The organism is Plantibacter cousiniae (nom. nud.) (assembly GCF_977070315.1).
Map to the genome: position 1 here is coordinate 1 of NZ_CDRVEU010000015.1, position 115,343 is coordinate 115,343.

Annotated in this window: 96 protein-coding genes and 1 pseudogene (1 of these 97 running past the window's edge); 38 read left to right on the plus strand and 59 right to left on the minus strand. The window is 58.6% G+C overall.

The window, feature by feature from the left end; translation table 11 throughout:
- Window positions 1-285 precede the first annotated feature (285 nt).
- Window positions 286-789: a retropepsin-like aspartic peptidase RloA2 gene (rloA2, locus tag ACW55A_RS24200; RefSeq protein WP_003432546.1), complete on the minus strand. Its 504-nt coding sequence runs from the start codon at window positions 787-789 to the stop codon at window positions 286-288.
- A 193-nt stretch (window positions 790-982) separates the two neighbouring features.
- Here rloA2 and yihG point away from each other — a divergent pair, with 193 nt between their 5' ends.
- Both yihG and ACW55A_RS24210 read left to right on the plus strand, forming a co-directional pair.
- On the plus strand, window positions 983-1,876 hold the full coding sequence (gene yihG, locus ACW55A_RS24205; protein WP_003432549.1) for a 1-acylglycerol-3-phosphate O-acyltransferase, YihG family: 894 nt from the start codon (window positions 983-985) through the stop codon (window positions 1,874-1,876).
- Between the two features lie 71 nt (window positions 1,877-1,947).
- Window positions 1,948-2,994, plus strand: coding sequence for an RHS repeat-associated core domain-containing protein (locus tag ACW55A_RS24210; protein ID WP_232917435.1), 1,047 nt, complete (start codon window positions 1,948-1,950; stop codon window positions 2,992-2,994).
- Here ACW55A_RS24210 and ACW55A_RS24215 read toward each other — a convergent pair.
- Window positions 2,974-3,537 carry a DUF2780 domain-containing protein gene (locus ACW55A_RS24215; protein WP_003372491.1) on the minus strand — a complete coding sequence of 188 codons (564 nt, stop codon included), beginning with the start codon at window positions 3,535-3,537 and terminating at the stop codon, window positions 2,974-2,976. The genes ACW55A_RS24210 and ACW55A_RS24215 overlap by 21 nt on opposite strands.
- A gap of 221 nt (window positions 3,538-3,758) precedes the next feature.
- On the opposite strand from ACW55A_RS24215, the gene ACW55A_RS24220 reads away from it, so the two are divergent.
- Together ACW55A_RS24220 and ACW55A_RS24225 are read left to right on the plus strand one after the other, a co-directional pair.
- On the plus strand, window positions 3,759-9,587 hold the full coding sequence (locus ACW55A_RS24220; protein WP_498811688.1) for a hypothetical protein: 5,829 nt from the start codon (window positions 3,759-3,761) through the stop codon (window positions 9,585-9,587).
- A 118-nt stretch (window positions 9,588-9,705) separates the two neighbouring features.
- Window positions 9,706-10,713 carry an RHS repeat-associated core domain-containing protein gene (locus ACW55A_RS24225; protein WP_498811689.1) on the plus strand — a complete coding sequence of 336 codons (1,008 nt, stop codon included), beginning with the start codon at window positions 9,706-9,708 and terminating at the stop codon, window positions 10,711-10,713.
- A gap of 66 nt (window positions 10,714-10,779) precedes the next feature.
- Here ACW55A_RS24225 and fdhA read toward each other — a convergent pair whose 3' ends face one another.
- The 10 genes from fdhA to ACW55A_RS24275 form a co-directional block, all read right to left on the minus strand.
- Window positions 10,780-11,979 carry a formaldehyde dehydrogenase, glutathione-independent gene (gene fdhA / locus ACW55A_RS24230; protein ID WP_002555607.1) on the minus strand — a complete coding sequence of 400 codons (1,200 nt, stop codon included), beginning with the start codon at window positions 11,977-11,979 and terminating at the stop codon, window positions 10,780-10,782.
- Between the two features lie 49 nt (window positions 11,980-12,028).
- On the minus strand, window positions 12,029-12,886 hold the full coding sequence (gene purU / locus ACW55A_RS24235; protein ID WP_151342436.1) for a formyltetrahydrofolate deformylase: 858 nt from the start codon (window positions 12,884-12,886) through the stop codon (window positions 12,029-12,031).
- Between the two features lie 175 nt (window positions 12,887-13,061).
- Window positions 13,062-13,694: a sarcosine oxidase subunit gamma gene (locus tag ACW55A_RS24240; protein WP_058396378.1), complete on the minus strand. Its 633-nt coding sequence runs from the start codon at window positions 13,692-13,694 to the stop codon at window positions 13,062-13,064.
- Between the two features lie 50 nt (window positions 13,695-13,744).
- A complete protein-coding gene (locus ACW55A_RS24245) occupies window positions 13,745-16,765 on the minus strand; it encodes a sarcosine oxidase subunit alpha (RefSeq protein ID WP_498811690.1) in 3,021 nt (1,006 codons plus the stop codon).
- Complete coding sequence (locus ACW55A_RS24250) at window positions 16,762-17,058, minus strand: sarcosine oxidase subunit delta (RefSeq protein ID WP_003372476.1); 297 nt, start codon at window positions 17,056-17,058, stop codon at window positions 16,762-16,764. Before ACW55A_RS24250 ends, ACW55A_RS24245 begins: the two co-directional genes overlap by 4 nt.
- 15 nt (window positions 17,059-17,073) lie before the next feature.
- Window positions 17,074-18,324 (minus strand): sarcosine oxidase subunit beta family protein, encoded by a 1,251-nt coding sequence (locus tag ACW55A_RS24255; RefSeq protein WP_003411874.1) that lies wholly within the window; start codon window positions 18,322-18,324, stop codon window positions 17,074-17,076.
- 17 nt (window positions 18,325-18,341) lie between these two features.
- Window positions 18,342-19,595 (minus strand): serine hydroxymethyltransferase, encoded by a 1,254-nt coding sequence (gene glyA / locus ACW55A_RS24260; protein WP_003432565.1) that lies wholly within the window; start codon window positions 19,593-19,595, stop codon window positions 18,342-18,344.
- 256 nt (window positions 19,596-19,851) lie between these two features.
- On the minus strand, window positions 19,852-21,030 hold the full coding sequence (gene choV, locus ACW55A_RS24265) for a choline ABC transporter ATP-binding protein (RefSeq protein ID WP_044309129.1): 1,179 nt from the start codon (window positions 21,028-21,030) through the stop codon (window positions 19,852-19,854).
- A complete protein-coding gene (gene choW, locus ACW55A_RS24270) occupies window positions 21,027-21,872 on the minus strand; it encodes a choline ABC transporter permease subunit (RefSeq protein WP_002555599.1) in 846 nt (281 codons plus the stop codon). Before choW ends, choV begins: the two co-directional genes overlap by 4 nt.
- Window positions 21,873-21,939: 67 nt before the next feature.
- On the minus strand, window positions 21,940-22,887 hold the full coding sequence (locus ACW55A_RS24275) for a choline ABC transporter substrate-binding protein (protein ID WP_003432571.1): 948 nt from the start codon (window positions 22,885-22,887) through the stop codon (window positions 21,940-21,942).
- Between the two features lie 781 nt (window positions 22,888-23,668).
- Between ACW55A_RS24275 and gbdR the strand changes: the two genes are divergently transcribed.
- Together gbdR and ACW55A_RS24285 are read left to right on the plus strand one after the other, a co-directional pair.
- On the plus strand, window positions 23,669-24,772 hold the full coding sequence (gbdR, locus tag ACW55A_RS24280; protein ID WP_003432573.1) for a choline metabolism transcriptional regulator GbdR: 1,104 nt from the start codon (window positions 23,669-23,671) through the stop codon (window positions 24,770-24,772).
- A 126-nt stretch (window positions 24,773-24,898) separates the two neighbouring features.
- Entirely contained in the window at window positions 24,899-25,357 is a 459-nt protein-coding gene (locus ACW55A_RS24285; protein WP_161428982.1) for an REP-associated tyrosine transposase, read from the plus strand.
- Window positions 25,358-25,518: 161 nt separating this feature from the next.
- Here ACW55A_RS24285 and ACW55A_RS24290 read toward each other — a convergent pair whose 3' ends face one another.
- Window positions 25,519-27,144, minus strand: a complete 1,626-nt coding sequence (locus ACW55A_RS24290) for a methyl-accepting chemotaxis protein (RefSeq protein ID WP_003432575.1) — start codon at window positions 27,142-27,144, stop codon at window positions 25,519-25,521.
- Between the two features lie 420 nt (window positions 27,145-27,564).
- Between ACW55A_RS24290 and ACW55A_RS24295 the strand changes: the two genes are divergently transcribed.
- Entirely contained in the window at window positions 27,565-27,798 is a 234-nt protein-coding gene (locus ACW55A_RS24295) for a hypothetical protein (RefSeq protein WP_003316169.1), read from the plus strand.
- Complete coding sequence (locus ACW55A_RS24300) at window positions 27,795-28,097, plus strand: cell division protein ZapA (protein ID WP_003316170.1); 303 nt, start codon at window positions 27,795-27,797, stop codon at window positions 28,095-28,097. The genes ACW55A_RS24295 and ACW55A_RS24300 overlap by 4 nt, the downstream gene beginning before the upstream one ends.
- A 25-nt stretch (window positions 28,098-28,122) precedes the next feature.
- Here the strand turns inward: ACW55A_RS24300 and ACW55A_RS24305 are convergent, their stop codons facing one another.
- Window positions 28,123-28,836, minus strand: coding sequence for a 3'-5' exonuclease (locus tag ACW55A_RS24305; protein ID WP_003372461.1), 714 nt, complete (start codon window positions 28,834-28,836; stop codon window positions 28,123-28,125).
- On the minus strand, window positions 28,833-30,800 hold the full coding sequence (locus tag ACW55A_RS24310) for a DUF294 nucleotidyltransferase-like domain-containing protein (protein WP_498811691.1): 1,968 nt from the start codon (window positions 30,798-30,800) through the stop codon (window positions 28,833-28,835). Before ACW55A_RS24310 ends, ACW55A_RS24305 begins: the two co-directional genes overlap by 4 nt.
- Before the next feature lie 198 nt (window positions 30,801-30,998).
- Here ACW55A_RS24310 and ACW55A_RS24315 point away from each other — a divergent pair, with 198 nt between their 5' ends.
- On the plus strand, window positions 30,999-31,445 hold the full coding sequence (locus ACW55A_RS24315; protein ID WP_003372457.1) for a response regulator: 447 nt from the start codon (window positions 30,999-31,001) through the stop codon (window positions 31,443-31,445).
- 65 nt (window positions 31,446-31,510) lie between these two features.
- On the opposite strand, the gene ACW55A_RS24320 is transcribed toward ACW55A_RS24315, so the two are convergent.
- Entirely contained in the window at window positions 31,511-33,688 is a 2,178-nt protein-coding gene (locus tag ACW55A_RS24320; protein WP_498811692.1) for a malate synthase G, read from the minus strand.
- 322 nt (window positions 33,689-34,010) lie between these two features.
- On the opposite strand from ACW55A_RS24320, the gene ACW55A_RS24325 reads away from it, so the two are divergent.
- Window positions 34,011-34,529 (plus strand): glycine cleavage system transcriptional repressor, encoded by a 519-nt coding sequence (locus tag ACW55A_RS24325; protein ID WP_455808946.1) that lies wholly within the window; start codon window positions 34,011-34,013, stop codon window positions 34,527-34,529.
- A 514-nt stretch (window positions 34,530-35,043) separates the two neighbouring features.
- On the opposite strand, the gene rarD is transcribed toward ACW55A_RS24325, so the two are convergent.
- Both rarD and ACW55A_RS24335 read right to left on the minus strand, forming a co-directional pair.
- A complete protein-coding gene (gene rarD / locus ACW55A_RS24330) occupies window positions 35,044-35,931 on the minus strand; it encodes an EamA family transporter RarD (protein ID WP_024661745.1) in 888 nt (295 codons plus the stop codon).
- Between the two features lie 265 nt (window positions 35,932-36,196).
- Entirely contained in the window at window positions 36,197-37,171 is a 975-nt protein-coding gene (locus ACW55A_RS24335) for a serine/threonine protein kinase (RefSeq protein WP_455808945.1), read from the minus strand.
- Window positions 37,172-37,365: 194 nt separating this feature from the next.
- Here ACW55A_RS24335 and ACW55A_RS24340 point away from each other — a divergent pair, with 194 nt between their 5' ends.
- The 6 genes from ACW55A_RS24340 to ACW55A_RS24365 are packed head-to-tail and all read left to right on the plus strand — an operon-like array spanning window position 37,366 to window position 42,917.
- A complete protein-coding gene (locus ACW55A_RS24340) occupies window positions 37,366-38,385 on the plus strand; it encodes a LacI family DNA-binding transcriptional regulator (protein ID WP_044309134.1) in 1,020 nt (339 codons plus the stop codon).
- Complete coding sequence (locus tag ACW55A_RS24345) at window positions 38,369-39,370, plus strand: ABC transporter substrate-binding protein (RefSeq protein ID WP_004654786.1); 1,002 nt, start codon at window positions 38,369-38,371, stop codon at window positions 39,368-39,370. The genes ACW55A_RS24340 and ACW55A_RS24345 overlap by 17 nt, the downstream gene beginning before the upstream one ends.
- Window positions 39,370-40,239: an ABC transporter permease gene (locus ACW55A_RS24350; RefSeq protein ID WP_499140652.1), complete on the plus strand. Its 870-nt coding sequence runs from the start codon at window positions 39,370-39,372 to the stop codon at window positions 40,237-40,239. The genes ACW55A_RS24345 and ACW55A_RS24350 overlap by 1 nt, the downstream gene beginning before the upstream one ends.
- A complete protein-coding gene (locus ACW55A_RS24355; protein ID WP_003432594.1) occupies window positions 40,236-41,030 on the plus strand; it encodes an ABC transporter permease in 795 nt (264 codons plus the stop codon). The genes ACW55A_RS24350 and ACW55A_RS24355 overlap by 4 nt, the downstream gene beginning before the upstream one ends.
- Window positions 41,027-42,058: an ABC transporter ATP-binding protein gene (locus ACW55A_RS24360; protein ID WP_046720088.1), complete on the plus strand. Its 1,032-nt coding sequence runs from the start codon at window positions 41,027-41,029 to the stop codon at window positions 42,056-42,058. Before ACW55A_RS24355 ends, ACW55A_RS24360 begins: the two co-directional genes overlap by 4 nt.
- A gap of 25 nt (window positions 42,059-42,083) precedes the next feature.
- On the plus strand, window positions 42,084-42,917 hold the full coding sequence (locus ACW55A_RS24365; protein ID WP_003432597.1) for a phosphodiesterase: 834 nt from the start codon (window positions 42,084-42,086) through the stop codon (window positions 42,915-42,917).
- A 268-nt stretch (window positions 42,918-43,185) separates the two neighbouring features.
- On the opposite strand, the gene ACW55A_RS24370 is transcribed toward ACW55A_RS24365, so the two are convergent.
- The 3 genes from ACW55A_RS24370 to ACW55A_RS24380 form a co-directional block, all read right to left on the minus strand.
- Entirely contained in the window at window positions 43,186-45,105 is a 1,920-nt protein-coding gene (locus tag ACW55A_RS24370; RefSeq protein WP_080396608.1) for a PhoX family protein, read from the minus strand.
- A gap of 78 nt (window positions 45,106-45,183) precedes the next feature.
- Complete coding sequence (locus ACW55A_RS24375) at window positions 45,184-45,948, minus strand: TOBE domain-containing protein (protein WP_003372419.1); 765 nt, start codon at window positions 45,946-45,948, stop codon at window positions 45,184-45,186.
- 138 nt (window positions 45,949-46,086) lie between these two features.
- A complete protein-coding gene (locus tag ACW55A_RS24380; protein WP_498811693.1) occupies window positions 46,087-46,734 on the minus strand; it encodes a ComF family protein in 648 nt (215 codons plus the stop codon).
- 177 nt (window positions 46,735-46,911) lie between these two features.
- Here ACW55A_RS24380 and bioB point away from each other — a divergent pair, with 177 nt between their 5' ends.
- From bioB to ACW55A_RS24430, 10 genes are all read left to right on the plus strand, one after another.
- Complete coding sequence (gene bioB / locus ACW55A_RS24385) at window positions 46,912-47,970, plus strand: biotin synthase BioB (protein WP_003372416.1); 1,059 nt, start codon at window positions 46,912-46,914, stop codon at window positions 47,968-47,970.
- Window positions 47,971-48,034: 64 nt separating this feature from the next.
- The gene (bioF, locus tag ACW55A_RS24390; RefSeq protein WP_455808939.1) at window positions 48,035-49,225 is read left to right on the plus strand and encodes an 8-amino-7-oxononanoate synthase; all 1,191 of its coding nucleotides are present in this window, start codon (window positions 48,035-48,037) and stop codon (window positions 49,223-49,225) included.
- Entirely contained in the window at window positions 49,218-49,949 is a 732-nt protein-coding gene (locus ACW55A_RS24395; protein WP_455808938.1) for an alpha/beta fold hydrolase, read from the plus strand. The genes bioF and ACW55A_RS24395 overlap by 8 nt, the downstream gene beginning before the upstream one ends.
- Window positions 49,942-50,751, plus strand: coding sequence for a malonyl-ACP O-methyltransferase BioC (bioC, locus tag ACW55A_RS24400; RefSeq protein WP_226439804.1), 810 nt, complete (start codon window positions 49,942-49,944; stop codon window positions 50,749-50,751). The genes ACW55A_RS24395 and bioC overlap by 8 nt, the downstream gene beginning before the upstream one ends.
- 25 nt (window positions 50,752-50,776) lie before the next feature.
- Window positions 50,777-51,457, plus strand: coding sequence for a dethiobiotin synthase (gene bioD, locus ACW55A_RS24405; protein ID WP_058396390.1), 681 nt, complete (start codon window positions 50,777-50,779; stop codon window positions 51,455-51,457).
- A 153-nt stretch (window positions 51,458-51,610) separates the two neighbouring features.
- Window positions 51,611-51,907, plus strand: a complete 297-nt coding sequence (locus tag ACW55A_RS24410) for a hypothetical protein (RefSeq protein ID WP_003316196.1) — start codon at window positions 51,611-51,613, stop codon at window positions 51,905-51,907.
- A gap of 333 nt (window positions 51,908-52,240) precedes the next feature.
- Window positions 52,241-54,046 carry a phenylacyl-CoA dehydrogenase gene (locus ACW55A_RS24415; RefSeq protein ID WP_003432609.1) on the plus strand — a complete coding sequence of 602 codons (1,806 nt, stop codon included), beginning with the start codon at window positions 52,241-52,243 and terminating at the stop codon, window positions 54,044-54,046.
- A 376-nt stretch (window positions 54,047-54,422) separates the two neighbouring features.
- Complete coding sequence (locus tag ACW55A_RS24420; protein ID WP_044309144.1) at window positions 54,423-55,721, plus strand: GGDEF domain-containing protein; 1,299 nt, start codon at window positions 54,423-54,425, stop codon at window positions 55,719-55,721.
- 169 nt (window positions 55,722-55,890) lie between these two features.
- Window positions 55,891-57,669, plus strand: coding sequence for an acyl-CoA dehydrogenase C-terminal domain-containing protein (locus ACW55A_RS24425; protein ID WP_498811694.1), 1,779 nt, complete (start codon window positions 55,891-55,893; stop codon window positions 57,667-57,669).
- Between the two features lie 403 nt (window positions 57,670-58,072).
- Window positions 58,073-58,234 (plus strand): YqaE/Pmp3 family membrane protein, encoded by a 162-nt coding sequence (locus ACW55A_RS24430; RefSeq protein ID WP_002555565.1) that lies wholly within the window; start codon window positions 58,073-58,075, stop codon window positions 58,232-58,234.
- Between the two features lie 55 nt (window positions 58,235-58,289).
- On the opposite strand, the gene ACW55A_RS24435 is transcribed toward ACW55A_RS24430, so the two are convergent.
- From ACW55A_RS24435 to ACW55A_RS24485, 11 genes are all read right to left on the minus strand, one after another.
- Window positions 58,290-60,116: a S9 family peptidase gene (locus ACW55A_RS24435; protein WP_498811695.1), complete on the minus strand. Its 1,827-nt coding sequence runs from the start codon at window positions 60,114-60,116 to the stop codon at window positions 58,290-58,292.
- Entirely contained in the window at window positions 60,079-61,248 is a 1,170-nt protein-coding gene (gene pqqE / locus ACW55A_RS24440; protein WP_003372397.1) for a pyrroloquinoline quinone biosynthesis protein PqqE, read from the minus strand. Before pqqE ends, ACW55A_RS24435 begins: the two co-directional genes overlap by 38 nt.
- Window positions 61,241-61,525, minus strand: a complete 285-nt coding sequence (pqqD, locus tag ACW55A_RS24445) for a pyrroloquinoline quinone biosynthesis peptide chaperone PqqD (RefSeq protein WP_002555562.1) — start codon at window positions 61,523-61,525, stop codon at window positions 61,241-61,243. Before pqqD ends, pqqE begins: the two co-directional genes overlap by 8 nt.
- Complete coding sequence (gene pqqC, locus ACW55A_RS24450) at window positions 61,522-62,277, minus strand: pyrroloquinoline-quinone synthase PqqC (RefSeq protein ID WP_003372394.1); 756 nt, start codon at window positions 62,275-62,277, stop codon at window positions 61,522-61,524. The genes pqqD and pqqC overlap by 4 nt, the downstream gene beginning before the upstream one ends.
- 8 nt (window positions 62,278-62,285) lie before the next feature.
- Window positions 62,286-63,197, minus strand: coding sequence for a pyrroloquinoline quinone biosynthesis protein PqqB (pqqB, locus tag ACW55A_RS24455; protein WP_058416069.1), 912 nt, complete (start codon window positions 63,195-63,197; stop codon window positions 62,286-62,288).
- An 88-nt stretch (window positions 63,198-63,285) separates the two neighbouring features.
- Complete coding sequence (pqqA, locus tag ACW55A_RS24460) at window positions 63,286-63,360, minus strand: pyrroloquinoline quinone precursor peptide PqqA (protein WP_003422658.1); 75 nt, start codon at window positions 63,358-63,360, stop codon at window positions 63,286-63,288.
- A 135-nt stretch (window positions 63,361-63,495) separates the two neighbouring features.
- Window positions 63,496-65,784: a pyrroloquinoline quinone biosynthesis protein PqqF gene (gene pqqF, locus ACW55A_RS24465; protein WP_498811696.1), complete on the minus strand. Its 2,289-nt coding sequence runs from the start codon at window positions 65,782-65,784 to the stop codon at window positions 63,496-63,498.
- 205 nt (window positions 65,785-65,989) lie between these two features.
- Window positions 65,990-66,784 (minus strand): carbon-nitrogen hydrolase family protein, encoded by a 795-nt coding sequence (locus tag ACW55A_RS24470; protein ID WP_455808933.1) that lies wholly within the window; start codon window positions 66,782-66,784, stop codon window positions 65,990-65,992.
- A gap of 15 nt (window positions 66,785-66,799) precedes the next feature.
- Window positions 66,800-68,479, minus strand: a complete 1,680-nt coding sequence (locus tag ACW55A_RS24475) for a flavin monoamine oxidase family protein (protein ID WP_455808932.1) — start codon at window positions 68,477-68,479, stop codon at window positions 66,800-66,802.
- A gap of 151 nt (window positions 68,480-68,630) precedes the next feature.
- Window positions 68,631-69,092, minus strand: coding sequence for an Lrp/AsnC family transcriptional regulator (locus ACW55A_RS24480; RefSeq protein ID WP_455808931.1), 462 nt, complete (start codon window positions 69,090-69,092; stop codon window positions 68,631-68,633).
- Window positions 69,093-69,102: 10 nt separating this feature from the next.
- The gene (locus ACW55A_RS24485) at window positions 69,103-70,188 is read right to left on the minus strand and encodes an FUSC family protein (RefSeq protein ID WP_455808930.1); all 1,086 of its coding nucleotides are present in this window, start codon (window positions 70,186-70,188) and stop codon (window positions 69,103-69,105) included.
- A gap of 360 nt (window positions 70,189-70,548) precedes the next feature.
- Here ACW55A_RS24485 and ACW55A_RS24490 point away from each other — a divergent pair, with 360 nt between their 5' ends.
- From ACW55A_RS24490 to ACW55A_RS24515, 6 genes are all read left to right on the plus strand, one after another.
- A complete protein-coding gene (locus ACW55A_RS24490) occupies window positions 70,549-70,851 on the plus strand; it encodes a hypothetical protein (RefSeq protein ID WP_455808929.1) in 303 nt (100 codons plus the stop codon).
- On the plus strand, window positions 70,841-71,344 hold the full coding sequence (locus tag ACW55A_RS24495) for a GNAT family N-acetyltransferase (protein ID WP_455808928.1): 504 nt from the start codon (window positions 70,841-70,843) through the stop codon (window positions 71,342-71,344). Before ACW55A_RS24490 ends, ACW55A_RS24495 begins: the two co-directional genes overlap by 11 nt.
- A gap of 251 nt (window positions 71,345-71,595) precedes the next feature.
- Complete coding sequence (locus tag ACW55A_RS24500) at window positions 71,596-75,636, plus strand: Pls/PosA family non-ribosomal peptide synthetase (RefSeq protein WP_498811697.1); 4,041 nt, start codon at window positions 71,596-71,598, stop codon at window positions 75,634-75,636.
- 143 nt (window positions 75,637-75,779) lie between these two features.
- Window positions 75,780-76,265, plus strand: coding sequence for a 4'-phosphopantetheinyl transferase family protein (locus tag ACW55A_RS24505; RefSeq protein WP_498811698.1), 486 nt, complete (start codon window positions 75,780-75,782; stop codon window positions 76,263-76,265).
- A 99-nt stretch (window positions 76,266-76,364) separates the two neighbouring features.
- Window positions 76,365-77,201: an AraC family transcriptional regulator gene (locus ACW55A_RS24510; protein WP_065348933.1), complete on the plus strand. Its 837-nt coding sequence runs from the start codon at window positions 76,365-76,367 to the stop codon at window positions 77,199-77,201.
- Window positions 77,202-77,250: 49 nt separating this feature from the next.
- The gene (locus ACW55A_RS24515; RefSeq protein WP_455808925.1) at window positions 77,251-77,826 is read left to right on the plus strand and encodes a LysE family translocator; all 576 of its coding nucleotides are present in this window, start codon (window positions 77,251-77,253) and stop codon (window positions 77,824-77,826) included.
- A gap of 176 nt (window positions 77,827-78,002) precedes the next feature.
- Here ACW55A_RS24515 and ACW55A_RS24520 read toward each other — a convergent pair whose 3' ends face one another.
- Window positions 78,003-78,818 carry a formate/nitrite transporter family protein gene (locus ACW55A_RS24520; protein ID WP_498811699.1) on the minus strand — a complete coding sequence of 272 codons (816 nt, stop codon included), beginning with the start codon at window positions 78,816-78,818 and terminating at the stop codon, window positions 78,003-78,005.
- 443 nt (window positions 78,819-79,261) lie between these two features.
- Between ACW55A_RS24520 and msrA the strand changes: the two genes are divergently transcribed.
- Window positions 79,262-79,768 (plus strand): peptide-methionine (S)-S-oxide reductase MsrA, encoded by a 507-nt coding sequence (msrA, locus tag ACW55A_RS24525; protein ID WP_003372371.1) that lies wholly within the window; start codon window positions 79,262-79,264, stop codon window positions 79,766-79,768.
- Between the two features lie 702 nt (window positions 79,769-80,470).
- On the opposite strand, the gene ACW55A_RS24530 is transcribed toward msrA, so the two are convergent.
- The 3 genes from ACW55A_RS24530 to ACW55A_RS24540 all read right to left on the minus strand — a co-directional run bounded on the left by ACW55A_RS24530 (window position 80,471) and on the right by ACW55A_RS24540 (window position 82,782).
- On the minus strand, window positions 80,471-81,598 hold the full coding sequence (locus ACW55A_RS24530; RefSeq protein ID WP_498811700.1) for a nucleotidyltransferase-like protein: 1,128 nt from the start codon (window positions 81,596-81,598) through the stop codon (window positions 80,471-80,473).
- Complete coding sequence (locus tag ACW55A_RS24535) at window positions 81,582-82,226, minus strand: Cap15 family cyclic dinucleotide receptor domain-containing protein (protein ID WP_498811701.1); 645 nt, start codon at window positions 82,224-82,226, stop codon at window positions 81,582-81,584. Before ACW55A_RS24535 ends, ACW55A_RS24530 begins: the two co-directional genes overlap by 17 nt.
- 301 nt (window positions 82,227-82,527) lie before the next feature.
- Entirely contained in the window at window positions 82,528-82,782 is a 255-nt protein-coding gene (locus tag ACW55A_RS24540) for a hypothetical protein (RefSeq protein WP_498811702.1), read from the minus strand.
- Window positions 82,783-83,583: 801 nt separating this feature from the next.
- On the opposite strand from ACW55A_RS24540, the gene ACW55A_RS24545 reads away from it, so the two are divergent.
- A complete protein-coding gene (locus ACW55A_RS24545) occupies window positions 83,584-84,219 on the plus strand; it encodes a Sir2 family NAD-dependent protein deacetylase (RefSeq protein WP_498811703.1) in 636 nt (211 codons plus the stop codon).
- 191 nt (window positions 84,220-84,410) lie between these two features.
- Here the strand turns inward: ACW55A_RS24545 and ACW55A_RS24550 are convergent, their stop codons facing one another.
- The 9 genes from ACW55A_RS24550 to ACW55A_RS24590 all read right to left on the minus strand — a co-directional run bounded on the left by ACW55A_RS24550 (window position 84,411) and on the right by ACW55A_RS24590 (window position 92,414).
- Complete coding sequence (locus ACW55A_RS24550) at window positions 84,411-85,304, minus strand: LysR family transcriptional regulator (RefSeq protein ID WP_498811704.1); 894 nt, start codon at window positions 85,302-85,304, stop codon at window positions 84,411-84,413.
- An 81-nt stretch (window positions 85,305-85,385) separates the two neighbouring features.
- Window positions 85,386-86,438 (minus strand): alpha/beta hydrolase, encoded by a 1,053-nt coding sequence (locus ACW55A_RS24555; protein ID WP_499140653.1) that lies wholly within the window; start codon window positions 86,436-86,438, stop codon window positions 85,386-85,388.
- Window positions 86,439-86,487: 49 nt separating this feature from the next.
- Entirely contained in the window at window positions 86,488-87,432 is a 945-nt protein-coding gene (locus ACW55A_RS24560; protein WP_499140654.1) for an alpha/beta hydrolase, read from the minus strand.
- 124 nt (window positions 87,433-87,556) lie between these two features.
- Complete coding sequence (locus ACW55A_RS24565; protein ID WP_498811706.1) at window positions 87,557-88,261, minus strand: carboxymuconolactone decarboxylase family protein; 705 nt, start codon at window positions 88,259-88,261, stop codon at window positions 87,557-87,559.
- Between the two features lie 300 nt (window positions 88,262-88,561).
- A complete protein-coding gene (locus ACW55A_RS24570; protein ID WP_498811707.1) occupies window positions 88,562-89,029 on the minus strand; it encodes a (R)-mandelonitrile lyase in 468 nt (155 codons plus the stop codon).
- 59 nt (window positions 89,030-89,088) lie between these two features.
- A complete protein-coding gene (locus ACW55A_RS24575) occupies window positions 89,089-90,081 on the minus strand; it encodes an aldo/keto reductase (protein ID WP_498811708.1) in 993 nt (330 codons plus the stop codon).
- Between the two features lie 24 nt (window positions 90,082-90,105).
- Window positions 90,106-90,696 carry a flavodoxin gene (locus tag ACW55A_RS24580; protein WP_498811709.1) on the minus strand — a complete coding sequence of 197 codons (591 nt, stop codon included), beginning with the start codon at window positions 90,694-90,696 and terminating at the stop codon, window positions 90,106-90,108.
- On the minus strand, window positions 90,693-91,682 hold the full coding sequence (locus ACW55A_RS24585; RefSeq protein ID WP_498811710.1) for an aldo/keto reductase: 990 nt from the start codon (window positions 91,680-91,682) through the stop codon (window positions 90,693-90,695). The genes ACW55A_RS24580 and ACW55A_RS24585 overlap by 4 nt, the downstream gene beginning before the upstream one ends.
- A 264-nt stretch (window positions 91,683-91,946) precedes the next feature.
- Window positions 91,947-92,414 carry a helix-turn-helix domain-containing protein gene (locus tag ACW55A_RS24590; protein WP_498811711.1) on the minus strand — a complete coding sequence of 156 codons (468 nt, stop codon included), beginning with the start codon at window positions 92,412-92,414 and terminating at the stop codon, window positions 91,947-91,949.
- A gap of 192 nt (window positions 92,415-92,606) precedes the next feature.
- Here ACW55A_RS24590 and ACW55A_RS24595 point away from each other — a divergent pair, with 192 nt between their 5' ends.
- Window positions 92,607-93,272 (plus strand): metallophosphoesterase, encoded by a 666-nt coding sequence (locus ACW55A_RS24595; protein ID WP_498811712.1) that lies wholly within the window; start codon window positions 92,607-92,609, stop codon window positions 93,270-93,272.
- Between the two features lie 266 nt (window positions 93,273-93,538).
- Here the strand turns inward: ACW55A_RS24595 and ACW55A_RS24600 are convergent.
- The 9 genes and pseudogenes from ACW55A_RS24600 to rpsU all read right to left on the minus strand — a co-directional run.
- Window positions 93,539-94,240, minus strand: a pseudogene (locus ACW55A_RS24600) (helix-hairpin-helix domain-containing protein); the annotation flags it as partial.
- Window positions 94,237-94,710 carry a hypothetical protein gene (locus ACW55A_RS24605; protein WP_498811713.1) on the minus strand — a complete coding sequence of 158 codons (474 nt, stop codon included), beginning with the start codon at window positions 94,708-94,710 and terminating at the stop codon, window positions 94,237-94,239. The pseudogene ACW55A_RS24600 and the gene ACW55A_RS24605, both read right to left, overlap by 4 nt.
- Entirely contained in the window at window positions 94,694-95,365 is a 672-nt protein-coding gene (locus ACW55A_RS24610) for a hypothetical protein (RefSeq protein WP_498811714.1), read from the minus strand. The genes ACW55A_RS24605 and ACW55A_RS24610 overlap by 17 nt, the downstream gene beginning before the upstream one ends.
- A complete protein-coding gene (locus tag ACW55A_RS24615) occupies window positions 95,362-98,598 on the minus strand; it encodes a hypothetical protein (protein WP_498811715.1) in 3,237 nt (1,078 codons plus the stop codon). Before ACW55A_RS24615 ends, ACW55A_RS24610 begins: the two co-directional genes overlap by 4 nt.
- The gene (locus tag ACW55A_RS24620; protein WP_498811716.1) at window positions 98,591-100,006 is read right to left on the minus strand and encodes a tyrosine-type recombinase/integrase; all 1,416 of its coding nucleotides are present in this window, start codon (window positions 100,004-100,006) and stop codon (window positions 98,591-98,593) included. The genes ACW55A_RS24615 and ACW55A_RS24620 overlap by 8 nt, the downstream gene beginning before the upstream one ends.
- 707 nt (window positions 100,007-100,713) lie before the next feature.
- The gene (locus ACW55A_RS24625; protein WP_498811717.1) at window positions 100,714-103,200 is read right to left on the minus strand and encodes a sensor domain-containing protein; all 2,487 of its coding nucleotides are present in this window, start codon (window positions 103,198-103,200) and stop codon (window positions 100,714-100,716) included.
- Between the two features lie 268 nt (window positions 103,201-103,468).
- Complete coding sequence (gene rpoD / locus ACW55A_RS24630) at window positions 103,469-105,319, minus strand: RNA polymerase sigma factor RpoD (RefSeq protein WP_003411788.1); 1,851 nt, start codon at window positions 105,317-105,319, stop codon at window positions 103,469-103,471.
- 67 nt (window positions 105,320-105,386) lie between these two features.
- A complete protein-coding gene (gene dnaG / locus ACW55A_RS24635; RefSeq protein WP_003411786.1) occupies window positions 105,387-107,342 on the minus strand; it encodes a DNA primase in 1,956 nt (651 codons plus the stop codon).
- 480 nt (window positions 107,343-107,822) lie between these two features.
- Window positions 107,823-108,038, minus strand: coding sequence for a 30S ribosomal protein S21 (rpsU, locus tag ACW55A_RS24640; RefSeq protein ID WP_002551877.1), 216 nt, complete (start codon window positions 108,036-108,038; stop codon window positions 107,823-107,825).
- Between the two features lie 198 nt (window positions 108,039-108,236).
- Here rpsU and tsaD point away from each other — a divergent pair, with 198 nt between their 5' ends.
- The gene (gene tsaD / locus ACW55A_RS24645; RefSeq protein WP_003372796.1) at window positions 108,237-109,262 is read left to right on the plus strand and encodes a tRNA (adenosine(37)-N6)-threonylcarbamoyltransferase complex transferase subunit TsaD; all 1,026 of its coding nucleotides are present in this window, start codon (window positions 108,237-108,239) and stop codon (window positions 109,260-109,262) included.
- A 23-nt stretch (window positions 109,263-109,285) separates the two neighbouring features.
- Here tsaD and plsY read toward each other — a convergent pair whose 3' ends face one another.
- Entirely contained in the window at window positions 109,286-109,855 is a 570-nt protein-coding gene (gene plsY, locus ACW55A_RS24650) for a glycerol-3-phosphate 1-O-acyltransferase PlsY (protein WP_024663250.1), read from the minus strand.
- A 74-nt stretch (window positions 109,856-109,929) separates the two neighbouring features.
- On the opposite strand from plsY, the gene folB reads away from it, so the two are divergent.
- The gene (gene folB / locus ACW55A_RS24655) at window positions 109,930-110,283 is read left to right on the plus strand and encodes a dihydroneopterin aldolase (protein ID WP_003316242.1); all 354 of its coding nucleotides are present in this window, start codon (window positions 109,930-109,932) and stop codon (window positions 110,281-110,283) included.
- The gene (gene folK, locus ACW55A_RS24660; protein ID WP_003351503.1) at window positions 110,274-110,798 is read left to right on the plus strand and encodes a 2-amino-4-hydroxy-6-hydroxymethyldihydropteridine diphosphokinase; all 525 of its coding nucleotides are present in this window, start codon (window positions 110,274-110,276) and stop codon (window positions 110,796-110,798) included. The genes folB and folK overlap by 10 nt, the downstream gene beginning before the upstream one ends.
- Before the next feature lie 119 nt (window positions 110,799-110,917).
- On the opposite strand, the gene ACW55A_RS24665 is transcribed toward folK, so the two are convergent.
- The 4 genes from ACW55A_RS24665 to ACW55A_RS24680 form a co-directional block, all read right to left on the minus strand.
- Window positions 110,918-112,147, minus strand: a complete 1,230-nt coding sequence (locus ACW55A_RS24665) for a multifunctional CCA addition/repair protein (RefSeq protein ID WP_003433258.1) — start codon at window positions 112,145-112,147, stop codon at window positions 110,918-110,920.
- A gap of 97 nt (window positions 112,148-112,244) precedes the next feature.
- Window positions 112,245-113,807 (minus strand): SpoVR family protein, encoded by a 1,563-nt coding sequence (locus ACW55A_RS24670; protein ID WP_003433256.1) that lies wholly within the window; start codon window positions 113,805-113,807, stop codon window positions 112,245-112,247.
- A complete protein-coding gene (locus ACW55A_RS24675; RefSeq protein ID WP_498811718.1) occupies window positions 113,804-115,075 on the minus strand; it encodes a YeaH/YhbH family protein in 1,272 nt (423 codons plus the stop codon). Before ACW55A_RS24675 ends, ACW55A_RS24670 begins: the two co-directional genes overlap by 4 nt.
- 121 nt (window positions 115,076-115,196) lie before the next feature.
- Window positions 115,197-115,343: the 3' end of a PrkA family serine protein kinase gene (locus ACW55A_RS24680; protein ID WP_003372786.1), read on the minus strand. It continues 1,776 nt past the right edge of the window; only the last 147 of its 1,923 coding nucleotides appear in the window; its start codon lies off the right edge, out of view; its stop codon occupies window positions 115,197-115,199.

The window sequence follows — 115,343 nt, forward strand, 5'->3', positions numbered from 1 at the left end:
GCACGATAGTTACAAGGTGATCGTTCCTCACGCTCCAGCGTGGGAATGCCGTGGGTGACGCTCTGCGTCACAGATCTGCGCCGCACCGCACATTCCGGATAGGACGCGGAGCGTCCAGAAGTGCATACTCACGCGGAGCATGGGCACGATAGTTACAAGGTGATCGTTCCTCACGCTCCAGCGTGGGAATGCCGTGGGTGACGCTCTGCGTCACAGATCTACGCTGCGCCGCACATCCCGGATCGGGCGCGGAGCGTCACACGATACTGAGGACTGTGGACAACCTCAGCAATCAGGCTCGTCAGCGGTATAACGGCGGGCCGGGTTGACCGCGGCGTCGAACTCACGCAACGCCTTGGCACCGATCAACAGCGGGAAGTTGAAGTGGCTGCGGTCCACCAGGTTGACCTCGACCGTACGCTTCTTGTCGCCCAGACACAGTTCCAGGTCAACCACAGGGCGCTTGGCGGGGTTGATGCTTTCGTCATCGTCGTCGTCACCTTCGGCGCGTCCCTTGATCTTGCTGATCCGCGAGACCTTGTGCTCATACACCTTGTCGTCCGCACCCTTGGTTGCCAGGCGGAAACGTACCCAGTCATCACCATCGCGTTTGAACAACTCGATGTCCTTTGCCGACAGCGAGGCGGTCAGTGCGCCGGTGTCCATCTTGGCCTTGAAGGTCTGGCCTATTTCCGCAACCTTGATGTTCTCGTAGCGACCATACAACGTCGGTTCAGCGGCCATGACCGGCAGGGCCAGCAAAGACAATAGCGCCAGGATCGGTTTCACGTGAGAGGTTCCTCGCAATAGTCAGCGCCTGATTGGCGCCCGTTTTTAGACAGCGAACCTGCAGTAGGTTCGTCAGGATGAATATGACGTCAGCATAAAGGCCGAGACGTGAAACATTTGTAAGCACCTGTGTAATTGGCGTAAAACGCGTGGGTCTTTATTATTGCCGCCCCTGAACCTTCAAGAGTCCGTCATGCGCCGTCTGTTCACCGGCTGTTTTGTTGCCCTGCTGTTACTGATCAATACGCTGGTGCTTATCGGTCCGCTATTGATTTTTGCGCTGCTCAAACTGCTGTTCAGAGGCCGTATGCGCGATCGCTGTTCGGCTGCGGTGATGTGGATCGCCGAAACCTGGGCCGAGATCGACAAGGTCATCTTCGCCACCTGCATACCGACGCAGTGGGACATCCGTGGCGATGAAGGGCTGCGCGGTGACACGTCCTACCTGGTTATCAGCAATCACCAGTCGTGGGTGGATATCCCCGCGCTGGTCCAGGCACTCAACCGGCGCACGCCGTTCTTCAAGTTCTTCCTGAAAAAAGAGCTGATCTGGGTACCGTTGCTGGGCCTCGCGTGGTGGGGGCTGGATTACCCGTTCATGAAGCGCTACAGCAAGGCGTTCCTGGCGAAACATCCGCAGCTCAAGGGCAAGGACCTGGAAATCACCAAGGCCGCGTGTGAACTGTTCAAGCGTCAGCCGGTGACCATCGTCAACTACCTGGAAGGCACGCGCTTCACCACGGCCAAACATGCGGCCCAGGGCTCGCCTTATACCCATCTGCTCAAGCCCAAGGCCGGCGGCGTTGCCTTCGTGCTGGCGGCAATGGGCGAGCAACTCGATGCCATCCTGGACGTGACGGTCGTGTATCCCGATTCAGGCATTCCCGGTTTCTGGGACATGCTCTGCGGCCGGGTTTCCAACGTGATCGTCGACATCCGAACCCGCGAGCTGGACCCGGCGCTGTGGCAGGGCGATTACGAAAACGATCCTGCATTTCGCGAGAAAGTGCAGGGTTGGGTCAATCAGCTCTGGGACGAAAAGGATGCGCGTATTGCGGCGTTGCGGCTGGAGTTGCCTGGGCACTGACAGTTCTGACAGGTAGACGAGGCGAAACGGGCGGATGAAACTGGCCTTTAATGTTGCCGGAATCCGCTCTCATGTCATTGCCCCATGTTTCGCCGATCGGCCTATACCGTTACGACGCACTGAACCGACTGGCAAGCATCGCCCCTGCGGGGCAGGAGGTCGTCAGGCGTTTCTATCGAAACAACCGCCTGACCACAGCAATACAGGGCACTTCCCACCATTCTGTTGTTCAGGCAGAGGGTCTTTTACTGGCGTTGCGCCGTGTGGAATCTGATCAGGTCCTGTTCGATCTGCTTGCGACAGATCAAGCCAACTCGGTGCTGCACAGCCTTGATGCCATGCGCAATCAGGCGTTTGTCTACAGTCCTTATGGCCTGCGATCCCTGCAAACATCCGCACTGAGCGTACCTGGTTTTACAGGGCAGACGATTGATCCGATCACTGGATATTACTTGCTGGGCAATGGACTTCGCGCATTCAACCCGACGCTGATGCGCTTTAACAGCCCGGATACGCTGAGCCCGTTTGGTGAGGGCGGGATAAATGGTTATGCCTACTGTGGAGGAAACCCTGTCAATAATGTCGATCCGACGGGGCGAGTATTTAAGGTGGTTGTAGCAGTTTTCAGTACGCGTACGATAAAGTCTGTAAAGCTGATCAGCGAGCAATTTAACGACGTGATTGAAACAGCCCGCAAAGGGTTGATCCCTGCGGTTGGCTCATCGATGCCTCTGCAAGGCAGTAGAAAATGGCTTGATGACGCGCTTGAGCGATTCAATGACAGCCAGTCTTCCTTCATCAAAAACCTCCGTCAAGTGAATCGCCATTTTGCGACTCACGGAGACGGAAGGTTAAGTTTTAAGCAGGCCGAGTATTACGCGGGGCTGGCGTCGCAAGTGTATTCGGGGAAAAAAAGCGACCCGGCCGCCTTTGGGGCGGCTGCTATCAAATGGGCAAGGCAATTTCCTGAAGACCGCAGCACCGCCATGGTGGGTGTGGCCTTCAATTCAGCAGGTGCGTTGATCTCAGGCGCTGTGCAAAAAAAGCAGTACAAGACCGGAGATATATTGAGGAACGCTACACGTATAAGGTCCGGTTCAGCTCCCGGCACCCCATAACCCACTCAAACTCTGCAACGCCGAGCCACTGGCACCTTGCTGCCCCAGGTATTGCAGAATCAGCGGGGCAAACTGGCTGACCATCGTACTGTCCATGCCCAACGCCTTGAAGGCGTTGTTCACATCACCCATGCTCTGCACGTTGCCCAGCGCGCTGTTGAGCATCGAGCTATTGCCCGACTTGCCGCCCAGCAGGCTGCCCAGCCCGTTGGCGCCGCCCAGACTTTCCAGTGCGGAAGTGCCGGACATTTGCTCCAGGCCCGGGACCGATTTGGCCAACTGCGAATAATCGGTGCTGGTCAGTTTGTTCTTCGCCAGCCCGAGCAGCGCACCTGTCCCGCCAACCGCCTGTTCCGGGGTGACATTGAGCTGCGTACCGAGAGTATTGAGCAGCCCCGCGACTTCGGGTGCCGCCGTGGCTTTCTGATTGCCATTGGTGGCATTGGAGACCGCGTTCGCGGCGTCATTCAGATTGAAGGCAAATGCAGGGCTTGCAGCCGCTGCCATCAACGTTGCCAAAGCCATTGCGCGTGCAGTTTTCATTGCGTCACCTTTATCGAGCTCGAACCGCCCGTGAGTGGGCGATGAAGCACAGGGTTTGACTGGAGGAACAGAAGCTTGTTCCCAGCGCGCGGTAGCGAACAACGGCAGAGCCTGTATTTGCCCGGTGTATGGCCCGTGTCGTCCGAAAACATCTATGTATTACCTCGTTTTTCCGCGAAACAGCATGGTGTCGGTCATCTGGAATGCACGGAGCATCAGCAATGACCGATACCCACACCTCATCATTTCCTTCCATGCCAGCCGCCGGCCGGGAAAGGCTTCAGCACGTGCTGGCAACCGAAGGCAGCGAGCAACTGGCCGCCATTCTGCAACGGCCGCGGCCTGAAGGTTTCACGCTACTGGACGAGATCCAGGTACTTGGGGCTGCCAGCGTGTTCGGGCGATGGGCCGACGACATCGAGCTCCTGAACACCCTGAAATCAGTGCTGTTCGACGATGAACTGAACGTGCTCAGGGACAGCGCAGAACGCGTTACCCGTTCCGTCGCTTCGCCAGCCTCGGAGGCAGGCCCCGAGCACGAACTGGCCAAGGCGGCGCTCGATATTGCGCAGAGTCATCAGCGCGAGTCACATTCGCCGAGCATCCGAATCGAGCGCATAGACCGCACGCGGGGCGATTACCGCAGGTTGCTGAACACGCTGCGGGCACGAATGCGCGACGTGAAGACCGGCACCTGTATGACCAACAGAGTATTCATGACCGTGGCCGACGACTCGCCGCTGTTCGCCGGCGTCACTTTTGGCGGTTCGATATTGCAGCGGTTCAAGGCGTTGCTCAGGGCTATCGCCAGCGCGGGTCCGGCTGGCGAGGTCGATGACGATCTGTTGCCCGGGGTACGCCGTAAAGACCTGCGCTACGTTCTTGATCTGGTCAACACGTCTCAGGTGGACTTCAGGCAGTCTTTCACCTGTGTGCTGCATATCAGGATGAATGAAGGCAGGCCGGTTCACTCGCTGCGACTGCAGGGCATCTCCGAGGGACGGCAACCTGCGCACGCCACGCTGTCTGACCTGCACCTGCGATTTATCCGTTTCACCGACTGCCTGGCCCGGTTGGTACCGCACCTTGAATCGGCAGATGCCAAGTGCATCCTGGCCATTCGCGACGATCAAACCGTCTCACTGCATGGTCTGCTCGATTACTACGGCGTCGACATTCCGCTGGCTGCCACCCGCGACCATCTGCTGCAGGCGATCACTGCGCTGTTGCCCGGAGAGCGCGAAGCCCATCCTGCGGGGATGGCACCCGCGTTGCCTTTCACCCTCGCCGAACAGCAGCGTTTCATGCTCGATACCTCGCAGGTCTACACCTTTCGGCAGCACAAGGTTCAGGCGCACGGCACTGACGACTACGGTGTCATCGACCTTGAGCTGAAGAAAGAGATGCAGTGGCATCTTGGTCGATGCCGCACCTTGCTGAACAGTTACCGGCATTTTGGCGCGTCGCTGCAAGACAACGAAAACGCGCTGCTGACAATGCTCCAGCAAACCGGTGGCATCACGCTGAAACTGGTCGTTTACGACAGCGATGGCCACCACGACATCTACCGCGAGCAGCACACCGTCAATCCCTGGAGCGTGAAGGATCTTGCCGAATACTTCGACGCGGCGCGCCAGGAACTGTCGTCTTACATGATCAACACCATTCGCTATGGCGAAGCCGAGGGGGCGATCAATATTGAGCGGCTGATCGTGGAAGTGATCGTGCCCAATCCTGTCCGGCGTCGTCATCCGCTGGCCGATATCGACATCGAAGCCTTCGATATCCGCAGCAAAGAACCTCCGTTTCTATACGTGGATCCCCTGGCGCTGGGTGCTTATGACGTCATCAGGTCACGGTTCGTGGAGTTGACCGATGAGTTGCGCGAGGCGCAATGGAACGTCGGCCACTCTGTCACGTTGCTGCGTGCGGTCCGTCACCTGCTGGCACATTACCAGGAGGACCTGCCGGCGTTGCCGCACGCGCAGCGTCAGGCGGCCTATACCCGGCGCTTGAATGATGCCGTCAACACCTACTACAGAGTGATTGCGCAGAACCTCGAGGACCAACAGCGCCTGCAAGTCGTTCTGCAGCCGACCCAGCCGGAATTCGTGGCGCGTGAGCTATGCCGTTATCTGGGGTTGAATGAAGCCTGCTGGCCGGTGATTGCACGGTCTTCGTTCGATATCAGTTACCGGGCCGGCTGGATCAATACCGGTACGTTTTTCCGGCACGAAGAGTCGGTCGGTTATCGAACCCTGCTGAGTGTGGTGTATGACGAAGACCTGCGCCGCGAGCTGGCGCTTGCCGACAATCGTGATGAACGGCTCGGGCAACTGGCTCAGGCGCTCGCCGTTAAAACCCGTTACACGGCAAGTCTGGACGTGCTGCAAGCGAAGCTGACGGGGTTATTCGACGCGAACACTGCCTTCGTCAACAACGGCCACCTGCCTGCTCGACTGACCGCACCACAGGCAGCGTTCAGGCTCGAGGCCGAGAACTACGCCATTCAGGCGACCGAAACGTATCGGATGCTGGAGGCCGAGCGGCTGGTGCTGGTATCCGGTACTGCCGCCGAGCGCCTGCAGATTCTGGAAGGGGTTGCGCTGGCGGACAGTGACAGGCCGGTTCATTGCATCGAGTTATTGAGCGCCGACGAGAAGGTCCGGCTTGAAGCCAGTGCTCTGGCGTTCAGGCAGATGTTGAGCGCCCGAGCGAACGACGATGACATTCAGAACATGTCGACCAGCGCGCAGCATGTGCTGCAACTGGTGCATCAGGTCGGCGGACTGATTCCTGTGCTGGGCAACTTCATCAACCTGGGATTCGACATTTACGACGGCAATGATGAAGGCATCGCGCTGGATGCACTCAACATCATTGCCGAGCTGGTGCTGTGCAAAATGCGCACGCTCCCTCCCAGAGTGGCGGGTGTGCTGATGCTGCAAGGCACCACTATCTGGACGATGAGCCAGCAGGTCCAGGCCCTCGGCGATTCGATCAAGGCCAACGACTACGAGGAGTCGGTGAAGAACTTCGGTTTTCTGCTGGTCGGTCTGCATTCGGCGCTGCATTGCGGCATATCGGCGGTGAAAGGGCTCCGGTCCGCGATACTGCGTTATCAACAGACCGTCAGCGAGCGCGCTGTTTCTGACAGCTCTGATCTGAACGAAACGGCCCGACACAGCGAGCACGGCGATGCCATCGAACGCGAAGCCGAGGGCGCACACCTCGCGCGGCGTCGGCTATCCACAAGCAGCTCCTATTGGCGGGTCTCGGAGGATGGGCAGATCTCCGAGCTGCCGATGGGCCGGAAGGTCACGAGCCTCGACTGGAACGGCAACGCGATGGTCGAAGGTGGCGCTCGGGCGGTGCTGCTGGGTGGAATCAGCGAGAAGATTTACATGCTCAACGGCCATGCCTGCCGGACAGTCAGCGGACTGACAGGGCCGGAATTGCGACCTCTGCATGCGCTGGACCTCGAAGCAGGTCAATGGCGCAGGCACCCGCAGTCAACGGTCGACGCCCCGCAGCTTTCGCGTTTTGCCCACACCGAGGATTTTCCGCTTGGCTTCAGCGGTCGCCCGGAGCGTTTTCTGGCTCCCACCAACACAGTCAGCTGGTATGACAACTGCGTGGCGGCGCTTGAAACAGCCTCCGTGCGGGTCATCGACGCAGATGGCAGGGTAAGGCAGCAGAGCATGGTGCTTGGTGTGATCGAGCACAAATACGTCACCGAGCGTAATGGTCATGTCGAAGTACTCGAACATGCGGGCACCAATATTGAGACGACCGCCTTCATTCGCGCCGACGGCAGCCGCATGGAAGTCGCCAGGGTGTTGCCTGCCATACCGGCCTACAAGCCTGAAATTCAGGCACAGATTGTCGCGGCTCAAGGCATGTTCGTGACCGTCCGAATAAGCGACACGCTGCAAGGTCTGGTCGGCAGCAAGACCGTGGCGGGTGTTCTGGCGACGCTCAGTAATGGCAGCGGACAGGAACTGGTGATCGAAGCGGATCGCGGCGTTCACTATCGCGGCACGCTGCCCATCGAGCACTTCCTGGCGCTGGCGCCGGGCGAGACGTTACACGACCAGCAGCCTGTTGCCCTGAGCCTGCAGAAAATCAGCCCGCACGCCGATCCCAAACGAGCGTTGCCTCAGCTGTGGCACGACCAGTCGGATTATCGCAACGGCATCGCCCATGATGACTTTGCGCTGGAGCTGTTCTATGGCGCGAAGGCGGCGAACGAAGCCTATGTGCGCAACCCTCAATGGGTCGCCAGGAACATCGATGCTGTGGCCAAAATCAAATCGCGGCTGCCCTCGTCCATTACCACAGTGGAAAATCCGTTTTATGTACTCGATACCCCCGAGGAACTGGCCATTCTTTTTGCTGCGCGCAGCCAGGCGGCGTTGGCCAATACCTTGCTGGGCCATACCGTTGAATGGGGAGCTGCATCGAGATCCAGAGAGTTACGCCTGGGGGAAAATATCCTCAGACAGCTTCGTCTGAACGAGCCGCTTCTGGCTGCTCAGGAAAACATTCCGCCGCTCGCCAGCGAACGGAGCGCCTTCGTCAGTCAGCTTAAGGAGAAGCTGGCCCGCAACAACCTGATGATGGCAGAAGTCAGCCTGAAGTCAGGGGGAAAAGCCTGGTTCGCCCATTCGCCTGCCAGGCGTCTCGGCATGCTGGCGGGGCATCTGCACGACGAGTTTTACCTGAGTCATGCGGGGTCAATCATCGATCATATCGAAGCCTGTTTTACCGACCCGTCGAGAATTGAACGTATCGCCGTGCTGTCCCTTGATGACGTCCCGGAAGCCGATGCGCGACGCATTTTTCTCTCCTCGCAGCGCGGCTATACCTATGAGTCGGTCACCAGTCTGGAGCAGCCGGCCGAGCATACACATCTGAGCGGTGCGCAATTGCAACTGCACATCGATGACGCCCTTTATCCCGAGCGGACCCGAGGTGTGGGGATTGCCAGCGCGATTGTCGACCTGACCGGTGCAGAGGCGCTCAGCAGCGGGCCAAAGCGTGGCAGTTACTCGATTGAGGGACGTGACTACATCAAGCTGGATAACGGCAGGATCTACCGTGCCGACTGGGATGAGCGCAACGGGGTGTTTCTGCTGGTACCACCGCAAGGCAGGTCGCGAGCCGAGACCCTGGCACTGCCCTGGGTGCGTCACATCGGCGGACATGAGTTCACGCTGATCAACCGTCCAGCGCTCAAGGGCGGCAATCTCATCGATCAGATGATCTGTAGCATCCGCACCCGGCGGCCGGCCGGTCGTTTGGCAACTCACGAGTCCCATTCCGCTCATGACACAGCGAGCGGAACGCTTCAGGTTCACCACGAAGACCTGCACATCATGAGCGACGACGTTCTGGTACCCGGCAAGCTTAATGTGCCATCGAGCCTGTTCCACTCCATCGCAGCGGATCGTGACGGTTACGTGAGGCTGGAAGCCAGGGCAGCGGTGCCTGAAAGCTGCATCTCCAGCACAGAGTTCCTGGTATCGAAATATGCCGGAGGGCAAGTCGCGTTCGATTACAAGGGCGAGAGCTTGGGTGATCCGGCTCCAGTGGTGCCCAATGTCGAGGTCGTCGCGAGGCAGGATGGTCAGCTGGTGAGCCTGAATATCACGACAACAGCGCTCGATGACTGGATAAATGCACGCGGCCACTCTGACTATTTTGTCGGCGAGCAGTCATTTCCCGAGATCGGCGAAGGTATCGGTTTTATCGAGCGAGGGGGGCTGGAAGGCAGCCCGTCATCGGACTACCCGTTTCATTTCATGTTCGTGGCGGGGAAAGTACTGGACCGGAACGGGCAAATTACCGGCGTGCTGGCCTCGGACTTGTCCGAGCCTGCACGTGAGTCTGATCAAAATGGAGTTACGCCGCAATTGCCCGCCAGACGGAACTGGAATCTGGGTCTTTTCCCTTCGATCGACAGCATGCGCGGGGTGCCGGAACCTGACAGCAATGCCTACGTGCAGGAGCATTACTACTCGGTATTGGTGAGGCCCGTGCGGCAGTAGGGCACGTCTCCAGCGTTTGTCGTCCCGCAGGCGGAACAGCCTAGTAGTTCTGCTAGCTGGGCGGAAACAGAGACTCAGCCCAGACTTGCTGCAATGGGTGACTTCAAGGAGTGAAGCCATGGCTTCGTCTGGGCAATCCGTGCTCTGTGTTTATCGCTACGATCCATTGGATCGCCTGGCCGATTGTTCGGCCGCGGGGCAGGGCAGCACTCGCCTTTTTTATCAGAAGACACATCTGGCTACGCAGGTTCAGGGGCAGGTCCAGCACACGCTTATACGCACGGATGAGCATGTGCTGGCTTGCCTGAGTACAGAAAATAATCAGCGCGACGGCGCGTTGTTGGCGACGGATCAACAGCAGTCAGTGACCGCCGCTCAGGGATTGGCGTTTGCCTACACACCTTACGGACATCGTCATCCTTCAGGCCGCGCAAGCCTGCCGGGCTTTACTGGCCAGCGAGTTGACCCGGTGACGGGGCACTATTTGCTGGGGAATGGGTATCGGGCGTTTAACCCGGTATTGATGAGGTTCAACAGCCCGGACAGTCTGAGCCCGTTTGGTGAGGGTGGGGTGAATGCGTATGGGTATTGTGGGGGGGATCCGGTTAATTGGGTTGACTTGACAGGGAGTACACCAACCTTGATGAAGGGACTTTTAAGAGCTTTTAAAATAATGAAGCCTTCCCGGCGTTTGTCTACGGATGACGTTATTGGTAGTTCTGTGTTGCGCGGTTCTGACGGGATGAACTTAAGTGCGAGTGCGCCACAGTTAAGTCGCTCTGCAGCGGTGCGACAAGTCGAGTCAGTGAGTGTGTCTGCAAAAAAATTGAATAAACAAGCAGGTCTTGACTATAGAAAGTCTGCAAAAGAGGTTAAGGCCAACGATAAGCTTTATAGACAGTATGTTAAAAGGGCTCCACAGCTGAAAAAAGAGGCAAACACTGCGTTAAGTTTGTATGATGAGGAGGGTCTCTCTTATGAGTATGATCTGGTTCAACAATACAAGAAATCGCAGAAAAACCTCGCTAACCCTATTCAGAATCTATCGACGCCACCCTCTTACAAATTAGCCCTTAAAATTTCTAATGCTGAAGAAGAGTTAAGATTAATACGCCAGCAGATGTGAGAGAGCATTCCCCGCTCTTGAATCTGCTGACGTAATTAGTCAATAACCCCATTTTCTGTTAGATGCCTACACAGCACCAAACAACCGATGCGGATCAATCACAAACTTCTTCGGCACGCCCGCATCAAACTCGCCATAACCCCGCGGCGCCTCATCCAGACTGATCACCTCGACACCCACTATGTCGGCGATCTTGATGCGGTCCCACATGATCGCCTGCATCAGCTGGCGGTTGTATTTCATGACCGGGGTCTGGCCGGTGTGGAAGCTGTGGGATTTGGCCCAGCCCAGGCCGAAGCGAATGCTCAGGCTGCCCATTTTTGCGGCGGCGTCCACGGCTCCCGGGTCTTCGGTGACGTACAGGCCGGGGATGCCGATCTTGCCTGCGACGCGCACCACGCCCATCAACGAGTTGAGAACGGTGGCGGGTGCTTCGGCCTGAGCGCCAGCATGGCCGTGACCGCGTGCTTCGAAGCCTACGGCGTCGATGGCGCAATCCACTTCAGGCTCGCCGAGCAGGGCAGCGATCTGTTCGTGCAGTGGCGTGTCCAGGGACAGGTCAGCAATTTCGAAGCCTTGGGCCTTGGCGTGGACCAGGCGTTTCGGGTTGACGTCGCCGACGATTACCACCGCCGCGCCCAACAAGCGCGCTGACGCCGCCGCAGCCAGGCCGACCGGGCCGGCGCCTGCAACATAAACCGTACTGCCAGGGCCAACCCCGGCAGTCACTGCGCCATGGTAGCCGGTGGGCAGGATGTCGGACAGGCAGGTCAGGTCGCGGATTTTTTCCATCGCCGCGTCGCGGTCCGGGAGTTTGAGCAGGTTGAAGTCCGCGTAAGGCACCAGCACGTATTCAGCCTGGCCACCAACCCAGTCGCCCATGTCGACATAACCATAGGCACCACCGGGACGCGCCGGGTTGACCGTCAGGCAGACGCCGGTGTTCTGTTCCTTACAACTGCGGCAGCGGCCGCACGCCACGTTGAATGGCACGGAAACCAGATCACCGACTTTCAGATGCTCCACGTCGCGACCGGCTTCCAGCACCTCTCCGGTGATTTCATGACCGAGCACCAGCCCGGTCTGCGCCGTGGTACGGCCGCGTACCATGTGCTGGTCCGAGCCGCAGATATTGGTGGAGACCACGCGCAGGATCACGCCGTGTTCGATGCGCTTGCCGCGTGGGTCTTCCATTTTCGGGAAAGGAATTGATTGCACTTCGACCTTGCCAGCGCCGAGATACACTACACCGCGATTACCAGACATACATGTCACCTCGCTTTTATTGTGGTGGAGCAGAGAGAAGCCGTTGCAGCTATAAAACCACCGTCCTGTTGGCGTTGAGAAACACCCGCCGTTCGATGTGATAACCGACCGCACGGGCCAGTGTCAGTCCTTCGATGTCCCGACCCTTGGCGATCAGGTCTTCGGGATAGTGGCTGTGATCGACCACTTCCACGCCCTGGGCAATGATCGGACCTTCGTCCAGATCGTTGTTGATGTAATGCGCCGTGGCTCCGACCAGTTTTACCCCCTTGTTGTAAGCCTGATGGTAGGGCTTGGCACCTTTGAAACCGGGCAGCAACGAGTGGTGGATATTGATCGCCTTACCGTCCAGCTTGCGACACAGGTCCGGAGACAGGACCTGCATGTAGCGGGCAAGAATCACCAGTTCTGCACCAGACTCTTCAATGACCTGCCAGACTTTGGCTTCCTGCGCGGGCTTGTCGTTCGGGTCCAGTGGGAAATGGTAGTACGGAATGCCGTGCCAGGCAGCCAATGGCTCAAGATCAGGGTGATTGGACACCACCGCGACCACGTCCATGGACAGTTGATTGATACGCTGGCGGTAGAGCAGGTCATTGAGGCAGTGATCGGCTTTCGAGACCATGATCACTACTTTTGGCCGGTAGTTGGGCGCCGTGAGTTCGAAGATCATTCCGAACGTTTCACCGCGCTCGCTCAGCCCGGCCCTGAACGCCTGCTCGTCGAAAGCCTCGGGCTGACGAAACTCCACACGGATGAAGAAGCGTCCCGAGAGACGGTCATCGAAGGAGTGATGTTCTGTGACGTAGCAACCCTGCTCGAACAGAAAGCGCGTCACTGCGTCTACCGTACCCAGCATGCTGGGGCAGTCGGCGGTCAAAATCCATGTATCGGGCGCGCGGCTCATTGAATCAATGCTCCAGAGTATTTGTTATCCGCAAATATGACTGACAGTGCCAGCCTGTAGGCTTGGGCAGGACGCAGAGCGTCCGGAACTGCGTTCCCACGCGGAGCGTGGGAACGATAATCCAAGAGTCTTCATTGAGACCGACGCTACGGTTTCAGCCCCGGTTCCCGGCGCTTCACGCCTGAATGCTCAGCCCGTACTCGGCACTCGCATCCTGCAACCACAGCCACCAGTAATCCGAGAAGCTGCGGCGGACCAGCAGCTCCCAGGTGTCTTCACCGGTCCGGCGGATCACCAGTTGCGACTTGGCGAACACGGTGCCGACTGCCTTGCCCACCGGGAAGTTGTCCGGGTGCACGTCGTAGCTGGTGGACTTCATCAGTACCTGGCGCACCTTCGGCCCGCTCAGTTCTAGAATCGATTGCCCGCCGCTTACGTTGACGATGGCGATGTGTTGCCCGCTCAGTTCGTCACGCAACTTCTGTTCTGCCGCGAACTCTTCGCCGCTCGGCACAATCAGCAGCCACTCATCCGGGCCAAGCCATTGCAGCGAGCTTTCGCCACTGATGACCAGCATCAGTGCGGCGGGCAGCTCCATGCCCAGCGCCTTGTGTACGCCTGCGGCGAAGGCCGGATCGTGGGCATTGCCACGAATCGTCAGATGGCCCAGCAGCTTTTTCTCGCGCAGGAAAACCCCCGGGCTGGCGCGCCCCTTGCCAATCAGGCTGTCGAGGTTTGCGTGGAACAGCGGCGACTCGGCTTTGACGTCGGTGGTCGGGCGCTGCTGGTAAACGTTGGCTGTGCTCATGATTCACCTGCTTGAATTCTGTGTGCTGCGGATGATCGGCTCACCGTGGACTACTCGACGTTCTGCCGCTCGCCTTTCGGATCGAAGAACACCGAAGAAACGATCTCGGCTTCGATCACGCTGCCATCGGCCAGAGGCGCGAAGACCCGCTCTCCCATGCGCGCCAGACCGCCTTTGACCACGCCCATCGCGAACGAATAGCCCAGCGAGTTGTGCGCGTAACTGGAGGTCACGTGGCCGACCATGCTCATCGGGATCGTCTGTTTGGTGTCGAACACCAGTTGCGCACCTTCCGGCAACCATTTGGCAGGGTCCACCGGCTTGAGGCCGACCAGTTGCTTGCGCTGTTCACGCACGCAGTCTTCGCGATTCATGCCGCGCCAGCCGATCCAGGAGAACGGCTTGGTACGACCGACACACCAACCCATGTTCAGGTCGTCGGGCGTCATCGAGCCGTCGGTGTCCTGACCGACGATGATGAAACCTTTCTCTGCGCGCAGTACGTGCATGGTCTCGGTGCCGTAAGGCGTCAGGTTGTACTGCTTGCCTGCCTCGGCGATCTTTTCCAGAACGCCCATGGCGTAGTCGGCCTGAATGTTGACCTCGTAGGACAGCTCACCGGTAAACGAGATACGGAATACGCGAGCTGGCACACCGGCGACCAGACCTTCCTTCCAGGTCATGAACGGGAAGGCTTCACGGCCCAGATCGATATCGGTGACTTCGCTGAGCAGCTTGCGGCTGTTGGGGCCGGACAGCGTCAGAGTCGCCCAGTGATCGGTCACTGAGGTGAAATACACTTTCAGGTCCGGCCATTCGGTCTGCTGATAGATTTCCAGCCATTGCAGGACGCGCGCTGCGCCGCCCGTGGTGGTGGTCATCAGGAAGTGGTTGTCGGCGAGACAGGCAGTGACCCCGTCATCGAAGACCATGCCGTCTTCCTTGCACATCAGGCCGTAGCGCGCCTTGCCCACGTCCAGCTTGGTCCAGGCGTTGGTGTAGATGCGGTTGAGAAACTCGCGTGCATCCGGGCCTTGAATATCGATCTTGCCCAGCGTCGAAGCGTCCAGCAGGCCGACGCTGTCGCGCACCGCCTTGCATTCGCGAGCGACGGCTGCGGGCAGGTCTTCGCCGTTCTTCGGGAAGTACCACGGCCGTTTCCACTGGCCGACATCCTCGAACTCGGCACCGTTTTTGACATGCCAGGCGTGCAGCGCAGTGAAACGCACGGGTTCGAAGATGTGTTTGCAATGACGCCCGGCTATCGCGCCGAAGGTCACCGGCGTGTAGTTGGGGCGGAACATGGTGGTGCCCATTTCCGGGATCGACACGTTCAGCGAACGCGCGGCGATGGCCAGACCGTTGACGTTGCCCAGCTTGCCCTGATCGGTGCCGAAACCCAGCGCGGTGTAGCGCTTGACGTGCTCAACCGACTCGAACCCCTCGCGGGTCGCCAGTTCGATGGCCGCTGCGGTCACATCATTCTGCAGGTCGACGAATTGCTTGGGTGCCCGAGCGGTGCCTTTCTCATGCGGCACCTGAAACAGCGCCAGCGTCGGCTCTTCCGCACGGCTGAGGGCTTTGGGCATCACGCCTTCGACCACCTTGAAGCCCGCTTCACTGGCAGCGCGCACGCCGCCTTCGAAACCATCGGCCAGACTGTCAGCCAGACTGTAGACGCCGTTGACGCCGCCTACGCAGATACGTTTCTGCGGTGCTTCGCCCGGCACGAAGCCGAGGATGTCCTCGCGCCAGACCGGCTTGCCGCCCAGGTGCGAGGCCAGGTGCACGATCGGGCTGTAACCGCCGGAGCTGGCAACCACGTCGCATTCAAGCCATTCGCCAGGGCTGGTCACGCTGTGCGTCTTGACGTCGATGGCGGCAACGCGGGCAGCCGTCACACGCTTGCTGCCACGGGCCTCGATGACCGCGCTGCCGGTCAGGATGCGAATGCCTTTGGCCCGCGCTTCTTCAACCAGCGGGCCGCGCGGGTTATGCCGTGCATCGGCAATCGCGACCACGTGCAGACTGGCGTCGAGCCAGTCCAGAGCGACGCGATAGGCGTGATCGTTGTTGGTGGAAAGCACCAGTTTCTTGCCCGGCGCCACGCCATAACGACGAACGTAAGTCGATACGGCGCCGGCCAGCATGTTGCCGGGCACATCGTTGTTGCCGTAGACCAGCGGACGCTCGTGAGTACCGGCGGCCAGCACCACACGCTTGGCACGTACCCGGTGCATGCGTTGGCGAACCATGCCGATCGGCGCGCGATCACCCAAGTGGTCGGTAAGGCGCTCATGAATGGTCAGGAAGTTGTGATCGTGGTAACCATTGACCGTGGCACGCGGCAGCAGGGTGACGTTGGGCAGGCTTTTCAGCTCGGCGACGACCGTAGACACCCACTCGGCGGCGGGTTTGCCGTCGAGGCTTTCACGGCTGTCGAGCAGGCTGCCGCCGAACTCTTCCTGTTCATCGGCAATGATCACTCGGGCACCGCTGCGACCTGCTGCCAGCGCGGCAGCCAGACCGGCCGGGCCTGCGCCGACGATCAACACGTCGCAGTGCTGGTTCATCGCATCGTAGCTGTCCGGGTCGTTTTCGGTCGGCGAGCGACCGAGGCCTGCAGCCTTGCGGATGTACTTTTCGTAAGTCATCCAGAACGATTGCGGGTACATGAAGGTTTTGTAGTAGAAACCCGGCGGCATCAGTTTGCCGCCGACCTTGCCCAGAATGCCCATGACATCGGTATTCACGCTCGGCCAGCCGTTGGTGCTGGTCGCGACCAGTCCGGCATAGAGCGCCTGTTGCGTGGCACGCACGTTGGGGATCTGCGTCGCTTCGGCCGCGCCGATCTGCAGCACGGCGTTGGGCTCTTCCGAACCCGCTGCGAAGATGCCGCGCGGGCGAGAGTATTTGAAGCTGCGGCCGATGATATCGACGCCGTTGGCCAGCAGGGCAGAGGCCAGCGAGTCGCCTTCAAAGCCCTGGTAGGTCTGGCCGTTGAAAGTAAAGTTGAGCACCTTGCTGCGGTTGATGCGGCCGCCGTTGGGCAGGCGATGGGTCTGGCTCATACCTTTTCTCCCTGATCCGTGAACTGCGGCCTGGTACCGATCGGATAGGTCTCGAGAATCTCGTAGGTCACGGTATTGCGCGTCATGTTGAAATACTGGCGGCAACCGGCGGCGTGTATCCACAGTTCGTGATGCAGGCCGCGCGGGTTATCGCGAAAGAACATGTAATCGCCCCATTGCTCATCGGTGCAGGCACCGGGGTCCAGCGGGCGCGGGATATGCGCCTGACCGGACGGGTGGAATTCCTCTTCGGAGCGCAGTTCGCCACAGTGAGGACAGAAGATATGCAGCATGGTCGGGTTCTCCTGTTAGTGGGCTACGGCTGCAGCGCCGTGTTCGTCGATGAGTGCGCCGTTGTGGAAACGGTCGATGGAGAACGGCTTGGCCAGCGGGTGCATCTCGCCCTTGGCCAGGCTGGCGGCAAATACGTTGCCCGAGCCCGGCGTGGCCTTGAAGCCGCCTGTGCCCCAGCCGCAGTTGAAGAACATGTTCGGCACCGGGGTCTTGGAAATGATCGGGCAGGCGTCCGGCGTGGTGTCGACGATGCCGCCCCATTGACGGTTCATGCGCACGCGGGACAGTACCGGGAACATCTCGACGATGGCCTGGATGGTGTGTTCGATCACCGGGTACGAGCCGCGCTGGCCGTAGCCGACCCAACTGTCGATGCCGGCACCGATCACCAGGTCGCCCTTGTCGGACTGGCTGATGTAGCCGTGTACCGCGTTGGACATGATGACGCTGTCGATAATCGGCTTGATCGGCTCGGAGACCAGTGCCTGCAACGGATGCGATTCGATGGGCAGACGGAAGCCTGCCAGCTTGGCCATGTGCCCGGAGTTGCCGGCGGTTACCACGCCGACCCGTTTGGCACCGATGAAACCCTTGTTGGTTTCCACTCCGATGCACACGCCGTTTTCCTTGCGAAAGCCGATGACTTCGGTCTGCTGAATCAGGTCAACGCCCAGCGCGTCGGCCGCACGGGCGAAGCCCCAGGCCACCGCATCGTGACGGGCGACGCCACCACGGCGCTGAACCGTTGCGCCAATGATCGGATAGCGGGTGTTTTTCGAGCAGTCCAGGTACGGGATTTCCTCGGCGACCTGCTGGCCGTTGAGTAATTCGCCGTCCACGCCGTTAAGCCGGTTGGCGCTGACGCGGCGCTCGGAGTCGCGCATGTCCTGCAGGGTGTGGCACAGGTTGTAGACGCCGCGCTGGGAGAACATGACGTTGTAGTTCAGGTCCTGGGACAGGCCTTCCCACAATTTCATCGCATGTTCATACAGGTGGGCAGACTCGTCCCACAGGTAATTGGAACGCACGATGGTCGTGTTGCGAGCCGTGTTGCCGCCGCCCAGCCAGCCTTTCTCGACCACGGCCACGTTGGTGATGCCGTGCTCCTTGGCCAGATAGTAGGCCGTCGCCAGGCCGTGCCCGCCGCCGCCGACAATGACCACGTCGTAGACCTTTTTCGGGGTCGGCGTGCGCCACATGCGCTGCCAGTTTTCATGGTGGCTGAGGGAATGCTTGAGAAGGCCGAAGCCTGAGTAATGCTGCATGTGAGGCTACTCCTGACTCAGCGATAAACCGGAAAATCGGCGCACAGGGCGGCGACCTGGCTGGCAACGTCAGCCTCGACATCGGCATCACCGAGGTTGTCGAGGATGTCGCAGATCCAGCCTGCCAGCTCGATGCACTGGGTCACCTTGAAGCCGCGTGTGGTCACGGCCGGTGTGCCGATGCGCAGGCCGGACGTCACGAACGGCGACTGCGGGTCGTTGGGCACCGAGTTCTTGTTGACGGTAATGTGCGCACGCCCCAGCGCCGCATCTGCGTCCTTGCCGGTCAGGCCCTGACGGATCAGGCTGACCAGAAACAGATGGTTGTCGGTGCCGCCGGAGACCACGTCGAAGCCCCGATCGATGAACACCTGCGCCATCGCTTGTGCATTGTCGATGACCTGCTGTTGATAGGCCTTGAAGGCGGGCTCCATGGCTTCCTTGAAACATACCGCCTTGGCGGCAATGACGTGCATCAGCGGGCCGCCCTGGCCACCGGGGAAGACGGCGGAATTGAATTTCTTTTCCAGCTCCTCGTTGGCCCTGGCCAGGATCAGGCCGCCGCGTGGGCCGCGCAGGGTCTTGTGGGTCGTGGTGGTGACCACGTCTGCGTAGGGCAACGGATTCGGATAAAGACCGGCGGCAACCAGACCGGCAACGTGCGCCATGTCGACGAACAGGTAGGCACCCACCTTGTCGGCGATTGCGCGGAAGCGCGGGAAGTCCAGGGTCTTGGAGTAGGCCGAAAAGCCGGCAATGATCATTTTCGGCTGGCATTCGACGGCAATACGCTCGACTTCGTCGTAATCGATCAGCCCGGTCGCGGTGTCGATGCCGTACTGCACGGCGTTATAGAGTTTGCCCGAGAAGCTGACCTTGGCGCCGTGGGTCAGGTGACCGCCGTGCGCCAGGCTCATGCCCAACACGGTATCGCCGGCCTGGAGCAGCGCCAGATAGACCGCTGCGTTGGCCTGACTGCCGGAGTGCGGCTGAACGTTGGCGTAGTCGGCACCAAACAGTTGTTTGGCGCGTTCGATGGCCAGTTGCTCGACCTTGTCGACGTGCTCGCAACCGCCGTAGTAACGCTTGCCGGGATAGCCCTCTGCGTACTTGTTGGTCAGGCCGCTGCCCTGCGCCTGCATCACGCGTTTGCTGGTGTAGTTCTCCGAGGCGATCAGCTCGATATGGTCTTCCTGACGCTGCTCCTCGGCGTTCATCGCCGACAGCAGTGCATCGTCATAACCCTGAATCTGGTCTTGCTTGCTGAACATCGCGGATCTCCCAGCGGCGGCGCGGCGCCTGACTTGTCGTTCGGGCTGAACAGAGCCCTCTGAGAGCGATGGTAGGGCCGGACCGAAGACGCCAAATGCCTATGGACGCCACACAAAGGTGCGTTTACGACATGGCGGCGGAGGGAGCAGAAATAGCGGAAGGGAGTTACCCGTGACAACGCTGCAGACGAAAAAAGCCCGCTCCCGGCTGGATGAGTCCAGCGCGGTTGAGCGGGCTTGTCGGTTTCAGGCCTTGTCAGCCGTGGTTTTTGCCCAGCAATGCGTGATACAGCTCGGTATCACCCAGAATGCCGACCACTTTATTGCCGTCCTGCAGGACCAGCTTGTTGCCGGTCTGGTAGCGGATCTGCAGCGCGTCGCGCATGCCAATGTTGGAATGCACAAGCGTAGGGCGTCGATCCAGGGTGGCGACGTCCTGACCGGGGGCCCAGTTCTGCAGATCGAGGGCCGTGGCACCTTGCCGCGCGCCTTTGATCACGTTGCCTTCGGCCAGATCGAGCCATGAGTCGCCGCTCGGGTCCAGGCACACCGAACCGTTGACGTGGGTGCACTCGTCGACGGTGCGCATCAGACTGCGACCGCACAGCACGTTCAATGGGTTGGTATGTGCAACGAAGGTGCGCACGTATTCGTCTGCCGGATTGAGCACGATCTGCTCTGGCACGCTGTATTGCACGATGCGGCCGTCTTTCATGATGGCGATCCGGCTGCCGAGCTTCAGTGCTTCATCCAGATCGTGGCTGACGAACACAATGGTCTTGCTCAGCTTGGTTTGCAGGGCGAGCAGTTCGTCCTGCAAACCCTGGCGGATCAGCGGGTCGAGCGCCGAGAACGGCTCGTCCATCAGCAGGATGTCGGCATCCATCGCCAAGGCCCGCGCCAGGCCCACTCGCTGCTGCATGCCGCCAGACAGCTCGTCGGGCTTCTTGTTGCGCCACTGGGTCAGGCCCACCAGCTCGAGTTTTTCATCCACCAGCTTGCGCCGTTCCTTTTCGGGGCGACCCTGCATTTCGAGGCCAAAGCTGATGTTTTCGCGCACCGTGAGCCAGGGCATCAGGGCGAATTTCTGGAAGACCATGGCAATGCGCTTGGTGCGCATCATTTTCAGTTCGGCCGCGCTGCAGTTGGCGATGTTGATCTGTGAGCCTTCATGCTCGACGAACAGCGAGCCACGGCTGACGGTATTGAGACCGTTGATACAGCGCAACAGGCTGGATTTGCCGGAGCCCGACAGGCCCATCAGCACGCAGATTTCGCCCTTCTCGATATCCAGGCTGGCGTTCTCGACGCCGACGATCTGTCCGGTTTTCTTGAGGATCTGGTCACGCGTGAGGCCTTCGTCGAGCAGCTTGAGGGCCTCACGCGGGTCCTTGGAGAAGATGACGTCTACCTTGTCGAATTTGATGATACTCATGCGTCGGACCCTACCTTGGCTTCGGGTTGTTTGCAGATGCGGTCGAGCATGATGGCCAGCAATACGATTGCCAGACCGGCTTCGAAACCGAGCGCGATGTCGGCTGTGTTCAGCGCGTTGACCACTGGCTTGCCCAGGCCGTCGGCGCCGACCAGGGCCGCGATGACCACCATCGACAATGACAGCATGATGCATTGGGTAATCCCGGCTGCAATGCTGGGCATCGCGTAGGGCAGTTCAATGCGTGTCAGCAACTGGCGGCGTGATGAGCCGAAGGCCTTGCCGGCATCCAGCAACTCCTGAGGTACATCACGGATACCCAGGTAAGTCAGGCGAATCGGCGCGGCAATGGCGAAAACCACTGTCGAGATCAGACCGGGTACCACGCCCAGACCGAACAGCGTGAGTGTCGGAATCAGATAGACGAAGGTGGGCACGGTCTGCATCAGGTCGAGCAGCGGCCGGATGATGGTGTAGAACAGCGGCTTGTGCGCGGCAATGATGCCCAGCGGCACGCCGATGACGACACACACCAGTGTGGCGAAGAGCACCTGTGCCAGGGTTTCCATGGTCTCCTGCCAGTAATGCAGGTTGAGGATCAGCAGAAACGAAAGGATGACGAAAACCGTCAGGCCCCACTTGCGCTGGATGAAGTGCGCGAGGGCGGCGATAAGGCCGATCAGTACGAATGGATTGAACCAGGTCAGCGCGAAAGTGAACCCGTGGATCATCATTTCCAGTGTCGAGGCTATCGCGTCGAAGTAATCGGCGCCGTTGGCCGTCAACCAATCGACAAATGCGGCGATGTACTCGCCCAGAGGGATTTTATGGTCAGTCAGCATGATTTCGGGTGTCCGCTTGCGGAAGGTGAAGAGGGCAGCAGGCGGGTCAGCCCCGCCTGCTGTCGGCTTACTGGGTCAACTTGGCTTTGGCTGCCTCCAGGCCTGGCTTGCCATCGACGGTGGTCACGCCTGCGAGCCAGGTGTCGAGTACTTGCGGGTTTTTCTTGATCCACGCCTTGGCGGCGGCATCAGGCTTCATTTTGTCGTCCAGCACATTGCCCATCAGGCTGCTTTCCATGTCCAGCGTGAAGGACAGATTCTTGAGCAGCTGACCTACGTTGCTGCACTCCTGACTGTAGCCTTTGCGGGTGTTGGTGTAGATGGTCGCCTGGCCATAGTTGGGGCCGAAGAAGTCATCGCCGCCGGTCAGATATTTCATCTTGAAGCGAGTGTTCATCGGATGCGGTTCCCAGCCGAGGAACACCACATCGTTCTTGCGTTTCACGGCGCGGTCGACCTGCGAAAGCATTGCGGCTTCGCTGGATTCAACAACCTTGAAGCCTGCATCTTTCAGGCCGAAGGCGTTCTTGTCGATCATGCTCTGGATCAGGCGATTGCCGTCGTTGCCAGGCTCGATCCCGTAGATCTTGCCGCCCAGTTCCTTCTTGAATTTGGCGATGTCGGCGAAGTCATGCAGGCCTTTGTTATAGAGCGCTTCCGGGACAGCCAGGGTGTACTTGGCGTTCTCCAGATTGGCACGCACGGTTTCGACGGTCCCTGCTTCGCGATAGGGCTTGATGTCGTTTTCCATGGTCGGCATCCAGTTGCCGAGGAACACGTCCATGTTCTTCCCGTCAGCCAGCGACTTGTAGGTCACCGGTACGGAAATCATGGTGGTCTTGGTCTTGTAACCCAGTGACTCGAGTACGGCGCTGGTTACCGCAGTGGTGACGGTAATGTCAGTCCAGCCTACGTCGGAGAAGTTGACCGTATGACAGGCCTCTGGCTCGGCTGCCTGAGCGAGCACCGGCATACAGAGCGTGGCGGCCAACAGCAACGATTTGGAACCTTTCATGGGTGGACTCCTGTGAGTTTCTTCTGGTCATCAGCAGGTGAACGCTGACGCGGCTTATGGGTTGGCGAGGCTTTTCGCGAAGCTCCATCACTGCGCCGGGCGATCGAGTCGGAACCGATCATGTAACAGGGAAAATCAAACGCCTACAGGGGGCGTCGTATCCAGTGCAGGAGGCGTCGTATCCAGTGCGCGCAAGGTCGCTTACAGATTCGTTGCATCGTACGCACGCCCGGTTGCAGTGTCGGAACTGCGAAAAAACGGCCAGTACGTTACACAGTCGCTGCGCAGTTCGGCAGCGGTCGGTTGGCAGGTCGGTGCCTGCGCGAACGCGGTCTTTTGGAGGGGGGTAACGCCGACAAGTTCATTATCGGGTCAGATCCGGCAGTGGTCATGCCCGGTCGCATGCCATTTTGGGCGGCTGCGCGCTTTTCGATCACGCGCCCTGCAGGCCGCCACTTTTTAGCGCGAACGCCTGCCCTCGGCAGGGTTTTATCGGGATGTGCCTTGAGTAGCACTTGGCGTGCGAAGGCCCCTTGGTCGTTTCCGCCAAGTGCTACCGAACTGCTCATCGAACTGCGCCTGCGGCGGCCTTGGCGTCGCTGACAGGTACGTGGGTCGCAGCCGGTTAGACGCTTCGCGACGTCGTTTTCAGGTGTTCTTGAATGAGCGATCAATTTCCGGCATGGGATTTGCGATGTCATCACCAGGCCCTGCAATGACGAGGGCTACAAGAAGAGCCTGTTCTGGGGCCAACCATTGCCATATGAGAGGAGATAGTGTGATGACATCGTTCAATCAAGGGACTCAACCCCAGAACCGCGCGCCACAGTCCATCGGCTTTCTGCTGCTGGATAACTTCACCCTGATCTCCCTCGCATCGGCGGTAGAACCCCTTCGCATGGCCAATCAGTTGTCGGGCCGCGAGCTGTATCGCTGGACCACGCTGAGTGTCGACGGCGGACAGGTCTGGGCCAGCGATGGTCTGCAGATCACGCCGGATGCGGCAATGCACAAGGCTCCTTTGCTCGACACGGTTATCGTCTGCGGCGGTGTCGGTATTCAACGCTCCGTCACGCGTGAACACGTCAGTTGGCTACAGAGCCAGGCACGTCAGTCGCGTCGTCTGGGCGCGGTGTGCACCGGCAGTTGGGCGCTGGCGTGCGCGGGCCTGCTGGATGGTTTCGAGTGCAGCGTGCATTGGGAATGTCTGGCTTCGATGCAGGAAGCCTTTCCACGGGTGTCGATGAGCACCCGGCTGTTCACGCTGGACCGCAACCGTTTCACCAGCTCGGGTGGCACCGCACCACTGGACATGATGCTGCACCTGATCAGTCGTGATCATGGGCGCGAGTTGTCGGCAGCCATTTCCGAGATGTTCGTCTACGAGCGCATTCGCAACGAACAGGACCATCAGCGCGTGCCGCTCAAGCACATGCTCGGTACCAATCAGCCGAAGCTGCAGGAAATCGTGGCGCTGATGGAAGCCAATCTCGAGGAGCCGATCGATCTTGACGAACTGGCTGTGTATGTCGCCGTTTCACGCAGGCAGCTGGAGCGGTTGTTCCAGAAATACCTGCATTGTTCGCCTTCGCGCTACTACCTGAAACTGCGCCTGATTCGCGCCCGGCAACTGCTCAAGCAGACCCCGATGTCGATCATCGAAGTGGCGTCGGTGTGCGGCTTCGTGTCGACGCCGCACTTCTCCAAATGCTACCGCGAATACTTCGGCATCCCGCCGCGTGACGAGCGCGTAGGGTCCAACACCGCACAGCAGGTTGCCATGATGCCAATCCCGCAGGCCTTGGTGCTCGCCCCGTTGTCCGGGCCGATGTCGGCCTTGAGTCAGGCGCGTAATGAGTCGACGTTTGCGAGTGTGAGGCTGTAACAAAACGTCCGGTTTGCAAATGCCCACGACGAGAAAGCATCTCTCACAGGCTGTAAAACATTCGCTCTGTTCATCGCCCTACAGACGCTAAGGTTCAACGTTGAACCGGTTCTGGAGGGCGATGGAATGCCTCATTGCGCAACGACACGGCACCTGCGCAAAGGCAGATACTCGGCAGTTGGTCAGATTTACATGGTCACTTCAGCAACGAAGGGCCGTGTACCTGTGTTCGCCGAAATACAGCTGGGACGGCTGCTCGTACGAGAAATGAAGCGTTGCGAAGAGCAGGGGCTTGTCAAGTCTATGGCATGGGTAGTCATGCCTGACCATCTCCACTGGCTTTTTGAACTCAAGGCCGGTGATTTGCCCAGTTTGATGAAACAATTAAAGGCCCGAAGCTCGATTGCAGTTGGAAAACTGTGTGTCCGTCCTCACGCTTTGTGGCAATCCGGGTACCACGACAGAGCAATCCGCGACGAAAAGGATATTGCGCCGATAGCCCGTTATATCGTGGCCAATCCTTTACGTGCGGGCTTGGTTAAAAAGCTTGGGGATTACCCGCTGTGGGATGCTATCTGGGTTTGAGGCACGGGCAGCTTTCGCGAACAAGTTCGCTCCTACGGCCTGCGGCCAGAAGCTGGGGATCACGGTTTGCTTCTGCCCGTAGGGCGTAGGAGCGAACTTGTTCGCGAAGACTGGCTTTCACACAACATATCTTCCGGAAATAAAACGCCCGTTTTCAAGCATCAAAGCGCGAAGCGCGCCACCATGCCGTTGAGGTCGATTGCCAGGCGTGACAGCTCGGTGCTGGCTGCGCTGGTCTGGTTGGCGCCGTTGGTGGATTGTGCCGAGAGGTCGCGGATGTTGACCAGGTTACGGTCCACTTCGCGAGCGACCTGTGCCTGTTCTTCGGCGGCGCTGGCGATGACCATGTTGCGTTCGTTGATTTCCTCCACGGCGCTGTTGATGGTGTTCAATGCCTGGCCCGCGCCCTTTGCAATGTTCAGGGTCGATTCGGCGCGTTCGGTGCTGTTGCGCATCGAGCTGACGGCCTGTTCCGTGCCGGTCTGAATGCTGCTGATCATGCGTTCGATTTCGCTGGTCGATTGCTGGGTGCGATGGGCCAGGGCACGGACTTCGTCGGCGACGACGGCAAAGCCACGTCCTGCTTCACCGGCGCGCGCGGCTTCGATGGCGGCGTTCAATGCCAGCAGGTTGGTCTGGTCGGCCAGGCCGCGAATCACGTCGAGCACCTTGCCGATATCGCGCGATTCATTGGCCAGGCTGATGATCAGCTCGGCAGTGCCTTGCACGTCGCCACTCATGCGTTCGATGGCGCTGACGGTTTCCTGAACTAGGTCGCGGCCATCGCCCGCAGAGGTGGCCGCGCTGCGCGAGGCCTGCGAGGTGCTGGTGGCGTTGCGCGCAACTTCTTCCACGGCACTGGTCATCTGGTTGACCGCAGTGGCTGCCTGTTCTATTTCATCATTTTGCTGCACCAGCCCGCGTGCGCTTTCGTCAGTGACAGCATTCAGCTCTTCGGCTGCCGAGGCCAGTTGCGTGGCCGAGCCGGAAATACCCTGCAAGGTATCGCGCAGCTTGTCCTGCATGGTTTTCATGGCCAGCAGCAGACGACCGGCTTCATCGGTGCCATCGATACTGATCGGCCGGGTCAGATTGCCTTGCGCGATGGTCTCTGCTGCAAGCAGTGCGGTGGCAATCGGTGTGGTAATGCTCTTGATCAGCATCCAGGCAAACACGAGGGTCAGCAGGGTGGCGGCGATCAGCAGTCCGATCACCATATTGAATGCCGAGTCGTACTCGCTGGAAGCCTGTTCCTTGACCTCATTCAACTGCGCCGTATTGATCTCCACCAGTTTGCGCAGCACAACGTTCATCTGGTCGGAGTTGCTGACCATTTCGTTGTTGAGCAACTCCTGCAATTGGTCGATGTTGTTCGCACGGCTCAGCGTCTTCAGACGATCCTCAAGCTGGCGATACTGCCCCAGCAACTGCACGTACTGGCTATAGAGGTTGCGCTCTTCGGGCGCGCTGATCAGCTTTTCGTAAACGGTCTGAGCGTCAGTGATCTGCTTGTTGCGCATCGCCATCAGTTCGATGGTTTTCTGCTGGGTTTCCGGATCGCGATTGACCAGCAATCGGTAGGACAATACCCGCAGACGAATACTGACTTCAGCGAAGCGATCGAGGCTCTTGATGCTGGGCACGTTGCTGTCGGCCAGCACCTCGGTGGCGCCGCGGATCTTGCTCATCTGTGAAAGTGCAAAGACGCCCAGAATCAGCATGAGGGTGCCGATCATGGCAAATCCAAGAAACGCTCGGGGCGCGATGTTCATATTTCGCAGGGACATAGAAAGCTTCCAGGGTCATTTACGCGTTCCATGCGATTTAGAGACGGGGATAAAGCCGTGAGTGGGGTGCCTATCGGACGTGCGACTGAAGTCTTGAGTTAATAGGCACGTATCGCCTGTGACTTAATCGTGACGAATTCTTCATTGCTCTCGCGGATCGGGCGCAACCCCTTGAAAAGACGGGGCGGGGGCTTTTTCTGCGATGGCAGTCTGCCCATTGGCTGCGCGCATTTGTCGCAGTTTCAGGCAGTCTGACGAACAGCAGGAACCGGATACCGAATACGCAGTCACAGCCCCCTACGCGTCTACGTTATCGACATGTCGATGTCATGACAGAGCGGTATCGAAGCCTGAGCGCTGGTATGCGCAGCGACTTTTCTTTATCGTACGCGCCCGTTGAAATTTGCTCGAGAAATCAAAATGTTGGAAGCCTCCCTTAGCCAATTGGAACAACTTGTCGGCGATCTGGTGCAGCAGAACCAGGCCCTTCAGGAAACAAATGCACAGCTCGGTGCCGAGCTGGCAAAAGCCAAGGACGAGAACGAGAACTTGCAACTGAGTCTGATGGAGCAGGAAGAGAAGCATGGCAGCACTGCCGCGCGCATCCAGGCACTGGTTGATCGCGCGACCAGCGCAAGTGCTGTCGGCGCATGAACGTCGATGGCAGCGGTGTAACCGTCCTCACTATTCTGGGCAATGAGTACTCGGTCAAGGCGCCGGCTGGCGAAGACCTGACCCTCATGAAGGCCGCTGCGATGCTTAATGCGTCGCTGGCCGACACCAAGCGCAAATACCCGACGTTGATCGGTGACCGTCTGCTGGTCCTTGCTGCGCTGAACCTTTGTTCGCAGCAGATCGAGCTTGAGCAATTGCACAAGGTCGAGCTCAAGCGCTACCGGGAGCAGGTCGAAGCGACGGTGGATGTGATCGCCAAGACCATCGCCCCGAACTGAATGTGAGGCGCTGACCCAGTCGCACTCAGAACGAATGCGACTGTCTGCGTCTGCGCCATTGCCCGAGTGCTTCCTCCAGCCGCAAGGGGCTGTCGATCTGCTGGCGACGGGCATGGCTGAACAGGATCAGCGCCAGTTCTGCGGTGACCAGCGCATCGGCGCTGGCGTGGTGACGCTCTTCGGCGTGCAGACCAAAGAAACGGGTCCAGTCATCCAGCCCGGCATGACGCAGGTTGGCGTGCTCGCAGAGCATCGGAGCTATTTCGGCAGCGTCGAAAAACGGATGCTGCAAGCGATAGCCCAGGCTTTCCTTCAAGGCACGCGACAGCATGTGCTGATCGAATGGCGCGTGAAAGCCGAGGATCGGGCTGTCACCGACGAACTCCATGAAGTCCAGCAAAGCCTCGACCGGCTCACTGCCCGCGGCAATCGCACTGGGCGCCAGCCCATGAATCAGAACGGCGGGGCTGATCTTGTGGTCGACGCGCAACAGCGTGCGCTCGAACTGCTGGCCCAGATCGATGGCGCCGTCTTCAATCACCACCGCACCCATGGACAGCACCTGATCACGGTTCATGTTCAGGCCGCTGGTTTCCAGATCCAGCACGACCCAGCGCTGTTCACGCAGCGGTGTGCCGCTGAGGTTCGCGCACACCGGCAGTCGTTCGAGGCGCTCCAGTTGATGTGCATGCAAAGGCGTTTTTTTCGGCCGTGGCTTGAGCCATTCGAACAGATTCATAGTTGATAACGCAGGGTCAGGCTGGTTTGCAATCGCTGCGCCTGGCGAAACGATTCGCGCAGAATGCGCCGGTCCAGATGGTTGAGTGTGTCGGGGTCGATGCGGTTGGAATAAGCCAGATTCTGGCGACTCTGCAGCTGATGTTGCTGCATGCGGGTCTGCTGAATGAAGTGATAGGCCTCCTCATACGCAGCACCGTCGAGCGGGTCGATGACTTCGCGCTCGACCAGTTGGCGCAGGCGTTCCTGCGTGTTGCTCACGCCGATACCGTTGGCCAGTGCCAGCAGGCGCGCCCCGTCGACGAAGGGCGCCAGGCCTTCGACCTTGAGGTCCAGGGTGTCCTTTTCACTGCCTTTGCGGGCCAGCACGAAATCCTTGAAACGACCCACCGGCGGACGCTGGCGCAGCGCATTCTCGGCCATCATGCGCTGGAACAGCCGGTTGTCTGCGACCTGATCAAGAATGCCGCGGCGCAGTTGCTCGCCGCCGCTTTCATCACCCCAGACCACGCGCAGATCGAAATAGATACTCGAGGCCAGTAGGTTCTCCGGCGTCGCCTCGCGAATAAATGTCGAGAAACGCTGTGACCATTCAAGTTGTGACAGACACAGGTCGGGATTGCCGGCCATGATGTTGCCCTTGCACAAGGTAAATCCACATTGCGCCAGGCTCTGGTTGATGCGTTCGGCAATTGGCAGCAGTACTTTGCGAATCTGCTCTGCCTCTGCGGCATCGCGCGCTTCGAACAAAATGGCGTTGTCCTGATCGGTATGCAGCGTCTGCTCGCGACGGCCTTCGCTGCCAAAACACAGCCAGCTGAACGCAATGCCAGGGTCGCCTCTCTCTGCAAGCGTCAGCTCGATCACCCGGCATACGGTGTGATCGTTGAGCAGGGTGATGATCTGGGTTATCTGCGTCGAAGACGCGCCGTGGGCAAGCATGCGATCGACCAGCTGGACGATATCGCCGCGCAAGCCGGTGAGCGCTTCGATGCGTGGCGCGTTGCGAATGGTCCGCGCCAGGTGCACCAGGTCGACCCGTTGCAGGGAAAACAGATCCCGCTCCGACACCACGCCGCACAACCGCCCGTCCCGGACCAGGCACACGTGGGCGATATGGCGTCCGGTCATGGCGATGGCGGCGTCGAACGCACTGGCGTCCGGGCTCAGGTGGAACGGTGACAGACTCATGGTGTGCCTGACCGGCGCGCTGAAGTCGGCATTCACATCGGCAACCGCCTCACGCAGGTCGCGCAGGGTAAAGATACCCAGCGGCGCCTGCCGCTCGTCGACAATCACGATGCTGCCTACCTGCTGCTCATGCATCAGCTTCACGGCGTCGCGCATGGGCGTTTCCGGGCTGCACATCACCGGATGGCGCATGGCAAGTTCACCCAGCCGGGTGTTCAGAGAGTATTGCGTGCCGAGGGTTTCGACGGCGCGCTGCTGGACCTGCTGATTGACTTGATCCAGCAGGCTGCTGACCCCGCGCAGGGCAAAGTCGCGAAAAGTTGTGGAGAGCGCGAACAGCTTGATGAACGCTTGCTTATTCAATTGCAGGCAGAAGGTGTCCTCGGCAGCCAGATGCTCGGTGCGGGTGGCACGCTCGCCGAGCAGGGCGGCGAGCGGAAAACACTCACCCGTGGTTATTTCAAATGTCGTTTCCGTACCGCCTTTGGCAGAATGCGGACGCTCGCCGACGATCCGACCCTGTTTGACGATGTAAAAGTGCTCCACCGGTCCGTCGCCAGGCTTGATGATGCTTTCACCGGCAGCGTAGAAGCGCAGCTGGCACTGCTCGACCAGATAGGCCAGGTGAGCGTTTTCCATCTGATTGAACGGCGGGAATTTTTGCAGAAACTGCATGGTGCCGTGTATGTTCTGCAGCACGGCTGTCTTGCCTGCCTGGGTGAAAGCATCTGCCTTGCTCATGGCCTGTTCCGCGTTCTTGTTATTGGTGCTCATGGTCGGCCGCTTGCAGCCAGGTGCCCATTGGACGTAAGTCTTACCTTGAACCCAGTGACACAGTCGTGCTGGTTGCGACATAACTGATTTGACGAGCGCAATGGATTGCGAGCGGAGACTGGCCGGGATGCCGACGAAATGCATCGCAGATTGACCCGTATCTGCTGTCGGATTAGTTCAGGGAATGATGAGACTGCAATGATTGACCACGATATTCTGAGCGACGATGAGCGCGATGCCCTCCATGAGGTCATGCTCACGCCCGCCCGCGACGCCCCGCAACGGGTCCTGATCGTCGATGACGACAGCGACGCGCGAGAGCTGCTGGCCGAAATTCTAAGCCTCAATGACATCAGTTGCATGACTGCGCCCGGTGGCGATACTGCGCTGCAGATGATCCACACGCGTCAGTCTATCGGACTGCTGATCACCGACTTGCGGATGGCTCCTTTTGACGGGCTGGATCTGATTCGCAAGGTTCGTGAGTCGGATCGGGCCGAGCTGCCGATCATCATCGTGTCCGGCGACGCCAACGTGCGCGATGCCATCGATGCCATGCACCTGAACGTGGTGGACTTCCTTCTCAAACCGCTCAATACCAAGCAATTGGTGAAGCTGGTCAAGCGGGAATTGGGGATAAGTTGAGGCAGTGAGCCCTTGCAGGTTCTGGCCCGGCAAGGACCAGAACCTGCAATTGCCCGGGCGGCGAGTTACAGGCCGTTGATGGCCTTGAACTCCCTGCGGCGACGGTGCAATACCGGCTCGGTGTAGCCGTTGGGCTGCCGGGTGCCTTCGATGACCAGCTCGACCGCCGCCTGGAAGGCGATGTTGTTGTCGAAGTCGGGTGCCAGAGGGCGATACAGCGGGTCGTTGGCGTTCTGGCGATCCACCACCGGTGCCATGCGCTTGAGGCTTTCCAGGACCTGAGCTTCGCTGACAACGCCGTGACGCAGCCAGTTGGCCATGTGCTGGCTGGAGATGCGCAGCGTGGCGCGGTCTTCCATCAGGCCGATGTCGTTGATGTCCGGCACTTTCGAACACCCCACTCCCTGATCGATCCAGCGCACGACATAGCCAAGAATGCCCTGCGCATTGTTGTCCAGTTCGTTCTGGATTTCTTCCGGCGTCCAGTCAGTATTCGGTGCCAGCGGAATGGTCAGAATGTCATCCACCGAGGCTTGCTCGCGCTGCGCCAGTTCGGCCTGACGGGCGAACACGTCGACCTTGTGATAGTGCAGGGCGTGCAGCGCGGCTGCCGTAGGTGAGGGAACCCAGGCGGTGTTCGCACCCGCCAGTGGATGAGCGATTTTCTGCTCCAGCATGGCGGCCATCAGGTCCGGCATGGCCCACATGCCTTTGCCGATCTGTGCGCGACCTTGCAGGCCGCATTTCAGGCCGATGTCGACGTTGGAGTTCTCGTAGGCAGCGATCCACTTCTCGGCTTTCATCTGCGCCTTGCGCACCACCGGGCCTGCTTCCATGGAGGTATGGATTTCGTCACCGGTGCGGTCGAGGAAGCCGGTGTTGATGAACACCACGCGCTCGCTGGCGGCCTCAATGCAGGCCTTGAGGTTGACCGTGGTACGGCGCTCCTCGTCCATGATCCCGACCTTCAAGGTGTTACGCGGCAAACCCAGTACCTGCTCGATGCGCCCGAACAGTTCGTTGGTGAATGTAGCTTCCTCCGGGCCGTGCATCTTCGGTTTGACGATGTACATCGAGCCGCTTCGGCTGTTGCTGCGCGAGGTGTTGCCGTTGAGGTTATGGATGGCTGCAAGGCTGGTCAGCAGGCCATCGAGAATGCCTTCCGGCACTTCGTTGCCATGCTTGTCGAGTATCGCATCGATGGTCATCAGGTGACCCACGTTGCGAATGAATAACAGCGAGCGACCATGCAGCGTGACTTCGCCGCCCTCTGGCGTGGTGTAGACGCGGTCCGGGTTCATGGTGCGGGTAAAGGTTTCACCGCCCTTGGACACCGATTCGGCCAGATCACCCTTCATCAGGCCCAGCCAGTTGCGGTAGACAATCACTTTGTCGTCGGCATCGACGGCGGCGATGGAGTCTTCGCAGTCCATGATGGTGGTCAGCGCCGCTTCCATGAGAATGTCTTTCACGCCTGCCGGATCGGTCTGCCCGACCGGGCTGGCGGCGTCGATCTGCAGTTCGAAGTGCAGGCCGTTGTGCTTGAGCAGCAAGGCAAACGGTGCCAGGGCATCGCCTTGAAAACCGACCAGTTGGGCGTCATCGTGCAGGCCGGTATTGCTGCCACCCTTGAGACTGACGACCAGCTTGCCGTCGATCAGTTTGTAAGCCGTCGAGTCTGCATGTGAACCTGCTGCCAGAGGCGCAGCCTGATCGAGAAAGGCACGAGCGAACGCGATCACCTTGTCGCCACGCACCTTGTTGTAGCCTTTACCCTTTTCCGCGCCGCCTGCTTCGCTGATGGCGTCGGTGCCATAGAGCGCGTCATACAGCGAACCCCAGCGGGCGTTCGACGCATTCAGCGCAAATCGGGCGTTCATCACCGGCACGACCAGCTGCGGGCCGGCCATGGTGGCGATTTCTTCATCGACGTTTTGCGTGGTGATCTGGAAGTCCGCTGCTTCTGGCAGCAGGTAACCGATCTCCTGAAGGAAGGCTTTGTAGGCCGAGGCGTCGTGAGCCTGCCCGGCATGCGACTGGTGCCAGGCGTCGATTTTCGCCTGTAACTCATCACGTTTGGCGAGCAGTGCCTTGTTCTTTGGCGCAAGGTCGTGGATCAGTTGGTCCGCACCGGCCCAGAACGCAGTGGCGTCGACGCCGGTTCCGGGGGTGGCTTCGTTCTGCACGAAGTCGAACAGGACTCTGGCGACTTGCAGGTCACCGACTTGAACGTACTCAGTCATTGCACTTGCCTCACTCTGCTCAGCAGGGTCGAGCACACTCGGGGAGCGCTCTGTTATTGATTTTGGTGTCATGTAGTGCGCAATTCGGGATACTACATGAGCCGTCATCGCGTGAAAACGTCGCTGAATATGTCACTAAACGACTGGATATTCATATTGGGTCACGGTGATATTCATCGTGTTCCCAGAAACGCTCAGGATTGTTCCATAAAGCGTGGCAAACGGTACACGATTTACCGCGAGCGAGCTGCCCTTCGGGTATGCCTATACTCGTAAGACCGACGCTGTCTCCAAATCATCTGTGCAGAAAGAGGAATTGACCGTGGATCATCTCGTCGTAACGCTGGTTGCTCCCGACAAAACGGGTCAGGTCGAACGCATCGCACGCTGCATCGCCGAGCATGGCGGCAACTGGCTGGAAAGTCGCATGTCGCGCATGGCCGGACAATTTGCCGGGATCCTCAAGGTAGGCGTCGAGGCAGAAAACTATGATGACCTGATCAAGGCCCTGAATGGTTTGTCAGCCCATGGCATCCGCATGTTGCTGGCCGAGAGCGTGGTCGAGACCACCGATACGACTCGAATGATCAGCATGGAACTGGTCGGCAACGACCGCCCCGGCATCGTACGCGACATCACCCGTTTGCTGGCCGGGCAGGGCGTCAATGTCGAACACCTGATTACCAACGTGTCCCCCGCGCCCATGAGCAGCGAACTGCTGTTCCACGCCGACGCGGTGTTGGGCGTCCCTCAGGACCTTTCACTGGATGACCTGCAGACGGCGCTCGAGACTCTGGCTGATGATTTGATGGTGGAGTTGGTGCTGGGGGCCAAGGAGTAAGTCCGATCACTGTTTTTATTCAGCTGCGGACTGCTTCTCGCTCCGATACCCGTCTGACTCCCCCAAGGTCTGGCTCCATTTTACGGACCACAGGCATACCTATTGGCCATCCGAACTGAACGGTCCTGATATCAGTACCGACGGCCTTACGATCATCACGTGGCAGATCAATCAACCATTCACGTACAGGCTCAATGCCTGTTTCGGTTCGGAAAAACTTTACGATCAAAATAGGGGGAGGATTACTCATAATTGGTGTGTGCCAAAAAATGTGCACAATTCAATGTTCGGAAAGCTGTCTCGGTTATCCAAGTTAACCGTGCCCCTGCCTGTGGATAACCTGGGGGAATAGCCTTGCGTGCCATACCCGCCGAGGCCTGGCGCGGATTGATCAAAAATTCAACAGTTTCAAGGGCTTGTGCACAGATAAGGTCAGTCTGCCTGTGGATAACCCTTGGAGAACCTCTTGCAGGCCACGTTCTGCGTGCCCTGCGAGCTGTTGTCTGTTTTTTGATCAGTGACGGCCGCGGGATTTCAGCCAGATATCCACACTGTAGATCGCCAGCCCCGTCCAGATGAAAGCGAAGGTGATGATGGTGCTGGTGGTCAGGTGTTCGCCATACAGCAGCACAGCCAGCAGCAGGACCAGTGTGGGCGCGATGTATTGTAGGAAGCCCAGGGTGGTGAACGGCAAATGGCGGGCGGCGGCGTTGAAGCACACCAGCGGTACCAGCGTCACCGGGCCTGCGGCGGCCAGCCAGATGGCTTGCGTGGTGGTCCAGAATTCCGGCTGGGCGCTCACGGCCGTCGGGTTGAGCGTCAGCCAGATCAGTGCCAGCGGCACGAGCATCCAGGTCTCGACCACCAGGCCGGGCAGGGCAGCGACCGGGGCTTGCTTACGGATCAGCCCATAGAACGCGAAGGTCAATGGCAGCGCCAGCGACACCCACGGCAGGCTGCCGACGTGCCAGACCTGCTGTGCGACACCCATCGCGGCGAAAGCGACTGCCAGCATTTGCAGGCGTCTGAGGCGCTCGCCCAGCAGCAACATGCCGAGCAGCACGTTGACCAGCGGGTTGATGTAATACCCGAGGCTGGCCTCCAGCATGCGCCCGTTGTTCACTGCCCAGACGTAGATGATCCAGTTGCTGGCGATCAGCGTGCCGCTCAGCGCCAGCACGGCCAGCCGTTGCGGATTGTCGCGCAGGTCGCGCCACCAGCCGGGATGCTTCCAGAACATCAGCACAATCGAGCCGAAGAGCGCCGACCAGAGCGCGCGATGGATGATGATCTCGATGGCCGGAACCGCGGCAATGGCTTTGAAGTAGATGGGGAACAGGCCCCAGATGATGTAAGCACTCAGGCCCAGAATGTATCCACGGCGTGGATTGGCAGCTTGCATGGAGCGTCCCTTAAATGCAGAAAATTCCGGTTTTATTGTGGGGTGATGCGGTTGATGGTTTTGATTGTACTGACGCTGGAGCGCTCGATGTTATACACAGGTTCGACCGATTCACGACATCTGTGCCGCGCCGCTTGCTCAGGATCGGACGCAGCGCGCCGCACGATAGTTGAGATTATCGTTCCTCACGCTCCAGCGTGGGAATGCCTTGGGTGACGCTCCGCGTCACAGATTTGCGCCGCACGATAACCTGGGGCTCATCAGGTCAAAACAGTTTCAACGGCTCTTCATTCAGTGCTGCCATCTGCTCGCGCAGGGCCAGGATATGGTCGCCCCAGTAGCGCTCCGTGCCGAACCACGGAAAGCTGTGCGGAAACGCCGGGTCATCCCAGCGCCGGGCCAGCCAGGCGCTGTAGTGCATCAGGCGCAAGGCACGCAGCGGTTCAATCAGGGCCAGCTCGCGTGGATCAAAATCATGAAATTCGTTGTAGCCGTCCATCAGCTCCGACAGCTGACCCAGACGTTCCTGGCGGTCGCCGGCCAGCATCATCCAGATATCCTGGACGGCAGGGCCGAGGCGGCAATCGTCCAGATCGACGATGTGGAACGTCTCGTCACGGCACATCATGTTGCCGGGGTGGCAGTCGCCATGCATGCGGATGTTGGTGTGCGGTGTGGCCGCGTAAACGTCTTCGACACGCTTGAGCAGGTCACGAGCCACCGACTCGTAAGCCGGCAGCAGGCTGCGCGGGATGCAGTCGTTTTGCAGCAGATAGTTGACTGAATCATGGCCGAAGTTCTTCACGCCCAGGGCTTCACGGTGCGCGAACGGTTTGGTCGAGCCGACGGCATGCAGACGCCCCAGTAACTGGCCCAGGCGATACAACTGATCAAGATTGCCTGGCTCCGGTGCTCGTCCACCGCGACGCGGGAACAGCGTGAAACGGAAACCGGCGTGCTCGAACAGGGTTGCGCCGTTGTGCACCATGGGCGCGACCACGGGCACTTCGACCTCGACCAGTTCAGCGGTGAAGCTGTGCTCTTCAAGGATGGCTTCGGTAGTCCAGCGCTGTGGGCGATAGAACTTGGCGATCAGCGGTTGGCCGTCTTCGATACCGACCTGATAGACGCGGTTTTCGTAACTGTTGAGCGCCAGGATGCGGGCATCGCTGAGAAAACCGATGCTTTCGACAGCATCCAGGACCAGATCGGGAGTAAGTGTTGCAAACGGGTGAGCCATGACTACTCCTGCGCGCAGCAGGTTGCCGCGTCGGACCGCTGATGGTAACGCAGACCGGTCCCGCTTCGCCAAACCCCATCCGTTTAATCTGCCTTCGGGCTCTTTTGTCATCAAAAAGTCATGAGTCGTTAGCGAGATAGCCATGTTCGACGCCTAGAGTCGCCGTCAATGAGATCGATCTCAAGTGAGCGACAATGACTGATCTGAAAGAGGTAGCGCATCTGGCCGGGGTTTCCCGGGCTACTGCGGCACGTGCCTTCGCAAGCCCCGACGTCGTGCGCTCGGAAACCCGTGAGCGGGTATTCGCTGCGGCCCGCGCCTTGGGTTTTCGCCCCAATCGGCTGGGCCGCCAGTTGCGTCTGCAAACCACCAACCTGATTGGCGTGGTGGTGCCCAACCTGCTCAACCCGGTGTTTGCCGAACAGTTTCAGGCCATGGAACGGGCGGCGCGGGCGCGGGGTTATAACCTGCTGCTGGCAACCACCGACTACACCGCAGAGCGTGAAAGCGCCGTGGTTGAGGAGTTGTTGCGTCAGCGGGTCGACGGGCTGGTGCTGACGGTGACCGACGCCGAGCACAACCGGGTACTGCAAAGCCTGATCAATGAAGACACTCCGTTCGTGCTGGCCTATCACCAGACCGGTAACCCGGATTACAGCGCGGTGTCTGTGGATAACCGGGCGGGCATGGCGCTGGCCACTCGTTACCTGATCGATGCAGGCCATCAGCGAGTCGCCATGGTCGCAGGCCCGGCCATGCAGTCCGACCGCGCCCGACTGCGTTATGAAGGCTATCGCGACGCCATGGCCGAGTGTGGGCTTGAAGCGCGACCAGTGATTGAAATGCCTGCTCATACAAGCGCCGATTTCGCTGCACTGGAACCCCTGTTACGTGGCCCGGACGCGCCCAGCGCGCTGGTCTGTTCCAACGATTTGCTGGCCATCAGCCTGATTGCCGAATTACGTCGCAACGGCTGGGGCGTTCCCGAGCGCCTGTCGGTGATCGGCTTCGACGGCATCGCCCTCGGCACGCAGATGCACCCGACCTTGTGCAGCGTGGTTCAGCCCATCGCCGAGCTGGCGCACATTGTCATCGACCAATTACTGGCACGGATTGCTGGCGCAGTACCTGTTTCTCATTGTCTGCCGTGCCACATCCGGCCCGGCGAAAGCACCCAGCCCTACCAGGAGATGCTTCATGCTCAGCCTCAGTAAAACCCTCGCGGCACTGCTGTTATGTGGTGCGGCCAGCCTCGCCCAGGCCGCCGAAACCGCCATCTGCTACAACTGCCCGCCCGAATGGGCCGACTGGGGAACACAGCTCAAGGCGATTGCCGACAGCACCGGTGTCCAGGTGCCGCTGGACAACAAGAACTCCGGCCAGGCGCTGGCGCAGATCGTTGCCGAGCAGGCCGCACCGGTCGCTGACGTGGTCTATTACGGCGTGACCTTTGGCCTGCAGGCGCAGAAGGCCGGCGTGGTCGATACCTACAAACCCAAACACTGGGACGAGATTCCGGCAGGCTTGAAAGACCCTGAAGGGCACTGGTTCGCGATTCACTCCGGGACCCTCGGCATCATGGTCAACGTGGACGCACTGGGCGGTCTGCCGGTGCCGCAAAGCTGGGCGGATCTGCTCAAGCCCGAGTACAAGGGCATGGTCGGCTACCTCGACCCGTCAAGCGCGTTCGTCGGTTACGTGTCCGCCGTGGCGATCAACCAGGCCATGGGCGGCACGCTGGACAACTTCGGTCCGGCCATCGACTACTTCCAGAAACTGGCGAAAAACTCGCCCATCGTGCCCAAGCAAACTGCCTATGCACGCGTGCTGTCCGGCGAGCTGCCGATTCTGGTCGACTATGACTTCAACGCCTATCGCGCTCGCTACAAGGACAAGGCCAACGTTGCCTTCGTGATTCCCAAGGAAGGCACCATCGGCGTTCCCTATGTGATGAGCATGGTCGCCAAGGCGCCGCATCGTGCCAACGCCGAGAAGGTGCTGGATTTCGTGCTGTCCGATGAAGGTCAGGCGCTGTGGGCCAAGGCCTATCTGCGCCCGGTACGCTCGAAGATGCCTGCCGACGTTGCTGCGCAGTTCTTGCCGGACAGCGATTACGCCCGTGCCGGTGTGGTGGATTACCAGCACATGGCCGCCGTGCAGGAAGCCTTCGCCGCCCGTTATCTGCGTGAGGTGAAGTAATGTCGGCCTCGCCGGAACAAGCGCTGGCTCTGCGCAAGGGCGGATCTTTCAGGCTGCGGCTGCGCCCGACCGCTGCGGTGGCGCTGGCTCCGGCGATGGCCGTATTGCTGGCATTCTGGCTGCTGCCGCTGACCCACCTGATCATGCTCGGCACGCAAGGGTCCGATGGCAATGGCAGCGGTTACTGGCAGGTCCTGAGCAGTCCTCAGTATCTGGGCAGTCTGGCGCAAACCTGCCTGCTGGCGCTGGTGGTGACGCTCGCGGCGTTACTGGTCGGCGGCATCAGCGGTGTGTTTCTGGCCCGCAACCACTTCTTCGGACGCTCTGCGCTGGTGGCTTTACTGACCTTCCCGCTGGCGTTTCCTGGTGTGGTGGTCGGCTTTCTGGTGATTCTGCTGGCCGGTCGCCAAGGTATCTTCGCCGCGCTCGGGTTGCACCTGGCGGGCGAGCGCTGGGTGTTCGCCTATTCGCTGACCGGACTGTTCATCGGCTATCTGTATTTCTCGATTCCGCGAGTGATTCTGACGGTCATGGCGGCCTGCGAAAGTCTGGATCGCAGCCTTGAAGAAGCCGCGCATTCGCTGGGCGCGGGTCATTGGCGAGTGGTGTGCGATGTGATCGTTCCGGGGCTGGCACCCGCGCTGGTGTCCTGCGGCGCGATCTGCTTCGCCACGTCGATGGGCGCATTCGGCACGGCCTTTACCCTGGGCCCGCGTCTGAACGTCACGCCGGTAGCGATCTACAACGTGTTCACCAATTACGCCAACTTCACGGTGGCCGCAGCGCTGTCGGTAATCCTCGGGCTGGTGACGTGGGCAGTGTTGTTGCTGGCCCGTCGCATGGTCGGTAAATCGGGAGTTCCCTTGTGAAACGTTCTCCGTTGTTTGCAGTACAACTGGCGTTCACGCTGTTGGTCTGCGCGTTCATGCTGGTCCCGGTGGTGCTGTCGTTACTGGCCGGCCTGACGCGCAACTATTTTCTGGGCCTGTCGAGCGGTCTGACCTTCGATTGGCTGGTGCAGGTCTGGCAGGCCTATTCACCGACCGTCTGGCTGTCGTTGCAACTGGCCGTGGCGTGCGCAATCTGCGTGTGTCTGGTGGGCGTCCCGGCAGCGTATGCGCTGGTGCGCATGAACAATCGCTTCAGCCGGGCCTTCGAGGAATTGATGGTCTTGCCCGTCGCCATGCCCGGTCTGGCCAGCGCCCTCGCGTTACTGCTGACCTACGGCCAGTTCGGCGGCTTTCGCAGCAGCTGGTTGTTCATTCTGGTCGGCCACGTGTTGTTCACCCTGCCGTTCCTGGTGCGCCCGGTCATGGCGGTGATGCAGCGTCAGCAACTGCCGGTGCTCGAAGAGGCGGCCGCCAGTCTGGGCGCCGGGCCGATCAAGCGTTTCTTCAGTGTGGTGGTGCCTAACTGCCGGGCCGGGATTCTTGCCGGTGTGCTGATGGTCGTGACCCTGTCGCTGGGCGAATTCAACCTGACCTGGATGCTGCACACGCCGATGACCAAAACCCTGCCGGTCGGTCTGGCCGACAGTTACGCCTCGGCCCGACTGGAAGTCGCCAGTGCCTACACCCTTCTTTTTCTGTTGCTGATTGTGCCGCTGCTGATTGCGTTGCAGGCCATCAGCGCGCGTCTTGCCCGTGGAGAGAGCCGATGAGCGGAACCACCATTCGCCTGAAAGGCTGCCGCAAGGCATTTGCCGACGGCACCGTTGCTGTAAAGGATCTGCACCTGACCATCGAGCCCGGCGAAACGCTGGCGATTCTCGGTCCGTCCGGTTGCGGCAAGACCACCACCTTGCGGCTGATTGCCGGGCTTGAACGTCCGGACGTCGGGCAGGTGTTGTTCGATGATCAGGACGTGACACGTCTGCCCATCGAGCGGCGCGACGTGGGCATGGTGTTTCAGAACTATGCGTTGTTTCCCAACCTCGATGTGGCCGGCAATATCGTTTACGGCCTGAAGATTCGTGGTCTGTCGGCTGCCGAGCGCAACAAGCGTTGCGATGAGTTGCTGGAACTGGTCGGTTTGACCGGCCACGGCAAGCGCCGCGTCAACGAGCTGTCTGGCGGGCAGCGCCAACGGGTCGCGCTGGCCCGGGCCTTGGCGCCGCGCCCTCGGGTGCTGTTGCTCGACGAGCCGCTGGCGGCACTGGACGCGCAGTTGCGTGAGCGCTTGCGCAGTGAGCTGGATCAGTTGCTGCGTGGGCTGGGCATCACCTCGGTGTTCGTCACTCACGATCAGGGCGAGGCGATGGCCCTGGGCGACCGGATTCTGGTCATGGAAAAAGGCTGCGTCTCGCAATTGGCGACGCCGAGGGACATCTATCAACAGCCTGCCAATGCGTTCGTCGCCGGGTTTGTGGGCAATCTGAATGCGTTCAGCGTGGTCGAGCGCACCCCGTCAGGCCTCAAGGTGAGCGGCGGCGAGCTGCCGTGGCACGGTGCTGACGTACCGGGCACGGTCTACTGCCGCCCCGAGCACCTGCGTTTGATGTCAGGAAACGGCCATATTCATGGGCGTCTGGTCGGGCAGTTTTTTCAGGGCGCGCAAAGTCGCTTGCTGGTCGATGTCGGTGGCCCGCAGCCGCTGCTGGTAGACAGTACCGACAACGTGATTTATGCCGCAAACGCAGTCATTGCCTTGAGCGTCGACCCGCAAGTGCTGTTTACCCTGCATTCGTGAACTCGTTTTTCGTAGAGAGATTATTTTGAATCGTCCGTTTCTTATTGCTCAGATCAGTGACCTGCACCTCAAAGCCGACGGACGCCTGACCTATGGCGTGGTCGATACCCTGGGGGCGCTGCGCCGCGCTGTCGCGCACATCAATGCCAGCAAGCAGCGCCCCGACATCGTGGTGATCAGCGGTGACCTGGTGGACTTCGGTCGCGAGGACGAATACGCCGTGCTCAAGCCCGAACTGGAACGTCTGCAGATGCCGTTCTATCTGGTGCCCGGCAATCATGACGATCGGCACAACCTGCTGGCCGCGTTTGCCGAGCAGGTGTACCTGCCGTTGTCGGCCAGCGGTCCTCTGGACTGGGTCGTTGAGAAATACCCGGTGCGCCTGATCGGCATGGACACGACCATTCCAGGCGAGCATGGCGGGCAACTGGATTATTGTCAGCTGGACTGGCTGCACGCACAGCTGTCCCGTCGTCCTTACGTGCCGACCGTGATCGTCATGCACCATCCGCCGTTCATTACCGGCATAGGGCACATGGACCGCGAATCCTTCGGCAACGCATCGGCGCTGGAGCGCGTGATCGCCCAGCATCCGCAAGTGGAGCGTTTGCTGTGCGGACATTTGCATCGACCGATGCAGCGACGTTTCGGAGGCAGCGTGGCGAGCATCTGCCCGGGCACCTCACACCAGATCGTCCTCGACCTCGACGAAGCCGCGCCTGCGCATTTCAATCTGGAACCGGCAGGTTACGTGCTGCATCGCTGGCATTCAGAACAGGGGTTTGTCAGTCATAACGCCGTGTTCGGCGACTATGAAGGGCCATACCCGTTCTACGATGTGAACGGGTTGATTGATTAATTGATTGCTCATCGCTCCCACGCTCTGCGCCCGGCGTGATACTCAAGTCTTGATGAGCCCGGAAAGCGGGGCTCGACGCGCAGTATCAGGCGGAGTAAAGATCCTTGTGGGAGTGAGCTTGCTCACGAAGACGGTGTTTCAGTCGATGCATTTTCGACGATCATACAGCCCTCTTCGCGAACAAGTTCGCTCCCACGGCCTCCGGCCAGAATCAATAGCAGACCTTTATATAACGATGAGCGATCTGCGTCCTCTTCCTGATTGCTGATCAGGCGCCGATAACGCCGCCATCTTCCCGGGTGATGACCATCACCGATGAGCGCGGTTTACCGTTGGGCAAATGCTCGGGGAAGGTAGAGCCACCGTTTTCACCGGGATGCTGGATGCCGATGAACATCGTCCGGTAGTCAGGCGCAAAGCTGATGCCGGTGATTTCGCAACCGATCGGGCCAACCAGAAAACGGCGGATCTCGCCGCTGGCCGGGTCGGCACAGAGCATCTGGTTGTTGCCCATGCCAGCGAAGTCACCCTTGTTGCTGGAGTCGCCGTCGGTCTGGATCCACAGCCGACCCGATCGATCGAAACTCAGGCCGTCCGGGCTATTGAACATGTTCTGCGCGTTGATGTTGCTCGACCCGGCCTGTGGCGTACCGGCATGTACGGTCGGGTTGCCCGCGACCACAAACAGGTCCCACTCGAACGCCATCGCCGACGCATTGTTGCCGCCTTCGCGCCAGCGCAGGATCTGCCCGTACTGGTTCTTGGCGCGTGGATTCGGCCCGCCAACCGGCTGACCCTCGTCGCCGCGCTTGATGTTGTTGGTCAGCGTGCAATAAACCTGGCCATCCTTGGGGCTGACCACGATCCATTCCGGGCGGTCCATGCGCGTGGCCTTGACCACACTGGCGGCCAGCCGTGCATGAATCAACACTTCAGCCTGATTGGCGAAACCGGCAGCGGCATCGAGGCCGTTCTTGCCGTATTTCAGTTCGATCCACTGGCCGTTGCCCTTTGGATGGTCCGGGTTGCCGTTGCCAGCGTCGAATTGCGCCACGTACAGGGTGCCGTGGTCCAGCAGGTCGCGATTGGCTTTCGGGTTCTTGCGATCGATCCGGTCGCGGCTGATGAATTTGTAGATGAACTCGCCACGCTCGTCGTCGCCCATGTACACCACGGCGCGCCCGTCCCTGGTCTGCGTGAAGGCGGCGTTTTCGTGCTTGAAACGCCCGAGTGCCGTGCGCTTGACCGGCGTCGATTCGGGGTCGAACGGATCGATCTCGACCACCCAGCCATGACGATTGACCTCGTTGGGGTTTTTCGCCACGTCGAAGCGCGGGTCGTGCGGGTGCCAGTTGATCTCTTTACTGGCAGCCACGACGCCATAGCGCTTCATGCCCGCATCGAATGTCTGCTCCGGGTTGCTGCTGCCGAAGCAGTCGGTGAAGTTCTCTTCACAGGTCAGGTACGTGCCCCACGGTGTCTGGCCGCTGGAGCAGTTCTGGAACGTCCCCAAGACGCGGGTGCCGGTCTTGTCGGCTTCAGTCTTGAGCCATTCGTGACCGGCCGCCGGGCCACTCAGCCTGATCGGCGTATTGCCATGCACGCGACGGTTGTAACGCGAGTCCTGCACGAACTGCCATTTGCCGTTCTTCTGCTGTATCTCGATCACTGACACACCTTCTGCGGCGAGTGCCTTGCGCACTTCTTCAGCCGATTGCGGCTCCTTGCCATGCTCGAAGAGGTAGCGGTAGTTGGTGTATTCGTTGTTGATCGCCAGCAAAGCACGGTCTTTGCGACCCCGCATCGGGAACAGGCACATGCCGTCGTTGTTATCGCCGAACTGCACCTCCTGAGCCTGGGCGGTACCCTTGCCACTCGGGTCGAACGCCGGACCGCCCGCTCGCAGAGGCTGGCCCCAACTGATCAGTACCGAGGACGTGTAACCTGCTGGCAGGCTGATGCTGTCGGCGGTGGCAGCAGGAATGCTCTGGAAGCCGAGCAATCTGCCAGACGCCGCGCTGACGCTGTTGGCCAGAGCGGTACGGCTGAGCAGGTTGCCGCCGAGAAACATCGCAGCGCCGCACAATGCGCCCGCGCTGATGAAACCGCGGCGGGTGAGGCCGACCTTGTCGGCGCCGACCAGGTTTTCCAGGTCAGTGGTCTGGTTTTCTTCTAATAGTTTCATCATCACGGCTCCCTCGAATATGGCAGCCACCTTAGTGCGCGCATATGACGAAATTGTGTCGTAGTGATGACCTGCCAGCGCTTACAACGGTATACCCAGCAGTACCAGTGAAGCAGCAAATCTTGCCTGCACCGTGGTGCCGGTTTTCAACTGTTGTGCATGCAGGTGCTCAGGTGTCGCCAGGGCGCACAGCGTCTGGCCGCCGGGGAGTGTGATGCGTACTTCGCTCGGGCCATCTTCAGCGTCGGTCACGCTGTCGATTCGGCCGATCAGACAATTGTTTCCATTTGTTTCTTCGCTGCGGTCTGCGTGCAGTTCCAGCCAGCCGGCCTTGATCAGTGCAACCACCTCCGTGCCGTTTTCCAGTTCCAGACGCAGGGTGCTGTCATGGGTGACCTGTGCTTCGATAAACACCTCGTCCGCCAATTGCAGGCGAACCTGATCGTTATGCCCCTGGCGGGTGATGCTGACGATCCGCCCCAGCAACTGATTGCGTGCGCTGGTACGCAGGGTCAGGCGATTGAGCAGGTCAAGGTCACTGCTGTCTTCGGCCGCTTCCAGCACCTGGGCCTGCAAGGCCTGGACGCGCTGATAGAGACGCAGCACTCGCTCGCCCTCGACCGACAACTTCGCGCCGCCACCGCCGCGCCCGCCGACACTGCGCTCTACCAGCGGTTTTTGCGCCAGATTGTTCAGCTCGTCGATCGCGTCCCAGGCCGCCTTGTAACTCAGCCCTGCGCTTTTCGCAGCGCGGGTGATCGAGCCCTGTTCGGCAATATGCTGCAACAGCGCAATGCGTTGCGGGCGACGGACCATGTGTTGCGTCAGCAAGGTGGGGAGGGCCATGGAAATCCGGGGCGGTCGAGTAGGAGTGGGCAGTATGATCGCTCTCGCTCATGGCGTCGAAACCGGACGCGGAGCGTCCCGAAAGGCATTACCACGCTGGAGCGTGGGAACGATATTAAACCAGGCGCGTAGGGGCCATTAGTCACCCGGCTTGGGCGTGCGAGCCAGGCAATACACGTCCACCCGCCGCGCACCGGCCTTGTTCAGCAGTCGCGCAATGACCTCTGCCGTCGAACCGGTGGTCAGAACATCATCGACCAGCGCCAAGTGCTTGCCCTGTACCCAATCGGGATCAACCAGGGTAAAGGCGCCGCGCAGGTTGCGCCTGCGGGCTTTCGCGTCCAGGCCCTGTTGTGCGGTTGTCTCCCGGCTGCGTAACACATGCTCTTCGTCGACGGGCAGTTGCAGCTGTTTACCCAGCCAGCCGGCCAGCATTGCCGCCTGATTGTAGCTGCGCTGGCGCAAGCGTTTGTTGGCCAGCGGCACTGGAATGAGGCAGTCGGGGCGCGGCAGGTCTTCCTCGAAACGGTGCTGCAGGTATTGCGCGCACAGTTCCGCCAGCAGTCGTCCCATGGGCCATTTACCGTTATGTTTGAAGCGGGTGATCAGACCGTCGACCGGGAAATCGTACAGCCAGGGCGCGATGACCTGAGCAAAGCCGGGCGTTTGCTTGCAGCATTGCGCGCAGCTCATGCCTGAACGCGGTAACGGCAGCGCACAGCACACGCAGGCGTTGCCCAGCCACGGCAGTTCTGCTTCGCACGGCACGCAAATGGGTGTGGACACCTCACTGCGTTCATCGCATAACAAACAGGATTGTTTGTTTTTTAACCAGATGTAAACCTCATGCGGGTAGCTGGGTTGACAGCGCATGGCTCTTCCTTAAATATGCCCGACATCCGTGTAGCGCATGGGGTCTTTCCCGCCCTCGCGCATTGCCCAGAAACACCAAGGAGCCGCCCGATGAGCGCCAGCACCACCGCCACTTTGCGTCACGACTGGACTTTAGCCGAGGTCAGGGCGCTGTTCGTACAGCCATTCAATGACCTGCTGTTTCAGGCGCAAACGGTGCATCGCGCTCACTTCGACGCCAACCGCGTGCAAGTTTCCACGCTGCTGTCGATCAAGACCGGCGCCTGCCCGGAAGACTGCAAGTACTGTCCGCAGTCCGGCCACTACAACACCGGTCTCGAGAAAGAAAAGCTGCTGGAAGTGCAGAAGGTGCTTGAAGAAGCCGCGCGTGCCAAGGCCATTGGCTCGACCCGCTTTTGCATGGGCGCGGCCTGGAAGCATCCTTCCGCCAAGGACATGCCTTATGTGCTGGAGATGGTCAAAGGCGTGAAAGCCATGGGCATGGAAACCTGCATGACCCTGGGCCGCCTCGATCAGGAACAGACCGAAGCGCTGGCCACTGCCGGGCTGGATTACTACAACCACAACCTCGACACCTCGCCGGAGTTCTACGGCAGCATCATCACCACCCGGACCTACAGCGAGCGCCTGCAAACCCTGGCCTACGTGCGCGATGCGGGGATGAAGATCTGCTCCGGTGGCATTTTGGGCATGGGCGAGTCCCTGGATGACCGCGCAGGGCTGCTGATTCAACTGGCCAACCTGCCTGAGCACCCGGAGTCGGTGCCGATCAACATGCTGGTCAAGGTCGCCGGTACGCCGCTGGAAAACGCCGAAGATGTTGACCCGTTCGATTTCATTCGCATGCTCGCCGTGGCACGGATTCTCATGCCGAAATCTCACGTGCGTCTGTCCGCCGGTCGCGAAGCGATGAACGAGCAAATGCAGGCACTGGCGTTCTTCGCCGGGGCCAACTCGATTTTCTACGGCGACAAGCTGCTGACCACCGCCAACCCGCAGGCCGACAAGGACATGCTGTTGTTCTCGCGTCTGGGCATCAAGCCCGAAGCGGGCGAAGGGCATGCCGACGAAGTGCATCAGGCCGCCATCGAACAGGCGCTGGTCGAGCAGCAAAGCAGCTCAATGTTCTACGACGCTGCCTCTGCCTGATCCGTTGAATGGGCCGGCCTGTTCCGGCCCGTTTTGAATTGTCATCTTCCGGTTCGGGGCCTGCATGTCTTTCGATCTCCGCACGCGCCTCGATGCCCGGCGCGCCGCACACCTCTATCGCCAGCGCCCGCTGCTGCAAAGTCCGCAGGGGCCGCAGGTCATCGTCGACGGCCAGCCGTTACTGGCGTTCTGCAACAACGATTATATGGGGCTGGCCAATCATCCCGAGGTGATCGCCGCCTGGCAGGCAGGTGCCGAGCGCTGGGGCGTGGGGGGCGGGGCTTCGCATCTGGTGATCGGCCACAGCGCGCCGCACCATGAACTGGAAGAAGCGCTGGCCGAGCTGACCGGTCGCCCGCGCGCCCTGTTGTTCTCCAATGGCTACATGGCCAACCTTGGCGCAGTGACGGCGTTGGTCGGGCAGGGCGATACGGTGCTGGAGGACCGTCTCAACCACGCCTCGCTACTGGATGCCGGTCTGCTCAGCGGTGCACGGTTTTCGCGCTATCTGCACAACGATGTGAGCAGCCTGGAAGCCCGCTTGGATAAATCCGTGGGCGATACCCTGGTAGTCACCGACGGGGTGTTCAGCATGGACGGCGACATCGCCGATCTGCCCGCGCTGGCCCGTTCGGCGAGGGCCAAAGGGGCCTGGCTGATGGTGGATGACGCTCACGGCTTCGGCCCCTTGGGTGCCAACGGCGCCGGTATCGTCGAGCACTTCGGCCTGAGCATGGATGAGGTGCCGGTGCTGGTCGGCACCCTGGGCAAGTCGTTCGGCACTTCCGGAGCGTTCGTGGCCGGCAGTGAGGAGTTGATCGAAACCCTGATCCAGTTCGCCCGGCCTTACATCTACACCACCAGCCAGCCGCCCGCGCTGGCCTGCGCCACCTTGAAAAGCCTGCAGTTGCTGCGTACCGAGCATTGGCGTCGCGAGCATCTGACGCGGCTGATTCAGCAGTTTCGTCGCGGTGCCGAGCAGATCGGGCTGCAACTGATGGACAGCTTTACCCCGATTCAGCCGATCATGATCGGTGATGCCGGTCGGGCGTTGAACCTCTCGCAGTTGCTCCGTGAGCGTGGCCTGCTGGTCACCGCCATTCGCCCGCCTACCGTGCCTGCGGGCAGCGCGCGACTTCGTGTGACCTTGTCTGCCGCGCACAGCGAAGCCGACGTGCAGCTATTATTGAACACTCTGGAGCAGTGCTACCCGCTGCTGGATGCCAGCCAATCCTCGGAGCCTGTTCATGCGTGATCGTCTGATTCTGTTGCCAGGCTGGGGCCTTGGCGTTTCGCCGCTGGAGCCGCTTGCCGCTGCGCTGCGTGGGCTGGACGAGCACTTGCGGGTTGAAGTCGAGCCATTGCCGGATATCGACAGCTGCGACTTGTCAGACTGGCTCGACGAACTGGACAGCAACCTGCCAGACGACGCCTGGCTGGGCGGCTGGTCATTGGGTGGCATGCTCGCGGCTGAACTGGCGGCGCGGCGCGGCGAAGGTTGTTGCGGACTACTGACGCTGGCCAGCAACGCCTGTTTCGTCACCCAATGTGCGTGGCCGAACGCAATGCCCGCGCAGGATTTCGAGGCATTTCTGGCTGGCTGTGCCGATGATCCGGACCTGACCCTCAAGCGTTTCAGCCTGTTATGCACGCAAGGCGCAGAAGACCCGCGCGGTCTGGCGCGGCTGCTCAAGGCCGGCGCACCGCACCTGTCGAAAACGGCGTTGATCGACGGCCTGAAAATACTTCGGCAACTCGACACCCGCAGCGCTTTACAAACCTATCGTGGCCCGCAACTGCACCTGTTTGCCGGGCTGGATGCCTTCGTGCCCGCTGAGGCGGCAAGTGATCTGCTGGCCTTGTTGCCGGATGTCGAAGTGGGGCTCATCGAGCAGGCCAGTCATGCCTTCCTGCTGGAAAACCCTCACGGGGTGGCGGCTGCGATCCATGCCTTTCTGCACGAGCTGGACGATGACTGATCTTTCAATCCCCAAACCACCTTCTGTCTTGCCTGACAAACGTCAGGTCGCCGCGTCGTTTTCCCGCGCGGCAGGCAGCTATGACAGCGTCGCCGAACTGCAGCGCAACGTCGGTAATGAACTGCTCACGTGTTTGCCTGCGCAATGCAACCCGTCTCGCTGGCTGGATCTAGGCAGCGGCACCGGCTATTTCAGCCGGGCGCTGGCGCAGGCTTTCAATGGCAGCGAAGGCATTGCACTGGATATCGCCGAAGGCATGTTGCGTCACGCCCGACCCTTGGGTGGCGCACAGCACTTTGTTGCGGGTGATGCCGAGCACCTGCCGCTGCGTGACCAGAGCTGCGGGCTGATTTTTTCCAGCCTCGCGGTGCAGTGGTGCGCCGATTTCACGGCGGTGCTCAGTGAAGCTCACCGCGTTTTGCAACCAGGCGGCGTATTTGCCTTTGCCAGCCTGTGTGTCGGCACGCTGTACGAGCTGCGCGACAGTTGGCAGGCAGTGGACGGCCGGGTGCATGTGAACCGTTTTCGTCATGAGGATGACTATCGTCAGCTGTGCGCAGCGAGCGGCCTGCAAGTGCGCAGCCTCGATGTTCGCCCGCAGGTTCTGCATTACCCGGACGTGCGCAGCCTGACGCACGAGTTGAAGGCGCTCGGTGCGCACAATCTCAACCCCGGACGACCCAATGGCCTGACCGGGCGCGAGCGAATCATGGGCATGATTCAGGCCTATGAAGGCTTCCGCCAGGACGCCGGACTGCCCGCTACCTATCAAGTGCTGTACGCGGTGCTTGAAAAAAACTGACGGACTGACAGGAAAGACTGCTGAGATGACTGCTGCCTACTTCATCACCGGGACCGATACCGACGCTGGCAAGACCACGGTGGCTGCCGGTTTGCTGCATGCTGCCCGAATGTCCGGTCTGAGCACGGCAGCCGGCAAGCCCGTTGCCTCCGGTTGTTTTGTCACGCCACAGGGGCTGCGCAACCCGGATGCTCTGGCGTTGCTGGCCGAGTGTTCTGTCGAGCTGGATTACGCTGAAGTCAACCCGCTGGCTTTCGAACCGGCCATCGCTCCGCACTTGGCAGCACGCGAAGCTGGCGTCGCGTTGACCGTCGATTCGGTGCTGCAACCCATGCGGCAGATGCTCGCCAGACAGGCCGATTTCACCCTGATCGAAGGGGCGGGCGGTTGGCGCGTGCCGCTGTCCGGGCAGAGCACATTGTCCGACCTGGCCATTGCCTTGGACCTGCCGGTGATTCTGGTGGTGGGCGTGCGTCTGGGCTGCATCAATCATGCGGTGTTGACTGCCGAAGCGATTGCCCGTGACGGGTTGCGTCTGGCCGGCTGGGTGGCCAACATCGTGGATGCCGACACCTCGCGGCTTGAAGAAAACCTCGGCACGCTGGTCGAGCGTCTGCCTGCACCTTGCCTGGGGCGGGTGCCGCGCTTGAACGAGGCGAGTGCCGAAAATGTGGCGCAGTATCTCGACTTGAAGGTGTTGAGCTGACAGCGCCGCTATGTCGCTGACCGGCAAGACAGTTTTGGATTTTCAAGACTCAGGCTATCGTGCGGCCTAGTGCCATTAGTCTGTTTGTCGAGTATTTCCGGGCAAATGCTGGTTCAATGGCATGTGTTCGTTTTTTGAACTGAGGATCGGCTTATGCAAATCACCATGAACAACACCCTCTACCCGGGCCTTAGCGCAATGCAGGTCGGGCAAAGTCGTGTGGATCAGGCGGCCACCCAGATTGCCAGCTCCAATATCGAAGTGTCGGGCAGAAGCCAGTCTTCTGACTTTCAGCTCGAGAACCTGCGCTCTGTTGATCGCAGCCAGCGTTCCGACTTGCCGTCCAACATCGTCGAACTCGAGGCTGGAAAGGATCAGTTTGCAGCCGGACTGGCTGCGCAGAAAGCCAGCAATGAAATGCTCGGCACGCTGATCGACACCTACGCCTGATTTTCGCGTCAATTCCCGCCGTGCCATCCGCGCACGGCGTTGCCCTCTGAATTTCTCCGCATCATTGTCCTGTATCTCACCTGCACCCGGTTTCTCCCTCCACTAGACTTTTGCTTACGTTTCGCTCGCCCCCGCACGACGTACGCCTGCGTGGCTTATGCATGGGCCGTGGACGAATGGTGCGTGCTTCGCTATTGACAAGGTTTGGGCGTAAACGTATGTTTCAAACACCTGTTTGACCGCGAGGCATACGAGATTGTCTGGCGCTTGAGGGTATCTCTCCAGCGACCGCCCGGTCATTCGTTCCAGGATTCATCAGCAGAGGTTATCGCTATGCCTGACTACAAGGCCCCCTTGCGTGATATTCGTTTTGTTCGTGATGAACTGCTCGGCTATGAAGCGCACTATCAGAGTCTGCCAGCCTGTCATGACGCCACTCCGGACATGGTTGACGCCATTCTGGAAGAGGGTGCCAAGTTCTGTGAGCAGGTGCTGGCACCGCTGAACCGTGTGGGCGATACCGAGGGTTGCACCTGGAGCGAGTCGGGCGTGAAGACGCCGACCGGCTTCAAACAGGCTTACAAACAGTTCGTCGAAGGCGGCTGGCCAAGTCTGGCGCATGACGTTGCGCACGGCGGTCAGGGTCTGCCCGAGTCGCTGGGCCTGGCGGTCAGCGAGATGGTCGGTGAGGCGAACTGGTCGTGGGGCATGTACCCTGGCCTGTCGCACGGTGCGATGAACACGATCTCCGAGCACGGCACGCCCGAGCAGCAGGAAGCGTATCTGACCAAGCTGGTGTCCGGCGAATGGACCGGCACCATGTGCCTGACCGAGTCGCATTGCGGTACCGACCTGGGCATGCTGCGCACCAGAGCAGAGCCTCAGGCTGACGGGACCTACAAGGTTACCGGCACCAAGATTTTCATCTCCGCTGGCGAACACGACATGGCCGATAACATCGTCCACATCGTGCTGGCCCGCCTGCCGGACGCACCGGCTGGCACCAAAGGTATTTCGCTGTTCATCGTGCCCAAGTTTCTCTCGGCTGCCGATGGCGGCATCGGTGAGCGCAACGCCGTGAACTGCGGCTCCATCGAGCACAAGATGGGCATCCACGGCAACGCCACCTGCGTGATGAACTTCGATGGCGCTACCGGTTACCTGATCGGGCCGGCGAACAAGGGCCTGAACTGCATGTTCACGTTCATGAACACCGCGCGTCTGGGGACTGCACTGCAAGGTCTGGCGCACGCCGAAGTCGCCTTCCAGGGCGGCCTGCAATATGCCCGTGACCGCCTGCAAATGCGTTCGCTGACCGGCCCCAAGGCACCGGAAAAAGCCGCCGACCCTATCATCGTTCACCCTGATGTGCGTCGCATGCTGCTGACCATGAAGGCGTTCGCCGAAGGCACCCGTGCCATGGTGTACTTCACGGCCAAACAGGTCGACATCGTCAAGTACAGCGAAGACCCGGAGCAAAAGAAAGCCGCTGACGCGCTGCTGGCGTTCATGACCCCGATTGCCAAGGCGTTCATGACGGAAGTGGGCTTTGAAGCCGCCAACCACGGCGTGCAGATCTACGGCGGCCACGGCTTCATTGCCGAGTGGGGCATGGAGCAGAACGTTCGCGACAGCCGGATTTCGATGCTGTACGAAGGCACCACCGGTATTCAGGCGCTCGATCTGCTGGGCCGCAAGGTGCTGATGACCCAGGGCGAAGCGCTCAAGGGCTTCACCAAGATCGTTCACAAGTTCTGCCAGAGCAATGAAGGCAACGAAGTCGTTCAGGAGTTTGTGACGCCACTGGCTGCGCTGAACAAGGAGTGGGGCGACCTGACCCTCAAAGTCGGTATGGCGGCGATGAAGGATCGCGAAGAAGTGGGTGCTGCATCGGTGGACTACGTCATGTTCTCCGGCTATGCCTGCCTGGCGTACTTCTGGGCCGACATGGCGCGTGTTGCGGCCGAGAAACTGGCGGCCGGTACGTCTGACGAAGCGTTCTACCGCGCCAAGATCCAGACCGCGCGCTTCTACTTCCAGCGCATCCTGCCGCGCACCCGTACCCACGTGGCGGCCATTCTGTCGGGCGCTGCCAACCTGATGGACATGAAGGAAGAAGATTTCGGCCTGGCTTACTAAGCTTCGCTGGCATCATGAAAACCGCCTGATCTCTGATCAGGCGGTTTTTTTATGGGTGCGTTTTAGCGCATCGCTGTATTCGAATCCCGGCGAGACCTGAGAAGGCGTTCAGGCCCCGTGCATAGTCACGATGTTCTTCAGGACACCTCTCGTTCCTCACGCTCCGCGTGGGAATGCAGTTCGTGACGCTCTGTGTCACCCAACGCATGCCGACGCGGCGCATGGACGCAAGAAGCCCGCAATAAACATTTCCCGCTTCCTGCCGTTACAGAAATTAAGTTGTTTGTTGATCCTGCCGATGCATTGTTTGCTGGGGAGGGGCACAATGCCATCAGGCCAGCCAGTCATCCAGATGCCGGGTAGGAGATAACCCCTTTTGTTGCGTCCATCAGCTGCACGCTTGAGTCATTTTCTGCCTTCACTGGGCTTGCTGGTGGCGGGGCTTGCGGCTGCGTATGTAAAGGACCTGAACGTCTTCTTCACCTCGCTGTTCAACGTGCTTCCGACCCTGGTTCTGTTGTTGGGCGGCGCGTACTGCTGTGTTTACCGACGTCAGCGCGAGCTGTTTCTGATGCTCACGGTGTATATCGCCTACTACCTGCTCGATACCCAGACCGATTACTACCGTGACCACGGCAAGGTCCGCGAAGATGCAGCGGTGATCTTTCACCTGGTCTGCCTGCTGCTGCCGCTGCTGTTCGGGCTGTATGCAGCATGGGAGGAACGAACGCATCTGTTCCAGGACATGGTCGCGCGGCTCGCGGTGCTGGTAGCGCTGGGCGGCGTGGCGGTTGGGCTTGAACAAAGTTATCCGGTCGAGCTGCAAGTCTGGCTGGCCGACATCCGCTGGCCTGTCCTGCATGGCGCATGGATGAGCCTGATCCAGTTGTCTTACGCGATGTTCCTCGTGTCATTCGGAGTGCTGATCTGGCAATACCTGGAAAAGCCGCGACCGCTGCATGCGGCGCAGATTGTCGGCCTGCTGGGTTTGTTCTGGGCGTTGCCCAAGACCTTCATCCTGCCGTTCACGCTGAACATCTTGTGCAGCCAAGTGATGCTGATGATTGCCGCTGCTGTCGCTCATGAGGCCTATCAGATGGCCTTCCGCGACGAGCTCACCGGGTTGCCTGGGCGACGGGCGCTCAATGAGCGCATGCAGCGTCTGGGTCGCAACTATGTGCTGGCGATGAGCGACGTGGATCACTTCAAGAAATTCAACGATACCCACGGCCATGATGTGGGGGATCAGGTGCTGCGTCTGGTGGCCAGCAAACTGTCGAAAATCACCAACGGCGGTGGCAAGGCCTATCGTTATGGTGGCGAAGAGTTCGCCATTGTGTTCGCCGCCAAAACTATCGATGAGTGCATGCCGCACCTGGAAGCCATCCGCGAGACCATCGCCAATTACGAGATTCAGCTGCGCAACAAGGACAGTCGCCCTCAGGACGATCAGCAAGGCCGGCAGCGCCGCAGCGGGGCGCAGTCAGGCAGTGTGTCGGTGACGGTGAGTATCGGCGTTGCCGAACGCCAGCCGGAGCATCGCACGCCCGAAGAGGTGCTCAAATGCGCCGACCAGGCGCTGTATGCGGCCAAGGGCGCCGGGCGCAATTGTGTGGTGGCTTACGGGCAGTTGAACCGACGTGGCGCTGTCCGCACAACTGAAGCGGCAACCTGAGCAAGCCCTTACACTTCCCGTGTCCTGTTATGACTATTCAGTCATGACACGACCCTATGTCTCTGAAATGTTGTTCGGTTAGACTCGTGGAACTCGACTGCTGATCTGCGTCGCTGGATGCATCGATCGGCTTCCCAAAGCATTTCGATCCGTGTTCACGAGGTTTGCCATGGCTGACTATAAAGCGCCACTGCGCGATATGCGCTTCGTCCTCAATGAAGTCTTCGAGGTTTCAAAGCTCTGGGCTCAACTGCCCGAGCTGGCCGAAACCGTCGACGCTGAAACGGTCGAAGCCATTCTCGAAGAAGCCGGTAAAGTGACCAGCAAGACCATTGCGCCGCTGAGCCACAACGGTGACGAGGAGGGCTGCCACTGGAAGGACACCGTCGTCACCACACCTGCAGGTTTCCCCGAGGCCTATAAGACCTACGCTGAGGGCGGCTGGGTCGGTGTAGGCGGTAACCCCGAGTTTGGCGGTATGGGCATGCCCAAGGTGGTGTCGGCTCAGGTCGAAGAGATGCTCAACTCTGCCAGTCTGGCGTTCGGTCTGTACGCGATGCTCACGTCCGGCGCCTGCGTATCGATAGACACCCACGCCAGTGAAGCGCTCAAGAGCAAATTTCTGCCCAATATGTATTCAGGCGTCTGGGCCGGGTCGATGTGCCTGACCGAGGCCCACGCCGGTACGGATCTGGGCATGATTCGCACCCGCGCCGAACCCCAGGCGGACGGCGCTTACCAGATCACCGGCAGCAAGGTTTTCATTACCGGTGGCGAACACGACCTGACCGAAAACATCATCCATCTGGTGCTGGCCAAGTTGCCGGATGCACCGCCTGGCCCGAAAGGCATCTCGCTGTTTCTGGTGCCCAAGTTCATGGTCGCTGACGACGGCAGCATCGGCGAGCGCAACACCGTCAGTTGTGGCTCGATCGAGCACAAGATGGGCATTCAGGCGTCTGCAACGTGTGTGATGAACTTCGACGCCGCCACCGGTTACCTGATCGGTGAGCCGAACAAAGGGCTGGCGGCGATGTTCACGATGATGAACTACGAGCGCCTCGGCGTCGGTATCCAGGGCCTGGCCTCTGGCGTGCGCTCTTATCAGGCTGCCGTCGAGTATGCGCAGGACCGTCTGCAGAGCCGTGCCCCGACCGGCGCACAGAACAAGGACAAGGCCGCTGACCCGATCATCGTCCATCCTGACGTGCGTCGCATGCTGTTGACCATGAAAGCCTTCAACGAAGGCGGTCGGGCGTTTTCCAGCTACGTGGCTCTACAACTGGATATTGCCAAGTTCAGCGAAGACGATGCCGCGCGCAAGCGTGCCGATGATCTGGTAGCGCTGCTGACGCCCGTCTCCAAGGCGTTCCTGAGTGATATCGGTCTGGAAACCACCGTGCATGGTCAGCAGGTATTCGGCGGCCACGGTTACATCCGCGAGTGGGGCCAGGAGCAACTGGTGCGTGACGTGCGTATCACGCAGATCTACGAAGGCACCAACGGCATTCAGGCGCTGGACCTGGTCGGGCGCAAGATCGTCGGTTCGAATGGCGCTTTCTATCAGCTGTTTTCCGATGAAGTCCGCCAGTTCATCAGCGGCTCGGACAACGCGCTCGGCGAGTTTACTCAGCCGCTGAGCAAAGCCTTGAACATGCTGGATGAGCTGACCGGCTGGGTGCTGGATCGCTCGCGTAACAACCCCAATGAAATCGGCGCAGCCTCTGTGGAATATCTGCATCTGTTCGGTTACACGGCGTATGCCTACATATGGGCCATGATGGCCAAGGCAGCACTCGGTAAAGAGCAGCAGGAGGAGTTCTACGCAAGCAAGCTGGGTACTGCACGCTTCTACTTCGCACGTCTGCTGCCGCGTATTCACTCGCTGGATGCCTCGGTGCGCGCGGGCAGCGATTCGCTGTACCTGTTGAAGGCGTCACAATTCTGACTTGGAAAAGCCTTGTAAGCATTTGCTTACACTGCGTGGTGCCAATTGACCTCTTCCCAAGAAAGGGATCCAAAGTTAATCTTTGTTCATGGACGTAGCGCAGGACGCGCAACAAGACATAACAGGGACACGTAGGGAAGCCTGCCAGGATGGCGGGGTGAAAGGGAAATCAGGGAAACAGTCTGGAAAGCCCCGCTTCGGCGGGGTTTTCTTTGTTTGCGTTTTGACGATTCTGTTTTCTTTCCGCTCGCAGCACACGCTGCTGTGCCCGCAGTACAACGCTTGTCCTGATCCTCTCCCGAGAAAGAATAATGGCGCGGTGCCAGAGCCGGTTGAACCCTCACCGCCGGCCAGGGTCGATTAGCTGTATGGCCAATCAGAGCCAATCAATCAGGAGCTTTCCATGGACATCATTCGTATCATTTTCGCCATCCTGCTGCCCCCGGTAGGCGTGTTCATGCAAGTAGGCTTTGCTGGCGCTTTTTGGCTGAATATCCTGCTGACCCTGCTGGGTTACATCCCGGGCATCATCCACGCGATCTACATCATCGTCTCGCGTAAGTAACACCTCGTCGCACTCGCTGATCGTTCCCTGATGCGGGAACGATCACACGGCCTGATCAGGCATCCAGCACATCCCGATAGAAACGCCATTCCTTCTCCAGCGCATCTGCCAGGTTATTCGCCTTGCGGAACCCATGGTGCTCGTCCGCGTAGAAGTGCGCTTCGGTCTTGATTCCGTTGTCTTGCAACGCCTTGAGCATGGACCGGGTCTGTTCCGGAACCACCACGGCATCCAGCTCGCCCTGAAAGAAGATGACCGGCACGCTGATGCTGTCTGCGTGCAACAGGGGCGTACGAGCCTGATAGCGCTCGATGTCCTTGTCGAGATCGCCGATCAGCCAGTCCAGATAATCACCTTCGAATTTATGCGTCGCCCTGGCCAGTGCCACCGGATCGCTGACGCCGTACAGGCTGGCACCCGCGCGGAATACATTGTGGAAGGCCAAGGCGCAGAGCGTGGTGTACCCACCCGCACTGCCGCCGCGAATAAACGCCTGTCGTTCGTCAATCAAGCCGCGCTCGGCCAGATGTTTCACGACTGCACAGGCATCTTCGACGTCCGCCACGCCCCAGGTGAGGTGCAGGCCTTGCCGGTACACCCGACCGTAGCCGCTGCTGCCGCGATAATTGAGGTCTGCCACGGCGAAGCCGCGGTGTGTCCAATACTGAATGCGTGGGTCCAGCACTGGGTAGCAGGCAGAGGTCGGGCCGCCATGGATGAACACCACCAGCGGCGGTTTCTCCGCGCCGGTCATGGCCGGATAGAAGTAACCATGAGCCTCGGCCCCGCCACTGGGGTAACGCAATGTCTGAGGACGGCTGATCTGGTTGGCTGGCAGCGGCGACCCGCCTCCGGCAAGCACCTGAGCACTGCCGTCGTGGCGAGAAATAGCCAGTACCGCCGAGGTGCTTACGGCTGAGGCCGCGATGCAATAGACGAACTCTTCGTCAATGGCGAGGCTGCGAAAGCGGCTGTAACCCGCGCTGAAATCCTCGACGCTGCCGTCGGCCTGACAAAGCCCCAGAACACTTGAACCGTCTTCGAACCAGCTCGCCAGGTAACCATCGTTGATCGGCAGCCAGGTGCAGCTGCCCATTTGCCAGGGCGCGGAGGCATGATCCGCCGGGCGGGCGGAAAGCGGCGCAAACCCGGAAGGTGATTCGCCCCACGGCTGCCAGAAACCTGCACGATCTGTCAGGCAATACAGCCGCCCGTGGGCATCGAAGCGCGGTTGTTGCAGTGACTCTTGCGCGCCGTCGCCTGCGATGCACAGCGCAGTGGCCCAACTGCCATCGTCCTGTTTCGTCGCAGACATCAAGCGGGTGCTGGTCCACGGCTGATGCGGGCGCTGCCATTCGATCCAGGCCAGGCGTCTGCCGTCGGCGCTGACAATCGGTGATGAGTAGAAATCAGCGCCTTCGGCCAGCAACTGGCGCTTGCCGTCAGCCAGCTCGATAGCCACCAGTCGATGCGTGTTGTGGTCCTCTTCAACGGCCAGAATCTGGCCGCCGCTGAAGAACACGCCGCCGTAGCGCTTGTCGCCCTCGGTCAGCGCCACCGGCTCGCTGGCATCCAGTGCCTGTCGATACAGTTGCTGGTCGCGCTCGTTGACGAAGACTACGGCGTCGTCGGCGAGGCAGAACGAGCCACCACCGTATTCATACACCCGACTGCGCACGCTGAAGCCTTGTGGCGTCAGGCAGCGCTTGCTGTTGGCGTACCAGTGCCAGATGCGGCTGGCGCCGTCTTCGGGTCGGTATTCGTTCCAGAACAGGCCCGCCGAGCTGACATCCAGTTCGGCGAAGTCGACGCCTGCAGCGACCGCTTGGGCGGCGCTCAGGCGTTCAGGAGGATTTTGCGATGAGTCGTGAGTTTCGGTCATTGCGAAAGGCCAGCTCTTCAATGGTTTGAGTAGCGGTTTCGGACTCGTCACGAGCCTGAGTGATGATCCCGTGGTGATAGGATTTGCTGCACACCGGGTCGGCATTGGCGGCGTCGCCGGTCAGCATGAAGGCCTGGCAGCGACAACCGCCAAAGTCCTTTTCCTTCTCGTCACACGAACGGCAAGGCTCGGGCATCCAGTCGTAACCGCGGAAGCGATTGAAGCCGAACGAGTCGTACCAGATGTGCTGCATGCTGTGATCGCGCACGTTGGGGAACTGGATCGGCATCTGCCGTGCGCCGTGGCAGGGCAGCGCTGTGCCATCCGGTGTCACGGTCAGGAAGATATTGCCCCAGCCGTTCATGCATGCCTTGGGACGCTCTTCGTAATAATCAGGCGTGACGAAAATCAGCTTGCACGGATGATTCTCTGCCTCCAGCCGGACGCGGTATTCATTGGTGACGGCTTCGGCGCGGACCAGTTGATCCTTGGTCGGCAGCAGGCCGAGGCGATTCAGGTGCGCCCAGCCATAGAACTGACAGGTCGCCAGTTCGACGAAATCCGCCTCCAGCGCGAGACACAGCTCGATGATCTTGTCGATGCGGTCGATGTTGTGTCGATGGGTGACAAAATTCAGCACCATCGGGTAGCCGTGCTTTTTGACCGCCTTGGCCATCTCCAGCTTCTGCGCGAAGGCTTTTTTCGAGCCGGCGAGCATGTTGTTGACCTGCTCGTCGCTGGCCTGAAAGCTGATCTGGATGTGGTCCAGGCCTGCTTCCTTGAAGGCGATGATCTTTTCTTCGGTAAGGCCGATGCCCGAGGTGATCAGGTTGGTGTAGAAGCCCAGACGCCGGGCCTCAGCGATCAGCTCGGCGAGGTCCTGGCGCACCAGCGGCTCGCCGCCGGAAAAACCGATCTGCGCCGCCCCCATTTCCCGCGCTTCCTGCATGACCTTGAACCACTGCTCAGTGCTCAGCTCCTGGCCCTGTTTGGCAAAATCCAGCGGGTTGGAGCAATACGGGCACTGCAACGGGCAGCGATAGGTCAGCTCGGCGAGCAGCCACAGGGGCAGCCCGACCTCGGGAGTGGGCGGTATGTACGGGGTGTTGGTGACGGGGGCCAGGTCAGACAAGATCGATCCAGTTTTTCTTTTTGGCGCCTTCCATGAACTCGTCGACGTCCATGCCCAGTTCGGGAACATTGGGGAACTGCTGCTGAAGCTCATGAATGATGGCGGTGATGGTTCGCTTGCCATCGATCAGCCCGCCAATCAGGGCCGCGCTATCATTGAGTTTGATCATGCCTTCAGGGTAAAGCACCACATGCGCCTTTTGCGCAGGCTCGTACTGAAAGCGATAGCCTTGATGCCATTTGGGTGTCAACGCTCGGAACTGCGGATCGTGCTTCATAGCGTAATCCCCTTATGCCAGACCCTTTGGTCTGTGACGCTGTGATACGGCGGGCGGTTCAACTCGTAGGCCATGGACATCGCATCGAGCATGCTCCACAGGATATCGAGTTTGAACTGCAGGATTTCCAGCATACGCTGCTGACCTTCGTACGTAGTGTAGTGCTGTAACGTGATGGCGAGGCCGTGCTCTACATCGCGTCGGGCCTGACCCAGGCGAGTGCGGAAATACTCGTAGCCGGCCGGGTCGATCCACGGGTAGTGCTGCGGCCAGCTGTCCAGGCGCGACTGATGGATCTGCGGTGCGAACAGTTCGGTCAGCGAGCTGCTGGCAGCTTCCTGCCAGTTGGCGCGGCGGGCGAAGTTCACGTAGGCGTCGACGGCAAAACGCACGCCTGGCAGCACCAGTTCCTGCGAGCGCAGTTGGTCCGGGTCGAGCCCCACGGCCTGGCCGAGGCGCAGCCAGGCTTCGATGCCGCCGTCTTCGCCGGGCGCACCGTCATGATCGAGCAGGCGCTGAATCCACTCGCGACGGATCTCGCGATCCGGGCAGTTGGCCAGAATCGCCGCGTCCTTGAGCGGAATGTTCACCTGATAGTAGAAACGGTTGGCGACCCAGCCCTGGATCTGCTCGCGGGTTGCACGACCCTCGTACATCGCCACATGGTACGGGTGATAGATGTGGTAATAGGCACCCTTGGCGCGCAAGGCCTGTTCGAATTCGGCGGGGGACAGCGCAGTCGATTCGCTCATGTCAGCTCCTAAAGCTCGATGCTCATGCCATCGAAGGCCACTTCGACGTTGCGACGAACCAGCTCCGCACGTTCCGGGGAGTCTTCGTCGAGAATCGGGTTGGTGTTGTTGATGTGGATAAGCACTTTGCGCTGCTCGGGAAAGCCTTCGAGGACTTCCAGCATGCCGCCGGGGCCGTTCTGTGCCAGATGGCCCATTTCCCGGCCGGTACGCGTGCCCACGCCACGGCGCTGCATTTCGTCGTCGTCCCACATTGTGCCGTCGACCAGCAGGCAGTCGGCGTCACGCATTTTCTCGGCCAGTGCGTCATCGACCTTGCCCAGGCCCGGGGCATAGAACAGCTTGCCGCCAGTGCGGGTGTCTTCGACCAGCAGGCCGATGTTGTCGCCCGGGTGCGGGTCGAAACGGTGTGGCGAGTAGGGCGGGGCGGCGCTGCGCAGCGGAAAGGGCGTGAAGCGCAGGTTCGGGCAGGCCGGAATCACAAAGCTGCCCTGTAATTCGATGCGGTTCCAGGTCAGGCCGCCGTTCCAGTGCTTGAGCATTTCGAACAGCGGGAAGCCGGTACTCAGGTCCTCATGGACCATGTCGGTACACCACACCTGATGCGGGCAGCCTTCACGCAGGCTGAGCAGGCCGGTGGTGTGGTCGATCTGGCTGTCCATCAACACGATCGCGCTGATGCCGGTGTCGCGCAATGCGCGCCCGGGCTGCATAGGCGCAAAGCCCTGCAATTGCGCGCGAATGTCAGGTGAGGCGTTGCACAGCACCCAGTTGATACCGTCGTCGGACAGCGCAATGGAAGACTGGGTCCGCGCATGGGCACGCAGGCTGCCGTCGCGAAAACCCGCGCAATTGACGCAGTTGCAGTTCCACTGGGGGAATCCACCGCCAGCAGCAGAACCTAGAATCTGGATGTACATGACAGCTCCTGGGACATGCTCTGAAATAAAAAACAGCCACAACCATAAAAAAAGCCCCGGCGAACCGAGGCTTCACAGCGCACTGAAATCAACGGCTTGCAAAGTACATGGTGACTTCAAAACCGATACGCAGATCAGTGTAAGCAGGTTTAGTCCACGACATAAAAATCTCCTCGGATAAGTGCAGCGGTGGGTGACTACATCTTAGTGCATCGCTGGAGGCATACGTTCAGATGCTTAGGGAGCTATGTTACTCATTTTCACAATTCAGCAGGGCTAGAATCTGCATGAAAGACCGTTACCGTTCAGGTAAGGATTGCGGAACGGCCGCGCTGGCAGGGCGATTGGCCACGATCAGCCAGCCTCCTGTGGCGTTGATCAATTGATCCGCAGAGGCCAGCAACGAGTGTGTATCCAGATTTGACAGAGCGCGCTGCAAGGTCTGCGCATGGTCACCCCGGTGCCCGGCGAGGTGTGCCTGCCACTGCAGGTCGGCACGCTGTTGCTCCGGCAGGCTCGACGGCTCGAACTGCGCTGCAAGGGCTTTGGTCTGCTCAGGCAAATCTGCATCGCGGACCCACTGCGGCAATCCGCCGATAAAGGCCTCGATGTGCGCAAACAGTTGCTGGGCATTGCAGGTGGGTGATTGCACGCCGAACAGCAAACCGGTCCGTCCGTCGATCTGCCTGAGGCCACTGAACACCGCGTAACCCAATTGCAGTTCGACCCGCAGCCGCTGATAGAACGGCGCCTGAGCCAGGTGCGCGAGCAGACGCCAGGCCGCTTCATCTTCGATAGAAGTCGTGGGCGCGGGGCAGAACACCAGCACGGCGTCTTCCGAGGAGGACGATGCTTCCGTCGCCCAGTGCTTGCCAGCGCGAATGGCTGGCAGATCGTGTGGGGAAGTTCGCTGAACGCCGGGTGCTGCATTCAACACCGCGTCCAGCATTGACTGGCTGGCCTGTTCAATACCGCTGGTGAAACTGCTCCAGCGCGAAGCCGCCCATACGCCTGGCAGGTCGCTTATGCTCGCCTCCGACCCATTGCGCAGGAAGTGATCGGCAAGCTGCTTGAGCAACTGACGAATCGGGATCAACACCGGCTCGTCGTTTTCCTGTGCGTGGGTATCGGGGTGTTGCAAGCGCTGCAGGCTTTGTTTCAGGACCGCTGGCATCGGTTCGCGCAAACCGTTCAATTGAAGCTGCCAGTACGGACCGTACGCGGTGAAGGTCAGGGTTACTCCGGCCTGACGTGCGTCTTCGACCAGTGGCTTGAGCGCGGTATCGAGCATCCGCCAAAGAGCGGGCTGCGGGGATGGCAGTTGCCAGCGCAGGTACAGCGCGGCTTCAGCGGGGTCGTCCGCTGCCGTATGAAGAAACGGATTCGGCGCTGGCAGGCGCCAAGTGACCGTCTCTGGAACGAGGTTATCCACATCAGCGGTGAGCTTCGCCAGTAATGCACTTAACGTTTTTTGGCCTTGCTCGCTCAACTGCGCGGGCGTTTCGCGACAGTGATGGTTTGCCAGAGCCAATGCTCCGCACGTCTGCAGACGGCGTCGTTCGAGACGGTGGTATTCCTCGATTTGCGTTGGCCAGTGAGCTTTGAAAAAACCGAGCCAGCTGAAAAGCAGGCTACTGATAGCGGTCGCGTTCGCCGGGTCGCCTTTAAACTCGATATCCAGCAAAAGCTGCCCGCCGAACTGGTACAGCGGCGCGGCGTTCAATGAGGTGCAAAGGCCCCTGCGCACCAGCTCGGCGACCAGTCCGCCAGGCTGCGCGGCATTGAGCCAGTGACAGAAGAAGGCCACCGCTTCGTCAGCCTTGTCTGGCAAGTCCTCGAAGGCAAACAGCAGATGGCTTTGCTCGCCAGCCTGTCGAGGGCTGGCTATCAATGCTGGAGGCGGGCGCTGTGTGACCTTCATTCCGGTGGCGAAAACCGCGCCGTGGTTTATCGCCAGCGCCTGCAGTTCAGCCACCGGCAGCGGGCCACTCAGGCACAGGGTCATCTGCCCGGCCTGATAGAAGCCTCGATAAAAGTCTTTCAACGCTTGCTGAAAAGCCGGGTTGGGCACTGACAGGCTGTAGCGATTGCCGGCGTGAAAGCCGCGCAGCGGATGCTGTGGGTTGATCGCTGTCAGCAGGCGCGCCTGATTGCCGGATGCGCTATCGCCGCGCCAGGCGATGAATTCGGCATGCAGCACTTCGCGTTCGCGTAATTGATCTGCGGTGTCCATGCGCGGCCGGGCAAGCATGTCGCATAGCCGCTCCAGCCCTTGGGCGAAGGCCGCTTGCGGCAGTTCGAAGAAGAAGTCAGTGGTGCGCTCACGGGTGCTGGCATTGACCTGCCCGCCATGACGCTGCACGAAGGTCATCAGGTTATCCCCGGCCGGGAAGCGTTCGGTGCCGAGGAAAAACAGATGCTCCAGAAAATGCGCCAGCCCCGGCCACGCTTGTGGCGCATCGTGACTGCCGGCTGCCACGCGCAATGAGGCCGCACAGCGCTTGAGCCGTGGCTCGTGACACAGCACCACATTCAAGCCGTTGGCCAGCGTGAGGCGTTGAGTGTCGGCGGCGTGTGCGGCAGGCATGAGGGGCGTCCGGAAAGCTGTGCGAGGCGAGGCGTCATGCTAGCGGATTAACAGACCCGTTCGCGAGCCTGCTGCTCAAAGCTGCGAAATAGAGGACGCAGAGCGTCCAGAACCGCATGCCAACGCAGAGCATTGGCACGATAGGCAACGAGAATGACGATAAGCAAACGCGCTATTTCCAGAGGCTGTACCGGCCTCTTCAGGATCAAGTCAGCGACGTATAAAGCGCCGGGCGGCGATCCACGAAGTAGTCGTTCGCGGTTCTGGCCTGGGCCAGCAGTGACTTGTCCAGCGTGCCGACCAGCAATGCTTCGTCCTGACCCGCCAGCAACGGGCGGCTGCCGTCCGGCGCGCAGAGGCTGCTGAGCCCGCAGTAACGAATCGCGTCCTCGCTGCCGCAGTAATTGGTGTACACCACGTAGCAGTGATTCTCGAAAGCCCGCGCCCGGACGGTCACGTCGCAGACGAAATCGTAAGGCAGCATGTTTGCGGTGGGGACCAGAATCAACTCGGCCCCCGCCAAGGCCAGCCGACGAGTGTTTTCGGGGAATTCCACGTCGTAGCAAATCAACAGGCCCAGGCGCCAGCCATTCAATTCGACCACCGGGTAATGATCGTCGCCTGCAGCGAACATCGACCTGTCGAGCTCGCTGAACAGGTGCGTCTTGCGATAGTTGCACAGGCGTTTGCCCTGGCTGTCGATCAACTGCACAGCGTTGTAGATCTGCCCATCGGCGGCGCGCTCCGGATAGCCGTAGAGGATCGCAATGCCACTAGCCTGTGCGATAGCGGCAATGCGCGTCGCTGCCGGACCGTCCTGCGCCTGTGCCAGCTCACCGACAGCTTGGGCGCCGATGTTGTAGCCGCTGAGGAACATTTCCGGACAGATCAGCACCTGTGCCCCTTGTTCGGCGGCGGCCTGAGCCTGCTGTTCCAGGCGAGTCAGGTTGCCGCTGACATCCAGCGGCAATGGCGGGCATTGATACAGCGCAACGCGCATGGGGGTTTCCTTCTGTCAGTCGCCCAGTGCAATCGGGCCGATTTCTTGGAACACATCACCGGGGCCGGGGTTCTCGGCGTGAGTTTTGCCGCCAAAGTGGTTCATGATGCCCCACACAGCATTCAGCGAAGTCTGCACAGCGCCTTCGACCCACGCCGGTGTCCAGGACACATCGTCGCCGGCGATGAACATGCCGCGCTGTTCGCTGGGCATGTCCTGCTGCATGAAGTGCGCGTACATGCGCTGGTTATAGCGGTAATGGCCCGGCAGCGCACCCTTGAAGGCACCCAGGAAGTGCGGATCGGCTTCCCATGACACGGTAATCGGATCACCGATGATCCGCGCTGCGATGTCCACTTTCGGGTAGATCTTCTTCAAGGCATCCAGCGCCAGCTTCACCCGCTTCTCGATGGGCTGCGGGAGCATCTTCAGTGCATCGCTCATCCACGAGTAGGACAGGCAGATCACGCCGGGTTTGTCGTCGCCGTTATCGAACAGGTAAGTGCCACGGGTCAGCCGGTCGGTGAGGGTCATGCTCATCAGGTCACGGCCGGTTTCCGGGTCCTTGTCCTTCCAGAACGGACGGTCGACCATCACGAAGGTCTTTGACGACTGCATGTAGCGGGTGCGGTCCAGGGCCATCCACATTTTCTGCGAGAACAACGACTCTTCGCACTCGATCTGCGTGGTCAGCAGCCAGCTCTGGCAGGTCGTCAGCACGGCAGCGTATTGCCGGGTGTCGCCCCAATTATCGGTCACCGCAAAACTGCCATCCTCGGCGCGTGCGATGCGCTTCACGCCGGGACGTGGTGCGCCGCGGTGCAACGACGACAGGCTGGTGCCCTTGGGCCAGTGCGCGCAATGCTCGGGGACGTGGCTCCACAAGCCGACCGGCACTTGCTGCACGCCGCCGACGATCAGATGCTGGTGCTCATCGCAGTTGGTCATCACCACACGGAAGATTTCCAGCATCGAGTTGGGGAAGTCCGAATCCCAGCCGCCAGTGCCGAAGCCCACCTGGCCAAACACTTCGCGGTGAAAGAAAGACAGCTTGGCGAAGGCCTTGGATGTCGCGACAAAGTCATAGAACGTGCGGTCGTCCCATAACGGCACCAGCTTGTTCCACAGCTCTTTGAGACGCGGCACATCGCGGTCACGGATCGCCTGCTGGATGTCACCGAATTGCGAGCCGCTTTCCAGTGCATCGGCCCAGGCGTCGGCGACTTCCTGAAACAGTGCCGGCAGGTCCGAGAGCATTTGTGCGTAGTAGGTGGTGCCTTCCAGGTCGATAACGGTGCTGCCGGACGCCGCGGTCAGCGGGTTGGGGAACGGCCTGGACTCAAGTCCCAGCTTGTCGACGTAATGGAAGAACGCTGTCGAGGACACCGGAAAGCGCATGCCGCCCAGTTCGGCCACGATGCCTTTGGCGCCTTCGAACTCCTGCGAGCGCAGGCGGCCGCCCATTTTCGAGGCTTCGTACACCACCGGTTTAAGGCCCATCTTCATCAATTCGTAGGCCGCCACCAGACCGGCTATCCCGGCACCGATAATTGCCACTTCAGCGCCGTGGTTCTCCACCGGAATGCTGCCCAGACCTTTCGGGTGCTCAATCCAGTCGTCGAAGGCGAAGGGGAAGTCGGGGCCGAACATGGTGATCGGCTTTTTGCCGTTGGCGGGGTGACGGTTGTTCTTCATGACGGACCTTGATGGGCAACGGCAAAAAACAACAGTCTAGAGAAGGGCGGACACGTTAATAAGACGCAAAGTGTCGTCGATATGCTGTTTGTTTGGGCTAAGTGACGAATTTTCTGGTCAGTTTGTATCACTGCTTGATAGAAGCGCGCAGTTACACCGGCTGGCCGCGGTCGATCTTGCTGCTGAGGATGATCGATGTCGTGGTCTTCTCGACACCATCCACGCTGCCGATCAGGTCCAATAGCTGGTCCAGTTGCTCGGGAGAGTCCGTGCGCAGCCAGGCGACATAATCGAACTCGCCACTCACCGCACAGAGTTGCTGAACCTGCGCCATGGCACTCAGCCGCCGCAACACTTCCTTGCCCGAGCTAGGTTGCACGGTAATGCCGACATACGCCTGCAACCCGCCACTGACCACGCGCTGGCCAAGGCGCACGCCGTAACCGGTAATCACCTTGCTGCTTTCCAGGCGCGCCAGCCGCGAGGTCACGGTGGTACGCGCGATGCCCAGTTGCCGGGCCAGCATGGCGACGCTTTCGCGCGCATTGATTTGCAGCGCGGCAATCAGCTGGCGATCGATTTCATCCAGCACAGGCGGGCGGGTATCGGGCACGGGCGGTTCCTTAAAACTTCCAGCGTTTGGCGGTCTTGGCCAGACGCGCCTGCAGGCCGTCGAGGTTGAGCGCTAACTGCTGGGTCATCAAGTGGTAGCCCTTCAGCTCGGTAGGAATGACGGCTTTCACTGGTGGTGTTTCCGGCGTCTCCGGTGTTTCGGTCGTGCGTTCCAGACGCTCGGTGGCACCGGTTTGCAGGGCGCGCGCCATGCCGATCAATTGCCGGCGAATCTGGCGGTAGTCAGCGTCCAACGATGCCTTGAGCGTCTCGTCGGCAAGCTGATTCAGGTTCGTCGGGCGAATATTGGCAAGAATCTCCAGGGTGCTCAGGCACATGCGGAAATGGCCCTGAATGGCGTCCAGCTCGACCATGGACATCTTCACTTCCTTGGACACCGACGGCAGCAGCGAGCGCAATTGCAGCATCGTGCCGTTGAGCCTGGCGGTCAGTTTCAAATGCTCATCCGCCGTCACTGGCTGGCCTTGCACAATGCGCCCGTAGACCTTGGCGCAGTCACGCAAACCACTGGCCAGGTTGTAGCGCCAGGAAAACACCGCATACAGCGGCAGGGCGAAGGAGAACGCCAGGGCCAGCGCGATACCAATCAGAATATCGACGGTACGCCACAGCCCGTCACTGATCGGGTTGTAACCATGACCGGCGACGATGAACAGCGTGATCGCCGACAGCAGCGCGGTGTAACCCCCTTTGCCGATGGCGTGATAGGCGAAGAAACCGCACATCACCGACATCATTGCGTAGGTCAGCAACGGCATTTCCAGATAGCCCTGCTGAACCACCACGATCAGACCGAGACCGGCACCGATCAAGGTTCCGTAGGCCCGTTCGACCGACTTCTTGCCGATATTGCCGTGATGCTGCAAACCGCCGATCACGATCAGCATGGTCACCGATGCCCACTCACCGTGAGGCAGGTTGAGGCCGGTGGTCAGCAGGATAGTCACCAGCAAGCCCACCGCAATCCGCGCCGCGTGGATCAGCCGCGCATGCCGATAACGGCGATACGGGTCCAGCAAAGGACGCAGAACAGGGCGAAGCCAGGAGGGTATGAAAGCAGAGCGCGAATTCGTCATGCGTTAAGAGACCGCGAGGGTAGGGAAGAGATTCCCTGATTGGATGATGGCAGGCTTCAGTAAGCCACATTTTGATGGGGGATGGGTGGGGTATGTCGATGATCAGTGACGTGGCATTGCGCGTTCTAGGTGTAGGAATGACGCGCTGAGGGCAGTAGTCACGATTTTTATGAGTAGTTAAGGTGTCACTTAGTGAGGCTTTACGAGGATTAACGTGCTCTTTCGTGAGCTGTTATTTTCGGGTTCACACTTCCCATGTCCGTCGGCATCGAAGGGTCGCGGCTCAACCGAGGCAATCTGCTCAGTCAGCACGCTCACTTTGCCTTGAGCAAGGAATAAGCCGAGGCGGCGCTGGACGAGGTGGCCGGTTGGGAAGCCGAACTGCATGATTACTACAGCCAGTTCCTGTCCGGTGCGGAACTGGATGCTGCAGTCGATGCGACCAGTGGCGCACGTCTGAAGCGCTGGCAACTCCTTCTGCTGTGTAGGGTTCTATGGCAAGGGCCGATTGATCTGGTAACGAGTGCTGCGGCCTCCACCGGGCAGGCGAACCAGGCAGTTTTTGGCAAGCAGGGAAAGTTAATCGGCTCACCGTCCAGATGTGCTCATCGGCGTCTGGTTTCGATGTCAGGCAGTCAGGGAGGAAAAGCGGATGGAATTTGATCTGCGTGTGTCGCAACACAGCGACCTGGAATCGTTACAACGCCTGTCGGCGCGGGCGCGTCACCGGTACAAAAGCATTCCTTCCCTGGCGCATGTCGCCGAAAACCCTCCGCTGGGCGCAGACAGGTTCGAAGCCTGCCGGGTGGTGGTGGCTGCCAACAGGCGCAGCGGTGACATCATCGGTTTTGCAGCCATGCGCTTGCTGGATGATTTCCTGTACCTGGACAACATCTCGGTCGAGCCTGGTGCATCCGGCAAGGGTGTCGGAAAAAGCCTGCTGGCGTGTGTCGAGGCGTACGCGCAGGTTTGCCAGCTGCACGCGATAAGCCTGACGACATTTCGCGAGCCGCGCTGGAACGGTCCATGGTTTCGGCAACATGGCTTCCACCCGATGCCGGCAGAGCGTATTGGCGATGGACTGAGAGGCGTCATGGACCGTCAGGCGCAGTCTTTCAACCCCGCGACACGCGAGACCTTGTGGCGTCTGCTGTAACCCGCACAGCAATGTGGGCAATCTGCCACCTTCGTTTTGTTGTTCAAGATTCGTACAGCCAGCCTTTGCCATATTCGCCTTGCCAGCCTGTTCTCCTGCCCCGGTGAGAGCTGCAGTGCTCCAGCCAAAATGTATCAAAACGGACATATTCCGGACACGCAACGACCACAGAATTCGCGCCAATCGCTGACGGACCGGCTCATAACCAGAAATCTCAGGCACCTCCTTCAGACGAGCTAATACCTGCTGCCATGAATAACCTGAACCTGTCGACGCTAGGCCAGAACGAACAATCGCTGGACGTGATTTACGGTCCAATCCAACCTGAGCTGCTACGTGAGGAGGTGCTGGCCGATTTGCTGGAAGCCAGTGCCCGGCGCAACCCGCAGCAAGTGGCACTGATCTTCGGCGAGCATCAGATCAGTTATGGCGATCTGGACCGGCAGGCCGATCAGGTGGCGTCTGCGCTGATCGGTGCGGGTGTTCGGCCGGGGCACATTGTCGGTCTGTGGTTGCCGCGCGGCATTGAGCTGCTGGTCATGCAGGCCGGTATTGCCAAGGCGGGGGCCGCATGGCTGCCTCTGGATCAGGACACGCCGGTAGAGCGTCTGCAGGTTTGCCTGGACGACGCCAGCGCAGTCGGGCTGGTGTCCTGCGATGCGTTGATGCCGGTGTTGGCCGATACGGGCTTGAAGGTGTGGACTGCCGAACACCTGCTGACGCCGACTGACGCAGCGTTGGTGCGTCGCAGTGGGGTGCTTCCCGACCATCCTGCCTATGTGATTTACACCTCCGGCTCCACGGGCAAGCCCAAGGGCATTCTGATTTCCCAGCGCAGCATCTGCCATTTTCTGCGCAGCGAGAACGCGATACTTGGCATTCGTGCAAGCGACCGGGTTTACCAGGGCTTTTCCGTGGCCTTCGACATGTCCTTCGAAGAAATCTGGATCGCCTATCTGGTGGGCGCGACGCTGTGGATAGGCCCGAAGGAAACCAGCGGTGACCCCGAAACCCTGCCGCGCTTGCTGACCGAGCAGCGCATCAGCGTCTTGCATGCGGTGCCCACTTTGCTGGCGCTGTTCAGCGAAGACGTTCCCGGCCTGCGTCTGATCAATCTGGGCGGCGAGATGTGTCCTGAGTCGCTGGTCGATCGCTGGGCCACGCCGAACCGGCAGATGTTCAACACCTACGGCCCTACCGAAGCCACCGTGTCGGCCAGCCTGGCGCGTCTGTCGCGTGGTCGCCCGGTGTCGATTGGCACACCGTTACCCAATTACGGGCTGTTGGTCATCGCCAATGACCCTGCGGTCGGGAGCACCCTGGCGCCCAGCCTGCTGCCGCGTGGCGAAGTCGGCGAGCTGTGCATTATTGGCCCTGGCCTGGCTGAGGGATATCTCGGTCGGGCGGACCTGACCCAGGAAAAATTCCTGCCGAACCCGTGGTCCACCGGCTATCACGATGCGCGCCTGTATCGAACCGGCGACCTTGCCCGGATCGACGACGAAGGGCAGGTGCAGTGCCTCGGGCGGGCCGACGATCAGGTAAAAATTCGCGGCTTTCGCGTCGAACTGGGCGAGATTGAATCGCTGTTGGCGCAACAGCCTGGCGTGGGCACCGTTGCCGTCCTGTTGCGCAACGAGGCGGGCGTTGATCAACTGATTGCTTATCTGGTGAGCGACACGTCGACGCCTTCCGCATTCACGAGTCAGTTGCGCAAAACTCTGCAGGCGCAGTTGCCGCCGTACATGGTGCCGGGACACTTCGAACTGCTCGACAGCATGCCGCGCCTCACGTCCGGCAAAATCGACCGCAAAACGCTCAAGGCCCGGCCGTTGACGATGGATGCCAAGGCCGCCAGCGCAGAGTCCGATGTGGCGCAAACCGAAGGTGAGATCGCACTGTTTGCCGCGCTGAGCACACTGTTCCCCGGCATGCCGATCCGCCGCGATGCGGACTTTTTCACCGATCTGGGCGGGCATTCCTTCTTTGCCGCGCGTTTGGCCTCGGCGCTGCGGGCCAACCCGCGATTCGCTCAAGTCACGGTGCGCGACATTTACCAGCATCGGCGTATCGGCGCGATTGCTGAAGTGCTGGATCAGGCGCCACAAGAGGTGGATGCGCCGGTGGACTGGACGCCTCCGTCAGCCTGGCGTCGCTGGCGCTGCGGCGTGGCCCAGGCGCTGGCATTGCCGGTCATGGTCAGCCTGCGAATGACCCAGTGGCTCGCACCGTTCTTTACCTATCACCTGCTCACCGGCTCGCCCGACGACTCTGTCGCATTGGCGACGCTGGCGTCGATCTCGGTATTCCTGATTGCTACCGTTCTGCAGTTTTTCATCGCGCTGGCAGCCAAGTGGCTGATCGTCGGCCGCCTGAAGCCTGGGATCTATCCGCTGTGGGGCGTTACCTATTTTCGCTGGTGGGCCGCAGACCGCATGGTCGAGTCGGCGCCGACTTACCTGCTGAGCGGCTCCTCACTTTATCCCCTGTGGCTGCGCGCACTGGGCGCGAAGATCGGGCAGGACGTGATTATTGGCGGCGCTACAGTACGGGCTCATGACCTGCTGGAAATCGGCGACGGGGTCAGCGTCGGCAACGGTGTCAGCTTCGAAAATGCGCGCGTCGAGCGGGGTCAGTTGCATCTGGGCCTTATCGCCTTGCAGGACAATGCCTGTGTCGGCTCTTACGTGATCATGGAAGGCAATACGGCTGTAGGCCCGTGGGGGCATCTGGAAGCCCAGTCAGCCATGGCCGATGGTCGGGAGGTTCCGGCTGGGCGCATCTGGCAAGGCTCGCCAGCGCGTGATGTCGGCGCGTTCGATACGCTCGGCCAACCTGCGCGGCCTGTGACCAGCCCGGCGCGTTTGCGGGCAGAACAACTGTTCTTCGTGTTCGGCGTTCTGCTGGTCGCGACGCTGTTCTTCATCCCGGTCTTCCCGACCTTTTTCCTGATCGACTGGTTCGACACGCAGAACGTCTTGCCATGGTTCGAGGGCAGCGGACCATTGGGACAACTGGCGCGCTATTTCCTGCTCGCGTTCCCGGCCAGTGCGGTGCTTATTGTCGCGACTGTTCTGGCCTCTGCGGCATTGCGCTGGGTCGTCTTTCCACGCCTCAAACCGGGCTGTTATGAGGTGCACAGCAATACCTACTGCGCCAAGTGGCTGATCAGCCAGATTCAGGAAGCGAGCCTCAACGTGCTGTCCGGAATCTACGCCACGGTGTATTCGCCCTTCTGGTATCGACTGCTGGGCGCGAAAGTAGGGCGCGACGCCGAGATTTCCAGCGCACAGGGTGTCATCCCGGACATGCTGACCCTGGGCGATGAAACCTTTATCGCAGATGCGGTGATGCTCGGTGATGAGCGTATCGACGGCGGCTGGATGACCATGCAGCCCACGGTCGTGTCGCATCGCAGCTTTGTCGGCAACGGCGGGTACATCGCGGACGGCACGGTACTGCCGGAAAACGTCCTGATCGGCGTCCATTCCTGCGCGCCGCACAACAGCAAAATGGTCGACGGCGACACCTGGCTGGGCTCACCACCGATCCACCTGCCTGCCCGCGAGCAGGTGAGTGGCGCTCCCGAATCACTGACCTTCAAGCCTTCACCGCTGCGCCGCCTGGCCCGAGGACTGGTCGAAGGCGTGCGCATTGTCACCCCGCACGCGGTGGTGATCGCCGTTGGCTACACGGTGATGCTTGACCTGATGCCACTCGCCGACGACGAGCGCTGGGGCGCGGTGCTGGCCTACCTTGCAGTGATCGGCGTGGCGTACAGCGTGGGTAACTTTCTGCTGATCGCGGCCCTGAAATGGCTGGTGATGGGCCGCTATCGCAAACGCGCTGACCCGATGTGGACGCCCTTCGTATGGCTGTCGGAGGGCATCACCAGTCTGTACGAAGGCATGGCCGCACCGAACTTCATGCGCTACCTGCGCGGCACACCGTGGTTGCCGCTGGCGTTCAATGTGCTCGGCTGCAGGATTGGTCGCGGGGTTTACATGGACACCACCGACATCACCGAATTCGACTGCGTCAGCATCGGCGCAGACAGCGAACTGAATGCCGGCGCCTGCCCGCAGACCCACCTGTTCGAAGACCGAATCATGAAGATTGATCATGTCAGCATCGGCGAGCGCGTGTACATGGGGCCACGCAGCGCTGTTCTGTACAGCGCCGTCGTCGGCAACGATGCGCACCTTGGCGCACTGACCCTGGTCATGAAGGGCGAACATATCCCTGTCGGCAGCCGTTGGGCTGGTTGTCCCGCGTCACCTGACAGGGCATGAAGTGCGGGGCGAGCTGGGCATTCGATGAAGATGGCCGGCTTGCCCCGCCAAAGCCTTTCCCTCGGCAGAATGTATTGCTGGTCAGTTGCGTCACCAGACCGGGCTGTTCAAGGGATGAAGCCAGAAGCCGCATTCGGGCCTGCGTGCGTACCGCCGTGGAACAGTGGCTCGAATTGCCATCGGGCGCGATCACGTTCATCAGCGCCCCAGGTGTCGCGCCGCGATTGCTTATCGACGGGCTGCCGGAGCCCGGGTTTTCCATCAGCCACGAAGCCGGGTTCTCTCTTGCTGCCGTCAATCTCCACGGCGCAGTGGGCGTGGACTTGATGCAGGTTCAGACGGTGCCGGACTGGCATGCGGTCGCGCTGGATTATCTGGGGGCTGAGGTTGCTACCCGTCTGTCAGGCATGCCCGAGTCGATTCGCCCGATTGCGTTCGCCAAGGCATGGTGCAGGCGCGAAGCGTTTTTGAAGTTGCATGGATTGGCGCTCGACGAATGGACAGCACAGGGAGGGTTGCAGGGTGTGAGGGTTGAGGTTGAATTGGCGGAGGGGATGGTTGGAGTGGTGGCGTTGAGTCAGGTTTTGATGGACTACATGAGTCAGGCTGAGCGGCGCACGGCACCTTGATTGATGCGCTGCTGCCAATCGAAGATGAATGCACGAATGTTCTAGACTCACCTTCTGACGTCAGCGATAACCAATCGCTTTCATCGATTCAGGTGTTTTATGCCGTCCACACACTGGATAGACCTCGCTCGCGACCTTGATACAGGTATCGAGACGCTGCACGCGCACTTTCAGGGGCATGCCTATGATCCACATTGGCATGACAGCTATCTGGTGGGCGTTACCCGGCAAGGTGTGCAGCAGTTCAATTGCCGCCGTCAGCGCCATGCCAGCACGCCCGGGCAGGTGTTCACACTGGAGCCGGGAGAAATCCATGATGGCAATGCCCCGTGCGCCGAAGGGTTCACTTATCAGATGCTGTACCTGGACCCGCATTGGCTGAGCCGGGAGCTCAGTGGGTTGTTCGAACAGGCTCCCGACCAGCATCTGCCTTCTTTCGCCAACACCCTGCAAACCGAATCACGGCTGGCTCACGCGGTCACGTTCGCTTTCACGGCGCTGCACCAAAATGAGCTACGCATCGTTCGTCAAAGCGCGTTGGATGAATTACTGGCGCAGCTCATTGATCGGGTGCAATGGCGACGCATGACCGATCCCGATCCGCGCTTGCCGCAAGTGGCCTTGCGGGCGAGGGATTATCTGCACGCGCATCTGCATCAGGACGTGGGCATGAACGAGTTGGCAGCTGTTTGTGGCGTCGACCGCTTTCGCCTGACGCGGGCGTTCAAGGCCGCCTTCGGCCTGCCGCCTCATGCATATCTGGTACAGTTGCGCCTGGCCAAGGCTCGTCGAATGCTGGCAGCCGGAATCTGGCCCGCTCAGGTGGCCAGCGATCTGGGCTTCGCTGACCAAAGCCATCTGGGCCGCTGGTTCATGCGCGCCTACGGACTGAGCCCGGCGGCCTATCGCTTGCGCTGCTCAAACCTTCCAGACTGATCCTGTGGTATGTCGCAGCATGGGCTTTTTCAGCCCTGGATTGCCGATCATGCTGCCTTTCATACTGTTCGCCTTCGTCGCCTCGATCACCCCCGGCCCCACCAACATCCTGGTATTAAGCAACAGTGCCCGCTTCGGCTGGCGCGCCGTTGTACCGTTGATTCTGGGAGCCTGCACCGGCGCTGCACTGTTGGTGTTGCTCGTCGGCATGGGTGTCGGCCACTCACTGCTCGCGATCCCCAATGCTCAGCGCGTCATGGCATGGGTCGGCGTGCTGTGGCTGACCTGGCTGGCCTGGAAGATAGGTGCCAGCCCGACCGACTCAATCGAGCGGCAAAACCGCCTGCCGATAGGCTTTATCGGTGGCGCAGCACTGCAAATAGTAAATCCCAAGACTTGGGTCATGGCGCTGGCGGTGGTCAGTGTATTCAGCCAGCGCAACCCGGTGTCTTACCTGGCGCTGGTGTTCTTTCTGATTTCCTTGCCCTGCCTCGGCAGCTGGGCGGTGATGGGCGCAGGCTCGACCCGCTGGCTCATATCGCCTTGGCGAGTGCAGTGGATGAATCGAGTGCTGGCGGTTTTATTGCTGCTGGCGGCGTGGATCGGTTTTATGGACAGTGTCTGAACGTGTGCGGCATGGGTTGGCAGCAGGCACGCGAGGAGTCGGCTTCATTTCAAATCAAAGGCTGCTCTTGTCGAGCAACTCGACTATTTGCTTGTGACGTGAGTTTTGCTCTTCAACTTGCTGGTTTGCTCTGCGGTCGTCATCTCTTTTCACCGCAGAGCTTATATGGCGTCAGATTATTTCGGAGCTTGCGCGCCGCTGGTCCTGGACAGCTCAGCAGGTCGTGTTGCCGCACTGAAGAAAGCCAAATGATAGGCCAGGCCGACGAACACCGCGCCGCCCACCGCGTTACCCAAAAATACCGGGACGAAATTGTCGCCGAACTGCGCCCAGCTCAAGGCGCCGGCAAAGATCGCTGCAGGAATGACGAACATGTTGGCGACGATGTGCTGAAAGCCGATCGCGACGAATGCCATCACCGGAAACCACATGCCGACCACTTTACCGATCACGTCCTTGCTCGCGTAGCTGAGCCACACCGCCAGGCACACCAGCCAATTGCAGCCAATGCCGGAGATGAACGCCTGTTCAAAGCTGGCTCCCACCTTGGCATTGGCGATGGCCACGGTCTTGGCCATGAAGGCGCCTTCAGTCAGCCCCACCACATGGCCGAAACAATAGGCGACGAACAGCGCGCCGATCAGGTTGGCCAGCGTCACCAGTACCCAGTTGCGCACCAACTGACCCAGACCGATACGCCCGGCGAACAGCGCCATGGGCAGGCTCATCATGTTGCCGGTCAGCAACTCGCCACCGGCCAGCACCACCAGAATCAGCCCGACCGGAAACACCACAGCGCCAAGCAGATTGCCCAGCGACGCCCACTCGTGCGGGATCATCGTGCTGACATGAATGTCGAGAAGAAACCCGAGGGCAATGAAAGCCCGTGCCAGAAAGCCCAGGATCATCAACGACGACAGGCCCAGGTGGGCCTTCTTGACGCCGCTTTCGACGGCAATTTCAGCGATTTGCTGCGGGGTATTCAAAGACATGGTGGGCTCGTGCGTGGTCGTGGGCTGAGCGTAGGGAGCAAAAGCTCAAGCGGTGCGCGCATCTGTCGCACGGGGAAACAACGTTACGGAATGTTTCGGAGGATGGCTAATCGGATGTTTTGATCGGGTGATTGAGAGGGTCGATGGGTGGGGAGGATGCTGTGGGGGGAGTGGGCTTATAGTGGTTTGGTTGGCAGGTTTGTAGTGGCTCAACTAAACCCGATCACTGAGTTGTCAGCGACCGAGCCATCTTGGAAACGCTGACTCAAGCGCTCAAGCCAGCGGATTCTGACGCAACGGTAGGCAACGGAGCAAGGCGCCAAGGCATCTGTAAGACGTTTACTCGTTCCGCAACACGATCCTGTTTTTTACTTCATCCGGCTTGGTATTGGCCGGCATCACCCCATAACTATCCCTGTCTCCATAAACCGCAAGGACAGACCATGACCAACCCAACCGAAACCGCCATCCTTGCCGGCGGCTGCTTCTGGGGCATGCAAGATTTATTGCGACGCTACCCCGGCGTGCTGCATACGCGAGTCGGCTACACCGGTGGTGACGTACCGAACGCCACCTACCGCAACCACGGCAATCATGCCGAAGCGATTGAGATCGTGTTTGACCCGGCGGTGATCAGCTACCGGCAGATTCTCGAGTTCTTTTTCCAGATCCATGACCCGAGCACGCCTAACCGGCAGGGCAATGATCTTGGGCCAAGCTATCGTTCGGCGATTTACTACCTGAGCGAACAGCAAAGGGATATTGCCGAAGATACCGCGGCTGACGTGGACGCCTCCAAGCTGTGGCCGGGGCGTGTGGTCACGCAAATCGAGCCCGCCAGCGAGTTCTGGGAAGCGGAGCCGGAGCATCAGGATTATCTGGAACGGATACCGAACGGTTATACCTGCCACTTCATCCGGCCAAACTGGAAGTTGCCCAAGCGGGCGTGAACCCGAATTGCACTGGGAAAGGCCGCGATAGGGGGAGAGCGCAAAAGCTGGCCTGACCCTGTCATGCAGGCAACTGTAGTGGTGATCAGGCACTTCTATCTGGCGATATTCTCGCCTGAATGAGTGTCTGGAATTACTAGACCACTGCAAGGCTGCATCTGAGAGGACCTCACCAGAAACACAAAAGCCGCGCAATGCGCGGCTTTGAGTATGGTGGGCGGTGGGCCCACACGGACTCGAACCGTTATGTGGTGCATAAACTATCCGGACACATACTGTCCGTCCGGTCTTTAAGGTCTGGAAACCTTAGTAAAAACGGGATTTATAGTCATCTACACAGCCCTTTTGCGACGTTTCATAAATGCAACATGGGTGTGGTGCTTGAAGAGGTGATTCATCCTGGCTCCTAGAGATCTGTTACGCCGGAAATGGCAGGTATTCGATCTTGCCCGGTAATGCGCCCTTCAGAGCGTTCAGGCAGTATCCGGGTATTGTCAGGAGGACAACGCTTGAATCCTTCGGACGCAGCCAAAGGGAACCCAACGCTTCATCGCAGAGGTCGCCAGCCATGCGTTGCAGCCTTAACCAATGACTGGTAGCCAGGGATAATTCCCGCCCATGCCAGTCTGCACCCGGCTTAATGGATCTCTATAGCAGGTCTCCAAACGCTGCACGCCTTCAAGAGCCCGTCTCACCCAACCTTTAGAAAATTATTGCATTGGTCACAGCGGCCCTACTTGCATCGAGCAATGGCTTCTCGGATAGGCTCAGCAGGTAGTTTTGCTCTTTAGCAACCTCTCGAAGGAGACTGTCCATGGCTACGGATAGATGAAGCAAGCCATCAAATTTTTCTTCCGTATTGAAGATAAACCGTGACCCGTCAGGGACTACTAATCGCCTAGCTTCTTCCTTGTTGCTCCATAAGTAGTCCAAATGCCTTTGAGTTTCGGCCAATATTGCTAACTCATAGTAAGAGCCAGCGGAGAGACTGTGCATGTTGGCATGGTACATCATTGACGCAATGTCAAAGCTCGAGATCAATACAGTTTTACCCTCTGCCTCAAGCTCCGCCTTAAGGTTTTTGCATAATCTAATTGATTTGCGAAGCCCTCCGCCTGTGTTGTCACATCGCTCATGTACCTTTTTGATATGAAGGAAAGGCCAGTTCTCAATCGTTGTATTTTTATGGGAATCTAGAATAGTCACGGCACGGTCATGCTTCTGCCGAGATGTTTGATAACTAATGGTGTCGTGCCAGTGGGACGGCACGACATCTACTGGACGTGCTAAAGATCCTCCCTGCAACTTGATTGCCTTGGAACCGGAGGTATCAATGGTCGCAGCGGGGAACGCATCACGAAGGGCCTTACTGATTTCCCCCCTACGAGAGGTTAACACTCCGACTGAAGTGCGGGAGGTCGGTGAACGGTACTGACCCGATGTACTCATGTGGCCACGGGCGTCATAAGTATGAAAGTCAGCTTCTATCGCTAATAGGTCGACGTCACTGACACCTCGGATATGGACATTCAAAGGTACTGAGCCCTGTAGCTCAAACTCAAGATTGCCGCTTGTCCTCTTCGACAACTGATTGCTTACCCGATCAGCTGTTTCTATACTAATGCGAGTGTAGGTAGGATCCACCTCCTGCATTGCACCCAGAGCGAATGTTGTACTTGGCTTATCTTCCGCCCTATATTCCCAAGCCTCTTTTGTCAGGCTTCGGTTAACTATAAAGTCTTTTGCGTCCATTGCGATAACAGAGGATCTATCAAGACCGGAGCGTCTGGAACGCAGCCGGTTGATTCGATCATTAACTGACGTGCTCATTCTTTCTCCTCAGCTCCATTCGCCCATAGGTGGGCCTACCGTAACCGTTAAAGTAGTCACCCTGTGCGCCATCTAATAACTTGTTGAACAAAAGATTTGCACTGCCAACGTGTCCTCGAAGCTCAGGCTCTCCGGGGTTAGGATCGTTTCGGTAGTTATATAAAAGGCGGTATCCGTCAGCCTCATCATGAACCAACGCCGCAGTGATGCTGTTGGAGCCTGACTGGTGTGTCTTTAAACGCACTCTGATCTTGTCCCAGGTCTGACAGATGTATACATCAGCTTCCCAGTTGCGAGTCGGATGTCCTTCAGCGTCTAGTGTTGTGCCAGTACAGAGCCACTCTCCTGCCAGGTCGGGGACTTTTAGGTATTTAACCGCCCAACGCCACTTCCAGATCGTCTTGTTGAAAAGAGCGTATAAAAGCGCAAAGACAATACCTGCGCCGATCAGCGATAGGGCTGTCGGTGGTAGATTTACCGGCAAATTATATTTTTTCGCTAAATCTTCAGCTGCTAGAAGCAGAAAAACAGCAATGCCGGAAATCGCGCTTGCTAGTATTGTCAGATACCGACCAATCATAGCTCGATTGACGCCGCCCAATAGGCTGTATTCATGGTCATGAATCATCAGACGCGACCTTTATTAGAATTGATGCTCAGCAATTCAACCAACTTTGACGAGGGGCAGCAAAGCTGCACCCCAGCCCCTGATAAGCAATAATTTCTGGGTATGACATACCGAGGAGCACGTCCGGCACCCGTTCGATTGTCGGTAGGTGTTGCGTGCTTGGCGGACAGCAGTCATACAGGTGGTGTGATAGCCAAGGTCAAGGCGGTTGTTGAGCGCCGGCAAGTAGATGCACGTTCTGGTATGCACCTCATGGTCACCATTGGGCTGCGCATTCTGGTTTACAAAATACTGAGCCATTTCACTTACCCCGCTCTTTATTGGATTGCGCGAGTACCGAAGCAGCGAGCGCCTTGGTGGCGGCGTTGTACTTATTGCTCTCGAGAACGTGGCTGGCTTTGGTCTCCATGTCAGCACCTGTTTGCTTGCCGGTAGACGCTTGAGCCATAGCAGATCCTGCCAATTCCTTTTGAATGGCCGAAGAACTGTCACTGCGAAGAATTTTCGAAGCCAAGCTCGCCATTGCTGACGAGGTTTGTTTGGTATTTTTAGGCACGATTCGATGCTCCTGTATCTAGCAAAAACTCGAGTAGGCAGGAGCGACCCTTGAGCGGAATACCGGCCTGAATGGTTGACATCCAAAGTCGGTTTTCCTCTAATGCGCGTCCCACCAGTGGTTGCATTGGCTCGGGGGTAAGCGGATATGTGTGTTCGGCGACCAAACTTTGCACCCATATCCGCTGCATTCACTGAAACCTCAGCATCCCGCAAAAACACAAGATGTAGTGCTAATGTCGAGATGACCTACAAGATAATGGGGTCAAAATGACATTGCAAGCCGGTTACCTGTGGATAACATGTGTGTTCTCCATCCGTTGGATCCACTATTCTGGTGTATGTATGCCCAGCCTCCCTAAATTGCGGGGTGATGCCGTTTTGCTGGAAGCATTTAGAAACATTTTCCTTTTCCTTTTCCTTTTCTCCATTCGCCACTTGCGAGCCTCTCACAGGATTTTAAGTGCCAATCTCGTGGCGCCATCTCTTTATGAAACTGGGGCTGAATTGAGCATCCACTTTCCTGGGCCCCTTCTTGGCTAGCGGAGGCATTGCAAAAATCCAACCACTTAATAACCAGGATTTCCCTCTCTTTTGGCCGGCAGTCATCAACCGGTGATTGACCTTCCGATGGGTGTCATTCGAAATAGATCCTTCCTGGAGGAATATGAACATGACCATTAGTACCCTGGCTCAGCAGCTGAGGGATACTTAGCATGTTGTTGTGTTCACCGGTGCCGGCGCCTCAGCGGAGAGCGGCATCCCGACCTCAGGGGCGCTTTGACAGGGCTGTGGGAGCGTTTTGATCCTGCAGCTTGCGACTTCTGAAGCCTTTCGGGCAGACCCAAGCCTATGCTGGGGCTGGTATGAATGGCGCCGCCAGAAGGTCGTCCAGGCGCAGCCCAACGGTGCTCATCTCGCTATCGCTGAGCTTGCCAGCCATGTGCCCAGGCTGACTGTAGTCACCCAAAATGTTGATGACCTTCACGAGCGAGCCGGCAGCCAGGATGTGATTCATCTGCATGGCAGCCTGCATTCTCCTAGGTGCATTGATTGTGGCTTGGCGTATACCTTGCCCGTCACGACTGGCATCCTGCCTGAGGATGGAAGTCGGATTGAGCCGCCGCTATGCGCCGCATGTAACGGGCATGTTCGGCCAGGCGTTGTTTGGTTCGGTGAGATGCTGCCTGAGGACGCTTGGGGTGCGAGCCTAGCCGCTGCAGAGGAATGCGATGGGTTCCTTTCGATTGGTACGTCCGGGATCGTTTACCCGGCTGCAGAGCTACCGCTATGTGCTTTGGGCCACGGGGCGACTGTTGCGCACATCAATCCTGTGCGTTTCGATGTTAGCAGCCAAGAGCACTTTCTCGAAGGCGCTGCCTCGGACAAGATGCAAAGCCTCCTTCGTGAGACCTTGGGCGACTTTCCAGCCTCGTAGTTCGTGGGCAATTTACATTGCTTCTGGTTTGGGCTCCCCCCTTCAGGGTGCGGCTGGCGTGAACCAAACCCTTACTGCGTCAAGTTTTGGCCCTACGGGCTTTCATCCTCAAGCCTTTTCCCGTCGTGGGCCGGCACGCTCCGCTTTCGTTTTAGGGGCACCACCATAATTTGGAAATCCCTGCCCGTGGCTCATTGTTTATAAAGTAATGCGTCAACCACAACGCCAAATGCGGATGAATGCTCACGTCGATTCGGATAGTAAAGATGGTAGCCAGCGAAAGGCTGGCACCAGTCTTCCAGCACTCGCACGAGACTGCCCTCCGCTAGTTCGTTGGCCAGCATGTCCTCTGGGAGAAACGCCAAACCACACCCCGCCACAGCCGCACGCAAAATTGGCACGCTGCTGTTGAATGTCCATTGCCCTTCTACGCGTGCCTTGAGTTCGTGACCGTTCTTCTCGAAATCCCACTGCATGAGGCTACCATGAGTTGGGAGACGCAGATTAATGCAGTTGTGCGCGGCCAGATCCGCCGGCTCCATGGGGATTTGCCGCCCTTTGAAATATTCAGGCGAGCCAACCACTGCGATCCGCAGCGATGGCCCAATCGGTACGGCAATCATGTCCTTGGCTACCTGTTCGCCCAGGCGCACCCCCGCGTCATAACGCTGCGCGACGATGTCAGCGAGGGCGTAATCGACGGTGATTTCGACCTTGATGTCTGGATAGTCGGGCAGCACTTTCAACAGCTTTGGCCAGAGAATATTGTTCGCTGCATGCTCGGACGCCTGGATGCGAACATTGCCGGCAGGCGTGACGCGAAACTCGCTGACGGCGGCCAGTTCCAGTTCGATTTCGTCAAAGCGCGGCGCCATCGATTGATAAAGCCGCTGACCTGCCTCGGTTGGTGAAACGCTGCGGGTGGTGCGCGTCAAAAGGCGCACCCCGAGCCGGCTTTCCAGTGCACGCATGGTGTGACTTAACGCCGACTGCGAGACGCCCAGCTGTGCAGCGGCACGGGTGAAGCTGCCCTCGCGGGTGATGGCCACAAAGGCTTGCAGATCATTGAGATTAGCGCGGGACATTGATGAGAGCCTCTCATGAGGGACGCGTGATCATTCCATGAAAGCAGGTTGCGCACGAATGCGCGAACCTCAGAGAACTCATTACAGGGTGCGAGCGTAAAACGCCGTCAGTTTCCCAATTGCGGCGTCGACATAGCGTGGCACCCAATAGGTTTCAATATGCGTGGCGCCGTCGAGGATGAACATTTCCTTGTCCTTGGTGCCAGTGGCTTTGGGGAACGCATCCTGGGTCATGTACAGGCTGTCGGCCTTGCTGCCGGCGATCATCAGCAACGGTTGGTCGATCAGTTCGATATGGTCGGTGGCGTCGAAACGCATCAGATCCAGCAGACTGCTGGTGGTGTATTTGAAGGTCGAGTTCGGGTGTGCATGGGTCTTCCAGTAGTATTCGTAGCCTTGGCGATACAGCTCGAAGGGCAGCTTGGCAATCTGTTCATCAGTAAGGTTGGCATCACCGGAATACAGAACCGCACCACCGGCTGCTTCTTGCGCACGTGCCGCCGACGCCTGCTGCAGACGTTGTTGAATGCTATCTTTTTGCGAGTCGTTATAGCCGTTGCGACGCACCAGGCCCGAGTTGAACATGCTCACTGTCGCTAGCGATTTGAAACGTTTGTCGGTTTGCGCCGCAGCTAATGAGTAACCGCCCCCACCACAAATACCAAGCAGGCCCAGGCGGTTGTCATCAACGCCTGCAAACTGGCTGATGAAATCGGCCATGCCGTGGATGTCTTCAATGCGATACGAGGGTTTATCGATGCTACGCGGTTGACCACCGCTGGCGCCCTGGTACGCCGCGTCGGCGGTTATGGTGATGTAGCCCTGTTCGGCCAGACGCTGGGCGTACAGACCTGCGACTTGTTCTTTCACACCGCCATTGGGGTGCGCGATGACCACGGTCGGGTAGGTCTTCTTCGCATCGTAATTGGCCGGGGTGTAAACGTTGGCGGCGATGGCTAGACCATTGAGCTTGTAGCTGACTGGGTGGATGTTGACCTTGCCCGGTTCGTTCTTGGTGATCGCGCCGTCATAGGCCAGCGTGAACGGGTTTTTTTTGTAGTCGGCGGCCAAGGCTTCACCGGCAGATAGACCGACCAATGCCGACATAAGCGTGGCTTTGAGAGTGTTTTTCACATGAAACTCCTGAGTAATCAAAAGGGAGGCAGTCGAAAGGAGCGGCTGATCAGTCCAGCTGTTTTTCTTTGAGGAATTGCGACACCAGATCAGCGATCTGCACGTTGTTCAAATCCGACATTGGGAAGTGGGTATTGCCGTTGATGCCTACCTCGGGCAAGTGGATCAGTCGTACATCGCCACCGTGCCGATTGACCGCGTCGCGCCATAGCCGGGCCATCTTCAGGCGAGCGCGCCAACTGTCCTGAGCAGGCAGATCAACGGCCTGCTCGGGGATGTTGTCGCCGTAAAGGATCAGAATCGGAATGCGCGTCAGTGCCATGAATTGTTCCATCGGCACAGCAGCGCCTTGCACCGTGTCAAATGCGCTGGGAATCGGCTCCGGTACTTCACCTTCAGCAAACACGAAGCTGCTTCCAGGCTCGAACGCCACAATGGCTTTGACCTTGTCGTTCTTGATCGCCGTCAACCAGCCCGGCCCGCCACCTTGCGAATGGGTGAACAAAATCCCCGGGCCGATTTTGTCGAACAGCGCCGCGACGCCATCAGAGACGACGCCCATGTCGAACGGCCCGGTGTTCGGCGTCATTGCCCGGAAAAACTGCTCGCGAGTCTGGGCATCCTGTGCCACTTGTACGCCGTTGAAGTAGTTCGGCCACAGGCCAATGCGGAACTGGTTGAACCACAGTTGTTCGTCCGGCGTCGGCTTGATTGTGGTCTCGACCATGCTGCGCCCGGCATCACCACGCCGTGGCTGATCGATCAGATAAACGCCGTAGTGGTGCCGCAGAAAAATGTTCTGAAAACCCTCGCGGCCATCGGCGGTGGTTTCCCAAGTTTTGGAGAACTGACCTGCGCCGTGCCACATGACGATGGGCAGTTTTCGCGCATCGACCGGGATTTGGTAGAAAGCGTAGGCGTGGTCACCGTGATAGGTCTGGCCGTCGGGCGTCATTGGTTTGCGCGGGTTGAACGTACCTGGTGCAGTCGTCATCGTTCCGCCAGCGGCGAAGCTGCCTTGTTTTTCAATTATCAGTGGGCCGGAACTATCGGGTTGGTTTGCGCAAGCTGCCAAAAGGCTAATGAGTGTGATACCCAACAATTTTTTAGCGGTCATTTCATTTCCTCAAAGCTGCGAGGGCTTGAGCCAGCGCTGTACCCGCACGCTCGGCGGTCTGGGCATCACCGTGCTTTTTCAATAAATCGGTCACTTGACGCAACTGCGCCTCGCTGAGTCCGACACGAAGGCTCGCCAGCATGTGCGAGCGCAGTTGCGATTCCACTCCCTGTGTTGCCGCCAGCGCTCCGACAGTCGCCAGTTCGCGGCTTTGCCAGTCGAGGTTGTCGCGCTCGAAGATGTCGCCGAACAGGTGGGATTGCAGGAACTGGTTGATCACTGGCGCGAATTCGAACACCGGGCCTTTGACCGGGGCACCGGAGATCTTGGTTTGATTCGCCGTACCCGCCGCCAACAACTCAGCCCCGACCGGAATCGCCCGGCTTGGTTCGCGTCCCGGCGCATCTGCAATGCCGCGTTGTTTGCGTGCCTGCACCACCGTCATCAGCTCGTTCAAGGCATTAAGGCTGCGTGGGAAACCGACGTAGGCGTAGAGCTGTACGAGAATTTCCCGAGCTTCGCTGACGCTCAGGCCCGCATCGAGTCCTTGGTTGAGGACTGCGTTGAGGCTAGGCATGTCGCTAGTCGCCATAAACGCGGCAATCAGGGGAATCGCTTGCTGTCGGGTCGACAGTGATTCTGAGCTGGCGGGTGAGATCGTCACGGTTTGCGATGCGTCGGCTGCTTGAGTGGTCACGCTGGACATCGCACCAGCGCTCAAACAGAGCATCAACAGTGTGGAGAGGGCAGTGGTCTTGCTTGCGTCACTGGTCATCATGAGGCTCTATCCATTGCGAGTCGTTGCGGTCGGTGTTGCTGGATCGTACGGAGGATGGTTAGGGCGATTAACCCCGATATTGCGCAAGGACTCCTGAACAGAACTCATGAGTGCTCGTTGCGATGATCGCCGAAACCTCGGCGCGACCTCGCTGGTGCGGGGCCTAGCGGTAGGATGACTGTTTGCGTCATGGGTGCCGGACAAGCAGCTTCGACACATTCCGTAACTTCATTTACCAGCGTATTGCGCCTCAGAGACCTGCTCCGCCCAGGTAACGGTCGTGCCGTCCTCGGCTTCAGCGATGGCGATGTGGGTCATGCCGTTGCTGGCCGTGGCGCCATGCCAGTGGCGGGTATTTGGCGGGATCCAGACAATGTCTCCCGGACGGATTTCTTGACGCGGGCCACCCTCTTGCTGCACGTAGCCGACACCAGCTGTGACTATCAGCGTTTGCCCGAGTGGATGGGTGTGCCACGCAGTTCGTGCGCCGGGTTCGAAGGTCACCGTGCCACCGCCGATGCGCGCTGGCAGTTCTCCCTTGAACAGGCCATCAACGCGTACCGCGCCGGTGAAAGTTTCCGCCGCGCCTTTAATAGAGGGCTGCGAGCCGTTTGAGGTAATGCGGATTTCGCTAGCGGCCTGGGACTCTGCAGTCATGAGTGAAAAAGCAATGAGTGGTGCGATCAATCGGTTCATTGGATCAACTCCGGTCAGGCAATGAAGCGGCTCCGCAAACGGAGCCGCGTTGGGCAGACTCAGAGTCCGGTCATCTGCAGCGCCGACTCCGGCAGGCGTTCACCGTGCACTTGAATCTGGGCCATCTGCTCGTTGATCACGCGCAGATCGTCACCCGTCAGTTGCAGTTCAACCGCGCCAAGATTCTCTTCCAGTCGATGTTGTTTGGTCGTTCCGGGGATCGGTACAATCCACGGTTTTTGCGCCAACAACCATGCGAGTGCTACTTGCGCCGGCGTGGCGCTTTTGCGTTGCGCGACGGCTTTCACTACATCGACCAACGCCAGGTTGGCCTTACGCGCCTCAGGAGAAAAACGGGGGACAAAATTGCGGAAGTCGCTGGCGTCAAACTGGGTGTTCTGATCGATCTGCCCCGTGAGGAAGCCTGCGCCAAGTGGACTGAACGGAACGAAGCCAATACCCAGTTCCTCCAGTGTGCCAAGGAGTCCCTGTTCCGGGCCACGCCAGAACAGCGAATATTCGCTTTGCACCGCTGTCACTGGCTGCACCGCATGTGCCCGGCGAATAGTTTGCACGCCCGCCTCGGACAGACCGAAATGCTTGACCTTTCCCTCGGCGATCAGATCCTTAACGGCGCCGGCCACTTCTTCAATCGGCACCTGCGGATCGACGCGGTGCTGATAAAACAGGTCGATGCAGTCAGTACGTAAACGTTTCAACGATGCCTCTGCCACAGCGCGTATGTGTTCCGGGCGGCTGTTGGTGCCGCCGCCACGTGCGCCAGTGATCAAGTCAATATCGAAGCCGAACTTTGTGGCGATCACCACTTTTTCGCGGATCGGCTGTAAGGCTTCACCCAGCAGCTCTTCATTGGCGAAAGGGCCATACGCCTCGGCGGTGTCGAATAGGGTGACGCCTTGCTCATAGGCCGAACGAATCAACTTGATCATGGTGGCTTTGTCGGCGGCAGGCCCGTAGGCCGAGGTCATGCTCATGCAGCCCAAGCCCAGTGCGGAAACTTCAAGGCCGTTGCCCAGCGTGCGGATTTTCATAATGTCACTCCGTAAAGAATTCTATTAACGCGTGATGGGGTGATCGCTCAGCCAACCGTTCACTCGTTCCATGGTCTTGCGCTCCTGCTCCCCCTCCATCACAAAGCCCTCAAGCACTTTTGCTTTCGGCGCATGTTTTAGGAAAACGCTGCGGCTGTTGCCCAAGCCATAACCGCCGTGGGTGTTGAAGGGGATGAGGATCTTGCCGGTCAGGTCGTGAGCACTCAGAAAAGCACGGATGATTGGCGGCGCAGTTTCACCCCAGATCGGAAAGCCGAGATAGATCGTGTCGTACTCGTTGAGGGCGCGAACCTTGCTTTGCAGCTCGGGTTCGAAGCCTTTGTCACGCTCCTGACGCGCCTGTTCCACGGTTTGCAGATAATCCTCAGGGTAGGCGTGGGCCGGGCGAATCTCGAAGAGGTCGGCACCAAGGCCGCGTTGAATCAGCCCGGCGACCACGCGTGTATTGCCAGAGCGAGAAAAGTACGCCACCAGAATTCGAGCGCCTGAACGCGGTGCTTCACTGGTGGTTTGCGTGTCAGCAAGCGACAGTAGCGGCGCGCTCGCAAGTGCGGCGATGACCGTACGCCGCAGCGGGTCGTGATCGTTGCTCATCGCCCGACGCGTTCCTTGAGTGATTCGGGATAACGCTCGCCTTCGATGCGGATCTGCGCCAGTGCAACATCAATCGCTTTGAGGTCGCCCGCATCGAGCGTGATGTCCGCGCCGCCGAGATTTTCTTCCAGGCGATGCAGCTTGGTCGTTCCCGGAATCGGCACAATCCATGGCGTCTGCGCCAGTAGCCAGGCCAGCGCGATCTGCGCTGGGGTGGCTTGTTTCTGCGCAGCGATCTGCCGGATCAACACCACCAGACCTTGGTTGGCTTGCAGCGCCGAGTGACTGAAACGCGGGACAATGCTGCGGAAATCGTCACTGCCGTAAGTGGCCTCCGCCGATACGGTGCCGGTGAGAAAACCCTTACCTAGCGGGCTGAACGGCACGAAGCCAATACCCAACTCCCAAAGCGTCGGCAAGATCTCCTTCTCGGGCTCACGCCACCACAACGAGTATTCGCTTTGCAGCGCTGTGACCTGTTGTACCGCATGGGCGCGGCGAATCGTTTGCGCACTAGCCTCCGACAGACCGAAGTGCTTGACCTTGCCTTCACCAATTAGATCTTTTACTACACCGGCGACGTCCTCGATGGGCACGTTTGGGTCAACCCGATGCTGATACAGCAAATCGATGTAATCGGTTTTTAATCGACGCAGCGAACCCTCAACGGCTAGTCGAATACGTTCGGGCCGGCTGTCCAAAGTCTGCTTTGTATTGTCGGCGCCGACGGCGAAGCCGAATTTTGTGGCGATCACGATCTGATCGCGAACTGGCGCGAGTGCTTCGCCGACAACTTGCTCATTGAGATAGGGGCCGTAGAACTCGGCGGTATCGAAGAACGTGACACCTAGATCGACTGCTGAGCGAATTAAGGAAATAGCTTTTTGGGTGTCCGTAGCGGGGCCGTAGCCATGGCTCAAGCCCATGCAGCCTAAACCTAAGGCTGACACTTCAAGTGAACTGGTTCCGAGCGTGCGTTTGTGCATTTCGATCTCCCGACATTTGCTGTTGAGAGAACAGTAAGCTAGCTCACGAACGTGGACTAGACGGGTAAATCGGCAAAGGTTAGTGAGGTGTGCTCATGAGTCTCGAATGGATGGGAAATACATAATGGGCTGACATCTTCATGGATGTGGCAGCTTGCCCTCTTTCGCCTGTTTAGGGCTTGACTGGCTTCGGGCGTCTCATCTCTTTGGGGTTTCGACGGTTGGCGGGCCACACGCTCTGTGGTTATGGCCGAACGAGGCACACTAAGAATTCCAATGACGCCGCACAGTTGTACGGGGGATTCCTAGCTCTCTCGCAGCTTCGGACTGGTTTTTGCCGTCGTTTTGGAGCCGATGAATTTCCGATATGACTTTTTCATTGCGGGGCTTCCCTCGTGATCGCTTGAGCAATACACCTTCTGCAATTTCTCTCCTCATCAGATCGAGCCCACCTGACGATCCAAACCTGTCCAAGCACGCCGTTGTCGACTCAATTACCGATTTGATCGATGTATTTTCTTGCAAGCTGACACAGAGGATCACAAACGCTGGCAGTTCGAATTCTAACGCCAGGGCAAGCTCTGCAAGCTTGTCCAGAGTCACACCAGCCTGGGCCCGCTCAAGCTCGCCAATCGTTCGGCGTGCAGTCGTATCGGATAGGCGAGCATATCCGCCACCCTGAAGCTGGCGGAGTGCTCTAAGGACTGCAGCGACCTCAAATTTTAGCGACATAGATGCCTAAAAAGTGAGGATAGAGCCATAGGTATGCCTGGCAGATAAACGCCGTATGTTGTAATTAACGGCCATAAGATCGTATGATGGCGAACGACCAGCGTGCCCGAATTCGCGTCAAAATCTGCGCTGCGGCGGGTGATGGATGCACAGCAAGTGAATTCAATTAAAGGGTAAATCGAGTCTGAGCACATGAAAGCACTCATCCTGTCCGACCTGCACATCGAGTTTGAGCCCTTCAAACCCTCGGTCGTAGACGTCGACCTAGTCATCCTCGCCGGTGATATTCATAAAGGGGTCAGAGGCGTTCAATGGGCAAACCAGACGTTCTCGGTGCCGGTGGTCTATGTGGCTGGCAACCATGAATTCTATTCCGGCCATATCGATTACACGTTAGAGAAAATGCGGGCAGCGTCAGACGACCATGTCCACGTGCTCGATCGAGAAACTTTTGTGTTCGAGGGATGCCGATTTCTAGGGGCGACATGTTGGGCTGATTTCACATCGACTGGGGACATAAGTTCTGCCATGGCGATGGCCCGAAGTTCGATGAACGATTTTAAAGCTATCAGAGCTGATACGGGTTATCGAAAGCTGCGACCAGACGACTTGGTTACCCGCAACCATCTGGCACGTAATTGGTTGTCTTCCCAGCTAGATGCACCCTTCGAAGGAAAAACGATCGTCATCAGCCACCACTGCCCGATCCCAGAGGTGGCTGGGGATAGCACTGTCGTCTTCCCGGTTCCTCCAAACCCGGTGAGCGTACTGATTCGGTTCGTAAGTGCCATCAGCACCGCATTTTTTTGCCCTGGCGTGAGCGAATGTCCAGAGGCCAGCTCCCGGCGCGAACAGTAGTCCTCAATCGCCTGAGCCAGCTCCTGGGGTGAGCCGTGGAGTAGTGACGTCGGTGCAGACGTTAGGCTCGCCACACGCTGCTCCAGTTGGCTCTCGACGAGGGCGGCACCCAGCGGCTGGATCAACGTTGCGCCATACAGTTTCTTTACGCATACCGCACGCCTGTCAAGAGCAGACGTTATTGCGAGGTCAACCAGCATAGGAGTGCGCAGCTTCAGAGCCAGCTGAGTTTTTAGGTCGTCAACCGGGCACGCGGTATGTCCTTGATCCAGGCGGACATAAAGCAGGTGCTCGACAAGCCCAACCAATCTCCGTGGATCATTGGGAGAAATACCCAGCTTGGATGCGGTGGCCTCCACAGTTTTCCACAGGTTCGGATGGACACCTTGAAAAGCTACCAAGCTATATGGGTTGCGCTTTAGCCTTTCCACTGTATCGGTCTGACAGACTCTCAGGATGCTTTTCGCAAGGCCTGGGTCGAAATGGTGTTCCATGAGGAATTCAATAGTTGAAATCTCGTTCTGCAGCGTCATCCAAGCGTCCACGATCTTCTGAGCTAGGTCGGGGTTGATCACCTCCGCTAAGGTGCCAACTCTTCCCTCAGTCAGGGTCTGGGCTAGATTTTCCGCTCCGAGTTTTCTGATCAGTCTCGTGACTTTTGCTTTGCCAAATGAAAGCCCACGGAACGCCGGATGCTTAACAAGCAAGCGCTCAACGTAAGCAGCCACTGGCAGGTTCACAATGTGACAGCTTTCAACCAGAACAAAGTTTCGGAATTGATCGCGACTTATGATCGAGCCATTGATTTTCCAGCATTCGCCTGGCTGTGGGACGCGAGTGATGACCTTGTAACTTGCCTTACATGTATAGACTTCGCTCTTGCCAAGAATGCGCCCTGAGAAAATGGCCCCGCCAAAGCTCCCCACTTTCACCGAGCTAACCTGAATGACACTGCACAGACTGCTCATAAGGTAAATGACCGCCCCGAATCTATCATCAATTCCTGCTGGCCACTTATTTCGGCCATATTCGTCCGAAGCAGGCGCACCTCAGCCGATAGACGTTCAACCTGTTCGCGAAGTAATTCGTTTTCCTTCAGCTTTTGCTCCAGTATGGCTCGCAAGCGGTTCGACTCTCGGTTTGTTGACTCTGCCATGTCCAAGAGAACAGGCTCGTGGTTCTTGGTCGCAAAAAACTCACTGCCAATTTTTCGAATATCTTTCGCAATGACTTGTTCTAAGGTATCGCCATTGAGGGAAAAGACCTTCTTGGCACTTTCGGAAAACCATTGTCGGCGATTGCCGCACTCATCAGCTATTTTGCTGAAGTTGATATCTCCGAACTGATTCAGAGGGAACTTCCTCCCAGCCTGTTCCAGGCGCATGACATACTCTCTGTAGCGCTCAAAGGGTGAGCGCTTCTCATCGCTGGTGGCCATGGTCTTTCTCTTTAGCATTCATCCAAAGTATGAAGGGATCGGCAAGCTCGGTTGGTACGAGCCCCTCAAGTGGCTCAAGGTCGTTAAACATACAGCTGATTTTTTTGGCTTTTATATCAACAGTGAACATTCCATCGCTGGCGTCAAGAACCAACTTTAGAGCTCTACATGTTTTGTCAAACTTTGACATGAAATCCTGATCGCGCTGCTGAATGTCAGGCAGTGGTACTGGTGAAGCACCATGAGCCCGAAGGGCTGATCGAAGAGCATCATTTTCCATTTTTAGCTTTTCGGTCTCAGCCTTGAGCTGGTCTGCCCGTTGAACAGCCAGCTTCCCGACAAGCTTGTCTTTCTTTGACTCCATGTTGCCAGTAGAATCCCAGTACCTGTAATAAATGGGCCCTAGAAGTGTCCAGTAATCGGAACTCTGGACTATCGTTCTGTAGCCGATCTTCTTTTCGTTAACAGGCAGGCCATTATTATAGAGCTCTGCGCAGAATATGGAGAAAGGTGTAACTCCATGGAAGGAAGTCTTTCCAGCGAACGCTTTCAACTTTGGGATAACTTCCTGCGTGATTCGGGTTATCCTGTAATCTCGCTGGCGATTTTGCAAGCCCGCAAAGCGGTTCTGGCCTGGTTTAGCTCCTTTGGTCATGAGTTGCCACCCCCGGAGCTCGAAATCAGCTTCAGTATCGAATTAGGACGTTCTAGGGCAAGCGGCTTGCTCATTGCTTCACTCAGGTTGTGGAGGGACAAGCCGAGCACCTCACAAGTTGATCGAATCAACCCCCTGAATTCATCAATCAACGTGAACCCTGTTGGGGCTTCTTGCAGCATTCGGTTAAAATCGCCGGTAAAAGCCAGAAGCCTGTTCCGCGCAACTATGATCTGTTGTTTCAACTGTGGTGTGAAGAACTCAGCGTGTGACTTGGCTTCCGCAGTCCTTGCGATCAAGTTGGAGAATGTATGCTCTTTCAGTTCCAGGCGCTCTAAGTGATCCGACACGATCTCAGGCTTTTCCACTAAGAAGCTAGAACGTGCCTTAATGTCTTCTAGCATTTGTTCAAGGCAATGAGCAGTAACGCTCCAAGATATTATCTCAGAAGCGAGGAACTTGCGACGATTGGCTTTTGGGAGCAGGCTTTGGGGTGACGCCCCATTCTTCCTGGCTTCAGCAATATGGGTTTCGAGCTCACGGCACTCATCCGTTAATGTGCGGACGAGGCCATGGATTCTGGGAAGGTGATCGACTGTCTTGATCGAATAGTAGCACCCACCACAAGGCATGAGAGAACCCGGTACGGCACCTAGGTCTTTGATGACATCTGGGGTGCACTGATTACCAAACGGACAAATATGAGTTGGCATGAATGCCAGCGACTCGATGGGCCGCTGCTTCGCTGCCTTGATTCCTGAAAGCACATCATCGTTGATTTCGCGGTCGAACGAGATTGCACCGAAATCTAACAAAGAATTCTCTTTGTCTCGGCGGAACGCCTGTTGTAGCTTGGATTCAGCGTCTTCAGCTTTGATCGAAGACATTGCCGGGCGATCAAAGTCCAATCCGTTTTTAATAGCCATCTTTTGATGATGGGCCAGTATCTTCAAATATGCAGGGTCGATCTTAGCGTAATATATAACATGCTGTTCGTTAGCATGGCCTGTGATAAACGCCCCTATTATATGAGGAGGTAATATTCTGATATACTCCGAGACCACTGATACTCGGCAGGAATGTGGGGTGTGCTCTATGAGTTTGCAGGCTTCAGCTTCGAGGTTGATTGCCGTTAAATAATCGGACGGATCCTCAATTGTCTCTAGATGTCTTAAGGCCTCCGGCATTGGGTTGGTGCTGTCGATCTCAAGCTGATATCTGCAAAATAGATCGAAAGAAAATATCAGTCTTTTAAAATACCTTGCATATGTTCCCGGAGTCGGTATACCGGGAATTTCGCCTCGTGGAAATATGGAGATGATCTTTCCAAAGACGCTGTTCTCATGGTAGTCATACCATACTTCCTCATTCATTGAGGGGTCGTTAAACCATTTAAGCATTTCGTTCTGGCGATCCAATACCGAGATCACGCTACTGGAAACAGTAGCATCCCATGGGCCGTTTACCTTGTCAGTATTGACATATAATTTGCAAATCGCCGGCAGGGGGCGTGAACGATCAATATGCTTGTCATATGCGCGCTTTTCAAGCCAGCGAATGTGTATGCTTCGTATACCCGTTTCAAGAGCGATGATGTTGTGGCGAATATAGATAAGTTGAGGGTAGAAAATCCATTTGCGTAGCCTTTCTTTGGCATGTTCGATGATAGGGACTGTGAACCTGGGGATGAGGTTTAGTGCCTCATATTTCATTGGGCGGTTGTTTTCAGACTTTGGTTTCGTTGAGTCGAATGAAGGATTTCGATAAAACACAACTGGCACGTATCCAAACTTATCTGTTTGGATAACTTTGTGTGCTTCATTCCAGTTCTTAGCGCTGGTGTTTGTTCTGTACTGTTTGTCGTATAGATTTATCTGTTCGTCATGAACCAGGTTTGCTAGATGTGTCGAAAATGATTCAATGGCGTAGCAATATTGCAAGAGGAATGGGAAGTGTTCAGATTTGAACGCTGGCTTATTAGAGCTTGCGCTTCTACGTACTCTCGGGTAGTCGATATCGGAAATGGGATTGATGAAGCTAGTGATCCTTGCATCCGATTTTGAATTCACGGTCAGATAGTCAAAAAAGGCCTCAATTTGATACAGTATGCTTTGGACAGATGTGTCCCCTCGACCCCTCCGTAAGAAACTTAGAAACCCCTCGAACCCATCGCCTTCCATATGCTGACGATTAAGCTCTCTTGGAAGAGGAGGTGTTTTGCCAGTTGTCCCAGGGTATTCACTAAAAAGATACGTATTAAGTATGGTGATGCTTTTTTCATAATTTCGGTATGATTTCATGCCGCGAGCTTTTTGTAACGCAATGAATTTGTTCTGATATTCTATCCATACGTCAATGCTCTCCCTGTGTTCATCTGGAGAGGCGAATTCGCCGGATATTAAAGACCTTTTGGTCGCATTGCTGTCATTTCTAACATGGACAGCGACCGAGCTGCATCTTTCAGGATAAAGTTTTTGAATGTATCCCCAAAATGCAGCAGGCGCTATCGGGTACTGAAACCAATCGGCCGTGCCTTTTCGTGTAGAAATAGCATGGTCGACAAAAGCAGAAATTTCATCGGGGTTAATATCCTCAATTCGATGCCAGTCTGTGCACCGAATCATGCGCCACGCATACCATTCAAAATTTGTCAGGGCGCTTGGCTTCATTACCGTGGTGATGTCTCGAACGTCGGGGTAGGAGACATGTGGAACAAATGGCTTGCAGACAAGAGCCAAAACCTCCGTATACGTGGAGGCTGCAAACTCAAAACCTTTCCTACATGTCCCAGGATGAGCGGTGGTTGGTTTGGCCATGTTGGCCGGTAGAAGAATAGCCTTGTCCTGCCAGAGGAAGTGCAAGATCAACAGGCAATCTTTCCCTAGCCTTTGCAGGGATGACTTGTTGAGCCAGTTATGTGCACTTGCTGATACAACTTTTTTGGCAATATCAATACAGGGTGTTTTTATCGTGCATGTGTGTATGTTTCGCACCCATGCCTCATCGTGGGTTGGAGAGTTTTCAGTATTTAGGTGGTCATCAAACAGGCGCACAATCGATGCGTTATAGTATTCGTTCTTTGCTCCGCTTGAGATTTTGCTGGTAGAGATGTAGTTCGTGTTGAAAAGCTCTTTGCAGACACATGCCTTGGATTTTGCGATAGCATCATTAATCGATCGCTCCAAATCTTCACCAGACTTGACGAAAAGTATTTCTTTGGTGAGATTAATCATGCTTGGCTCCCTCGATCCTATCGATCTCCTCTCGTAATACCTCAAGCTGTCGAATATGGAACTCTTGACGAATTGTCATAAAAGACTCTTCGCCCCGCTGGGTTACATATTGATTAGCGTGTTGCAAATAAGCCTCGATGATATCGGTATCATGCTTTGCGTATTTCATCGTCGAAGTAATACTAGAGTGTCCCATCAGAATTTTGACGTAGGTAATAGGAAGGCCGGGAATGCTTTGACCTGGAACGGGCATATAGTTTAGGGTATAGGTTCCATACATATGCCTTAGTGAGTGTGGGCTGATACCCAACGTGTCCTGCAGTCCTGCTTTTATGGCGTACTGCTTGAACGTCTTGTCCCGATTGCTTCTGTCACTAGTGAATAAAGGTCGCCCGTCAGTGTTTTGAAAGACGAAGTCGTGGTTCACGCTGGAGTTGTACTCCAGGGTTAAATACTTCTCAAGGTTTTCCCAAAATACTTTAGCGAAAGGCTCAATCATGAAAGTGACCTCGGTGTCGCGGCCTTTCCATGAAAGAAGTTCGTATTCGTCCTCCGTGATTCCTACTGTCTTCCTAGCGAAAGGGTCACGAAGAAACACAGCGAATTCGTCACTGTTGATGTCAGGTATCCTCAACTGTAGCGCCTCGCTTGTGCGAGCTCCGGTTGCGGCCAGTAAAGAGTAAAGCGTCATGTCCCGATGGAAGGTCTTTGATCGTCGAGGCTTAGCTTGTCTGATCAAGTGGACGGCTCGTTCAATCGGATAAGCGATTGTTTTGAAGGGCTGTTTGTCGTTCTTTCTGTCTCTGCGTGCAGCCTGAGGAAAAAGCTTATCTTTCCTGCGTTTGGGCAGAATTGAGTTGAGCGAGTCGCGAATGACGGCGGCTAGCCAAGAGTTAGCTTTATGAGCCGACAACTCGTATTGGCTCCGATATTCGGCGTAGCCTGAATAAAACGGACTGAACAGTTTATCGGGAGTGATCTGGTTTCTGGCTTCTGACACTTGGAGAAACCAGCGGATAGACGACTCTATAGTCTGTGAAAGCGAGCTATGGCCTGTGACCCTTTTCTTCTCAAGGCTAACAGCAAGGACACTGGCTATGGGGTTCGTGGCGCCCGTGCCGAACAACAGAAAAGCTTGGTAGCTGTAGACGATGGTTTGAATCGTGACGTCGACATCTGGCGGGAATTCAGTCTTCGAAGCCTCGTACACGTAGTCGATAAACCGACCCACGTGTTCGGCATAGAGCTTCTGCGTGTTGTAGGCATAACCCCTACCTGACAGCCAGGCGGCGTAATGCGTAAAGGGTTGGAACTCCTTCGCGCTGTCCGGGATGCCGGGATCGAGATGAAGCAGGAGGTACCTCGCATTGCTCGTACGAGGCGCGTCAACCAGGATGAAGTTCTTCATTCGACCGTATTCCAAATACCACACCTTTTTTAGCATTGGGTGTAGCAGTTGAAGTGTCAACAGAAATTTTCGAAGGAGGCATAGTTTCGAGGGACGTAGCCTTCCAGTTGCCATTTAGAGGAAGGCCCATTGGTCGATCAACACGCATCTAAGCGGGGAGGGATTGAGTAGTCTTGGGGATGGCTCGCTGCTGCTAGTGTTTGCTCGAAGCAGCAATGAAAAAGCCAGACCTCTTGGTCTGGCTTTAGGAATGGTGGGCCCCCCCGGAGTCGAACCGGGCACCAACGGATTATGCGTACCACTTCAGCTTTCGCTGCCCCTTTCGGGTTTGTGGTCTGGACTGTCTCTTGCCTTTACGGCTCGCCCGTACAGTCTCTACACCTTCCTCTCGCGAGGCTTGGCTCGGGATTACCACGCTGACGCAGAGGCTTCCCCGAATTTGAGCGATTCTACCAAAGAGCAGAGCTAACTTACCCAAAGGCAACCCATTTGCTCATCGCCGTGCCCTGTGAAGGGGGTAGGCTTTGAGCCGTTAAGTCCGCTGCTCTAACCAACATGAGCTAGAGGCCCTAAAACGTCGCATAAATTTATCAAAAACCGGTTCCAAATACCACACCGAGACGCGTACCTCATAAGAACCGTGGACCAAAGGATTATGAGTCCTCTGCTCTAACCAACTGAGCTATGGGCCCTCAGTAGGTCGCGGATTATAACGGCGGTTTCGCGGCTGTGCTATCCGAAAAGTCCGAAAGATTCATAAGAAGAAATCGCTCGCGGAATTCTTCGGCGTCGAGGGGCAGGCTGACAATGTAGCCCTGGATCTGTTCGCAGCCTTCGCTGGTCAGAAATTGCTGCTGTTCGCTGTTCTCCACGCCCTCGGCGATCACGGTCAGTTGCAGGCTGCGCCCCAGGGCAATGATGGCGCGGACGATGGCGGCGTCGTGGGTGTCTTCCGGCAGGCCGCGGACGAAGGACTGGTCGATCTTGAGGATATCCAGTGGCAGGCGTTTGAGGTAGCTCAGTGAGGAGTAGCCGGTGCCGAAGTCGTCGATCGCCAGTTGCACGCCGAGTGTTTTCAATTGGTGCAGCACGGCCAGCGCTTCCTGGGTCTGGCTCATGATGAAGTTTTCGGTGATTTCCAGTTGCAGGCAGCCGGGTTCGAGGCCGTTGTCCGTGAGCAGTTGTTCGATGCGTTCGAGCAGGTTGGTCTGGCGCAGTTGCGCGCCTGCCAGGTTCACCGACAACGGGCCGAACGGCTGACAGGTCTTGCGCCATACGCCCATCTGGCGGCAGGCCTGCTCCAGCACCCAACCGCCGATCTGCAGGATCATGCCGTTTTCTTCCGCCAAGGGAATGAAGTGCTCGGGCGGCACATCGCCCAAGGTCGGGTGGTTCCAGCGGATCAGGGCTTCTGCGCCTGCCAGTGTGTGGGTCGTCAGGTTGATTTTGGGCTGGTAGGCCAACGTCAGTTGATTGCGCTCCAGGGCTCTTCTCAGCTCCTGCTCGAGGGCGATGCGCTCGCTGGCCTGGTCACTGAGGTCGCAGGTATAGCTTTCGACCCGGTTGCGGCCTTTTGCCTTGGAGCGGTACATCGCCGCGTCGGCATTTTTGACCAGCGTGGCTACGCCTGAGCCGTCGGTGGGGAACACGCAGCTGCCGATGCTGGGGCTGATGTAGAGCTCATGTTCGCCAGCCTCGAAGGGCGTGTTGAAGCAGGCCAGTAATTTATTGGCGATGGCTTGTGCGTCGCTGGCTTGCAGCAGGCCGGGCAGTAGAACGATGAATTCGTCGCCGCCCAGGCGTGCGACGGTGTCGATGTCGCGCAGGGTTTCCTTGAGCCGGTGTGCGATGCCTTTCAGCAACAGGTCGCCGACCGGGTGGCCCAGGCTGTCATTGATGTGCTTGAAGCGATCCAGATCGAGAAAAAGGACTGCGCCGAGGCTGCCGGATTCTTCGCTGTGCAGCAGAGCGGCCTGAAGCCGGTTCTCGAACAGTGTTCGGTTGGGCAGGCCAGTGAGCGGATCATGATGGGCCTGATAGTCGAGGCGCGCCTGGGCATGTTTGAGGCTGGAAATGTCGGCGAAGACGGCGACGAAGTGGGTCAGGAGGTTGTCCTTGTTGCGCACGGCACTGATGGTCAGCCAGCTCGGGTAAAGCTCGCCGTTCTTGCGGCGGTTGCTGATTTCACCCTGCCAGTGGCCCTCGGCCGCCAGTTGGTGCCACATCGCGGCGTAGAACGCGCTGTCGTGTTGGCCAGAGGCAAGCAGGCGAGGGGTTTTGCCGATGGCTTCACTTTCGCTGTAGCCAGTGATTTCCGTGAATGCACGGTTGACGGCGCTGATGGTCTGGTCGGTATTGGTGATGAGCACTCCTTCGGCAGTGCTCTCGAAAACGGTGGCCGCCAGATGGAGTTTCTCCTGCATTTGCCTGCTTTCGGTGATGTCCCGGGTAGTCGTCAGCAGACAGTCTTCACCGGCAATGATGACGGGTTGAGATGACAGCTCGCACAGTCGAACATCGCCATTGCTGTTACGAATCCGGACCCGCAGATCCCTGACAAAACCATGTTGTTTCATTTGCTCGATGAGTCTTGAGCGTTCGCTGAGGTCAACCCAGATGCCCAGGTCGAATGTCGAGTGGTCAAGGCAGTACTTTTCGCTATACCCGGTCAAGCGGCAGAACCCTTCGTTGACCTCCAGCAGCATGCCGTCCTGCTGCCGGGTAATCGCCATCCCGTCAGGCGAGGCATGAAAGGCTTTGGCGAACTTCTCTTCGGAAAGCTGCAATTGTTGCCGGGCCTGTTTGAGCTGGGTGATGTCACGCACTATCACCAGCACGGCAGGTATCGGGCTATGCTCGAACGGTTGGGCGGACATGAGCCCTGAAAAGGTTTCGCCGTTTTTGCGCCGAAAGGGTATCTCCAGATTATGGATATCGCCGGTCTGCAATTGCAGCAAGACTTTTGGGCCGATGCCTGGCACTGCCCACAGATTCAGTTCTGTCGGTGTCTTGCCAATTACTTCATCAAGGGGGATGCCGGTTCGCTCTACGAACGCCTCGTTGGCATCCATGATGTGCCCGTCAGCAAGGCTGACGATAAGCATGGCATCCGGGCATTGAGCGAAGATCGAGGCGAATTTTCCTTCGGACAGGCATGACGCTTCCCGGTCACTTTTGTTGATTACTCCACGCATATGCGGCTTACGTCCGTGTCTGACTATCGCTGATGATGGTGTGGCGTAACCCTGTAACTTCAATGATCCAAGGCTTGATTTGAAGAGCGCTGTTGTCTGGTGTGATACATAGTTGTAGGTCAATTTGTCAGGCGCTGCAATTAGACTGACGTCTGACCTCTTCTTGTTTTGGTCAATTGACGACTGGGCCTGCAAAGTTTGAATTTTCTTCTGCCCGGAAACGCAAAACCCCCGGCATGCCGGGGGTCTTGTTGACTCGCTGGTGCGATTACTCGTCGAGGAACGAGCGCAGGTGCTCGCTTCTTGTCGGGTGACGCAGCTTGCGCAGTGCCTTGGCTTCGATCTGACGAATCCGCTCGCGGGTTACGTCGAACTGCTTACCAACCTCTTCAAGGGTGTGGTCGGTATTCATATCGATGCCGAAACGCATGCGCAGAACCTTGGCTTCACGGGCAGTAAGCCCCGACAGCACTTCGCGTGTCGCTTCTTTCAGGCTTTCGACAGTGGCGACATCGATTGGCGACTGCATGGTCGAGTCTTCGATGAAGTCACCCAGGTGCGAATCTTCGTCGTCACCGATCGGGGTTTCCATGGAGATCGGCTCTTTCGCGATCTTCAATACCTTGCGGATTTTATCCTCAGGCATTTCCATGCGTTCGCCCAGCTCTTCCGGGGTCGGTTCGCGACCCATTTCCTGCAACATCTGCCGGGAAATACGGTTGAGCTTGTTGATCGTCTCGATCATGTGCACCGGAATACGAATGGTGCGTGCCTGGTCGGCAATCGAGCGAGTGATCGCCTGACGGATCCACCAGGTGGCATAGGTCGAGAACTTGTAGCCACGACGGTATTCGAACTTGTCCACAGCCTTCATCAAGCCGATGTTGCCTTCCTGGATCAGATCGAGGAATTGCAGGCCACGGTTGGTGTACTTCTTGGCGATGGAGATCACCAGACGCAGGTTCGCTTCAACCATCTCTTTCTTCGCGCGGCGGGCCTTGGCCTCACCGATCGACATGCGACGGTTGATGTCCTTGATCTCGGCGATTTTCAGGCCGGTCTCTTCTTCCAGTGCGGACAGCTTCTGCTGGCAACGCTGGATGTCAGGCTGCAGGCGACCGATGGCTTCGGCGTATTTGCTCTTGCCCTTGGCCAGTGCGTCAGTCCAGCTTTCGTCAACTTCGTTGCCCGGGAACTGGCGCAGGAAGTCGGCGCGCGGCATACGTGCATCACGTACACACAGCTGCATGATGGCACGTTCCTGGGCACGAAGACGCTCAAGGGCACCGCGTACACGCTCTACCAGACCTTCAAACTGTTTTGGAACCAGCTTGATCGGCATGAACAGTTCGGCCAGTGCAACCATTTCGGCAATGGCGTGCTTGTCGTCGCGACCAAATTTCTTCAGGGCCTTGCGGGTGATTTCCATTTGATCGGAAACCGCACCGAAGCGCTGCTGGGCGATGACCGGATCAGGACCGCTCTCGACTTCGTCTTCTTCGTCGCTGGCGTCTGCCGACTCTTCCTCGTCGTCATCGGCACCTTCGGCCTTGACGGCCTTGGGGTCGACAGGCGGCGGGACTTCGGCAGGCGGCGCAATGCCGTCGTCCGGGTCGATATAGCCACTCAGAACATCGGAAAGGCGACCGCCTTCACTGGTGACGCGTGTGTATTCGGAGAGAATGTGGTCAACCGTGCCTGGGAAGTGCGCGATTGCGCCCATCACTTCACGGATGCCTTCTTCGATACGTTTGGCGATTTCGATTTCGCCTTCACGGGTCAGAAGTTCAACGGTGCCCATTTCCCGCATGTACATACGAACAGGGTCGGTGGTACGACCGATGTCGGTTTCGACCGCTGCCAACGCTGCAGCCGCTTCTTCTGCGGCTGCCTCGTCGGTATCGGCGTCGGCCAGCATCAAGGCGTCCGCATCCGGAGCACTCTCGTGTACCGGGATCCCCATGTCGTTGATCATGCGGATGATGTCTTCCACCTGCTCGGGATCTGAAATATCCTCGGGCAAGTGGTCGTTGACCTCTGCGTAAGTCAGATACTTCTGCTCACGACCCAGGGTGATCAACTCTTTGATACGAGATTGCTGTTGCGCTTTTCCGGACATAACACCCTATCCACTGAAGGTCTTGGCGGGCAAAAAACAAGCCGAGGATTATACCCGAGCTATGACCTCACGCGCCAGTTGAGGTCGGGGTTTGTGCGGGAACATTGCGATTTAGCAGTTCCCTAAGCTGAATTTTCTCTTCTGCGCTCAGCTCGGTCTGCCGAGCCTTGCTGATCAGATGTTCCAGACTGCGCTCGCGTTGGCGAGCGGATAAGCTAGTTATAGTGTCGAAAAACTGTTGTTCAAGGTTGTCGGCCTCAATCAGCCATTCCTTTTCTGCCAGTGCGCGCAGCAAACGGCCCTGCTCAGTCCCGTGCCATCGCGCTATCAACTGTAACGACCGAAGGTTCGGATTCTTTTGCCTGGCCTCGATAAGAGCGACCAGCAGTTGTGCGTTGGATTGGTCTTCTGCAGCGAAATGGCTGGCATTTTCGACCTTTTCCGCCAATTCGGGGTGATGCAGCAAGGTTCTCAGTGCGGCCTGCATGGGCGGTTCGACGGCGGTGGGTACACGCGGCGTTCGAGGTTCGAAGTCCTGGCGCTTGCCTTTTTTGCCCCAGGATTTGTTGTCCCATTTTTTTTGATTCGGACCGCCGGTTTTCTTCTGCGTCCATTCCTGTTGAGGCTCGTAACCGCCTTGTGGCTGGTAATCGGCAAAATCAGGCATGGCGTCGTAGTCGACATACGGGTCGTAACTCGGTGGCGCCTCTGCCGGCGCGCTCTGCACCAGCTGGCTGACGGCCTCGCCGGTCAGCCCGGTAATTTCGGTCAGGCGCTGACGCATCAGAATACGCAGGTTCGCGCCGGGCACCTTGTCGATCAATGGCGCCGCGAGGGTGGCCATGTGCGCCTTGCCCTCCAGCGAGCGCGGGTCGGACTCTTTGGTCAGTTGCTCGAAAAAATAATCGGCCAGCGGCTGCGCGTGCTGATTGATACGTGCCTTGAACGCATCTGTGCCCTCGGAGCGCACCAGCGTGTCCGGGTCTTCGCCCTCGGGAAGAAACAGAAAGCGCGCCCGGCGTCCGTCCTGCAGGTTCGACAGGGTGGCTTCCAGCGCACGCCATGCGGCGTTACGCCCGGCCTGATCGCCGTCGAAGCAGAACAGCACGTTGGGCACGACCCTGAACAGGCGCTTCAAGTGCTCTTCGCTGGTCGCAGTACCCAGTGTGGCCACGGCATTGCGCAAGCCTTGCTGGGCCAGGGCGATGACGTCCATGTAGCCTTCGACGACGATGATTTCATCGAGGTTGCGATTGAATTTGCGCGCCTCGAACAGCCCGTACAGCTCCTGGCCCTTGTGGAAAACCGGTGTTTCCGGGGAGTTCAGGTACTTGGGTTTGTCATCACCCAGTACGCGGCCGCCAAAGGCAATGACACGCCCGCGTGAATCGCGAATCGGAAACATCACCCGGTCGCGGAAGCGGTCGTAGCGTTTGCCGGTTTCGGCGTTCTCGATCAGCAGGCCGGCATCGATCATCACCTTTTGCTGCAATGAGTCGCTGCTCAGGTGCTTGTACAGGTTGTCCCAGCCGGGAGGGGCGAAGCCCAGGCCAAAGTCCCTGGCGATTTCGCCGGACAGCCCGCGGCCCTTGAGGTAATCCACCGCAGCCTTGCGTGACGGGTGGCTTTTCAGGGCCTGACGGTAGAACTCGGCTGCGGCGGTCAGCAGCGGGTAGAGCGGGGAATCGGTCGGTTGCCGGGGCTTCTGGCCTTTTACGCTCTGTTCGCGAGGCACTTCCATGCCGGCGGCCTTGGCCAGGTCCTCGACGGCCTGGGGGAAGTCCAGGTTGTCGTGGTCCATGATGAAGCCGAGCGCGTTGCCACCTGCGCCGCAACCGAAACAGTAATAGAACTGTTTGTCCGGGCTGACGCTGAAAGACGGTGTTTTCTCTTTGTGGAACGGACAGCACGCGGTGTAATTCTTCCCGGCTTTCTTGAGCTGCACGCGCGAGCTGACAACATCGACTATATCGGTGCGGTTCAGAAGGTCGTCGATAAAGCTCTGGGGAATCAGCCCGGCCATGGCGTTCTCATCATTCAAGCGTGGTGCAAAAGTATCGGATGACTCTACGAGCGTTCCGTCAGCCTGTCAGCCGTCTTTTTGAAGACGTTGGCAATAAACGGGCACGTCTTTGTATTCGAAGGACGGTGTTGGCCTGAAAGGGATAAAGCTTGATCCCGCGAGTGGATCAGAAAGGCCGCAAGCTTCGTTGTCCACGAGAAGTGGTCAGAGCCTGAAGGCACGGAAGACGCTGCCTTGGCTGAGCTTCTTGCGAAGTCATCAAGGCATACTCGTCTGGTCATCGGTCGATGTGCTGCCCGAGTGGGCATGACCGATGTAGCCTTTGAACAGGCTGGACGTGCTTGACTGACATATCCGAGTCGCATCGGCGGCCTGGACAGGATCAATCAATAAAGCGAACGCAAAACAGCGAAGCTGTAACTGCCGACAGCCCGGCTGGTTGGCCGGGCAAGGCAGAAGCTTGCGACGAAGGTCTGTAAATTAATACAGACGAACGGCGCGGCGCTGTTCGCGCTGGACTTTCTTGGCGTGGCGTTTGACAGCAGCTGCTGCCTTGCGCTTACGCTCCGAAGTCGGCTTCTCGTAAAATTCGCGGCTACGAACTTCAGCCAGAACACCGGCTTTTTCGCAGGAGCGCTTGAAACGACGCAGAGCTACGTCGAAGGGTTCGTTCTCTTTAACTTTGACGGCTGGCATCCAGAGCTACCTTCATTCATTACCGGGGTCAACGCTCAGTGCAAACACTGCACAAAAGTACGTCGGTTTTTAAGGGTTGCGGATGTTAACCCCTCATTGAGAGGAATGCAAAGCCTCTGATCGAAAACCGCTGGTCGGCACCTCGGTCGGCGACTATTATGGGCGCCTTCAAATCTGCCCCCTACAAGGCGCAACCCCATGCTAGTACTGGGATTAGAAACCTCCTGCGACGAAACCGGCGTCGCATTGTACGACAGCGAACGCGGTTTGCTTGCGGACGCATTATTCAGCCAGATCGACCTGCATCGTGCCTATGGCGGTGTGGTGCCGGAGCTGGCTTCACGCGATCACGTCAAGCGCATGCTGCCCCTGATTCGCCAGACACTGGCCGAGGCGGACTGCGTGGCCACGGATATCGATGCCATTGCCTACACGGCCGGCCCTGGGTTGGTCGGCGCCTTGCTGGTCGGCGCTTCGTGCGCTCAGGCGCTGGCATTCGCCTGGGATATCCCGGCGCTGGGCGTGCATCACATGGAAGGTCATCTGCTGGCGCCGATGCTGGAAGAAAATCCGCCACAGTTCCCGTTCGTCGCCTTGCTGGTGTCCGGCGGTCATACGCAGCTGGTGCGCGTCGACGGCATCGGTCAGTACGAGCTGCTGGGCGAGACCCTGGATGATGCCGCAGGCGAGGCCTTCGACAAGACCGCGAAGATGATGGGCATGCAGTACCCCGGCGGCCCGGAGATTTCAAAGGCGGCCATGCAGGGCGTGGCAGGGCGCTTTGTCTTCCCTCGGCCGATGACTGATCGGCCCGGGCTGGAATTCAGCTTCAGCGGCCTGAAAACCTCAGCGCTCAATACCTGGCAGCAATGCCGGAACGCTGGAGACGACAGTGAGCAAACCCGCTGCGACATCGCTCTGGCCTTCCAGCAGGCGGTAGTGGAGACTTTGACCATCAAGTGCAAGCGCGCGCTCAAGCAGACCGGCCTCAAGAGCCTGGTGATTGCCGGTGGCGTGAGCGCCAACAAGGCACTGCGCGCCTCGCTGGAAAGCATGCTTGGCGACTTGCGCGGGCATGTCTATTACGCACGGCCCGAGTTTTGTACCGATAACGGCGCCATGATTGCGTTTGCCGGTTGTCAGCGTTTGCAGGCCGGACAGAAGGAAGATTTGAGCATCAGCGTGCAGGCGCGCTGGCCCATGGAGCAGTTGTCGGGGCTGTGACGGCAGGCGAGGCGGGTTGCGCCTCAGAAATGTCGTTCGCGCCCGGCGAGCAGGTCGCGTAGATTGCCGCGATGGCGCCAGACGATGAGCAGGGTCAACACGCTCATCGGCAGCAACGCATGAGGCTCCTGCCACGCCAGCAACGGCAGGGTCAGGGGTGTGGCGATCAGGGCTGCGAGCGAGCTGGTGCGGGTCAGGTACAGCGTCAGCAGCCAGGCGACTATCGCCAGGGCGGCGGCAGGCGGATACAGGCCCAGCAGCACACCGGCGGCGGTCGCTACGCCTTTGCCGCCGCGAAAGCGGAAGTACAACGGGAACAGATGGCCCAGCACCGCACACACGCCGATCCAGCCCTGCTGTGCGGTGTCCATGTTCCAGGCGCTGGCGATCAGGATCGGCACCAGGCCTTTGCAGAGGTCGCCGAACAGGGTCAGGATGGCGAGTTTTTTTCCGGCCAGACGCAGCATGTTGGTCGCGCCAGCATTGCCGGAGCCACTGGCGCGCGGGTCCGGCCTGCCGCTCAGGCGGCTGAGCAGAATGGCGAAGGACAGCGAGCCAAGCAGGTAGGCGAAGGTGGCCAGTAACCAAAACATGCGAACCATTCCGGGCGAGGATGCCCTGATTCTAACGGCGCATCGCGCCCTTGTCGTGCAGTGGAGAGTAGTGCTTGGACAGAGTTTTCATCGAGGGCCTTGAGGTCGATACGGTCATTGGCGCCTATGACTGGGAGCGCGGCATTCGTCAGTGCCTGCGTCTTGACCTCAGCTTCGCTTGGGACAATCGCCCCGCAGCCGCTGGGGATGATCTGAGCAAGGCTCTCGACTACGCCAGTGTCTCGACCCGTATTCAGGCGTTCGCCGAGCAGGCACAGTTCCAGCTGGTGGAGACCTTCGCCGAGCGACTGGCTGAAGTGCTGATGGGTGAATTCAATATTCCCTGGCTGCGCCTGAAACTGACCAAGCCCGGTGCTGTAGCGGCCGCTGCCGGTGTGGGCGTGGAGATCGAGCGCGGATGTCGCTGACGCGGATTTTCCTCGGCCTGGGGAGCAACATCGAGCGCGAGCGCCACTTGGTAGCGGGACTTGATGCGCTGGATGGCTTCCTGACCGACCTGAGCTGTTCGCCGGTTTTTGAAAGCCATGCCGTGGGTATCAAGAGCGGGCCGTTCTTCAACCTCGTGGTGTCGGCGCTGACCGATCTGCCCTTGATGGAGCTGGATCGGCGCCTGAAATTCATCGAGGCGGACAATGGCCGCTATGCCCCGGATCGCAAAGGGTTGCCGCTGGATATCGATGTGCTGCTGTACGGCGAGCAGGTCGGTAATTTCGACGGGTTGATTCTGCCGAGGGCGGAAATCTTAAAGAATGCCTTCGTGCTGCGCCCATTGGCGTTGATCGCCCCTGAACGTCTGCATCCTGGTGTAGGGATTGCGTTCAGCAAACTTTGGGCTGATGCGCAGATTGATCAGCAGCTTTGGCCGGTGGCGTTCGAGTGGCGCGGGCTGGCACTGACGCCTGAGGATTTGCTGCGTAGCTGAGCGTGTCCGCGCCTTCCCGCTCTAACGCTTCTCGTGCCAAGGCTGAAGATCGGACGCAGAGCGTCCAGGGCTGCGCTACCACGCGGAGCGTGGGGGCGATAACCGTGCACAAGAGCCTGTCAGGCGATGTGCTCAGCCTTGTAGGTTTTCAGCGCCTTCAAACGCTCGTTTTTCAGCGCATCACCCAGTTCCTTGCCCTTCAGACCCTGTTCCAGCAACGGCTGTACTGATACCGCGCGTGCGGCCTCGGCTGCGCCGCGCAGGTAACCGGCCTGTGGATAACTGCGTTGTTCAAAGCCGTGACGTCCTCGCGCGTCCATCTCGCACGCCGCAATGAACTCTTCAAAACGCTGCGGGCGGCGGTAGACGTCGAAGCTTTGCAGCAGCTCCAGCAGGGTCGAGGGTTTCAGCTCCAGCGCTCGGTGGCCGTGCGTGTGGTACTGGCCGACCAGCAGCGCCAGTTCCTGGCAGTCCCTGGGTACACGAAAACGCTCGTTCACCACTTTTATCAGGCGCAGGCCGGTGTGCTCATGGGCGATGTGCCTTGGCCATTCGGCTTCCGGCGTCAGCCCTTTGCCGAGGTCGTGCAGCAGGCAGGCCCAGCGCACCGTTAGCGGGTGTTTGTGGCGTGCGGACTGTTCGAGGACGCTGAGCACGTGTACACCGGTGTCTATTTCCGGGTGATGCGCCGCCGGCTGCGGTACGCCAAACAACGCTTCGACCTCCGGCATCAGCTCCTTGAGCGCGCCGCAATCGTGCAGCACCTGAATGAACACCTGAGGCTGTTCCTCCATGAGTGCGCGAGAGATCTCTTTCCAGCTTCGCTCGGCAGTCAGCGCCTTGAGTTCGCCCGATTCACTGAGCTGTCGCATCAGCCCAAGGGTCTCGGGGGCAATGGTAAAACCGTAACCGGCGTAACGTGCGGCGAATCTTGCCACGCGCAAGACCCTGAGCGGATCTTCAGCGAATGCGGGGGAAACGTGACGCAATATCCGCGCTTCCAGGTCCTTCTGACCGTTGTAGGGATCGGTTAAATTACCGTCCTTGTCTTCCGCCATGGCGTTGATCGTCAGGTCACGCCGAATCAAATCCTGCTCAAGCGTCACCTCGGGGCTGGCGTGGAAAACAAAGCCTCCGTAGCCCACGCCGCTCTTGCGCTCGGTGCGCGCCAGCGCGTATTCCTCATTGGTCAGCGGATGCAGAAACACCGGGAAATCTGTACCGACCGGACGATAGCCCTTGATCAGCATGTCCTCGGTGCTTGCGCCGACCACGACCCAGTCGATGTCCGTGACAGGTTGACCCAGAAGACGGTCGCGTACAGCACCGCCCACTTTATAAATCTGCATAAAAAACCTCCGTAAGCGCGACAGGATAAACCTTGTGCCGTGCTTGCGGAGGCTAAAGCTGAATGAATAGGCGTTTTAAGCGCTATTGCCCTGGCGCTTAAAGGTGGACGACCGCCATATCAAGCCGGGGATATTCACTGTCGGCATGCTCGCCTTTTGGGGGGACGTGATGGGTCTTGACCACTTGATCGCCCTGCAAGGTTTCCAGGTGGATGTCAAAGCCCCACAGCCGGTGCAGGTGTTTGAGCACCTCGTCTGTCGATTCACCGAGCGGTTTGCGATTGTGCTGCTGGTGGCGCAGGGTCAGCGAACGGTCGCCTCGGCGGTCGATGCTGTAGATCTGCACATTGGGCTCCCGATTGCCCAGGTTGTACTGCGCAGCAAGTATTTCGCGGATGGTCCGATAGCCGTTTTCATCATGAATGGCGGGCACCAGCAAGTCATCCTGCTGGTCGTCGTCCATGATGCTGAACAGTTTCAGGTCGCGAATCACCTTGGGCGACAGGTACTGGAGAATGAAGCTCTCGTCCTTGAAGCTGGTCATCGCAAACTTGATCGCCGTCAGCCAGTCGGTGCCGGCGATTTCCGGAAACCACTGCCGGTCTTCATCGGTAGGGTTTTCGCACATCCGGCGGATGTCCTGATACATGGCAAAGCCCAGCGCGTAGGGATTGATGCCGCTGTAGTAGGGGCTGTCAAAACCGGGCTGAAAAATCACGCTGGTGTGCGACTGCAGGAACTCCATCATGAAGCCGTCAGTGACCAGCCCTTCGTCGTACAGGTCATTCATCAGCGTGTAATGCCAGAACGTCGCCCAGCCTTCGTTCATCACCTGGGTCTGGCGCTGTGGATAAAAGTACTGCGCGATCTTGCGCACGATGCGCACCACTTCACGCTGCCAGGGCTCCAGCAGCGGGGCGTGTTTCTCGATGAAATAGAGAATGTTTTCCTGCGGCTCGGCCGGGAAGCGTGCATTGTCTTCCTTGCTACTTTTGTCGGCATTTTTCGGGATCGTGCGCCAAAGATCATTGATCTGCCGCTGAAGGTGCTCCTCACGGTCCTTCTGCCGACGGCGCTCTTCTTCGGCGGAAATCGGGTACGGGCGCTTGTAGCGGTCCACACCGTAGTTCATCAGCGCATGGCAGGAGTCGAGCAAGTCCTCCACGGCATCGATGCCATGGCGTTCCTCGCACTGCATGATGTACTGCTTGGCGAACACCAGGTAGTCGATGATCGAGCTGGCGTCGGTCCAGGTCCGAAACAGGTAGTTGCCCTTGAAGAAACTGTTGTGGCCATAGCACGCATGGGCCACGACCAGCGCCTGCATGCAGATGGTGTTTTCTTCCATCAGGTAGGCAATACATGGGTCCGAGTTGATGACGATCTCGTAAGCCAGACCCATCTGGCCGCGAGAATAGGACTTTTCCGTGCTGAGGAAGTGTTTGCCGTAGGACCAATGGTGATAGCCCAGCGGCATGCCCACCGAAGCATAGGCGTCCATCATCTGCTCGGCCGTGATCACTTCGATCTGGTTGGGGTAGGTATCCAGCGCATACCGCTCGGCAATCCTGCCGATTTCGCGGTCGTAGGCGCGGATCAGTTCGAATGTCCACTCTGACCCCGTGGAAAGGGGTTGGCGCTTCTGCTCTCTGGCGGTCATGACACTAACCTTCGCTGAAAGAGTTCGCGGAATACCGGATAGATATCACCGGCAGAGACCAGCTGTTGCTGGGCAAACGTGTCGGCAAAATCTTCACCGATGCGTTCGTATTCATACCACAAGGCCTGGTGCTCGCGCGGCGTGATTTCCACGTACGTGTAGTACTGCACGAAAGGCATGATCTGTTTGGTGAGAATTTCCCGGCAGATGGGCGAATCGTCGTTCCAGTTGTCGCCATCCGACGCCTGTGCCGCGTAGATATTCCAGTCACTGCTCGGGTAGCGTGCGGCCATGATTTCCTGCATCAGTTTCAAGGCGCTGGAAACGATGGTGCCGCCGGTTTCCCGGGAATAGAAAAATTCTTCCTCGTCCACTTCGCGTGCGCTGGTGTGGTGACGAATGAAGACCACGTCGATCTTGTCGTAGTTACGTTTGAGGAACAGGTACAGCAGAATGAAAAAGCGCTTGGCGATGTCCTTGGTCGCTTGGGTCATGGAGCCGGAGACGTCCATCAGGCAAAACATGACCGCTTTGGAGCTGGGGTTGGGTTGCTTGACCAGCAGGTTGTACTTGAGGTCGAAGGTGTCGAGGTAGGGCACACGACGAATGCGTGCTTTCAGTCGGTCGATCTCTACTTCCAGTTCCTGAATATCACCGAAGTTATCCGGCTCTTCACGCTTCATGCGCTCAAGCTCGGTAGTGGCCTCCCTGAGTTTCGCGCGACTGCTGCCGCACAGCGCGATGCGCCGTGCATGCGCCGAGCGCAGGGTACGGATGATGTTGATCCGCGACGGATTGCCTTCGTTACTGATCCCGGCACGCACGGTCTTGAAGGTGTCGGTGCCGGTCAGGTTGCGCTTGACCAGGTTCGGCAGCTCAAGGTCTTCGAACATGAACTCGAGAAACTCTTCCTGAGTGATCTGAAACGAAAACTCATCCATCCCTTCGCCGGAATTGCCCGCCTTGCCGGGGCCCTTGCCGCCACCGCCGCCTTGAGGGCGGGCGATGTGCTCACCTGTGGTGAACTCCTTGTTGCCAGGATGAACAACGGTCTGTTTGCCGCCGCGACCGTGGTGCAGGACCGGTTCGTCGATGTCACGCCCGGGAATGCTGATCTGCTCGCCGTGTTCCATATCAGTGATGGAGCGACGGCTGACTGCTTCCTCCACTGCTTTCTTGATGTGGTCACGGTAACGCCGCAGAAACCGCTGCCGGTTTACCGTACTCTTGTTCTTGCCGTTGAGACGTCGGTCGATCACATAGCTCATAGGCTCCTCCGGGGAGCTTCAAGTTGTAAGCATCAAGCTGCAGGCGAGCATGCGATCGATCCCGAGCCCGGGTCTCGATCGCTTTTCGCCTGCAGCTGATAGCTTGAAGCTTGCAGCTGCTTTACTGCGATTTCCGCACGCGCAGATACCATTCGGAAAGCAGACGTACCTGCTTGTCCGTGTAGCCCCTCTCGACCATTCGTGTCACGAAGTCGTTGTGCTTCTGCTGATCCTCTTTGCTGGCCTTGGCATTGAAGCTGATGACGGG

What these genes read in the sequence shown, in the direction of transcription:
- pqqB (WP_058416069.1), bottom strand. Translation starts at nt 63,197, where the DNA reads ATGTACATCCAGATTCTAGGTTCTGCTGCTGGCGGTGGATTCCCCCAG.
- choV (WP_044309129.1), bottom strand. Translation starts at nt 21,030, where the DNA reads ATGAGTATCATCAAATTCGACAAGGTAGACGTCATCTTCTCCAAGGAC.
- ACW55A_RS24590 (WP_498811711.1), bottom strand. Translation starts at nt 92,414, where the DNA reads ATGTCGCTAAAATTTGAGGTCGCTGCAGTCCTTAGAGCACTCCGCCAG.
- choW (WP_002555599.1), bottom strand. Translation starts at nt 21,872, where the DNA reads ATGCTGACTGACCATAAAATCCCTCTGGGCGAGTACATCGCCGCATTT.
- ACW55A_RS24575 (WP_498811708.1), bottom strand. Translation starts at nt 90,081, where the DNA reads ATGAAAATCCGCACGCTGGGCAACGGCCTTGAAGTTTCCGCACTGGGC.
- bioB (WP_003372416.1), top strand. Translation starts at nt 46,912, where the DNA reads ATGAGCGCCAGCACCACCGCCACTTTGCGTCACGACTGGACTTTAGCC.
- ACW55A_RS24570 (WP_498811707.1), bottom strand. Translation starts at nt 89,029, where the DNA reads ATGAACCGATTGATCGCACCACTCATTGCTTTTTCACTCATGACTGCA.
- ACW55A_RS24430 (WP_002555565.1), top strand. Translation starts at nt 58,073, where the DNA reads ATGGACATCATTCGTATCATTTTCGCCATCCTGCTGCCCCCGGTAGGC.
- ACW55A_RS24315 (WP_003372457.1), top strand. Translation starts at nt 30,999, where the DNA reads ATGATTGACCACGATATTCTGAGCGACGATGAGCGCGATGCCCTCCAT.
- ACW55A_RS24410 (WP_003316196.1), top strand. Translation starts at nt 51,611, where the DNA reads ATGCAAATCACCATGAACAACACCCTCTACCCGGGCCTTAGCGCAATG.
- bioC (WP_226439804.1), top strand. Translation starts at nt 49,942, where the DNA reads ATGACTGATCTTTCAATCCCCAAACCACCTTCTGTCTTGCCTGACAAA.
- folK (WP_003351503.1), top strand. Translation starts at nt 110,274, where the DNA reads ATGTCGCTGACGCGGATTTTCCTCGGCCTGGGGAGCAACATCGAGCGC.
- ACW55A_RS24470 (WP_455808933.1), bottom strand. Translation starts at nt 66,784, where the DNA reads ATGCGCGTTGCGCTGTATCAATGCCCGCCATTGCCGCTGGATGTCAGC.
- ACW55A_RS24475 (WP_455808932.1), bottom strand. Translation starts at nt 68,479, where the DNA reads ATGAAGAACAACCGTCACCCCGCCAACGGCAAAAAGCCGATCACCATG.
- ACW55A_RS24290 (WP_003432575.1), bottom strand. Translation starts at nt 27,144, where the DNA reads ATGTCCCTGCGAAATATGAACATCGCGCCCCGAGCGTTTCTTGGATTT.
- ACW55A_RS24275 (WP_003432571.1), bottom strand. Translation starts at nt 22,887, where the DNA reads ATGAAAGGTTCCAAATCGTTGCTGTTGGCCGCCACGCTCTGTATGCCG.
- ACW55A_RS24375 (WP_003372419.1), bottom strand. Translation starts at nt 45,948, where the DNA reads ATGGCCCTCCCCACCTTGCTGACGCAACACATGGTCCGTCGCCCGCAA.
- ACW55A_RS24295 (WP_003316169.1), top strand. Translation starts at nt 27,565, where the DNA reads ATGTTGGAAGCCTCCCTTAGCCAATTGGAACAACTTGTCGGCGATCTG.
- ACW55A_RS24310 (WP_498811691.1), bottom strand. Translation starts at nt 30,800, where the DNA reads ATGAGCACCAATAACAAGAACGCGGAACAGGCCATGAGCAAGGCAGAT.
- msrA (WP_003372371.1), top strand. Translation starts at nt 79,262, where the DNA reads ATGACCAACCCAACCGAAACCGCCATCCTTGCCGGCGGCTGCTTCTGG.
- ACW55A_RS24485 (WP_455808930.1), bottom strand. Translation starts at nt 70,188, where the DNA reads ATGACGAATTCGCGCTCTGCTTTCATACCCTCCTGGCTTCGCCCTGTT.
- ACW55A_RS24625 (WP_498811717.1), bottom strand. Translation starts at nt 103,200, where the DNA reads ATGCGTGGAGTAATCAACAAAAGTGACCGGGAAGCGTCATGCCTGTCC.
- pqqF (WP_498811696.1), bottom strand. Translation starts at nt 65,784, where the DNA reads ATGCCTGCCGCACACGCCGCCGACACTCAACGCCTCACGCTGGCCAAC.
- ACW55A_RS24305 (WP_003372461.1), bottom strand. Translation starts at nt 28,836, where the DNA reads ATGAATCTGTTCGAATGGCTCAAGCCACGGCCGAAAAAAACGCCTTTG.
- ACW55A_RS24335 (WP_455808945.1), bottom strand. Translation starts at nt 37,171, where the DNA reads ATGGCTCACCCGTTTGCAACACTTACTCCCGATCTGGTCCTGGATGCT.
- ACW55A_RS24670 (WP_003433256.1), bottom strand. Translation starts at nt 113,807, where the DNA reads ATGACCGCCAGAGAGCAGAAGCGCCAACCCCTTTCCACGGGGTCAGAG.
- ACW55A_RS24215 (WP_003372491.1), bottom strand. Translation starts at nt 3,537, where the DNA reads ATGAAAACTGCACGCGCAATGGCTTTGGCAACGTTGATGGCAGCGGCT.
- ACW55A_RS24530 (WP_498811700.1), bottom strand. Translation starts at nt 81,598, where the DNA reads ATGAGCACGTCAGTTAATGATCGAATCAACCGGCTGCGTTCCAGACGC.
- ACW55A_RS24605 (WP_498811713.1), bottom strand. Translation starts at nt 94,710, where the DNA reads ATGGCCACCAGCGATGAGAAGCGCTCACCCTTTGAGCGCTACAGAGAG.
- ACW55A_RS24345 (WP_004654786.1), top strand. Translation starts at nt 38,369, where the DNA reads ATGCTCAGCCTCAGTAAAACCCTCGCGGCACTGCTGTTATGTGGTGCG.
- ACW55A_RS24340 (WP_044309134.1), top strand. Translation starts at nt 37,366, where the DNA reads ATGACTGATCTGAAAGAGGTAGCGCATCTGGCCGGGGTTTCCCGGGCT.
- gbdR (WP_003432573.1), top strand. Translation starts at nt 23,669, where the DNA reads ATGACATCGTTCAATCAAGGGACTCAACCCCAGAACCGCGCGCCACAG.
- ACW55A_RS24225 (WP_498811689.1), top strand. Translation starts at nt 9,706, where the DNA reads ATGGCTTCGTCTGGGCAATCCGTGCTCTGTGTTTATCGCTACGATCCA.
- ACW55A_RS24245 (WP_498811690.1), bottom strand. Translation starts at nt 16,765, where the DNA reads ATGAGCCAGACCCATCGCCTGCCCAACGGCGGCCGCATCAACCGCAGC.
- ACW55A_RS24565 (WP_498811706.1), bottom strand. Translation starts at nt 88,261, where the DNA reads ATGTCCAGCGTGACCACTCAAGCAGCCGACGCATCGCAAACCGTGACG.
- ACW55A_RS24250 (WP_003372476.1), bottom strand. Translation starts at nt 17,058, where the DNA reads ATGCTGCATATCTTCTGTCCTCACTGTGGCGAACTGCGCTCCGAAGAG.
- glyA (WP_003432565.1), bottom strand. Translation starts at nt 19,595, where the DNA reads ATGTTCAGCAAGCAAGACCAGATTCAGGGTTATGACGATGCACTGCTG.
- ACW55A_RS24515 (WP_455808925.1), top strand. Translation starts at nt 77,251, where the DNA reads ATGCTGCCTTTCATACTGTTCGCCTTCGTCGCCTCGATCACCCCCGGC.
- ACW55A_RS24425 (WP_498811694.1), top strand. Translation starts at nt 55,891, where the DNA reads ATGGCTGACTATAAAGCGCCACTGCGCGATATGCGCTTCGTCCTCAAT.
- ACW55A_RS24500 (WP_498811697.1), top strand. Translation starts at nt 71,596, where the DNA reads ATGAATAACCTGAACCTGTCGACGCTAGGCCAGAACGAACAATCGCTG.
- ACW55A_RS24550 (WP_498811704.1), bottom strand. Translation starts at nt 85,304, where the DNA reads ATGTCCCGCGCTAATCTCAATGATCTGCAAGCCTTTGTGGCCATCACC.
- pqqC (WP_003372394.1), bottom strand. Translation starts at nt 62,277, where the DNA reads ATGAGCGAATCGACTGCGCTGTCCCCCGCCGAATTCGAACAGGCCTTG.
- ACW55A_RS24510 (WP_065348933.1), top strand. Translation starts at nt 76,365, where the DNA reads ATGCCGTCCACACACTGGATAGACCTCGCTCGCGACCTTGATACAGGT.
- rpoD (WP_003411788.1), bottom strand. Translation starts at nt 105,319, where the DNA reads ATGTCCGGAAAAGCGCAACAGCAATCTCGTATCAAAGAGTTGATCACC.
- rpsU (WP_002551877.1), bottom strand. Translation starts at nt 108,038, where the DNA reads ATGCCAGCCGTCAAAGTTAAAGAGAACGAACCCTTCGACGTAGCTCTG.
- ACW55A_RS24370 (WP_080396608.1), bottom strand. Translation starts at nt 45,105, where the DNA reads ATGATGAAACTATTAGAAGAAAACCAGACCACTGACCTGGAAAACCTG.
- purU (WP_151342436.1), bottom strand. Translation starts at nt 12,886, where the DNA reads ATGAGCCGCGCGCCCGATACATGGATTTTGACCGCCGACTGCCCCAGC.
- fdhA (WP_002555607.1), bottom strand. Translation starts at nt 11,979, where the DNA reads ATGTCTGGTAATCGCGGTGTAGTGTATCTCGGCGCTGGCAAGGTCGAA.
- bioD (WP_058396390.1), top strand. Translation starts at nt 50,777, where the DNA reads ATGACTGCTGCCTACTTCATCACCGGGACCGATACCGACGCTGGCAAG.
- ACW55A_RS24350 (WP_499140652.1), top strand. Translation starts at nt 39,370, where the DNA reads ATGTCGGCCTCGCCGGAACAAGCGCTGGCTCTGCGCAAGGGCGGATCT.
- ACW55A_RS24615 (WP_498811715.1), bottom strand. Translation starts at nt 98,598, where the DNA reads ATGATTAATCTCACCAAAGAAATACTTTTCGTCAAGTCTGGTGAAGAT.
- ACW55A_RS24320 (WP_498811692.1), bottom strand. Translation starts at nt 33,688, where the DNA reads ATGACTGAGTACGTTCAAGTCGGTGACCTGCAAGTCGCCAGAGTCCTG.
- ACW55A_RS24535 (WP_498811701.1), bottom strand. Translation starts at nt 82,226, where the DNA reads ATGATTCATGACCATGAATACAGCCTATTGGGCGGCGTCAATCGAGCT.
- bioF (WP_455808939.1), top strand. Translation starts at nt 48,035, where the DNA reads ATGTCTTTCGATCTCCGCACGCGCCTCGATGCCCGGCGCGCCGCACAC.
- ACW55A_RS24240 (WP_058396378.1), bottom strand. Translation starts at nt 13,694, where the DNA reads ATGAGCACAGCCAACGTTTACCAGCAGCGCCCGACCACCGACGTCAAA.
- ACW55A_RS24585 (WP_498811710.1), bottom strand. Translation starts at nt 91,682, where the DNA reads ATGCACAAACGCACGCTCGGAACCAGTTCACTTGAAGTGTCAGCCTTA.
- ACW55A_RS24210 (WP_232917435.1), top strand. Translation starts at nt 1,948, where the DNA reads ATGTCATTGCCCCATGTTTCGCCGATCGGCCTATACCGTTACGACGCA.
- ACW55A_RS24665 (WP_003433258.1), bottom strand. Translation starts at nt 112,147, where the DNA reads ATGCAGATTTATAAAGTGGGCGGTGCTGTACGCGACCGTCTTCTGGGT.
- ACW55A_RS24595 (WP_498811712.1), top strand. Translation starts at nt 92,607, where the DNA reads ATGAAAGCACTCATCCTGTCCGACCTGCACATCGAGTTTGAGCCCTTC.
- ACW55A_RS24520 (WP_498811699.1), bottom strand. Translation starts at nt 78,818, where the DNA reads ATGTCTTTGAATACCCCGCAGCAAATCGCTGAAATTGCCGTCGAAAGC.
- ACW55A_RS24255 (WP_003411874.1), bottom strand. Translation starts at nt 18,324, where the DNA reads ATGCAGCATTACTCAGGCTTCGGCCTTCTCAAGCATTCCCTCAGCCAC.
- ACW55A_RS24675 (WP_498811718.1), bottom strand. Translation starts at nt 115,075, where the DNA reads ATGAGCTATGTGATCGACCGACGTCTCAACGGCAAGAACAAGAGTACG.
- pqqD (WP_002555562.1), bottom strand. Translation starts at nt 61,525, where the DNA reads ATGAAGCACGATCCGCAGTTCCGAGCGTTGACACCCAAATGGCATCAA.
- ACW55A_RS24415 (WP_003432609.1), top strand. Translation starts at nt 52,241, where the DNA reads ATGCCTGACTACAAGGCCCCCTTGCGTGATATTCGTTTTGTTCGTGAT.
- ACW55A_RS24435 (WP_498811695.1), bottom strand. Translation starts at nt 60,116, where the DNA reads ATGACCGAAACTCACGACTCATCGCAAAATCCTCCTGAACGCCTGAGC.
- ACW55A_RS24395 (WP_455808938.1), top strand. Translation starts at nt 49,218, where the DNA reads ATGCGTGATCGTCTGATTCTGTTGCCAGGCTGGGGCCTTGGCGTTTCG.
- ACW55A_RS24495 (WP_455808928.1), top strand. Translation starts at nt 70,841, where the DNA reads ATGGAATTTGATCTGCGTGTGTCGCAACACAGCGACCTGGAATCGTTA.
- tsaD (WP_003372796.1), top strand. Translation starts at nt 108,237, where the DNA reads ATGCTAGTACTGGGATTAGAAACCTCCTGCGACGAAACCGGCGTCGCA.
- ACW55A_RS24220 (WP_498811688.1), top strand. Translation starts at nt 3,759, where the DNA reads ATGACCGATACCCACACCTCATCATTTCCTTCCATGCCAGCCGCCGGC.
- ACW55A_RS24620 (WP_498811716.1), bottom strand. Translation starts at nt 100,006, where the DNA reads ATGAAGAACTTCATCCTGGTTGACGCGCCTCGTACGAGCAATGCGAGG.
- ACW55A_RS24610 (WP_498811714.1), bottom strand. Translation starts at nt 95,365, where the DNA reads ATGACCAAAGGAGCTAAACCAGGCCAGAACCGCTTTGCGGGCTTGCAA.
- ACW55A_RS24300 (WP_003316170.1), top strand. Translation starts at nt 27,795, where the DNA reads ATGAACGTCGATGGCAGCGGTGTAACCGTCCTCACTATTCTGGGCAAT.
- ACW55A_RS24360 (WP_046720088.1), top strand. Translation starts at nt 41,027, where the DNA reads ATGAGCGGAACCACCATTCGCCTGAAAGGCTGCCGCAAGGCATTTGCC.
- ACW55A_RS24560 (WP_499140654.1), bottom strand. Translation starts at nt 87,432, where the DNA reads ATGACGACTGCACCAGGTACGTTCAACCCGCGCAAACCAATGACGCCC.
- rarD (WP_024661745.1), bottom strand. Translation starts at nt 35,931, where the DNA reads ATGCAAGCTGCCAATCCACGCCGTGGATACATTCTGGGCCTGAGTGCT.
- plsY (WP_024663250.1), bottom strand. Translation starts at nt 109,855, where the DNA reads ATGTTTTGGTTACTGGCCACCTTCGCCTACCTGCTTGGCTCGCTGTCC.
- ACW55A_RS24580 (WP_498811709.1), bottom strand. Translation starts at nt 90,696, where the DNA reads ATGAGCAACGATCACGACCCGCTGCGGCGTACGGTCATCGCCGCACTT.
- yihG (WP_003432549.1), top strand. Translation starts at nt 983, where the DNA reads ATGCGCCGTCTGTTCACCGGCTGTTTTGTTGCCCTGCTGTTACTGATC.
- dnaG (WP_003411786.1), bottom strand. Translation starts at nt 107,342, where the DNA reads ATGGCCGGGCTGATTCCCCAGAGCTTTATCGACGACCTTCTGAACCGC.
- ACW55A_RS24285 (WP_161428982.1), top strand. Translation starts at nt 24,899, where the DNA reads ATGCCTCATTGCGCAACGACACGGCACCTGCGCAAAGGCAGATACTCG.